A 94,187-nucleotide genomic window follows, 5' to 3' on the forward strand; every position below is an offset into this window, starting at 1 on the left:
CACATCCTCGGACGTGCCTTTGTCCAGCGCCATCTTTGCCGTTTCGATTTCGGCGATGCCCTTGGCCGAGGCCTCGTCGACGAAGTTATCTCCTTCGGCAGCCAGCGCGATATTCGCGGCGAAGCCGAACAGCAGGGCAAGGGCGCCCGAGAAGAAGGTCTTGGTTGTTGTTCTGCTCATTGCGTTCTCCTTTCTACCTGATTCGTGTCGGCGCAGTGGGGTGCGAGGCACGATGCGGCGAGATTGCCGTCCCTTTTTGTGACTAGGCGCCACAGGGACGGTTCCTCGTGTTCGGCGAACGGTGAGCGAGTGGGCCGGGTTAATGAAGCATCGTCATCGCTGCGTCCATCGCAGCTGACAGGTCTTCGTCTTCCTGGAGGAGCGTATTCGGGTCCAGCCCCAGCTTGCTGAAGGCAGGGATGTTGTTCCAGTCAAGCTGGGTATAGGGGTGCTGGCTGCCGAGGTGGCTCTGCAGGGTGGCGACCTGGACGATGTCGACGTAATCGACGCTATCGGAGTTGCGTTGGAAATCGGTGTACTGGCCGGCCACCGACGCGATCGAGTCGGGGAAGTCCCAGGTGCGTAGGATCTTTTCGCCAACCAGGGGGTGAATCCGGTCGATGACGTGGTTGAGGCTGAACGAATCGGCAAGCAGTGCGCCGTGCTCTTCGGCATAGGTCAGTATCGGCAGGATACCAATCTGATGAACCAGTCCCGCAAGAGTCGCCTGGTCTGGCATCAGGCGCGTGTAATGACGGCACAGCACATGGCTGATGGCGGCCACTTCGGTGCTCTTGTTCCAGACCTCACGCATTTTGCGGTCGACGATGTCGGTGGTGGCCTGGAACATCTGCTCCATGGCCAGGCCAGTCGCCAGGTTGCAGGTGTAGTTGATGCCGAGGCGGCTGACCGCCATCTGCAGGTCGTCGATTTCCCGGCTGGTGCGCAACAGCGGGCTGTTGACGACCTTGATGATGCGCGCGGTGAGCGCTGCATCGTTGCCGATGACCTTGCTCAGTGCCGGTATGCTGATGTCCGGGTCTTCCGCGGCTTCGCGTACGCGCAACGCGACCTCCGGGAGCGTGGGCAGAACCAGCTCATCATTCTCGATCGCATCTGTCAGTTCACGCTGGACTTTCTTTGCAAGGGTGCTCATGTCATTCCTTTAGGTGTCGGTCGGTGTCGCTCGGGCGCTTGTCCAGATACTGCTGCATACAGTCCCTATGGTGCGCCTCTTGGCTCGTGCGTGCCGGCTCCGGTTCGCACTAACGCTGAATTTCCCGATCAGGATCGAGGTTGTAAGGAAGCTCTAGCAGTTCCAAAGGCAATCCGTCCGGCGAGCCGAGGTACAGCCGCCCATCCGCGACAGCATCCTCCTGCACTACGGCAAGCAATTCGATTCTGTCTGTGCTGGTGGCGGCCAGCACCACTTCGCCAACGCTCGAGCCGTGAACGGGGGAGAACAGCTCGATGCCTGGTGCTGGCAGTTCGTCTGGCTCGATGCTGGTCGCAAGGCGATAAAGGCGGCGCTTCAGCTTGCCGAGGTACTGCATGCGCGCCACGATTTCCTGGCCGGTATAGCAACCTTTCTTGAAGCTCACGCCGCCAAGCGCCTGCAGGTTGATCATCTGCGGGATGAACAGGTCGCGGGTGCTGGCAAAGACCTGGCCGATGCCGGCGCGAATCTGGTCGAGCAGCCAGCGATCAAGTGCTGCCTCTTTCAGTTGCGCACTCAGGCGGGACCGGACCTGTTCTGCCTCATCAGAAGCCCAGAGTTCTGCACGGCCGTCATGCAGTCGGATAGCGATCAGGCCGGTGCCTCGTACAACGCTGTCGGGACTTTGTGGCAAGTCCAGGCCCAGGCTGACCAGCGCACCATCGCCTCCAAACAGCCCGTAACGGCACCATCGGGATGACTCATCGCTAAGTCGCGACTTGGAGAAGACGGCGTATTTGCTCAGGTCCGCCTGTTGCGACTGCAGCAGCTCGCTGGCCATGGCAAGAAGAAAGCCATCGTCGTCCGATACGATGCGGAAGCTCGATTGCATCCGGCCTTTGGGAGTGCAGCGTGCGCCCAGGCTGGATGTTTCGGCATTCAGATAGTTGAGATTGCAGGTCAGTTGACCCTGGAGAAATTTGCTGGCATCCGGGCCGCGCACGGCAAGGACGCCTTCATGCGACAGAACGCAGAAATAAGCAGTGTCGGTCATGATCGGTCGCCGTCTGAATCCGGGCGGACATCATAGCAGGCCGCTGAAAACGGTTGCGCAGTGGCCGTTGCTGGCGGGTGAAAAAAGCGGCTGATGAGTGCGAGACAGCCGTTATAATGCCGGCCTTCTCAAAAGGAGCCGTTGTATGGCCGAGCAATCCGAACTCAATCGTCTGTTCTGGCAAAGTCGCCGCGGCATGCTGGAGCTGGATGTGCTGCTGGTGCCTTTCGTCAAGGAAGTCTATCCGGGACTCGATGAAGAGGATCAGCGTCGCTACCGCAAGCTGTTGAGTTGTGAGGACCAGGACATGTTCGGCTGGTTCATGCAGCGAGGCGAACCAGAAGACGAGGACCTGCGTCGCATGGTCCGCATGATTCTCGATCGTGTCCAGCCCAAGTAGCCAGCACTTCGAATGTCACTGGCGGCCGTCGCGGCTGCTGTTCGCCTTCTACCTGCTTGTTCAGTCGTTCGCACTGATGGCCATCGCCCTGTCCGGCCTGCCTGGCTGGGCGTCGCTGGGTTGCTGGCTGTTGTGCGGCGTACATGCCTGGTACGTGCTGCCAAAGGCCATTTTGCTGTCGGCGGAAGGGGCCTGGCGTGGCCTGCGCCACGACGAGCACGGTTGGCAATTATGGAGTGCTGGGCAGGGTTGGCAGCCAATACAACTGCTGCCGGACAGCCTGGCGCTGCCGCTGGTCATAGTGCTGCGTTTTCGTGTGCCGGGACGCCGTTTTGCCGGCAGTGTCTGCGTGCCGTGCGACGCGCTGCGGCAGGATCAGCATCGTCGCCTGAGGGTGCGTCTTAAATTCAGTCGGCGTAGGTGGGCGGTACCAGGATAGTGTCCGCGGCATGGGCGAGCAGATCGGGATAATCGAGGGTGTAGTGCAGCCCACGACTTTCCTTGCGCTCCATTGCCGAGCGGATCATCAAATCCGCTACCAGCGCCAGGTTCCGCAGTTCTAACAGGTCGCGGCTGACCTTGTAGTTGCTGTAGAACTCGTCGATCTCGCTGAGCAGCAGGCGCACCCGATGCTGGGCGCGCATCAGGCGCTTGGTGGTGCGAACGATGCCGACGTAGTCCCACATGAAGCGTCTCAACTCGTCCCAGTTGTGGGCGATGATCACGTCCTCGTCGGAGTCGGTGACCTGGCTGGCGTCCCAGGCAGGCAATGTCGTCGGGTTTGCGCAATTGGGCAGCTCGCGCAGGATGTCCTTCGCTGCAGCGCGACCATAGACGAAGCATTCCAGCAATGAGTTGCTGGCCATGCGATTGGCGCCGTGCAGCCCCGTGAAGCTGGTTTCGCCTATTGCGTAGAGCCCTGGAATGTCGGTGCGACCGGCCTGATCAACGACCACGCCGCCGCAAGTGTAGTGGGCCGCCGGCACGACGGGGATGGGCTGGCTGGTGATGTCGATGCCGTACTCCAGACATCGTTCGTAAACGGTGGGGAAGTGGCTCTTAATAAACTCCGCAGGCTTGTGGCTGATGTCCAGATAGACACAATCGATACCAAGGCGCTTCATCTCGTGGTCGATCGCGCGTGCGACGATGTCGCGTGGAGCCAGCTCTTCCCGGGCATCGAAGCGTGGCATGAAGCGCTCGCCGTTCGGTAGTTTCAGTAGCGCACCTTCACCGCGCAGAGCCTCGGTGACCAAAAAGCTCTTGGCTTGCGGGTGATACAGGCAGGTCGGGTGGAATTGGTTGAACTCCAGGTTGCCGACGCGGCAGCCCGCGCGCCACGCCATGGCGATGCCGTCACCGCAGGCGCTGTCCGGATTGCTTGTGTACAGGTAAACCTTCGCAGCGCCCCCGGTCGCCAGTACGACGAAGCGCGCCTGAAAGGTTTCCACTTCACCGGTGTTGCGATTGAGCACGTAAGCGCCGAGGCAGCGCCTGCCTGGACGACCGAGCTTGTGCTCGGTGATCAGGTCGACAGCGACGCGCTGTTGCAGTAGCTCGATGTTGCGTTTCTGCCTGGCTTGTCCAAGGAGCGTATTGAAGATTGCTGCTCCGGTTGCATCGGCTGCGTGAATGATGCGCCGATGGCTATGCCCGCCTTCGCGTGTGAGGTGAAATTCGAAGCCGCCGTCCTCTCGATTCGGCGTGTCGTCGCGGGTAAAGGGCACGCCTTGCTGGATCAGCCACTGGATTGCCTCGTTACTATGCTCCACGGTGAAGCGAACGGCGTCCTCGTGGCAAAGGCCTCCACCTGCGATCAGCGTGTCGGCGACATGTGATTCCACGGTGTCGGTTGTATCCAGAACTGCCGCGACGCCGCCTTGGGCCCAGAAGGTCGAGCCATTGGCCAGATCACCTTTGCTGAGCACCGCAACGCGAAGGCTCTCGGGGAGATTCAGTGCCAGAGTCAGGCCGGCAGCGCCACTGCCAATGACTAACACGTCGTATAGTTGAGCCTGGTTCATGTCCAGTTCCGCTGAGAAAACGTGGCCTAGTATATAGACGTGAGGTCGCGCCAAAATAGACTGCAGTGTCGTTCGCTTCTAACGGCGGGAACTTTTAGTACACCAAGCTACTCAATAGGCAGTTGTGGATGTAAGCCGGCTGGCCATGTGACGTGGGCGGCTCAGGCTTGCTATGGACACCAGGACGGCGTCGTCAGCTGATCTGACGCTTCGCTGTGGTGCAATCGCCGTCAGGTATTGCAGGATAGCTTGCTAGGAGGGGGGAGAACTTTTGCGTAAAGCCCGGGTCTATTCTGGCAGGTCGGTTCGCTGGAGTGAGCGATGCTACTCCGATGGGGAGGAGCGTTCATGCTGACTCAGGAGCAGGACCAGCAACTGGTTGAACGAGTGCAGCGTGGAGACAAGCGGGCGTTTGATCTGCTGGTGATGAAGTACCAGCACAAGATCCTTGGGTTGATCGTGCGGTTCGTTCATGACTCCCACGAAGCTCAAGACGTCGCGCAAGAGGCGTTTATCAAGGCCTATCGCGCGCTCGCCAATTTCCGCGGGGACAGTGCCTTTTATACGTGGCTGTACCGCATCGCCATCAATACGGCGAAGAATCATCTGGTGGCGCGTGGAAGGCGTCCGCCAGACAGTGATGTGAGCTCTGAGGATGCCGAGTTCTATGAAGGCGATCACGCCCTCAAGGACATCGAGTCACCGGAACGCTCGCTGCTCAGGGATGAGATTGAAGATACCGTTCATCGAACCATTCAACTTTTGCCCGAAGATTTGCGTACGGCTCTAACACTACGCGAATTTGATGGTCTTAGTTATGAAGACATTGCGAGCGTCATGCAGTGTCCGGTGGGCACAGTGCGTTCTCGGATTTTCCGGGCACGTGAAGCCATAGATAAAGCGTTGCAACCCTTGTTGCATGAATCCTGAGACAGCGGCGACAGCCAAGAGAGGAACCGCCATGAGTCGTGAAGCCCTGCATGAATCGCTGTCCGCGGTGATGGATAACGAAGCGGACGAGTTGGAATTACGTCGCGTACTAGCAGGCGACAACCCAGAGCTGCGGGCCACATGGTCACGCTATCAGCTCGCCCGTGCCGCAATGCACAAGGAACTGATCGAGCCGCGTTTGGATATCGCAGCAGCTGTGTCGGCTGCGCTGGCTGACGAGGCTGCGCCGGTTCAGACGCAGCAGCGCAGTGGTTGGAAGAGTTTCGGGCGCATTGCAGTAGCAGCGTCTGTTACGGTAGCTGTTCTGGCCGGGGTGCGGTTGTACAATCAGAGCGAAGTGGCCGGTCCGCAGCTTGCGCAACAGGCTCCGCAGCCAAGTATTTCGGTGCCGCAAGCCAATCAGGGGCCGACGGTACTGGCGGGTTACAGTGAGCAAGCGCAGATGCCTGTCCAGACTGCTGCGGAGAGCGCCCCGATCGAGCGCTGGCATGAGGAGCGTCTGCCTTCTTACGTTCGTCAGCATGCGCAACAGGCTGCCTTTGGTAATGGATCGGAGAGCGCGCTGCCGTACGCTCGTGCGGCCAGCATGGAAGAACGTTAGGGAGAAACATGCGCGTATTACCGCTGTATGTGGTGATGGGGGGCTGGCTTTCTATGCCGGCCCTTGCCGCTGATGCTGAGGCCTGGATGGGTCGTTTGGCTTCAGCAGAGCAGAATCAGAGCTATACAGGTACTTTCGTCTACGAACGGAATGGCAGTTTTTCCAGTCATTCCGTCTGGCAACAAGTGGACGGAGATCAGGTGCGCGAGCGTTTGTTACAGCTCGACGGTGAGCCTGCCGAGGTTGTCCTGAGGGATGGCCAGGTACAGTGCGCATCGGATGACCTGGCTGCGCAGGTGCGCGAAGGGCAAGCATGGACCGGCCAGCGCCTGGATCCAAAAGCGCTTTCCGAATGGTACGAGTTCCGCAAGCTGGGCGATTCCCGGGTTGCTGGTCGTACTTCCGTAGCACTGGCAGTGGTTCCCAGAGATCAGCATCGCTATGGCTTCGAGCTGCATCTTGATCGGGACACTGCGCTACCGCTCAAGTCTCTGATGCTGAACGAAAAAGGCCAGTTGCTGGAACGTTTTCAGTTCACACAGTTCGCCGCCGGTCCGGTCAGTGCGGAGCAGCTTGCGCCGAGTCAGGCCTGTAAACCTGTAACGATAGAAAAGCGCACAGCAAGCGCTACATCAAAGTGGCGCACCGACTGGTTGCCCCCAGGTTTCAAGCTGCTCGATGCGCATGAACGGCCTAGCCCCGCTTCATCGGAAACGGTTTCCTGGCTCTCTTATGGCGATGGCCTTGCCAAGTTCTCGGTATTTCTCGAGCCGCTGCGGGGGGCGCTGGTTGAGGATGCTCGCAGCCAGATGGGGCCAACGGTTGCGGTATCCAAACGCATCAGTACCGCCGATGGTGATGTCATGGTGACGGTCGTGGGTGAAGTGCCGCTAGGGACTGCCGAGCGAGTAGCGCTTTCGATGCGGGCCGATGCGGAACAGACGCAGAAATGATTGAAGAACCGGGGCGGGTAGTCGCGCTCGATAAGGGCGCGGTTTGGGTCGAGACGCGGCGCAAGAGTACCTGTTCCGGTTGTTCCGCAAGAAATGGCTGTGGTCAGGGGTTGATGGATACCCTCGGCCTCCGCGAGAAGCGCGGGTTGGTTCGCGCTTTGACGGACATTCAGCTGCAGGTTGGCGATTCCGTTATCGTTGGCATTCGCGAGGATGTATTGCTGCGCGGTGCCGTCCTTGTCTATCTTTTTCCTCTGATCATGTTGATGATCGCCGCCGTGGTGGCCGCCCAGTTTTCATCCTACGAGCCGGTCATCATCTTCTCAGGGTGCGGCGGATTCTTCGCTTCCTGGCTGTTGGTGCGTATGCGGACTCGGCGTACGGCGAGCAATCCTGATTGGCAGCCAGTGATCTTGCGCGCCATGCTCGCGGGGCCAGCGAGTCCCTGAGCTTCCTTGTTTTGTCAGTGGGGAGACTTGTAGTCATGTTCAATCGAAACAGCTGCTTTGCCTTCATGGCAGGCCTGGCCTTGCTTGGGCAGGCCGTGGTGGCGCAAGCGCAAACGGCTTTGCCTGATTTCAAGCCGCTGGTTGAAAGTGCATCACCGGCGGTGGTCAACATCAGTACCAAGCAGAAGGTGCCCGTGCGCAGCGCAACGGCTCAGATGCCGGAGCTGGAGGGATTGCCACCGATCTTTCGTGAGTTCTTCGAACATAGCATTCCGCAGATGCCAGGCGCGCCGGGGCGTGGCCAGCAACGCGAAGCGCAATCTCTTGGTTCTGGCTTCATCATCTCTGAAGATGGTTACGTGCTGACCAACAACCATGTAGTCGCCGATGCCGATGAAATCATCGTCAGGCTGCCGGATCGGAGTGAGCTGGAAGCCAAGTTGGTCGGTGCCGATCCGCGGTCCGACGTGGCTGTGCTGAAGGTCGAAGGTAAAGGTCTGCCAACCGTGAAGATCGGCCGCTCCGATGAACTCAAGGCCGGCGAGTGGGTGTTGGCTATCGGCTCGCCGTTTGGTTTTGACCATACCGTGACCGCAGGTATCGTCAGTGCAACCGGCCGCAGCCTGCCCAATGAAAGCTATGTCCCGTTCATTCAGACCGACGTAGCGATCAATCCAGGCAATTCCGGAGGGCCGTTGTTCAATCTTGACGGCGAAGTGATCGGCATCAACTCTCAGATTTTCACTCGCTCCGGTGGCTTCATGGGGCTGTCGTTCGCGATTCCGATCGACGTGGCGATGGACGTAGCCAATCAGCTGCGCACCGACGGCAAGGTTAGCCGCGGCTGGCTCGGTGTCGTGATTCAGGAAGTAAACAAGGATCTCGCGGAGTCGTTCGGCCTCGAGCGCCCGGCCGGTGCATTGGTGGCTCAGGTGATGGACGGTGGTCCTGCTGCACGAAGTGGGTTGCGCGTAGGAGATGTCATCCTCAGTCTCGATGGTAAGCCGATCGTCATGTCGGCAGATCTGCCGCACTTGGTGGGAGCGCTGAAACCTGGCAGCAAGGCTCGGATGGAAGTGGTACGCGATGGCGATCGCAAGATGCTCGATGTGAAGATCGGTGCGATGCCGGACGAGGGTGAGCCGGTGGCGGCTTCCGGTAGCGGCCAGGAGCGTAGTGATAACCGCCTGGGTGTAAAAGTGACTGAGCTGACCGCCGAGCAGAAAAAGAGTCTCGACCTGCCGGGTGGTGTGGTCATCACGGAGATTCTCAACGGCCCGGCGGCGATGATCGGTCTGCGCCCAGGTGATGTCATCACCCACCTGAACAATCAGGCTATCAATTCGGCGGAGACCTTCGCCCAGGTTGCCGAGCAATTGCCGAAAAATCGTTCGGTATCGATGCGGGTCCTGCGTCAAGGGCGTGCCAGCTTCATCACGTTCAAGCTGGCGGACTAGACGCGGAGTAGCGGTGAATGAAGGGCGGCTTTGGCCGCCCTTTCTTTTTGCTCCGGCCGCCTGAATGCCTCGCCGACACGGCGGATCATCATGCGGATGGCTTGTACGTGGCACTGCCGGGACTGATCAGGTACACTTCGCGGCTATTTTCGGCGGGCAATCGGCCCGCGTCTTTTCCGAGTGTTGAGCTGTGAGTGACCTGAGTCATATCCGCAATTTCTCCATCATCGCCCACATTGATCACGGCAAGTCCACCCTGGCGGACCGGTTCATCCAGATGTGCGGTGGCCTGTCCGAGCGAGAAATGGCCGCTCAGGTGTTGGATTCGATGGATCTCGAGCGTGAGCGTGGTATTACCATCAAGGCCCACAGCGTCACGCTGCATTACAAGGCGAATGATGGAAAGACTTACCAGCTGAATTTCATCGACACGCCTGGCCACGTCGACTTCACCTATGAAGTCAGCCGTTCGCTCGCTGCGTGTGAGGGCGCTTTGTTGGTGGTCGATGCCGGGCAGGGTGTCGAGGCGCAATCGGTCGCCAACTGCTACACCGCCATCGAGCAGGGGCTTGAGGTCATGCCGGTCCTGAACAAGATGGACCTGCCCCAGGCCGAGCCTGAGCGCGTCAAGGAAGAGATCGAACACATCATCGGCATCGATGCCACCGATGCCGTCCCGTGCAGCGCCAAGAGCGGTATGGGTGTCGAAGACGTGCTCGAGCGTCTGGTTCAGGTCATCCCGCCGCCAACTGGTGAGATCGAAGCGCCGTTGCAGGCGCTGATCATCGATTCCTGGTTCGATAATTATCTGGGTGTGGTATCGCTGGTTCGGGTACGCCACGGGCGCATCAAGAAAGGCGACAAGGTACTGGTCAAATCCACCGGCAAAGTCCACCAGGTCGACAGTGTGGGCGTCTTCACGCCTAAGCACACCGCCACAGCAGATCTCAAAGCCGGTGAAGTGGGCTTCATCATCGCCGGCATCAAGGACATCCATGGTGCGCCGGTGGGCGATACCCTGACGCTTTCAAGCACGCCGGACGTTGAGATGCTGCCTGGTTTTCAGCGCATCAAGCCGCAGGTGTATGCCGGCCTGTTCCCGGTCAGCTCCGATGATTTCGAGGACTTCCGCGAGGCGCTACAGAAGCTCACGCTCAACGACGCCGCGCTGCAGTACGAGCCGGAGAGCTCCGAGGCACTGGGATTCGGCTTTCGCATCGGCTTCCTCGGCATGCTGCACATGGAGATCATCCAGGAGCGCCTGGAGCGCGAGTATAACCTGGATCTGATCACCACCGCGCCGACCGTAGTCTACGAGCTGCTACTCAAGAATGGCGACACCATCTATGTCGACAATCCTTCGCGTCTGCCGGATCTGTCCTCCATTGAAGACATGCGCGAGCCGATCGTGCAGGCCAACATCCTGGTCCCGCAGGATCATCTGGGCAACGTAATCACGCTGTGTATCGAGAAGCGCGGCGTACAGCGCGACATGCAGTTCCTCGGCTCGCAGGTGCAGGTGCGTTACGACCTGCCGATGAGCGAAGTGGTGCTGGACTTCTTCGATCGCCTGAAGTCGGTCAGTCGAGGTTACGCCTCGCTGGATTACAGCTTCGTGCGCTTTCAGTCAGCCAATCTGGTCAAGCTCGACGTACTGATCAATGGCGAGAAGGTCGACGCGCTGGCGCTGATCGTGCATCGCGACAATGCCCACTACAAGGGCCGACAACTGACCGAGAAGATGAAGGAACTGATTCCTCGACAGATGTTCGATGTGGCGATCCAGGCGGCCATTGGCGGGCAGATCGTCGCGCGGACCACGGTCAAGGCGCTGCGCAAGAATGTTCTGGCGAAGTGCTACGGCGGTGACGTAAGCCGTAAGCGCAAGCTGCTGGAGAAGCAGAAGGCCGGCAAGAAGCGCATGAAACAGGTAGGCAGCGTGGAGATTCCGCAAGAGGCGTTCCTCGCGGTGTTGAAGGTAGATAGCTGATATGTCGATCAATTTCCCGCTGTTGCTGGTTATCGCCGTGGCCGTCTGCGGCCTGTTGGCGCTGAGCGATCTGTTGTTTTTCGCCCCGCGGCGCCGGGCTGCGATCGCTAACTACGAAGGGCGCACCGGGGAAATCGATCCATCGACGCTCGAGGCGCTGAACAAGGAGCCGCTGCTGATCGAATACGGCAAATCCTTCTTCCCGGTATTGGCCATCGTGCTGGTGCTGCGCTCGTTCCTTGTCGAGCCTTTCCAGATCCCCTCCGGCTCGATGATCCCTACGCTTGAAGTCGGCGATTTCATTCTGGTGAACAAGTTCGCGTATGGCATCCGCCTGCCGGTGGTGGACACCAAAGTAATCGAGGTCAGCGATCCGAAGCGCGGCGACGTCATGGTTTTCCGCTATCCGAGTCAACCGAACATCAACTACATCAAGCGGGTCGTCGGTTTGCCGGGCGACACCGTGCGTTACAGCAGCGATCGTCGGCTGTTCATCAACGATCAGCCGGTGGCGGAGACGCTGATCGGCGAGGAGCCGGGCAGCCTCGGCAGCGCCGTGCTATATCGGGAGAAGCTTGGTGAGGTCGAGCACCTGATTCGCAAGGAGATGGGGCGCTATCGGATCGAACCGAGCCGGCAGTGGACCGTTCCTGCTGGCCACTACTTCATGATGGGCGACAACCGCGACAACTCCAATGACAGCCGCTACTGGCAGGACGAGTCGATTCCGGCCGAGTTGGCCGGCATGGTTCCTGACCGCAACATCGTGGGTAAGGCCTTCGCCGTCTGGATGAGCTGGCCGGATCCCAAGCTCAGCAACCTGCCGAATTTCTCCCGCGTGGGCCTGATTCACTGAAGCTGTGAATTACGGCCCCCGCTGAACGAACCGGGCTCGCTATATTTGTCCGGCCCCGATCGGTGGGTATCGTTTACGACGTAGAGGTCGACATGAGTTTTGCGCGTTCGCAGAAAGGGCTGTCCATGCTGAGTTGGATCATGGTCCTGGCGGTTGTGGCATTCGTAGCCAGCACCGGGTTCAAGATGTTCCCGCACTATTTCGACTACATGTCCATGGACAAGATCATCCAGTCTGTGGAAACCGACGAAGCGCTTGAGATTCACAGCGTCGGGGAGTTCTATAGTCATGTCAGCAAGGGGATGCAGGTCAACGGCATCCAGAATATCGATCTGAAGGAAGCGCTGAAGGTCGAGATCCAGAACAATGAATTCAGGGCACACCTGAAGTACGAAAAACGCGAGCCGCTGATCCGCAATCTCGATCTGGTGGCGAACTTCGACAAAGAATATCGCCTAAGGATGCCGTGAGCACTTCGTTAGCCCGCCTCGAGCGCAAGCTCGGCTATCAATTCAAGGACCAGGAGCTGATGCTCCTGGCCCTTACCCATCGCAGCTATGCCGGACGCAACAACGAGCGTCTGGAGTTTCTCGGCGACGCCATCCTCAACTTCGTTGCTGGCGAGGCGCTGTTCAACCATTTTCCGCAGGCCCGTGAAGGCCAGCTGTCGCGCCTGCGGGCCCGGCTGGTCAAGGGCGAGACGCTTGCCGTGCTGGCGCGCGGCTTCGAGCTTGGTGACCATCTGCGCCTCGGCTCCGGCGAACTCAAGAGTGGTGGCTACCGCCGTGAATCGATTCTCGCCGATACCCTCGAGGCGCTGATCGGCGCCATCTATCTCGATGCTGGCATGGACGTCGCTCGTGAGCGGGTCATCGCCTGGCTGGCCAACGAGCTTCAGGGCCTGACCCTGGTGGATACCAATAAGGATCCCAAAACCCGCCTGCAGGAGTTTCTGCAATCGCGTGCCTGTGAGCTGCCGCGCTACGAAGTTGTGGATATTCAGGGCGAGCCGCATTGCCGCACCTTCTTCGTCGAATGCCAGGTGGCCCTGCTCAACGACAAAACTCATGGGCAGGGCGCCAGTCGCCGCATTGCCGAACAGGTTGCCGCGGCAGCCGCATTGATCGCCCTGGGCGTGGAGAACGGACATGACTGACGAGCAGCAACAATCCGAAGACGTCAGCCGTTGCGGTTATGTCGCGATCGTCGGCCGGCCGAACGTCGGCAAATCCACCTTGCTCAACCACATCCTCGGCCAGAAGCTGGCGATTACCTCGCGCAAGCCGCAGACGACGCGGCACAACATGCTTGGCATCAAGACCGAAGGCAACGTTCAGGCTGTCTATGTGGACACGCCCGGTCTGCACAAGAATGGCGAGACGGCGCTCAATCGCTATATGAACCGCACCGCGGCCTCGGCACTGAAGGACGTCGATGTGGTGATCTTCGTGGTCGACCGCACTCGCTGGACCGATGAAGACCAGGCCGTGCTCGAGCGCGTGCAATACGTCACTGGGCCGCTGATCGTCGCCGTCAACAAGACCGACCGCATCGAGGACAAGGCCGAGCTGCTACCGCACCTGCGCTGGCTGGCCGAGCAGCTGCCGAATGCCGAGATCGTGCCGATCTCCGCGCAGCACGGGCAGAATCTTGAAACCCTGGAACAGCTGGTGGCCGAGCGCCTGCCCGAGGGCGAGCACTTCTTCCCGGAAGATCAGATCACCGACCGCAGCAGCCGCTTTCTCGCCGCCGAGCTGGTGCGCGAGAAGATCATGCGTCAGCTTGGCGCCGAGGTGCCGTACCAGATCACCGTCGAGATCGAGGACTTCAAGCAGGAAGGCCACGTGCTGCACATCCACGCGCTGATTCTGGTCGAGCGCGACGGGCAGAAGAAGATCATCATCGGCGACAAGGGCGAGCGCATCAAACGCATCGGCCAGGAAGCGCGCAAGGACATGGAGGTCCTCTTCGACTCCAAGGTCATGCTCAACCTGTGGGTCAAGGTGAAGGGCGGCTGGTCCGACGACGAGCGCGCACTGCATTCGCTGGGCTATCAGTAACACCCTCTTCGCACTCACCCGTGCGCATTGCGCACGCCTTGGGCCGCCATGCACCAGCCTGCATTTGTTCTGCACAGCCGTCCGTACAAGGAAAGCAGCGCGCTGGTCGACCTGTTCACTCCGCAGGGGCGGCTGCGCGCCGTCATGCGTGCCGCGCGGGGCAAGGCCGGCAGCCTGATCCGCCCGTTCGTATCGCTGGAAGTCGAACTGCGCGGCAAGTCCGAACTGAAGACCGTTGCCCGCCTGGAAAGCGCCGGCCCTGCGCACTGGCTCGATGGCCAGGCGCTGTTCAGCGGTATGTACCTCAACGAGCTGCTGATTCGCCTGCTGCCTGCCGAAGACGCGCACCCCGCGTTGTTCGATCATTACGTCGCGACACTGCCGGCGCTGGCCGAGCATCGGCCGCTGGAACCGTTGCTGCGGGCCTTCGAATGGCGACTGCTCGACGAACTGGGCTATGGTTTCGCCCTCGACATCGATATCGCCGGTCAGCCTATCGATGCGCAGAGGCTGTATCGGCTGGTGCCGGACGCCGGCCTGGAGCCGGTTGTGGGGTTCCAGCCTGGGCTGTTCAACGGCGCGGAACTCTTGGCCATGGCCGAGGCCGATTGGCAGGTGCCGGGCGCGCTCGCTGCCGCCAAACGGCTGATGCGCCAGGCTCTGGCACCGCATCTGGGCGGCCGACCGCTAGTCAGCCGCGAATTGTTCATGAACCTGAAGGAGGCCCCGCGTGACTGAAGCCAATCGAATTCTGCTCGGCGTCAACGTCGACCACGTCGCCACCCTGCGCCAGGCCCGCGGCACCCGCTATCCGGACCCGGTCAAGGCCGCGCTGGACGCCGAAGAGGCAGGCGCGGACGGCATTACCGTGCACCTGCGCGAGGATCGTCGGCATATCCAGGAACGCGATGTGCTGATGATGAAGGACGCGTTGCAGACGAGGATGAACTTCGAGATGGGGGTCACCGAGGCGATGCTCGCATTCGCCGAGCAGCTGCGTCCGGAGCACGTGTGCCTAGTCCCGGAAACGCGTCAGGAGCTGACTACCGAGGGCGGGCTGGACGTGCTCGGGCAGGAAGCGCGCATTCGCGAGGCCGTTGAACGCCTACGTGGCTGTGGCGCGGAGGTCTCGCTGTTCATCGATGCCGAGCCGCGGCAGATCGAGGCGGCCGCTCGTGTCGGCGCACCGGCTATCGAATTGCATACCGGCCGTTATGCCGATGCTCACAGCGTTGCCGAGCGGGCCTGCGAGCTCGCGCGCATTCGCGACGGTGTCGAGGCCGGCCTGAGTCATGGACTCATCGTCAACGCCGGCCATGGCCTGCATTACCACAACGCCGAAGCCATCGCCGCCATTCGTGGCGTCAACGAGCTGAATATCGGCCACGCCATCGTCGCCCATGCGCTGTTCGTCGGCTTCAAGCAGGCGGTCAAGGAAATGAAGCATCTGATCCTCAGCGCCGCAGCGCGAGGGTGAGACAAGCCGTCCTGCGGAGGGCGCATTTGCGGTCTTCCGCAGGACGGCGCTGCTCAGCGGCGGAACAGGTTGATCAGTACGGTCAGGACCACGCTGAGGATCACCATCGAGGTGACCGGGATGAACACCCGGCTGCGTTCGGACTCGATGCGGATGTCGCCGGGCAATCGACCGAACCAGCTCAGCAGCCAGGGGAAATAGTGCCAGGCGATGCCGAGCAGTAGCAGGGCAGCGCCCGCCACGATCATCCAGCGTGCCATTTCATCTCCTCGTTTCGCTCCAATCGCGTGGCCGGTCGTGTGCGGTATTCGACAAAGGCGGCGATCACCTGTGCGGCCAACACCTCAACGGCTTCGCTTCGATTGCTGCCGCGTAGCAGCTTGATCTGATACTCGCCCAGTTGTGGCAACCCATACTGCCCATCCAGACGCTGCAGGGGCGGGCGAATCAGGCTTGATGGATAGGGCGCGATGGCGAGATCGGCAATCATCGCGGCCTCCTGTCCCGAAGTCTGTTCGCTGGAGTAGGCCACTCGATAGCTGCGGCCGACGCGGTCGAGGGCATCCAGCGCCTGTCGTCGCCAGGCGCAATCGGGGCTGGCCAGCGCCAGCGGCAGCGGCGCGCGCAGCGCGGCGACCCCACCACTGCGACCCGCCCAGACCAGCGGTTCGCTATGGATCGGCTCGCCCCGCGAGTCGTCCTGGCCGAGGTTGCCAACGGTGACTAGGGCGAGGTCCAGTTCGCCTGCGTCGATGCGCTCGATCATATCGATGCTGCGCGCGACCGACACATCTACTTCGACTCCGGGATGACTGCGGGCGAACAACGCCAGCAGACCGGGCAGGATGCGCGTTCCGACATCCGCCGGCGTTCCGAAGCGCACGCGCCCCTGCAGCGCTGGCCGGAGGAAGTGCGCGATGGCCTCCTCGTTGAGCTTGAGCAGGCGCCGGGCATAGCCGAGCAGTGTCTCGCCGGCCGGTGTCAGGCGCACCTGCCGTGCTTCGCGGACGAACAGGGAGCGCCCGAGGGTCTCTTCCAGCCGCTTGATCTGCATGCTGACAGCCGAGGTGCTGCGATAGATCTGCCCAGCGGCACGGGTGAAGCTGCCGCTTTCGGCAATGGCGACAAAGGTGCGCAGGACATCGCTTTCCAGCAGGGGCGTCGAAGGGGTAGTGGATTGCTCAAGTGGCTCGGGCATAGGAAGGCTTCAGTTTTTCTGAACACAGGCTTTCATATTAGTCGTTTGTTTGAACGACCGAGGCCCGCTCATCCTGTAGGCAACCGGTGGCGCCACAAGCCCGTGGCCACCGAGAGCGAAGCGGAGGTGAGCATGTCTGGTGAACGACGCGATACCCATGTACGGCAACAATCCGAGCCGCAGCTACCGGACTTCTACCTGCCGGCCATGTGGCCGCTGGATCTGCAGCGCAGCCTGTATGACTGGTTTCGCGCCTGGCGGCAGCGACGCCTGTATCGGCAATTGTTGAAGCTGGATGATCGGCAGCTGGCGTCGCGCGATCTGGATCGGCGCCGGCTCAGGGAAATGGCTAATACGCCGTTGCGTCAGTTGGTAGCGCAGCGGCGCAAGCACCGCCGCGCTGCGCGCGCCGCTCGTTGAGCGGCAGACAGGCCTTCAGGGCTTGCGGGCGAGGAGTACGGCGCGCATGGGGGCCGGCAGGCCTTCGACCGTTTTGCCGTGGTCTTGCGGGTCGAGGAAGTCGGGCAACGACTGGTAGCGCATCCACTCGGTGCTGCGCTGTTCCGCGATGCTGGTCACGCTGACATCCACGCAGCGCACGTCGACAAAGCCGGCGCGGCGCAACCAGCATTCCAGCGCCTTCACCGAGGGCAGGAACCAGACGTTGCGCATCTGTGCATAGCGATCCTCCGGTACCAGGGCGGTGTTCTCGTCGCCCTCGACCACCAGTGTTTCCAGCACCAGCTCGCCGCCGCGTACCAGGCAGTCCTTGAGGTCGAGTAGATGGTCGATCGGCGAGCGGCGATGGTAGAGCACGCCCATGGAAAACACCGTTTCGAAGCCTTCGAGCCTGGCCGGCAGTTCTTCCAGGGCGAACGGCAGATGCCAGACCGGCAGCTCCTGCAGGTAGCGCTTCATCGCATGGAATTGGCAGAAGAACAGCCAGTTCGGGTCGACCCCGACCACGCTGTCGGCGCCGGCACCGAGCATGCGCCACATGTAGTAGCCGTTGCCGCAACCGACGTCGAGGATGCGTTTGCCAGCCAGATTCAGGTGCGGCGCAACCCGGTCCCACTTCCAGTCCGAGCGCCACTCGGTATCGACATGCACACCGAACACGTCGAACGGCCCCTTGCGCCATGGCGAGAGTCCCATCAGCGCATCGTGGGTGGCCTGGCGCGTGGCGTCGTCACAGGTCGCGTCGAGGCGGAAGCTGTCACGCAGTTCGACCTGCACGGGCGCCAGAGCAGGCAGTGCATCGACGGCACGCCGCCAGCGCGGCAGATCGCCGTGACTGATCGCGAGTTTGGCATCCAGCTGCTGCTGAACGCCGTTGGCCCAGGCGGCCAGCGGGGTGCCGGCCAGGCGCCAGGCGAGGGGAGTCAGGTCGAGATTCATGGCAGGGCGATCAGCGAGGCGAAATTCAGGCACTGGAACCAGGGCACGACCTTGGAAAAGCCGGCATCTAGTAGCCGTTGGCGATGGGTTTCCAGGCTGTCGGGCTTCATCACGTTTTCGATGGCGCTGCGTTTCTGGGCGATTTCCAGTTCGCTGTAGCCATTGGCGCGCTTGAAGGCGATGTGCAGGTCGGTCAGCAACTGTTGCTCGTCTTCATCTTCGAAGCGCAACTTTTCCGACAGGATCAGCGCGCCACCGGGCACCAGTGCCTGGCGAATGCGGCTGAGCAGCGCCGGGCGCTGTTCCGGTGCGATGAACTGCAGGGTAAAGTTCAGCGCCACCAGCGAGCTGGGCTGGAACTGCAGAGCCAGGATGTCGGCTTCGATGACCTCGACCGGCAACAGCTCCTGGAACATCGAGTCCTGTGCGTGGAGGTATTCGCGGCAGCGCTCGACCATTGCCGCGGAGTTGTCCACGGCGACGACCTGGCAGTTGTCGGCGGTCACGTGGCGTCGCAACGCCTGGGTCACCGCCCCCAGCGAGCAGCCGAGGTCGTACAGGCGGGTATTGGGCTGGGCGAACTGCGCGGCGATCACGCCGATGTTCTCGACGATGGTCGGGTAACCGGGCACAGAGCGCTTGATCATGTCGGGAAACACCCGCACCACGTCCTCGTTGAAGACGAAGTCCTGAATGCGGGGCAGGGGCTGGGCGAACAGACGGTCGGGATCGTGACTCACGGTGTCGGGTGGCGTGTGTGAAAACGGGGCGGCATTGTAGCCGAAACCATGCTCGCCGCGGGCTCCGCCCGACTCAGCGTACCTCGATCCGGCAATCGAACATGCCCGCTGGCTCGGCGTCGGCCTCCCACGGACGTTGATAAGTGAGGTACAGCCGGCCGCTGCCGGACTCCTGTGCCTCGAAGCGCCAGGTCGACAGGCCATCCCCGCCGATCATGTCGGCCTTCGGATTGCTGAATACCTCGGGGCCGAGGCTGCGCAATTGCTCCGCGGCGGCTTCGTGCAGAATCCAGCGATAGCCGGTGGTCGGGTTGCTCGGCAGACTGATGATGAGTTGCTGGCCGCTCTGCAGTGTTTGCGGACAGCGGCTGTCGTCGCTGAGCACGACGCTGGAGGGCGTCTTGTCGTTGCTTGCGCAGGCAGCGAGCAGGGCGAAGCTGGCGGGCAGCAACAGACGAGGGATGTCGAAAGACATGATCGGCACCGGTCGGAAATGAGTTGGGAAGGATAGCCCAAAAGAGCTCGGTTGCAGGCGCGCACTCGGTCTGCATCGGCCCCGAAGGGTAGAAGCGCAGCGCGACCTCCTCCCCTCGGCTACAGCTGTTCTGCATCCTGTCCCGCGTCAGAACAGCACCTTGGCCACATCGGCGAAGCGCTTGGCGAAATGCACCGTCAGGCCATCCTTGAGATAGTCGGGCAACTCTTCGAAGTCGCCGCGGTTGGCTTCCGGCAGGATCAGCTCGAAGATCTTCTGCCGCCGCGCTGCGATCACCTTCTCGCGCACGCCGCCGATCGGCAATACGTGGCCGGTCAGCGTCAGCTCGCCGGTCATGGCCACGCCTTTCTTCGGCGGCTGGTTGCGCGCCAGGGAGAGCAGCGCGCTGGCCATGGTGATGCCGGCGCTGGGGCCGTCCTTGGGCGTGGCGCCTTCCGGCACGTGCAGGTGCACGAAGGCCTGGTCGAAGAACTCCGGATCGCCCTTGAAGGTTTTCAGGTTCGAGCTGACATAGCTGTAGGCGATCTCCGCCGATTCCTTCATCACGTCACCGAGCTTGCCGGTGAGCTTGAAGCCGCGGTTGAGCGTATGGATGCGCGTGGCCTCGATCGGCAGTGTGGCGCCGCCCATGCTGGTCCAGGCCAGGCCCGTGATCACACCGACGCCGGAGAGCACCTGTTCGCTGCGGAATACCGGTTTGCCGAGGTAGCTTTCCAGGTCCTTCGGCGTGATCTTCAGCTCCGCTTGCGGGTCTTCCAGCAGCTTGACCACCGCCTTGCGCACCAGCTTGCCTAGCTGCTTCTCCAGCTGACGCACACCCGCCTCGCGGGCATAGCCTTCGATCACCGCTTTCATGGCGCTGTCGCTGATGGCGAGGCGCTGCTTGGGCACGCCGGTCTTGTCCAGCAGCTTCGGCCACAGGTGGCGCTTGGCGATGGCCAGCTTCTCTTCGGCGATGTAGCCGGACAGGCGGATCACCTCCATGCGATCGAGCAGCGGGCCAGGAATCGAGTCCAGGGTGTTTGCCGTGCAGACGAACAGCACCTTGGACAGGTCCAGGCGCAGGTCCAGGTAATGGTCGAGGAATTCGACGTTCTGCTCCGGGTCCAGCGTCTCCAGCAGCGCCGAGGCTGGGTCGCCCTGGTAGCTGCTGCTGAGCTTGTCGATCTCGTCGAGCATGATCACCGGGTTCATCACCTCGACATCCTTGAGCGCCTGCACCAGCTTGCCGGGCAGCGCGCCGATGTAGGTACGGCGGTGACCCTTGATCTCCGCCTCATCGCGCATACCGCCGACGCTGAAACGATAGAACGGTCGGCCGAGGGATTCGGCGATGGACTTGCCGATACTGGTCTTGCCCACGCCCGGTGGGCCGACCAGCAGCACGATGGAGCCGGCGATCTCGCCCTTGAAGGCGCCGACGGCGAGAAATTCGAGGATGCGGTTCTTGATGTCATCGAGGCCGGCATGGTGCTTGTCCAGTACCTTGCGCGCGCGCCTGAGGTCGAGCTTGTCCTGGCCGTACACACCCCAGGGCAGGGCAGTGGCCCAGTCCAGGTAGTTGCGGGTGACGGCATATTCCGGCGAGCCGGTCTCGAGGATCGACAGCTTGTTCAGTTCCTCGTCGATGCGCTTCTGCGCGGCGGGTGGCACTACCTTGCCTTCCAGGCGCGCACGGAACTCGTCGGCATCGGCGCTCTTGTCGTCCTTGGTGATGCCCAGCTCGCGCTGGATGATCTTCAGCTGTTCCTTGAGGAAGAACTCGCGCTGGCGTTCGCCGATCTTGCGATTCACCTCGCCGGTCAGCTCCTTCTGCAACCTGGCGACTTCCACTTCCTTGCGCAGCAGCGGCAGCACCTTCTCCATGCGCTTCAACACCGGCACGGTATCCAGCACTTCCTGCAGCTCCGCGCCAGGCGCGGTGGTCAGCGCGGCGGCGAAGTCCGACAGTGGCGACGGGTCGTTGGGGCTGAAGCGATTGAGGTAGTTCTTCAGCTCCTCGCTGTACAGCGGGTTGAGCGGCAAGAGCTCCTTGATCGCGTTGATCAGGGCCATGCCGTAGGCCTTCACCTCGTCACGCGGGTCGTCATCGCTCTTCGGATAATCGACTTCCACCAGATACGGCGGCTTGCGCCGCAGCCAGCCGCGGATGCGCACCCGCGCCAGCCCCTGGGCGACGAACTGCAGCTTGCCGCCTTCCTGCGAGGCGTGGTGCACGCGGACCATGGTGCCGTGCTCCGGCAGGCTGTCCGGGTCGAAGGTGGCCATGTCCAGCACCGGCGAGTCGACGAAGAACAGTGCCACGCGCTGGTGCGGCGTCTTGGCCACGCGTTCCAGGGTCTCGGCCCAGGGATCTTCGTTGACGATCACCGGCAACACCTGCGCCGGGAAGAACGGCCGGTTGTGCACGGGGATGATGTAGAGCTTGTCCGGCTGCTGTTGATCGGGCAGTACGAGACCGTTGGAGGAGATGATTTCCTGCTCGATATGATCCTGATTGATGTCGTCGTTCATGCGGCACCCGTTGCGAATACGTGCACCTTAGATGGGTGGTGGCGCGGATGATTTCAATCCCGTCGCGTGGGGTGGGCACTTCATGCCGGCTTAGGTACAGTGCTTGCACGCACAGGTGCCCATCATGCTCAACGCCCGTCTGCTTCGCCTGGATGACCAGACTCACCAGCACGCCCACGACTATCACCAGCTGGTGATGTCGCTCTCTGGGCGCGCGGAATTCGAGGTCAATGGCTCGGGTGGCGAAGTCTGCCGGATGCGTGCCTGCCTGGTGCCGGGCGATGCCGACCACGGCTTCGCCGGCATGGGCGACAACCGCATGCTGATCATCGATCTCGACGAGCAGGATGTCGTCACCGACGACCCTGCGCTGTTGGCCCGCCTGTTCGAGGCGCCGCGCTATCCGGCGCTGGATGCCGATTTCCAGAACCTGCTGGCCTATGCCGGTGCCGAGCTGGCGCGCTACGGCAGCGATCCGCTGCTGGCCCGGGCGCTGGGCGGCGTGCTGTTGCGGGCACTGCACCTGCGACTGTTCGGCGAGTCCCAGCAGCGACCGGCCGGTCCGCTCGATCTGCAGCGGCTGGACAGCCATATCCAGGACAACCTGGCGCGACGCATCACCGTCGCCGAGTTGGCCCAGGTGGTCTGCCTCAGCCCCAGCCACTTCCACGCCCAGTTCAAGGATTGCGTCGGTCTTACGCCGCACCAGTACCTGCTCAAGACCCGCCTCGACCGTGCCGCCCGCCTGCTGCGCGAAACGCCGCTGCCGCTGGTGCGGATTGCCGAGGAGTGCGGCTTCTCCAGCCAGAGCGCATTGACCACGGCGACCCGCCGCTACCTCGGTCTGACCCCTCGCGGATTGCGCAAGTCGGACTCCTGAGCGTTCTCCTGATTGCCCTGTTTCCGGGCTCTTCAGCTGTCACGCGCAGATTCCTGCGCCATGCTGGTGCGTTTTTATTACCGTCGCATTTCCGCACCCGGCTTCCGGAGTTTTTCGTAAAACTTCCGTAGTTTTGCGCAAGAACGACGCGTCACGCTGCCCCTACATTCCGTGTCCCGACCTGGCTCATTGTCTTGTGCTGCACCAACAGCCTGGCCGTGGACTAGACCTATAAGCAGACACCATCACAAGAGGAGCGGCGCATGTTCAAGGCCGGTCACGTGCTGGAAGGCGCCTTCGCCAACCAGAAAGCCGCGGAATTCTTTCCCGCCATCAGCGCCAACTACGCCGTTGACGAGGCGCAATATCTCACCGAACTGCTGCAGCTTGCCGACCCCGGCGAGGCGGGCATTGCCGCCATTCGCGAGCGCGCGCGCAGCCTGATCGTGGCGGTGCGCGGGCGTGACAATGCCGTCGACACCCTCGACGCACTGCTGCGCCAGTACAGCCTGGACACCCAGGAAGGGCTGATGCTGATGTGCCTGGCCGAAGCGCTGCTGCGGGTGCCGGATGCCGCCACGGCTGACGCGCTGATTCGCGACAAGCTCAACGCCGCCGAATGGGAGCGCCACCTCGGCCAGAGCGACAACGTGCTGGTCAACTTCGCCGCCTGGGGGCTGGTGATGACCGGCAAGGTGGTCGATCCGGAAACCGCCGACGGCCGGCCGAAGAACGTCATCGGCCGCCTGCTCAAACGCTCCGGCGAGCCGGTGATCCGCAGCGCGATGAATCAGGCGATGAAGCTGATGGGCAAGCAGTTCGTGCTTGGCCGTACCATCGCCGAAGCGCTGAAAAACGGCCGTCCCGAGCGCGAGAAGGGCTACACCTATTCCTTCGACATGCTCGGCGAGGCCGCGCTGACCGCCGAAGACGCCGCCAAGTACATGGCCGACTACCGTCAGGCCGTGGAAACCGTCGGCGCCGAGCCGCAGGTCGGCAAGGGCCCGCGTCCGTCGGTGTCGATCAAGTTGTCGGCGCTGCATCCACGTTACGAAGTCGCCCAGCGCGAACGCGTGCTCACCGAGCTGTTTGCCAGCGTGCGCGAACTGGCCGTGCTGGCGCGGCAGCGCAATGTCGGGATCACCATCGATGCCGAGGAGGCCGACCGCCTCGAGCTGTCGCTGGAACTGTACGAAAAGCTCCTGCGCGACCCGGCCATCGCCGGCTGGGGCGAGTTCGGCCTGGTCATCCAGGCCTATTCCAAGCGCTGCCTGCCGGTGCTGGTCTGGCTGACGCTGCTCGGTCGCGAGCTTGGCGAACGCATTCCGCTACGGCTGGTAAAAGGCGCCTACTGGGACAGTGAGATCAAGCAGTGCCAGGTCCAGGGCCTGGACGGCTACCCCGTCTATACCCGCAAAGAAGGTACCGACACCTCCTACCTCGCCTGCGCGCGCTACCTGTTGTCCGAACACACCCGTGGGGTGATCTACCCGCAGTTCGCCAGCCACAACGCGCACACCGTCAGCTGCATCCTGGCCATGGCCGAGGAAACCTCGCAGCCGCGCGAGTTCGAGTTCCAGCGCCTGCACGGCATGGGCGATGCCTTGTACGACACGGTGATCGAGAAGTACGCCCGCAACGTACGGATCTACGCCCCGGTCGGCGCGCACAAGGACCTGCTGCCCTATCTGGTGCGGCGCCTGCTGGAGAACGGTGCCAACTCGTCGTTCGTCCACCAGCTGGTCGACCCGCGCGTGCCGGTCGAATCGCTGATCGATCACCCGGTGAGCCAGCTGCGCAAGTTCGCTGCACTGGGCAACCCCCGCATTCCGCTGCCGCCGGCGCTGTTTGGCAATCGCAAGAACTCCCAAGGGATCAACATGAATATCCAGAACCAATGGAACGACCTGGCCAGCGCCTACCAACCTTTCCTTGAGCGCCAGTGGCAGGCTGCGCCGGTCATCAGCGGGCAGAGGCTCGCCGGAACGCCGTCCGAGGTGCGTTGCCCCTATGACCTGAACAAGGTTGTCGGCCAGGCCCAGTTCGCCAGCGCCGAGCAGGCGCGCCAGGCCGTCGATCGCCTGGCGGCTTACTGGCCGAGCTGGAATGCCACGCCGGTGGAAGCCCGTGCCGCCGTGCTGGAGCGTCTGGGTGATCTGCTGGAGCAGCACCGCGCCGAGCTGATGGCGCTGTGTACCGTGGAAGCCGGCAAGTCGCTGCAGGACGGTATCGACGAAGTACGCGAGGCGGTGGATTTCTGCCGTTACTACGCACAGCAGGCGCGGCAGAAGCTCGGCCGCGAAGAGCTGAAGGGCCCGACCGGCGAGCGCAACGAGCTGTTCCATGAAGGCCGCGGCGTGTTCGTCTGCGTCAGCCCGTGGAATTTCCCGCTGGCCATCTACCTCGGCCAGATCACCGCGGCGCTGGTGGCCGGCAACACCGTGCTGGCCAAGCCGGCCGAGCAGACCAGCCTGATCGCTGCGCGTGCGCTTGAACTGATGTTCGAAGCCGGTCTGCCGAAAGAGGCGATCGCCTTCCTGCCGGGCGACGGTGCCACCCTGGGTGGCGTGTTCTGCCGCGATCCGCGGGTGGTCGGCGTGTGCTTCACCGGTTCCACCGACACGGCGCGCATCATCAATCGCCAGCTGGCCGAGAAGGAAGGGCCGATCGCCACACTGATCGCCGAGACCGGCGGGCAGAACGCGATGATCGTCGACTCCACTGCGCTGCCCGAGCAGGTGATCAAGGATGCCGTCGGTTCCGCCTTCACCAGTGCCGGCCAGCGTTGCTCGGCGTTGCGCGTGCTCTATGTGCAGCGTGACATCGCTGATCGGGTGATCGAGTTGCTCAAGGGCGCTATGGCCGAGCTCAGAGTCGGCCCGACCCATCTGCGCGAGAACGACATCGGCCCGGTAATCGACCAGGAAGCTCGCGAAGGTCTGCTGGCGCATATCCAGCAGCTCAAGAGCGAAGGGCGCCTGATCGCCGAGGCGACCTTGCCGGCTGGTCTGAATGGCCATTTCGTGGCGCCGGTGGCCTTCGAAATCGACGGCATTCATCAGCTCAAGAAGGAGCAGTTCGGCCCGGTATTGCACGTGGTGCGCTACGACGCGGCGGACCTGGAAAAGGTCGTTGCGGCGATCAACGGCACCGGCTACGGCCTGACCCTCGGCGTACACAGCCGCAACGAGGAAACCGCCGAACGCATCGAGCAACTGGCGCGGGTCGGCAACCTCTATGTCAATCGCAACCAGATTGGTGCCGTGGTTGCTGTGCAGCCGTTCGGCGGCTGTGGTCTGTCGGGTACCGGTCCGAAGGCGGGCGGCCCCAGCTATGTGCTGCGCTTCGCCAACGAGCGCACCACCTCGACCAACACTACTGCGGTGGGCGGCAACGCCTCGCTGCTGTCGCTCGGAGACGACTGAACGCATTCACGCTGTACCACCGGGTGAATGGTCTTGATCGTTCACCCGGCGCATCACGCTAAACCTCCCGGCCGCTCAGGCAGCCGGAACACAACAACAATTGGACAGTTGGTGGACGCTCTTCCGCCACTGACGGGCCCGGGTTGGGCCTGTCACAGGTGATGGCCTTTTCGCTATCGCCCTCTGCCAAGGTGCAGCGTGGGTCTTCTCGCGTTGCGCCGAACAACAACTAACGAGGGACACACATGAGCATCAGTACACCCACGCTGATCACCTTTCTGATCTACATCGCGGCGATGATCCTGATCGGTTTCGTCGCTTACCGCGCCACCAAGAACTTCTCCGACTACATCCTCGGCGGTCGCAGCCTCGGCAGCTTCGTCACGGCGCTGTCGGCCGGTGCCTCCGACATGAGCGGCTGGCTGCTGATGGGCTTGCCCGGTGCGATTTTCGTCGCCGGTCTCTCGGAAAGCTGGATCGCCATTGGCCTGATCGTCGGCGCCTGGCTGAACTGGCTGTTCGTCGCCGGCCGGCTGCGGGTACACACCGAGCACAACCACAACGCCCTGACCTTGCCGGATTATTTCTCGCATCGCTTCGAAGACGAGAGCCGCATGCTGCGGATCTTCTCCGCGCTGGTGATTCTGGTGTTCTTCACCATCTACTGCGCCTCGGGCGTAGTGGCTGGCGCGCGGTTGTTCGAGTCCACCTTTGGCATGCCCTACGAGTACGCACTGTGGGTCGGCGCGGCGGCGACCATCCTCTATGTGTTCATCGGCGGCTTCCTGGCGGTGAGCTGGACCGACACCGTACAGGCCACGCTGATGATCTTCGCGCTGCTGATCACCCCGGTGTTCGTCATTCTCGCCCTCGGCGACATGGGCACCGCGATGGCCACTATCGAAGCGCAGAACCCGGCCAACTTCGACATGTTCCGCGGGCTGTCCTTCGTCGCCATCATTTCGCTGCTGGCGTGGGGCCTGGGCTATTTCGGCCAACCACACATTCTGGTGCGCTTCATGGCCGCCGACTCGATCAAGACCATCCCCAATGCCCGCCGCATCGGCATGACCTGGATGATCCTGACCCTGGCCGGCGCGGTCGCGGTGGGCTTCCTCGGCATCGCCTACTTCGCTGACCATCCGGAGCAGGCCGGTGCGGTCAGCCAGAACGGCGAGCGGGTATTCATGGAGCTGGTGAAGATCCTGTTCAACCCCTGGGTTGCGGGCATCATCCTCTCCGGCGTGCTGGCGGCGGTGATGAGCACCCTCAGTGCCCAGCTGCTGGTCAGCTCCAGCGCGCTGACCCAGGACTTCTACAAGGCGATGCTGCGCAAGAATGCCTCGCAGACCGAACTGGTCTGGGTCGGCCGCGGCATGGTGTTGTTGATCGCGCTGATCGCCATCGGCATCGCCTCCAACCCCGACAGCAAGGTGCTGGGCCTGGTGTCCTACGCCTGGGCGGGCTTCGGCGCGGCGTTCGGGCCGGTGGTGCTGATCTCGCTGCTGTGGAAGCGCATGACCCGTAACGGTGCCTTGGTTGGCATGCTGGTCGGTGCGGTCACCGTGGTGGTGTGGAAGGAGTTCATCGGCCTGGGCCTGTACGAAATCATCCCGGGCTTCATCCTCGCCAGTATTGCCATCGTGGTGGTGAGCAAGCTGGGCGCCGAGCCGGCGCCGAGCATCGTCAAGCGCTTCGAAGAGGCGGATGCGGATTACCACGCCGGTTGATGACCGGAGTGGGTGCGCGCTCGCTGCGCGAATAGAGGATGGCAAGGCAGGCCCCATTTGAGCCCGCCCGGATGGATCGCCACCGACTCGCACACCAAATGGCGAAAACCCCGGCTAGCCGGGGTTTTTGTTTTCTGGCCTGAGCCTAGTCGTCCGCCACCAGATTGGAGCGATCGTCCACCGCGCCGGCGGCGATCAGATGTTCGGCTTCGTCCTCCGGCACATGGATGCTGGTGCCGTCGATGTTCATCACCGACATGCGTGCCTCTGGATCGGTGGTAATGCGCACGTCCATCAGGGCGCTGCGGTGCGTGTTGCCGTTGATGACCACGGCGCAGGTGCCGGTGGTGGTGTCGATGTCTACGGTCATGATCTCTCTCCCGAAGCGGTGCAAAAGCCGCGCGCGGTTCGCCCGGCGTTTCCATGTCGACCACGAACAGGGTGCATCCGTTGTGCCTGTTACTGGAAAAACAAACTTAAACGTTATGATATAACATGTTAGATTCTCGCCCCGCGAAGCTGGCACCGCTACCGGATGCCGGCGTACAGCCGTCTTCGGTTGCCTCGGAAGGCAACCGCCACTGTCTGGAGAGTCACATGAAACTTAAGCGTCATCCCCTGGCCTGGGCGATCAGCCTGGCCCTGGTTCCGGCTGCCTGGGCCGCCGAGCCGGTCGAACTGCAATCCGTCGTGGTCAGCGCCAGCGGCCTGGCCAAGCAGAGCCATGAGATGACCACGCCGGTCGCCGTGATGGAAAACGATGAGCTGGTGCTGCGCCGTGAAGCGACACTGGGCGAAACCCTGGAAAGCTTGCCGGGCGTGCGCTCCAGCAGCTTCGGCGCCGGTGCGGCGCGCCCGGTGATTCGCGGGTTGGACGGCGCTCGGGTCAAGGTGCTGAGCGATGGCGTGGAGCTGCTCGACGCCTCGACCATCAGCCCCGACCACGCGGTGACCAGCGAGCCGTTACTGGCCGAGCGCATCGAGGTGCTCAAAGGGCCGGCGACCCTGCTCTACGGTGGCGGCGCCATCGGCGGGGTAGTCAACGTGATCGACAAGAAGGTACCCACCCGCGTTCCGGAGAAGGGCTACGAAGGCGAGCTGGAGCTGCGCACCAACAGCGTCGCCAACGAAGGGGCAGGGGTGTTCGGTATCACTGCTGGCAGCGGCAACTTCGCTGTCCGCGCCGAGGGCACCAAACGCCAGGCCGACCCCTATGAAATCCCCGGCTCGCCGGACAAGCAGGAAGGCTCCTACAACGACACCGACAGCTTCAACCTGGGCGCCAGCTTCATCGGCGAGCGTGGCTACATCGGCGCCGCCTACGGTAAGCAGAACAACCGCTACGGGCTGCTGGCCCACGAGCACGCCGATTGCCAAACGCACGGCAGCGACTGGCATTGCGGCGGCCACGATGACGATGACGACGACCATGATCACGACCATGAACACGGCAGAGTGCCCTACGTCGACATGCGGCAGAAACGCTGGGATCTGCGCGGCGAGCTGAGCGATCCGCTGCCGGGCTTCGAACTGGCACGGCTGCGTGTCGGCCACAGCGACTATCAGCACAAGGAGATCGAAGGTGGCGAAGTGGGCACCCGCTTCAACAACGACGCCACCGATGCCCGCCTGGAGCTGACCCATCAGCCGCTGTTCGGCTGGCGCGGTGTGGTCGGCGCGCAGACCCTGCGGCGCGACTTCGAAGCCCTCGGCGAAGAGGCCTACGTGCCGCAGACCCTGACCCGCAACCACGGCTTGTTCCTGCTCGAGGAATACACCGCCGGCGCCTGGCGCTACGAACTCGGCCTGCGCCACGAATGGCAGGATATCGACGCCGATGGCCGCCCGGATACCGATCACAGCGGCACCTCGATGTCCGCCGGTGCGGTCTGGACCTTCGCGCCGCAGTACTCGCTGGGCTTCTCGCTGACCCGTTCGCAGCGCCTGCCCAGTGCCGAGGAGCTCTACGCCAATGGCCCGCATGCCGCGACCCGCACCGTCGAACTGGGCAATGTCGACCTGGAAGAGGAGACCTCGCACAACGCCGAGATCACCCTGCGCAAGTTCGCCGGCCGCACGACCTTCAGCCTGAGCGTTTTCCGCAACGAGGTGGATGACTTCATCTATGCCGCCGACACCGGCATTGACATCGGCGGCGGCTACCGCGAGATCGAATACCGTCAGCAGGACGCCGTGCTCACCGGCGCGGAAGGGGAGGTGCGCTTCCAGGCCACCGACGCCACCGCCTTCACGTTGTTCGGCGACCACGTGCGCGGCAAGCTGCGCGACGGCGGCGGTGACCTGCCGCGCATTCCGGCTGATCGCCTGGGTGTGCGGCTGGACCAGAGCTTCACCCCGGCACTCAATGGCCAGCTGGAGTTCTATCGGGTGCAGCGCCAGGATGAACTGGCCGACTACGAAAGCGAAACCGGTGGCTACAACATGCTCGGTGCCAGCCTTGGCTACAGTGGTTCGCTGAGTCAGACCGACTACCTGCTCTATCTCAAGGCCAACAACCTGCTGGACGAAAAGGCCCGTCAGCACACCTCCTTCATCAAGGATGAGGTGTTGTTGCCCGGTCGCAACCTGACCGTAGGCGTGCGCCTGGCGTTCTGATCGCGCAGCGTTCGCGTAGAAAGGGCTGGCACCGGTTGCCGGCCCTTTTTTGTTTGACGCGGCGTCTAGGTGCCTGCAAAACCCGGTAGTCACGCGCAGCCACGCGGACGACGCGCTATCCTTGCGCTCCTCGATGACTTCGCTGCCGGATTCGGCGGGCGTAGAGTCAAGGACACACAAGGAAAACAAGTCCCATGAACGTCAGCACACCCACTCTGATCACTTTCGTGGTCTACATCGCCGCGATGATCCTGATCGGTTTCATCGCCTACCGCGCCACCAAGAACTTCTCCGACTACATCCTCGGCGGGCGCAGCCTCGGCAGCTTCGTCACCGCGCTGTCGGCCGGTGCCTCCGACATGAGCGGCTGGCTGCTGATGGGCCTGCCCGGTGCGATCTTCGTTGCCGGTCTGTCGGAAAGCTGGATCGCCATCGGCCTGATCGTCGGCGCCTGGCTCAACTGGATCTTCGTCGCCGGGCGTTTGCGTGTGCACACCGAGCACAACCACAACGCGCTGACGCTGCCGGATTACTTCTCGCACCGCTTTGAGGACGAGAGCCGCATGCTGCGGATCTTCTCCGCGCTGGTGATTCTGGTGTTCTTCACCATCTACTGCGCCTCGGGCGTGGTGGCCGGCGCGCGGCTGTTCGAGTCCACCTTTGGCATGCCCTACGAGTACGCGCTGTGGGTCGGCGCGGCGGCGACCATCCTCTATGTGTTCATCGGGGGCTTCCTCGCGGTGAGCTGGACTGACACCGTACAGGCCACGTTGATGATCTTCGCGCTACTGATCACCCCGGTGTTCGTCATTCTCGCCCTCGGCGACATGGGCACCGCGATGGCCACTATCGAAGCGCAGAACTCGGCCAACTTCGACATGTTCCGCGGGCTGTCCTTCGTCGCGATCATTTCGCTGCTGGCCTGGGGCCTGGGCTACTTCGGCCAGCCGCATATCCTGGTGCGCTTCATGGCCGCCGACTCGATCAAGACCATCCCCAACGCCCGCCGCATCGGCATGACCTGGATGATCCTGACGCTGGCCGGTGCCGTGGCGGTGGGTTTCCTCGGCATCGCCTACTTCGCCGATCACCCGGACCAGGCCGGTGCGGTGAGCCAGAACGGCGAGCGGGTGTTCATGGAACTGGTGAAGATCCTGTTCAACCCCTGGGTGGCCGGTATCATCCTCTCCGGCGTGCTGGCGGCGGTGATGAGCACCCTCAGTGCGCAGCTGCTGGTCAGCTCCAGCGCGCTGACTCAGGACTTCTACAAGGCCATGCTGCGCAAGAATGCCTCGCAGACCGAACTGGTCTGGGTCGGTCGCGGCATGGTGCTGTTGATCGCGCTGATCGCCATCGGCATCGCCTCCAACCCGGAGAGCAAGGTGCTCGGTCTGGTGTCATACGCCTGGGCTGGCTTCGGCGCGGCGTTCGGTCCGGTGGTGCTGATCTCGCTGCTGTGGAAGCGCATGACCCGCAACGGCGCGCTGGCCGGCATGCTGGTGGGGGCGGTCACCGTGGTGGTGTGGAAGGAGTTCATCGGTCTGGGGCTGTACGAAATCATCCCGGGCTTCATCCTCGCCAGTATTGCCATCGTCGTGGTGAGCAAGCTGGGCGCCGAGCCGGCAGCCAGCATCGTCAAGCGCTTCGAGGAAGCGGACGCGGATTACCACGCCGGTTGATGCCCGGAGTGGGTGCGCGCTCGTGGTGGGCTGAAGCCCACCCTACAAAAAGCGGACGTGCACAACCGTCGTGCCAGTCCTGCGTAGGGTGGGCTTCAGCCCACCGCTACGGTCTCAAGGCGTCAGGATCCAGCCCGGCCCACCGCCAATCCACTCAATCCATCACCTCGGACAAATCGATCCGCCGCCAGCGCGCTTCGGCGAAGCTGTACAGGGCGAAGGCCAGCAGGCCGACGCCGATTGCCAGCAACAGCACGCCACCAGCTGGCATGCCCTGCAGGGCTTCCAGTGCTTCCTTGAGGCCCGGCGGGTCGGTCGGTTCGTAACGGCTGCCGCCCATGAACAGCAGGCCGGCGATGATCAGGAAGGCGCAGCCGCGTGCCGCCAGGCCGATGCGTGAGACCGGGCGAACCAGGCGCATGGTGCCCTCGTCGCACTGGAAGTAGCGCTCGAAATGCGCGTGCCAGGCCTTGATCAGGTGGGCGATGCCGACGCCGAGCGGGATCAGCGCGATCGCCCAGATCAGCCAGTGCGAATGTTTCAGGCCCAGCAGCCGCATGAGGCTGTCGGTGCTGTCGCTACCGGAACCGCCGCCGCTCTCGGCGAAACGGTCCAGGCCGCTCACCAGCAGACTCAGGGTGAACAGCGCAAGCAACAGGTTCACCACGCCGCTGCCGACCAGGCCGGCGCGTACCAGCAGGCCCTTGGCATCGTGACCGTGTCGATCGGTATCGCCAATGCCTTGGGTCAGACGCCAAGCCACATGCGCCAGCAGGCCGATCACCACCAGCCAGAGCAGCACCGCGCCGAAGGGTTGCCCGAGCAGTTGTTGTACTGCGCCGCGGGTATCCACGGTGTCGCCCGCGCCCAGCGCCGCCATGAGCGCGAAAAAACCGACGATCACGTAGACCACGCCACGCGCGGCGTAACCGCTGCGTGCCAGCCAGACCACTCCGCGGGTCACATCCATCCAGTGTCCTCCGTTGCGTCATGAGTGTGTTGCCGTATGAGGCCGCCTGGTCAGTAGACGCCGGGGCGCCGGCTCGGTTCGACCGTTGCTACACTCACACAGCTGGCGATAATCGGCCTGCATGTCGATAATCGCCCATCCATTACATGCCCAGGTTCACGCCAATGACCGACGATCAGCGTGCTCATTCTCCGTCGATGGCACCGCCCATCGTCGCTTCGCCAGCCAAACGCATCGAAGCGCTGACCGGCGATCCGAACTTCATGACGTCGCTGGCCCGCGGTCTGGCAGTGATCCACGCCTTTCAAGAACGCAAGCGCCACCTGACCATCGCGCAGATCAGCCATCGCACCGAAATCCCCCGCGCCGCCGTGCGCCGCTGCCTGCATACGCTGATGAAACTCGGCTACGTCACCACTGACGGGCGCACCTATTCGCTGCTGCCCAAGGTACTGACACTGGGCCACGCCTATCTGTCGTCCACGCCGCTGGCCGTGAGTGCCCAGCCGATCCTCGACCGTCTCAGCGAACAGCTCCATGAAGCCTGTTCGATGGCGACCCTGGAAGGTGACGAGGTGCTCTATGTGGCGCGCTCGGCGACGCCGCAGCGGCTGATCTCCGTGGACCTTTCGGTAGGTAGCCGGCTGCCCGCGTACTGCACCTCCATGGGCCGCATCCTGCTGGCGGCACTGGATGATGCGGCGTTGGACGAGTATCTCGACCGTGCCGATCTGCAGATCAAGACGAGCCGCACCTTGCACACCCCCGAAGCGCTGCTCGAGAGCATCAAGGGGATTCGCCGGCAGGGCTGGGTCATCATCGACCAAGAGCTGGAAGTAGGGCTGCGCTCGCTGGCGGTGCCGCTCAAGGATTCCGCCGGGCAGGTGCTCGCAGCGCTCAATGTCGGCACCCACGCCGGTCGCGTATCCCGTCAGGAGCTGGAGACCCGTTTCTTGCCAGTGCTGCTGGAGGCCAGCCGGGAACTCAGTACCCGCCTATTCCACTGAGCCGGTCGTGGCAGGCTTCGGTGCCCCAGCATGCGCGCGCACTGGGTGCAAACCGCTCTTCGTAAGTTGTTCGGTAATCGAACGCTATGTCGATTATCGGATTGTGACGCCTTGCCGTGGTCGTTAGTGTTTTCGTCAACGCGCAGGTTGCGCACCGAAGACTAGAGACCGACTCATGGCTGAACTTCTCACACTTCGCGAAGCCGTCGAGCGCTTCGTTCACGACGGCGACACGGTCGCCCTGGAAGGCTTTACCCACCTCATTCCGACCGCCGCGGTTCACGAAGTCGTGCGTCAGGGGCGCAAGGACCTGACCCTGGTGCGGATGACACCGGACCTGGTCTACGACATGCTGATCGGCGCCGGCTGCGCGAAGAAGCTGATCTTCTCCTGGGGCGGCAACCCCGGCGTCGGTTCGCTGCATCGCCTGCGCGATGCGGTGGAGAACGGCTGGCCACACGCTCTGGAAATCGAGGAACACAGCCATGCGGATCTCGCCAACGCCTACGTGGCCGGAGCGTCCAGTCTGCCGTTTGCGGTGCTGCGTGCCTACGCCGGTTCCGATCTGCCGCAGGTCAACCCGCTGATCAAGTCGGTTACCTGTCCCTTCACCGGTGAGGTGCTGGCGGCCGTGCCGAGCGTGCGTCCGGATGTCACCGTGATCCATGCGCAGAAGGCCGACCGCAAGGGCAACGTGCTGATCCAGGGCATCCTCGGGGTGCAGAAGGAAGCCGCGCTGGCAGCCAAACGTTGCATCGTTACCGTCGAAGAGATCGTCGACGAGCTGAACGCGCCGATGAACGCCTGCGTGCTGCCAACCTGGGCGCTGACTGCGGTCTGCCTGGTGCCGGGCGGCGCGCATCCTTCCTACGCGCACGGCTACTACGAGCGCGACAACCGCTTCTACCAGGCCTGGGACCCGATCGCCCGCGACCGCGAGGCGTTCACCACCTGGATCGACACCTACATTCGAGGCACCGCCGACTTCGCCGCTTATCGCGCGAAGATCGCCCAGCAGGAGGCCAACTGATGAGCGCTTACAGCACAAATGAAATGATGACCGTCGCCGCGGCCCGCCGGCTGGGCAATGGCAGTGTCTGCTTCGTCGGCATCGGTCTGCCGTCCAAGGCTGCCAACCTGGCCCGCCTGACGCACGCACCGGAGGTGGTGCTGATCTACGAATCCGGCCCGATCGGCGCCAAGCCTTCGGTGCTGCCGCTGTCCATCGGCGATGGCGAGCTGGCCGAAACTGCCGACACGGTGGTGCCGACCGGCGAGATCTTTCGCTACTGGTTGCAGGGTGGGCGTATCGACGTTGGCTTCCTCGGCGCGGCGCAGGTGGACAAGTACGGCAATATCAACACGACGGTGATCGGCGACTACCACCAGCCGAAAGTGCGCCTGCCAGGTGCCGGCGGCGCGCCGGAGATTGCTGGCAGCGCCAAGGAAGTGCTGATCATCCTCAAACAGTCGCATCGCACCTTCGTCGACAGGCTTGCCTTCATTACTTCCGTTGGTTTCGGCGAGGGCGGTGAGCACCGCAAGCAGCTGGGCCTGCCCGGCAAGGGCCCTGTCGCGATCATCACCGACCTGTGCATCATGGAGCCGGAAGCCGGCACCAATGAGTTCATCGTCACCGCGCTACACCCGGGCGTGACCCGCGAGCACGTGGTGGAGAACACCGGCTGGGCGATCCGCTTCGCCGAAACGCTCGGTACTACCGAAGCGCCTCGCGCCGAGGAACTGGAAGCGTTGCGCGCCCTGGAAGCCCGCACAGCCGCTGCCCACGGCCAGCAAGGAGGAGAGGAATGAGTCGCGACGTATTCATCTGTGATGCCGTACGCACCCCCATCGGCCGCTTCGGCGGCGCGCTGGCTGGCGTGCGGGCTGACGACCTGGCGGCAATTCCGCTCAAGGCGCTACTCGAACGCAACCCTGGGCTCGATCCAGCGGCGGTCGAAGAGGTGTTCATGGGCAGCGCCAACCAGGCCGGCGAAGACAACCGTAATGTCGCGCGCATGGCCGCGCTGCTCGCCGGGCTGCCGGAGACGGTGCCGGGCGTGACCCTCAACCGTCTCTGCGCATCGGGCATGGACGCGGTGGGCACGGCCTTCCGCGCCATCGCCAGCGGTGAGCTGGAGTTGGCCATCGCCGGCGGCGTCGAGTCGATGTCCCGCGCGCCCTATGTGATGGGCAAGGCCGACTCGGCGTTCGGCCGCACCCAGAAGATCGAGGACACCACCATCGGTTGGCGTTTCATCAATCCGAAAATGAAGGAGCTGTACGGCGTCGACGCGATGCCGCAGACCGCCGACAACGTCGCCGACGAGTGGCAGATCAACCGCGAGGATCAGGACGCCTTCGCCCTGCGCAGCCAGCAGCGCACCGCCGCCGCCCAGCAGGCCGGCTTCTTTGCCGAGGAAATCGTCCCGGTGGTGATCAAGGGCAAGAAGGGCGAAACGATCGTCGATACTGACGAGCACCCGCGTGCCGACACCACCGCTGAAGCGCTGGCCAAGCTCAAGCCGGTCAACGGCCCGGACAAGACCGTCACTGCCGGCAACGCCTCGGGCGTCAACGACGGCGCGGCGGCGATGATACTCGCCAGCGCGGAGGCGGTGCAGAAGTACGGCCTCAAGCCGCGCGCCCGGGTGCTCGGCATGGCCAGTGCCGGCGTCGCCCCGCGCATCATGGGTTACGGCCCGGTACCGGCGGTGAAGAAGCTGTGCGAGCGGCTGAAGCTGGCGGTCAGTGACTTTGCCGTCATCGAACTGAACGAAGCCTTCGCCGCCCAAGGGCTGGCGGTGACCCGCGACCTCGGCCTGGCCGACGACGATGCACGCGTAAACCCCAACGGCGGCGCCATCGCCCTCGGCCATCCGCTGGGTATGAGCGGCGCGCGCCTGGTGCTGACTACGGTCCATCAGCTGGAAAAATCCGGCGGTAAGCTCGGCCTGACAACCATGTGCGTTGGCGTTGGACAGGGGGTGGCGCTGGCGGTCGAACGAGTATGACCACTGTGATGAAACTGCTGACGTGGTCGTTCACCCTAGGAGGACGCAGGCGCCGTAGCGTGCAAAACGGTGGAGCCGAACCCACGTTGCGGTGACGAAGGACAGCGCCGACGTGGTTCCGCCCGGTGATGTGCAGGCGCTGAGCTTTGCATGTCGGGGCTTAAGGAGCCACCGGCAACGAACAACGATTCCGGAAAGCCTTCTGCAGGTAGGGCTTGGCCGGGCACTGAACGAGTGAGAACTAGCATGCCGATCGTAAAGCTGGCCGACGCCAGCCTGAATTACCGTTTCGATGGTCCGGAAGGCGCGCCGGTACTGGTGCTGTCCAACTCCCTGGGCACGAATCTTCATATGTGGGACGACCAGGTCCCGGCATTTGCCGAGCACTTTCACGTGCTGCGCTACGATACGCGCGGCCACGGCGATTCGAGTGTCACCGAGGGGCCCTACAGTATCGAACAGCTGGGAGCGGACGTGCTGGCCCTGCTCGATGCGTTAGGCATCGAGCGCTTTTCCTTCTGCGGCCTATCCATGGGCGGACTGATCGGTCAGTGGCTCGGAATCCATGCCGGCGACCGCCTGCAGCGGCTGGTTCTGTGCAATACCGGAGCAAAGATCGGTACCGACGAAGTATGGAACACCCGCATCAATAGCGTTCTGGCTGGCCGTGAGCAGGCCATGCGGGACATGCGGGATGCATCCATTGCCCGCTGGTTCACGGCTGGCTTCGCCGAGGCGAACCCGGCGGCTGTGGCACGCATCACCGAGATGATCGCCAGCACCTCACCAGACGGCTACGCCGCCAACTGTGCGGCTGTTCGCGATGCCGACTATCGCACGCAGCTGGGCGCGATCAAGGCCCCAACCCTGGTTGTTTGTGGCGCCAAGGACCCGGTGACAACTGTCGAGCATGGCCAATTCATCCAGGCCAATATCCCCGCCGCCGAACTGGTTGCCTTCGAGGCTGCTCATCTGTCTAACGTAGAGGCGGGCGACGTGTTCACCCAGCGAGTGCTGACGTATCTGCGCGGCTGAGAGCAATGGTGGTTTGGTCGACAACGGCATGAAACATCTGGCAGAAGGCGAACCATCTGCAGGTTGCTCGGCCCCAAATGAAAAGGCCCCGCGCGTAAGCAGGGCCTTAAAGACTGGAGCGGGCGAAGGGAATCGAACCCTCGTCATGAGCTTGGGAAGCTCAGGTAATGCCATTATACGACGCCCGCTCAGGGGTGCCTTTTTACCAGAAGGCTCGGGTGAAATGAAGCGCGGCAGCAGGTTTTTCTGGTGGGCGGCTATGGGCGGTCAGACTTGTGCGATCTCTTCGCCCGTCAATGCTCGGTAGCAGCCGGGTGTCAGGCTGGCGTCCAGCCGCAGCGGACCCATGCTTTCGCGGTGCAGGGCGGTGACCCGGTTGTTGAAGCGCCCGAACATTCGCTTGACCTGATGGTAACGGCCTTCATGCAGGGTCAGGCGGGCGCGGCGTGGGCCGAGCAGCACCAGTTCGGCCGGTAGGGTGGTGAGATCTTCAAAGCGAAAGTACAGACCCTGGGCGAAGGCCTCGATGCAGCCAGGATCGATCTCGTCTTCGGTTTCGACCAAGTAGACCTTGCCCTGCAGGCTAGTCGGCTGGGTCAGACGGCGTGACCATTGGCCGTCGTTGGTCAGCAGCATCAGGCCGGTGGTGTTGAAGTCGAGGCGGCCTGCGATGTGCAGATCATCCTTGTTTGGCTCATCGATCAGGTCGAGCACGGTACGGTGCGCGGCATCACGAGTGGCGCTGACGCAGCCGGCCGGTTTGTGCAGCATCAGGTAGCGGGCGGCCTTGCCTGGCTGCAGGACCTGCCCATCAAGCTCCACGCAGTCGAATATGCGCACCTCCCGATCCATGACTTGGGTGATTTCGCCGTTTATCCGTGCGCGGCCGTCGCTCACCAGACGGCGGACGTCCTGTCGGCTGAGCTGCGCGCGGCTGCCGAGGTAACGATCGAGGCGCATCAGGGTCTTTCTGCGGATTCACTGCGGGCGCAGCGGGGACAGATGCAGGCCTGGTTTCTGGCGGCGGTGGGAATGCCGTCGAGCGCGTCTTGGGGAATGGTGGCGGTCATGCACCAGCATGGCTGGTCCGCGCGAGTGTCGCACTCGGCGCACTGGTTGGGCTGGCCGCAGAGCGGGCAGCGGGAAGGGTCTACAGGCTCGCTCATGGCGTTTCCGTTTAAACGACGAGCTTCGCGTGCCGGTCAAGGGCCGGCACGCGAAGCGCGGATCACATGACGCGCTGGCCGGGCTTGGCGCCGCTGTCCGGGCTGAGCAGGTAAATTTCGCTGCCGCCAGGGCCTGCCGCCAACACCATGCCCTCGGACATGCCGAACTTCATCTTGCGCGGCGCCAGGTTGGCGACATACAGGGTCAGCCGGCCTTCCAGCTTGCTCGGGTCGGGGTATGCGCTCTTGATGCCGGAGAACACGTTGCGCTTGGCATCGCCGATGTCCAGGGTCAGGCGCAGCAGCTTGTCGGCACCTTCGACGAACTCGCACTTTTCGATCAGGGCGATGCGCAGGTCTACCGCAGCGAAGGCGTCGAAGTTGATCTCGGCGGCCAGCGGTGCCTTGACCAGCTCGCCATTGCCCGCGGGCGCGGCAGTTTCGCTAGCGGCCAGGTCCTCCTTGGAGGCTTCGATCATGGCTTCGATCTTCGCCGGCTCGATACGCGTCATCAGCGGGGTGAAGGCGTTGAGCTGGTGGTTGGTTAGCAGTGTGGTGTGGTCATCCCAGCTCAGCGGCGCTACGTTGAGGAACTGCTCGGCAGCGGCGGCCAGGTTCGGCAGCACCGGCTTGAGGAAGATCACCAGCTGGCGGAACAGGTTGACGCCCAATGCGCAGATTTCCTGCACCTCGGCCTGCTTGCCCTCGACCTTGTTCAGTGCCCAGGGCGCCTTGTCGGCGATCCAGGCATTGGCGCGGTCGGCCAGATGCATGATCTCGCGCATGGCTCGGGCGAAGTCGCGCGCTTCGTAGGCATCAGCGATGCTCGGCGCGGCGGCCTGAAAGGCTGCCCAGAGTTCCGGCTCGGGGTTGGCGTCGACCATCACGCCGCCGTTGCCCTTGTGGATGAAGCCGGCGCAACGACTGGCGATGTTGACCACCTTGCCGACCAGGTCGGAGTTGACCTTCTGCACGAAGTCCTCGAGGTTCAGATCGAGGTCGTCGACGCCACGGCCGAGCTTGGACGCATAGTAGTAGCGCAGATACTCAGGGCTCAGGTGTTCGAGATAGGTGCGCGCCTTGATGAAAGTGCCGCGCGACTTGGACATCTTCTGCCCGTTCACCGTCAGGTAGCCGTGCACGTTGACCGCGGTCGGCTTGCGGAAGCCCGCGCCGTCCAGCATGGCTGGCCAGAACAGGGTGTGGAAGTTGATGATGTCCTTGCCGATGAAGTGGTACAGCTCGGCGCTCGAGTCCTTGCTCCAGAAGGCGTCAAAAGAAAGCTCCGGACGACGCTTGCAGAGATTCCGGAAGCTCGCCATGTAGCCGATCGGCGCGTCCAGCCAGACATAGAAGTACTTGCCCGGCTCGCCGGGGATCTCGAAGCCGAAATAGGGGGCGTCGCGGGAGATGTCCCATTCCTGCAGGCCACCATCGAGCCACTCGGCGATCTTGTTGGCCACCGACTCTTGCAGCGCGCCGCCGCGGGTCCATTCCTTGAGCATCGCCTCGAAGTCGGGCAGCTTGAAAAAGAAGTGCTTGGAGTCCTTGAGCACCGGGGTGGCGCCGGAGATCGCCGAGCGCGGGTCTTTCAGCTCGGTGGGCTCGTAGGTGGCGCCGCATTTCTCGCAGTTGTCGCCGTACTGGTCCTCGGCACCGCATTTCGGGCAGCTGCCCTTGATGAAGCGGTCGGCGAGGAACATGCCCTTCTCGGGATCGAAGTACTGGGTCACGGAGCGGGTGGCGATGTGCCCGGCGTCGCGCAGACGGGTGTAGATCAGCTCGGCCAGCTCGCGGTTCTCTTCCGAGTGGGTGCTATAGAAGTTGTCGAAGTCGACGAGGAAGTCGGCAAAGTCACCACTGTGTTCGGCCTGCACGTTGGCGATCAGCTGTTCGGGGGTGATGCCTTCCTTTTCCGCCCGCAGCATGATCGCCGAGCCATGGGCGTCGTCGGCGCAGACATAGATGCATTGGTTGCCGCGCAGCTTCTGGAAACGCACCCACATGTCGGTCTGGATGTACTCGAGCATGTGGCCGAGGTGGATCGAACCGTTGGCGTAGGGCAGGGCGCTGGTAACGAGGATCTGGCGGGCTTCGGACATGGGGACTCGGCAGTCGGAATTACGAAAGAAAGTTTGCAACTATAAAGGTCCGGCGCGCTTTTTTCATCCGCACCGCCGGAACGGGGTCGCCATCGCTCCCGGTCGTCGGTGGGCTCGGAACTACAGGGCAGGGTAAGATGCCTGTCTGATTTGCTCGGTCTTTCCAGGAGTAACCATGTCCGTCACCCGCGAAGCTGTGGAAACCGTACTGCGCCAGTACACCGACCCCCATCTGAATCAGGACCCGGTGAGTGCCGGCTGTGTGCGTTCGATCGACATCCAGGGCGACCGGGTCAGCGTGCAGCTGGAGCTGGGCTACGCCGCCGGGCTGTTTCGCAGCGGCTGGGCGCAGATGCTGGCGATGGCCATCGAAGGGCTGGACGGCGTCAGCCGGGCCGATGTGCAGGTGGACTGCGTGATCCATGCGCACAAGGCGCAGGATCAGGTGCCGGCACTGGCCAATGTGAAGAACATCATCGCGGTGGCATCCGGCAAGGGTGGCGTCGGCAAGTCCACCACGGCGGCCAATCTGGCGCTGGCGCTGGCCCGTGAGGGTGCGAGGGTCGGCGTGCTGGACGCCGACATCTACGGGCCGAGCCAGGGCATCATGTTCGGCATTGCCGAGGGCAGTCGGCCGCAGATACGCGATGGCAAGGCATTCATTCCGCTGCAGGCCCATGGCGTGCAGATCATGTCGATGGCTTTCCTCGCCGACGACAAGACGCCGATGGTCTGGCGCGGGCCGATGGTCTCGGGCGCGCTGCTGCAGCTGATCACCCAGACCGAGTGGAACGACCTCGACTATCTGGTGGTGGATATGCCGCCAGGCACCGGCGATATCCAGCTGACGCTGGCGCAGAAGGTCCCGGTGACCGGTGCGGTGATCGTGACCACGCCGCAGGATCTGGCGCTGCTGGATGCGAAGAAAGGCGTGGAGATGTTCCGCAAGGTCAATATCCCGGTGCTGGGCGTGGTGGAAAACATGGCCATCCACATCTGCTCCAACTGCGGTCATGCCGAACACCTGTTTGGCGAGGGTGGCGGCGAGAAGCTGGCTTCGCAGTACAACGTCGATCTGCTGGCCTCGCTGCCGCTGTCGATGGCGATCCGCAGCCAGGCGGATGCGGGCAAACCGACCGTGATTGCCGATCCGGAAAGCCAGATCGCGATGATTTATCAGGAGGTTGCCCGCACCGTCGGTGCCCGTATCGCCCAGAGTGGCCAGATCATCGCGCAGTCGATGCCGAAGATTGTGGTATCGGAGGACTGATCCGGTAGTTTGCAGGCGGTGCCAGCTGTCGCCCGCCTGCAGCCTGGGCGAAATCGCAGGCATAAAAAAGCCCCGCCGAAGCGGGGCTTTTTCAGAGAAGCCTCAGGTTAGATAACCTGAACTTCCTCAGCTTGCATGCCTTTCTGGCCGCGGGTAGCGACGAAGGAGACTTGCTGGCCTTCTTTCAGGCTCTTGAAGCCGTCACCCTGAATGGCACGGAAGTGTACGAAGAGGTCGTCACCGGATTGCGGAGTGATGAAGCCGAAGCCTTTCTCATCGTTGAACCACTTAACGGTACCGGTTTGGCGATTGGACATTTGATGTCTCCTTGAACCAAGTTTTGAAGAATAAAGTGCGGGCTAAAAGGCCCGAACATCACTGTGTGCAAGGAGATAGGAGTCGTATCGATATTTGGATCGAAATCTAAACATGTAGCGATTCACGGTGACACATGCAGCAGCAGCCCAGTAACAATACCGTTTTTCTGGAGCAAAGCGAGCTTTATTTTGGATTTCTTCGCCGAGTGGCTGCTGCTGGCTGTGACAGCCGTTGCGGCGCGCCAGTAGCCAGGCTTTGAACACCCGCGCCAGGCTCGGTAAGATGCGCCTCTTCGCAGGCCCATTAACCTATTCAGGACGCCAGCCATGAGCATCAAATCGGACAAGTGGATTCGCCGCATGGCCCAGGAGCACGGCATGATCGAGCCCTACGTCGAGCGCCAGGTGCGCACTGAGGGCAATGACCGGCTGATTTCCTACGGCGTCTCCAGCTACGGTTACGACGTGCGCTGCGCCGACGAATTCAAGGTCTTCACCAACATCAATTCGGCGACGGTGGACCCGAAGAACTTCGACGAAAAGAGCTTTGTCGACATCAAGAGCGATGTCTGCATCATCCCGCCGAACTCCTTCGCCCTGGCCCGCACCGTCGAGTACTTCCGCATTCCGCGCAACGTGCTGACCATCTGCTTGGGCAAGAGCACCTATGCGCGCTGCGGCATCATCGTCAACGTCACGCCGCTCGAGCCGGAGTGGGAAGGGCATGTGACCCTGGAGTTTTCCAACACCACCACGCTGCCCGCCAAGATCTACGCCAATGAAGGCGTGGCGCAGATGCTGTTCCTCGAATCGGACGAAGAGTGTGAAGTCTCGTACCGGGACCGTGGCGGCAAGTACCAGGGCCAGCGCGGAGTGACCCTACCCAAGGCGTGACACCGCAGCGATAGCTGATCGACAAAAGCCCTGACATCCGTTCAGGGCTTTTTCGTTATGGCGCGAGTTCGGGTTACCAGCCTGGTACGCCCTGCATGTCTGGTAACTTGTGTGCGATCCCTTTGTGGCAATCGATGCACGTCGCTTCGCCACTGGCCAGTGCGGTGGAGTGGAATTCGGCAGCACGCTTGCCCTGCCGGGTGAAATCCATGAAGTCGAAATCGTGGCAGTTTCGGCACTCCAGAGAATCGTTGGCCTTCAAGCGTGCCCACTCATGCTCGGCCAGCTCGCGACGCTTTTCGAGGAATTTCTCGCGGGTATTGATGGTGCCGAAGATCTTGCCCCAGACCTCCTTTGACGCCTGCATCTTGCGCGCGATCTTGTCGGTCCACTCGTGCGGTACGTGGCAGTCCGGACAGGTGGCGCGTACGCCGGAACGGTTGCTGTAGTGAATGGTGTCCTTGATCTCGACGTAGACGTTGCTCTCCATCTCGTGACAGGAAATGCAGAACGCTTCGGTGTTGGTGGCCTCCAGCGCCGTATTGAAACCACCCCAGAAGATGATCCCGGCGATAAAGCCGCCTAGCGTTAGCGCGCCGAGGCTGTAGTGAACACTGGGACGGCGTAGGACGGCCCAGTAGCGTTTGAAGAACGACTTGATCGACTTCATCCAGGCCCCCTCAGTTTCCGTTGGTCGATGGTGAGGTTTCCCGGTAGAGCAACTCATCGATGTTCTTGAAGCGGTTCTCCACCAGCGGTTTCACATCCTGCTGCGGCACGTGGCACTGCGTGCAGAAGTAACGCCGTGGCGCCACTGCGGCGAGGGTCTGCTGATCGCGGTCGGTGTAGTGGGTGATGCTGATCATCGGCGCCTGGGCGCGGGCGCTGTTCGCTCGGCTGTGGCAGGTCAGGCATTTGTTGGCGTTCTTGTCCACGTGATAGCCGCGGATGCTGTGTGGAATGGTCGGTGGCTGCTCCGGATAGTTGCGCTCGCGGCGTATGTCCTTGTTTTCCTCGTCATGTAGAGGGGGAGGCGTGAACTCCCGAGTGATGGTGCCACCCGGGCGGCGGCCATCGGGCGCGGGGGCATCCAGGGGGTAGTTGGTTTCGGCAGCGATGGCAAGGCCGAACACCGCGAGCAGAGTCAGCGGCAGTAGGCGGAATTTCATGGCGGCTCTCCTCAGGCGATGCTGACCACTTCGATCTTCACGGCGCATTTCTTGTAGTCGGTCTGTTTGGAGATGGGGTCGGTGGCATCCAACGTGACCTTGTTGATCAGCTTGTTGGCATCGAAGAACGGCACGAATACCAGCCCCATCGGCGGCTTGTTGCGGCCGCGCGTCTCGACCCGGCCCTGCATTTCGCCGCGCCGGCTGACCACCTTGACCACACTGCCGCGGCGCACGTTGAGCTTGCGCGCGTCCTCGGGGTGCATGTAGACGAGCGCGTCCGGCACCGCCTTGTGCAGCTCGTCGACCCGCTGCGTCATGCTGCCGGTGTGCCAATGCTCGAGCACCCGCCCGGTGCTGAGCCAGAACGGATAGTCCTCATCCGGTACCTCCGCGGGCACCTCGTAGGGGAGCGCGAAGATGATCGCTTTCTTATCGGCGTTGCCATAGAACTGCACGCCGCTGCCGGTTTCGACATAGGGGTCGTAGCCCTCGCGGTAGCGCCACTGGGTTTCCTTGCCGTCCACCACGGGCCAGCGCAGGCCGCGTTCGCGGTGATAGACGTCGAATGCCGCCAGATCGTGCCCATGGTCACGGCCGAACTCAGCGTATTCCTCGAACAAGCCCTTCTGCAGATAGAAACCGAAGGCTTCTGCTTCCTGGTTCCGGTATCCCTCGGCAATCTCGCTGGCTGGGAAGCCGTCCACCTGGCCGTTGCGAAACAGCACATCGAACAGCGTCTTGTCCTTGAGCGCTGGCGCCTTGGCGACCAGCTCTGCTGGCCACACCTCGTCGACGCGGAAGCGCTTGGAAAACTCCACCAGCTGCCAGAGGTCCGAGCGCGCCTCGCCGGGTGCGCTGACCAGCTGGTGCCAGAACTGCGTACGGCGCTCGGCATTGCCGTAGGCGCCTTCCTTTTCCACCCACATGGCGCTGGGCAGGATGAGGTCGGCGGCCTGGGCAGAGACGGTGGGGTAGACGTCCGAAACGATCACGAAGGTTTCCGGGTTGCGCCATCCCGGCAGGATCTCCTGCATCACATTGGGGCCGGCCTGCATGTTGTTGGTCACCTGTGTCCAGTACACCTTCAGCACGCCGTCCTTGAGCTTGCGGCTCTGGTCGACGGCGTGGAAGCCGGGTTTCTCCTGAATGGTCCCCGGAGGCAGCTTCCAAATCTTTTCGGCTGTGGCGCGGTGTTTGGGGTTGGTCACGGCCATGTCCGCCGGCAGGCGGTGGGAGAAGGTGCCAACCTCGCGTGCGGTGCCGCAGGCCGACGGCTGGCCGGTGAGCGAGAAGGGGCTATTGCCCGGCTCGCTGATCTTTCCTGTGAGCAGATGGATGTTGTAGATCATGTTGTTCGCCCAGACACCGCGGGTGTGCTGGTTGAAACCCATGGTCCAGAAGGACATCACCTTGACCTTGGGATCGGCGTACAGCTCGGCCAGGGCCTTCAGACGTTCGGCCGGTACACCCGATTCCTTGGTGGCGTGCTCCAGGGTGTAGGGTTTGAGGAACTCGACGTAGTCCTCGTAACCGATGTCGGTCCAGGTGTTCGCGACCGCGGCATTCTCGGCCTTGAGTTCCAGCGGATCGGTCGGACGCAGGCCGTAGCCGATGTTGGTCGCGCCCTTGGCGAACTTGGTGTGCTTCTCGACGAAGTCCTTGTTCACCGCACCGCTCTGGATGATGTGGTTGGCGATGTAGTTGAGGATCACCAGGTCGGTCTGCGGATTGAAGATCATCGGGATGTCGGCCAGCTCGAAGCTGCGATGCTCGAACGTCGACATGACCGCCACCTTGACGTGCGGCGCGCTGAGGCGACGATCCGTCACGCGGGTCCAGAGCACCGGGTGCATCTCCGCCATGTTCGAGCCCCAGAGCACAAACGCGTCGGCCGCTTCGATGTCCTCGTAGCAGCCCATGGGTTCGTCCATGCCAAAGGTGCGCATGAAACCAAACGCTGCCGAGGCCATGCAGTGACGTGCATTGGGGTCGATGTTGTTCGAGCGGAAACCGGCCTTCATCAACTTGTTCGCCGCGTAGCCTTCCCAGATCGTCCACTGCCCCGAGCCGAACATGCCGATGGCTTCCGGGCCACCCTGCTTGAGCGCCGCCTTGTACTTTTCCTCCATGATGTCGAAGGCCTGTTCCCAGCTGACGGGCTGGAACTCGCCCTGCTTGTCGAACTTGCCGTCCTTCATGCGTAGCAGCGGTTGGGTCAGGCGATCCGAGCCGTACATGATCTTCGACAGGAAGTAGCCCTTGACGCAGTTGATGCCGCGGTTCACTTCCGCCTTGACGTCGCCATGGGTGGCGACGACGCGGCCCTCTCGAGTCGCCACCATGACGCCGCAGCCGGTGCCGCAGAAGCGGCAAGGGGCCTTGTCCCATTTCAGATTGGTGGCGTCCGCTTCGGTAATCAGGTTGCTTGCGCTGGAAGCGATCGGCATGCCGGCCACGGTTGCGGCGATGGCCGCAGCGTTGGCTTTAGCGAATTGGCGTCGGGTAAGGCTCATCAGGCGTCTCCTTCGAGGAGTTCTTCGTGATAGATCAATGCGGCATTGAGCACGCCGGGCAATTGCTGGATATGGTCGATCGAGGCAAGGATGCGTGATTCGTGCTCGGCTTCCAGCACCACCACCAGCTTGCCGCTGGCATTCTCCTGGTGCATTTCCAGGCCGGGTAACAGTTGCAGGTTGGCTTTTACCGCGGCCAGCCATTCGGGGCGGCAGTGCACCAGCAGGCTGGCGATATGCAGAGGGTGTCCCATCAGTGATTCCGTTTCCGTTGGCAGCAGGGCGCAGGCCCGGTTAGATCGGCAGGGGCGGCTTAAGCCGGACCTGGCGGCCCGAAGATCATCTGCACGATCCAGACGATGAAACCGTAACCACTGACCAGCGCGACGCTGAGGATGGGAAACAGGAAGACGATCAGGAATATGAAGAGGCGGGTTTCGTCCCGCTTGATCGAGGTATCCGCGGGGCGGGTGTCATTCGGCGTTACTGTCATTGTTCTACTCCGACAGGCATATAGGGAGTCTAGTCACAGACCAGCATAGGGCAATATTCGTTTCGGTTCTTTGCGGTGGCTTGGGGTTAGGCCGATCAGCGGACCGCTTTTCTGTCCGGCAAGCGGCAGAGCGAACAGCCGTGCTAGCCTGCGCGGCTTTTTCTCAGGTCAGCACATGAGACGAGGGCGCCGATGATCGCCGAACACGCACACCTATCAAGAGGCACGCCAGCCTACCGGCGCGCCACGTTTGCACTCTTCTGCGCTGGCTTCGCCACGTTCGCATTGCTGTATTGCATTCAGCCGTTGCTGCCCATGCTCGCCGCGCATTTCTCCGTATCGGCTGCCAGCAGCAGTCTGGCGTTGTCGCTGACGACGCTGTCGCTCGCCGTCTGTCTGCTGATCTCGGGTGCGCTTGCCGAAAGCTGGGGACGCAAGCCGGTGATGGCCGCGGCGCTCGGTCTGGCCAGCCTGCTCGGGCTGGCCAGCGTACTGGTCGATTCCTGGCAACTATTGCTGGCGCTGCGCGCGCTACTCGGGCTGGCACTCAGTGGATTGCCGGCACTGGCGATGGCTTACGTCGGCGAGGAGTTCGAGCCCGAGTCGCTGCCTGCCGCAATGGGCCTGTATATCGGCGGCACGGCGCTGGGCGGGATGCTTGGGCGATTGCTCTCCGGCCTGCTGAGCGATCTGGGTGGCTGGCAGCTGGCACTCGGCGGGATTGCCTCGCTGGGGCTGCTCGCCCTGGTCCTGTTTGTGTGGCTGCTGCCGGCGTCTCGCCATTTCAAGGCACAGGCGCTCTCGCCGCGCGGTCTGCTGGCGAACTTCCGCATGCATCTGGGGAATCCGATCCTGCGGGTTCTGTTCCTGCAGGGCTTCCTGCTCATGGGAGGCTTCGTCGCGCTATTCAACTACATCGGGTTTCGGCTGGCCGGCGCGCCGTTCGGCCTTTCCTCGACCTTCATCGGCCTGCTGTTCGTGGTCTACCTGGCCGGAATTTTCAGTGCCGGATGGGCGGGGCGCCTGGTCCCGCGTTTCGGTGCGCGCCGGGTGCTGCGTGGCGGCGTCGCGCTCATGCTGCTTGGCGTGGGGCTATGCGCAACGCCCTGGCTGGTCAGCATCGTCGTCGGTCTCGGGGTTTTCACGCTCGGTTTCTTCGCAGCGCATGCTGTTGCCAGCGGACAGGTGGGCGGCCATGCGCGAGGTGCCCGTGCGCAGGCCTCGGCGCTCTATCTGTGTGCCTATTACCTGGGCTCGAGTGTCGTGGGCTATGGTGCAGGCTACGTCTGGGATCATGCCGGCTGGCTGCCATTGATGGCATTGCTGGCGGCGTTGTTCGTCATTGCCGGTTGGCGAGCTCGAGCGCTCTGATCGGGTGCGAAGTCTTCATTCGCGGCGCTGTTCACCGGTGAACGACAGCGTCGTCTTGCAGCGCCGGCAATAATAGCGCCGGCCTTTGCCAACCAGCGCGTGGCGCTGAGCGGTGAAGGTGAAATCCTGGTCCGGGCAGCTGCAGCGGTAAACATAACGGGTGGCGGGCCGTCGATGCACAGCGTAGTTATGGCAGCGATCCGCTGGCAGCTCGTATACGCCACGCATGATCAGCTGCCATTCCTCGCCATGTGGCTGAATACGCGCGCCGAACATCTGGTGAGCGACGAGATGGGCCACTTCATGCGCCACCGTCTGACGCAGAAAGTGGTCGGCATTCTCCCGGTACAGCTGTTCGTTGAAACGCAGCAGATTCTGCTGAAGGTGGGCCACGCCGGCCTTCTGCCCACGCAGCTTCAGGCTTACTTCAGGGCGAGGGAAGCGGCGCTTGAAAAACTGCTCGGCCAGCGTGTAGCAGGCTTCGACACGGGCATTTAGACGCTCGGGCATTGGGCAACTCCCTGGGAGCGCCGCATTATGCCAAAGCGTCTACCCGCCGAGCAGCTCGTTCGTCAGTCGTTCGGTCGTTCGTTGAATCGGCGTTCGTTGTCCACGCCACCCGGTTCGTCCTGCGGACGATTCTCCTCGAAGCCGTAGCTCTGGTTCTGCGGGGTATCGCGTTCATAGGTCGGGTCGAGCGCGAGCATCCAGAACAGGATCATCGGCACCTTCAGATTGACCAGTACCAGCAGGCCGACGCCCCAGGTACTGGCACCGTAGAGGAAGGTGTTGCGGTTGTTGATGCGCATGAAGGTCGGCAGGCCGACGAACAGCAGATAGGTTGAATACGCGCCCGCCGCCACCAGCACCAGGATGGCGATCCAGCGTGTCGGGTAGAGCGCACCGAGGCCGGCCAGGAAGAATGGCGTGATGACATAGGCGATGAAGCCCACGCACTGGTTGAAGGTCGGTCGTGCATCGAAGGAGCGAGACATCCAGCGCAGGAAGAACCCCATGATGAAGGTGCCGACCACGATGGTGATGTAGATCAGCGCACTCAGCTGAAACGCGCTGCGCGTATCGAGCCAGATCCGCTCGTTCTCCACCAGGCTCCAGCCCACGTAACGGGTGCCGATGAACATGCAGACCGCTGGCAGCAAGGCCCAGAGCAACAGATGGACAAGGTAGTTGGAGCTGTTCTTTTCCTCGTCGCGGCGGATATCTGCCCACGCCTGATCGGGGCGGGTGAGCAATGTCATGAAGTGCGGGATCATACGGGTCTCCGTCTGCCTTGAGAGCCGCCCGACCTATAGCTCCGGCGGCGATATGGCTTTAGAACGGTCGAGGCGCCGAGGGTTTCCCTTGATGAGTGCAGACCTTTTGCCGCACGTGAGCCGTGAGGGTTTCAGGACGCAAAAAAGGCCGCCCGCAGGCGGCCTCGTGACGACGGGATGGCTCAGCGAACGTAAACCGGGCCGATGCCCATCCCCCAGGTGATCACCGAAATGGCGATGATTGCCACCAGCACGACCAGCCCCACGGCCAGTACCGAACTGGAGAACATGAAGCCCTCGTCTTCGGGGATGTTCATGAATTTAGGCAGCCCCACATACAGCAGGTAGGCCGTGTAACAGACCGCCGCCGTACCCACGAGCATGCCCAGCCACAGATGCGGATAAAGCCCGGCCAGACCGCCGATGAACAACGGTGTCGCGGTATACGCAGCGAAGACGATGCACTGGGTGAGGGTTGGGCTGGCATCATAGGTCCGCGCCATCCAATGAATGAAGCCGCCCATGACGGCGACGCCGGCGAGCATCGCGAAGTAGGAAAGTATCGCAAGCTGCATGCAACTGGCCTGCGTCAGCTTGACCGGCTCTCCACCGCCGATGCTCCAACCCACCTGGGTCGCGCCGATATAGGCCGAGACAGCGGGTATCGCTGCCAGCACCAGTACATGGGTGAGATACATGTGGCTGACGGTTTCTTCCTCGCCACGTATCTCGTTCCACTCCTGCCCGGGATGGGCGAACAAACCCCAAACGTGATTGATCATGCCAGCGTCTCCTCTGTTTTGGAGGGTCGCTTCGCCTGGCGGTCGTCATCGGAGGACGGCGCGTGCGACCTTATGTCGCAGTATAGGAATGCGGCTCGCGGATGCATCCGCAGCATTAGAGCGTTTCGAAGCTATGCGGTCAGTGGTAATAGCGCGCGAGTATTTCCATGGCCAGGTTGATCGACTGCAAGCGCTGAGTGCTCCCGCCGCGATCCGGGTGATGCAGGCTGACCAGTTGGCGGTAGCGATGCTTGATCAGTTCCAGCGTCAGTGGCTGGGACGAGCGGTCCAGCTCGAACAGCTCGAGCGCCGCGCGCTTCTCGTCGCTGCCCTGCATGCGCGTCCAGAAACTCGCCAGCAGGCGCTCTACGTCGTCCTCGTCGGTATCCCGCAGGTTGCTCAGGTCAAGGTAGTACTCGCGCAGCGCGTCCTGTTCGGTGAGCCCGGCACTGGCCGCCGAATAGGGCAGCAATTGCACATGCAATGGATTGATCTGCAGATGGCCGCTGGCCTCGGCCCAGAGTCGGTCGCGCAGCAGGTACAGTGCGTTGAACACTAGGAAATGCGTGCGAAATAGCACCAGTTTGTCGGTCAGCGGCAAATTGGGCACGTGCGTGCTGTGGCGCCGCTTGAGCTGTTGGATCAGCTCGTACTCGCTGCGGCCCTCGGGCTTTTCCTGCAACAGAATGAGCAGGTGGTCTGGCAGATCCAGTGCGGGGGAGAGGTCGTCCATCGGCCGAGACTAGCACAGGGCCAGCGGAGGAGGGCCGGGGCTGGTTCACATCGGCCACACGGCGAACGGGCTGCGGTTGGAGCTGCTTTGCGCGTAAAATGCGCAGTTTTCGCATCTCACCCGGACACCTGACATGGGCAACCTCTCGGTCAACCAGAACAAACTGCAGAAGCGCCTGCGCCGCCTAGCCGGCGAGGCCGTCACCGACTTCAACATGATCGAGGATGGCGACAAGGTCATGGTCTGCCTGTCCGGCGGCAAGGACAGCTACACCATGCTCGACGTGCTGCTCTATCTGCAGAAGGTCGCGCCGATCAGGTTCGAGGTGGTCGCCGTGAATATGGACCAGAAGCAGCCAGGCTTCCCCGAACACGTGTTGCCCGAATACCTGAAGTCCATCGGCGTCGAATACCACATCATCGAGAAGGACACCTACTCGGTGGTGAAGGAGAAGATTCCGGAAGGCAAGACCACCTGCTCGCTGTGCTCACGGCTGCGCCGCGGCACGCTTTACACCTTCGCCGATGAGATCGGCGCGACGAAGATGGCGCTCGGTCACCACCGCGACGACATCCTGGAGACCTTCTTCCTCAACATGTTCTACGGCGGCACGCTGAAGGCCATGCCGCCCAAGCTGCTCTCCGACGATGGCCGCAACGTGGTGATCCGTCCGCTCGCCTACTGCAACGAGGCGGACATCGAGGCCTATTCGAAGATGAAGGAGTTCCCGATCATCCCTTGCAACCTCTGCGGCTCGCAGGAGAACTTGCAGCGTCAGGTGGTCAAGGAAATGTTGCAGGAGTGGGAGCGCAAGTCGCCGGGGCGCACCGAGATCATGTTCCGCGCGCTGCAGAACGTGGTGCCTTCGCAGCTGGCCGACCGCAACTTGTTCGACTTCAAGAGCCTGCGCATCGACGACAGCGCCACGCCGCGCTTTGTCGATGTGATGAGCCTGTAATCGGGCGCACCCGGCCGAGCCCGCCACTTTCTTTTGCCGTGCCGGTTGAAAGCCGCAGTCCCGGCAGAGTATGGTTCGGTCATCTTCTGGAGATCAGCATGTCCCTGAACCCTGTAGCCCTGAACGTTGTCGATGCCGGTGCCATTCGCGCCGTGTTCGCTCGTGGGCAGCAGGTTGCAGCCGCTGGTTATTACTTTGGGTATTGGTTTAGCCACAGGCGCGCCTGATACCCCACAGGCGCCCTAGCAAGCAGGGTCGCCACCAGAGCAGTTTTCGAACCCCCGGTCGGCCACCCGACCGGGGGTTTTGTTTTTTTCGGCCACGCGATGGCCCAACGCAACGAGGAACACGCCATGACCACTTACCGTACCGACCGTTATTACCGCTACGACTGGCGATTTAGCCGCTTCGACGCCCAGCAGACCTCACGCGAACGAACACCCGACTAGCGCTGACGCGGACCACCCGCGTCGGCAGAAGGAACCGCCAGATCATGAATGCATCCGCCACCGTACTTGCCAGCCACACCCCGACCATCGCCGAAACCCTTTCGGTCCGCCGCAGCGCGCAGCCGCTGCCCAGTCCCGCAGTATTGCGCCAGCGTCTGCCCTTGAGCGACGCCCTTGCCGCACGCATCCAGAACGACCGCAACGCCATCCGCGCCGTGCTCGACGGTCGCGATCCGCGCCTGCTGGTCGTCGTCGGGCCCTGTTCCCTGCACGATCCTGTCGCCGCGCTCGAGTACGCCGAGCGTATCGCCGCCCTTGCTTCCGAAGTCAACGATCAGCTGCTGCTGGTGATGCGCGCCTATGTGGAGAAGCCGCGCACCACCGTCGGCTGGAAAGGCTTGGTCTACGATCCGCATCTGGACGGCAGCGGCAACATGGCCGAGGGGCTGCACCTGTCGCGCCGCCTGATGCTGGATATTCTCGAAACCGGTCTGCCGATCGCCACCGAGCTGCTGCAGCCGCTGGCTGCCGGATACTTCGACGATCTGCTCGGCTGGGCCGCGATTGGTGCGCGCACCAGCGAGTCGCAGATCCATCGCGAGCTGGTCAGCGGGCTGGACCTGCCGGTGGGCTTCAAGAACGGCACCGATGGCGGCCTCGGCATCGCTTGCGACGCCATGCGTTCGGCCGAGCATCCACACCAGCATTTCGGCATCGACGATCTCGGCCATCCGGCAATGCTGCACACCCGCGGCAATCCGGATACCCATCTGATCCTGCGTGGCGGCCACGGAGCACCCAACTACGATGCGGCCAGTGTCGCTGCTGCCCGTCGCGCGCTGGAAAAACAGGGGATCGCCCCGCGCATCATGGTCGATTGCAGTCACGCCAACAGTGGCAAGGACCCACTGCGTCAGCCCGCAGTGCTGGAGTCGGTGATCGAACAGCGCCTGGCTGGCGACAGGAGCCTGCGTGGCGTCATGCTCGAAAGCCACCTGTTCGATGGATGCCAGCCGCTGTCCGATGAATTGCGCTACGGCGTGTCGATCACCGACGGCTGCCTGGGTTGGACGGCGACCGAACAGATGCTACGTCTGGCGGCGCAGCGGCTGCAGGTCTGAGCCGGCTCGCACGCGAGCGACGTTCTGCTCGCAGGGTGGACAACGCGAAGCGTGTCCACCGTCTGCGCGCCTGGTGGCAGGGTAAATAAGACGCGCACCAAGCGGTGCAGCCCGACCGCTGCCGCCCAACTGCGTCGGCGGCGGACTTGCGAGGCGGGCTCGTCATCGGCACCCTGTGCCGCTGCCGTCACATCGGATCCGAACCATGCACGACTACAAATGGCTGCACGAATATTGCCTCAACCGCTTCGGCTCGGCCGCGGCATTGGAAGCGCGCTTGCCGCAACCGCGCAGCGCCGATGAGCTGCGCGGCGTTTCCGATGACCGCTACCTCTCGCTGATCAGCCTGCGCATCTTCCGCGCCGGGCTCAAGCACAGTCTGGTCGACGCCAAGTGGCCGGCGTTCGAGCAGGCGTTCTTCGGCTTCGATCCGGAAAAGGTGGTGCTGATGGGCGGCGAGCACATCGAGCGGCTGATGCAGGACACTCGACTGATCCGCCATCTGGGCAAGCTCAAGAGCGTGCCGCGCAATGCTCAGTTCGTCCTCGACGTGGCAAAGGAGCGAGGCGGCTTCGGCAACCTGCTGGCGGACTGGTCGAGCAGCGACATCGTCGGCCTGTGGCGCTACCTGGCCAAGCATGGCAGCCAGCTCGGCGGCCTGTCGGCGCCACGCCTGTTGCGCATGGCCGGCAAGGACACCTTCATTCCAAGCAATGACGTAGTGGCAGCGCTCAAGGCACAAGAAATCGTCGACAAGCTGCCCAGCAGTCAGCGCGACCAGGCTGCGGTGCAGGCTGCCTTCAACCAGTGGCAGGCCGAGAGTGGCCGCCCGCTCTGTCAGCTTTCGGCGATGCTGGCCTTCACTGTGAACCACTGAGAACGCTGCGACGGTTTGGCACAGCGCTGCGCGAATAGGCGCGGTGTAGAGTTCAAACATGACCATCGTCAAAGACAAACGTGCGCAGATCGTATGGGTGCTTCTGGCCTGCATCCTGCTCAATGTCTTTGTCTGCAGCCTGAATCATGCGACGCACGTGGGGTTCGAGCTGGCCATGGGGCAGGATGCATTCTGCTTCAGTGACGAAACTCCAGCGGGGGCGAAGGCACCTGCTACAGACGTGCATGAACTGGCCGAGCATGCCTTCGACTGCCCGCTATGCGGTCTGAGCCTGCTGGCCATCGTGGTGCTCTTCGCCCTCGGCTGGCTCGGCCGCCGAACGGCCAAGCTGCAGCCACGGCCAGCGCCGCATCTTGGCGGCCCTCGGTACCACTGGCCGGCGCTGAACCCCCGCGCGCCCTGAATTCCCCTGACTGATGCCTTTCACCGCTCCCGCCGCAGCGTGCTGCCTGCGGGGCGGATACGCGTCGGAGCCTTCCGACGGCACGGTCAACACAGGGGATTTCACCATGACCATGATGGAAAGATTCGCCCGCGCCGACAGCCGCGTCAGCTATCGGCTGCCATTTCCGGATTACCCGAGCAATGCCCGCAGCTTCGTTCATCTGGATGCCAAGCTGCTGCCTTACTGGCACGCCTTGTTCGATGTCTGCCCGCGCCTGCTCAAACTGGACCCACCCGATGGGCTGGGGATCTTCCGCCAGTTCATGACCTGGGCCTATGGCTGCCAGCTCGCCCTCGACTGGACATTCCACCTTAGCGTCTGCCGCTGGTTGCTGGCCTCCGACTATCGCGAGCTGATCGAGCCGGAACAGATCGAAACCATGATGATCGCTGCCGCGGCCCGCTGGGTCGCCAGCGATGACAGCCCGGCAATCGGCGTCGTGCTGGGCTGGCAGGGTGGTGGTGAACACGTCTTCGACTGGAAAGCGCGTGTGCGGCTGGGCGGCAGGGCCTTGCCAGCAGAAGAGGAGGAGCTGCCGCCCGCGCCATGGGACTTCGCCTGGAGCCCGCTATCCACCACGGCCGGAAACGGTTTTCGCCGCTGGTTGCGCGTGCCGTGAGCGCGACAGGACGCCGCATGGCGGTGGTTCGGCATCATGCCGCCTCATATAGCCACCCGGTGCATCTATGCTTTTCAAGCGAGGCGGCCGGAGAGGCGCAGCGGCCTCGCGCAGGTGAGGCAGGCTGTCGCAGTTGTGGCGGCAGGGGAGCGGCTGGACACTTTGCCTGCCCCGAGCCCGAGCACTGCTTCCACGGGTGGGTCCGGGGCACGGCGATTGAGCCTGGACTGCTGCGTTCAGGTTTCGGCCCCCGACCCCAACGGGGGCCTTCAATCGCAGCATGCTGCCTTGGCGCGATGCGCCTCGGCAGGCGAGCAAGGAGGTAGGCATGTTCAAGTCATCGCTCAGGCGGGACATCGTGCTGGTGCTGCTGGTCAAGGTCGCGATCCTCATAACCATAAAAAACATCTGGTTCGATGCTCCCAGCATTCCCGAAAACGGTTCGGTGCGTGTCGCCGAACATTTGCTTGATAAACGGGATGCCAATCCCGAGGGAGGGCCGAGATGATCTCGGAAAGCGTTGTAGATCTGTCACGCCTGCAATTCGCCATGACGGCGATGTATCACTTCATTTTCGTGCCGCTGACCCTGGGTCTGGCGTTCCTGCTTGCCATCATGGAGTCGGTCTATGTGATGACCGGCAAGCAGGTCTACAAGGACATGACCAAGTTCTGGGGCAAGCTGTTCGGCATCAACTTCGCCCTCGGCGTCACCACCGGACTGACCATGGAGTTCCAGTTCGGCACCAACTGGGCCTACTACAGCCACTACGTCGGGGACATCTTCGGTGCGCCTTTGGCGATCGAAGGGTTGATGGCCTTCTTCCTCGAGTCGACTTTCATCGGGCTGTTCTTCTTCGGCTGGGATCGCCTGTCCAAGGTGCAGCACCTGGCGGTTACCTGGCTGGTAGCGCTGGGCTCGAATCTTTCGGCGCTGTGGATCCTGATCGCCAACGGCTGGATGCAGAATCCGGTGGGTTCGGAGTTCAGCTTCGAGACCATGCGCATGGAGCTGGTGGATTTTGGCGCGCTGCTGTTCAACCCGGTGGCACAGGTCAAGTTCGTCCACACCGTGTCGGCCGGCTACGTCACCGGGGCGATCTTCGTGCTGGCGATCTCCAGCTACTACCTGCTGAAGAAGCGTGACCTGGGCTTCGCCCGCCGCTCGTTCGCCATTGCCGCAGTGTTCGGCCTGGCGTCGACCATCTCGGTGATCATCCTTGGCGACGAATCCGGCTACGAGATCGGTGACGTGCAGAAGGTCAAGCTGGCGGCCATCGAGGCCGAGTGGGATACCCATCCGGCGCCGGCAGGCTTCACCCTGTTCGGCCTGCCCAATCAGGACGAGATGCGCACCGACTATGAGGTGAAGATCCCTTACGTGCTGGGGCTGATCGCCACGCGTTCGGTGGATGAGGAGGTCAAGGGGATCAAACAACTGGTTGCCGAACACGAGTTGCGCATCCGCAACGGCATGCTCGCCTATGAGCGCCTGCAGATGCTGCGTACCGGCGACAAGTCGCCCGAAGCCATCGCCGCCTTCAACGAGGTCAAGCAGGACCTCGGCTACGGCCTGCTGCTGAAGAAGTACACCGCCAACGTGGTGGATGCCACCGATGCGCAGATCAAGCAGGCGGCGCTCGACACCATTCCCAACGTGTTCAGCCTGTTCTGGACCTTCCGCGCGATGGTTTTCTCGGGCTTCCTGATGCTGGTGCTGTTCGCCCTGGCCAGCTGGGCATCGATCAAGCGCAATGCCGAGAACAAGCCCTGGTTGTTGAAGTTCGCGCTGTTCAGCCTGCCGCTGCCCTGGATCGCCGCGCAGACCGGCTGGTATGTCGCCGAGCATGGTCGTCAGCCCTGGTCCATTGCCGAAGTGCTGCCGACCCATCTCTCCACTTCGACACTCGCGGCCGGCGATATCTGGGGCTCGCTGATCGCCCTGGTCGCCTTCTACAGCCTGCTGCTGGTGATCGAGATGTTCCTGATGATCCGCTTCGCGCGGCTCGGCCCGAGCAGCCTGCATACCGGCCGCTATCACTTCGAGCTGGAGGCTGCGGCCGCCAATCAGGTGCAACGGTTGCGCGAAGCGGTTACCACCCCGGCGCCCGCCAAGGACCCTCTCACCGAACCGACCGCCATGTGAGGTAAACGAGATGTTCGACTACGAGGTTCTCAAGCTGGTCTGGTGGGTGCTGATCGGTGTGCTGCTGATCGGCTTCGCCCTGACCGATGGCTTCGACATGGGCGCCATGGCGCTGATGCCCTTCGTCGGCAAGACCGACAACGAGCGGCGTGTGGCGATCAACACCATCGCCCCGCATTGGGACGGCAATCAGGTGTGGTTCATCACCGCCGGTGGCGCCTTGTTCGCCGCCTGGCCGATGGTCTACGCGGTGGCTTTCTCCGGCCTGTACTGGGCCATGCTGCTGGTGCTGTTCGCGCTGTTCTGCCGGCCGGTGGGCTTCGACTACCGCAGCAAGGTGGAGGACCCGCGCTGGCGCAGTGCCTGGGACTGGGCGCTGTTCGTCGGCGGTGCGGTGCCGGCGCTGGTGTTCGGCGTGGCCTTCGGCAACCTGTTTCTCGGACTGCCATTCCAGCTCGACGAGCTGATGCGTTCGACCTACCACGGCTCGTTCTTCGCATTGCTCAACCCGTTCGCGCTGCTCTGTGGTGTGGTCAGCCTGAGCATGCTCAGTGCTCACGGCGGTGCCTGGCTGATGCTGCGTACCGATGGTGACCTGGCCGAGCGCTCGCGGCAGGCAACGCGCCTCTGCGTGCTGGTGTTCCTGTTCGGCTTCGTTGCCGCCGGGGCATGGCTGGCGCTGGGAATCCAGGGCTTCAGCCAGCTTTCGGTGACCGATCCGGGGGCAGCGCTCAATCCGCTGCTGGACAAGCAGGTGGCCCAGGACAACGTCGGCTGGCTGGCCAACTACTCGCGCTATCCGATCACCCTGATCGCACCGGCGGCAGGCATCGTCGGCGCATTGCTCGCGCTGCTGGGTTCCACTCGCAACAGCGGTGGCGTGAGTTTCCTCGGCACCAGCCTGATGATCGTTGGCAGCATCTGCACTGCGGGCTTTGCGCTGTTCCCCTTCGTCTTTCCGTCGAGCCTCGACCCGGCCTCCAGCCTCACCCTCTGGGATGCGGTGTCGAGTCACAAGACGCTGGGCATCATGTTTGTCGTGGCTTGCATCTTCGTACCGCTGATCCTCTGCTACACGCTGTGGAGCTACATCCGCATGTGGGGGCGCCTCAACCAGAAGACCATCGAAGCCAACCCTCACGGCCTTTATTGAACGAGCAGGTGGGCGGATGTCGCCCACCGTGCCAAGGAGATCAGACTATGTGGTACTTCACCTGGATTCTCGGCGTATTGCTGGCCTGCAGCTTCGGCATCATCAATGCCCTGTGGCTCGAGGCCACGCAGGACCTGGACGCAGAGCCTTGATCGGGCTGACCGGCGGGCGGCTGTATGGCGCAGCCGCTCGCACGCTCTCCCTGTTGCTGGCCGGGCCGCTGGCGCTGGTTCTGCTGATTCACCCGGCGGCCATGCTGGACGGGCAGGGCGGCTACAGCCATCCGCAATTGATGTTCGTGATGTGGGGCATCTCTGCAGGCTTCATCCATGGTGTCGGCTTCGTGCCCAGGCACGGAGCCTGGCGCCTGTTGTTCCATCCCTTGCTCGGCTGGTCTCTGATGGGGTTGGGCTATCTGATTCTCTGGCAGGCGCAGCGCTAGCGCGCCACTTCAATCGACCCGCTTGTCGCGATTTCCGAACGCGCCGGCGGCCTGCCTGTGGCCGCTACGGTTTTCTTCAAGGAGCAATGTCTTGAACGCTTCCATCGAACCAACCCCTTATCAGGAACTGGGCGGTGACGAACCGCTACGGCGCCTGGTCGACCGCTTCTATGATCTGATGCTGTGCGAACCCGATGTAGCCGAAGTGCGTGACATGCATGGCAGCGATACCACGCAGATCCGGGAGCGACTGTTCGATTTCCTTTCCGGGTGGCTTGGCGGCCCCTCTCGTTTCATCGAGAAGCATGGCCACCCGCGGTTGCGTTTTCGCCACCGCTTTTTCCGCATCGGCGTGCTCGAGCGCGACCAATGGATGTTCTGCATGCACAAGGCGCTGGCCGAAACCCCCATGGGCGGTGACTTGCGCGTCCGGCTCGAGCAGGCGATGGCGGACATGGCCGATGCCCTGCGCAACGATTCGCATGATGCGCACGGCTGCGGTGCCGGCGGTTGCGCAAGCGCGCCGGAGCACGCCGGGCAGTGCGGATGCTAATCAGCCCGGATAGTGCTCTCGCGGCCGACGCAACCGAGATCAAGCGGCTTCGTCGGCCGCAGGCGGGTCGCGCAGACGTTTTGTCGCAGGGGATTCGTCACAATTCGTCCGATTGAAATTGATCATCGAAGCGATAGAAGGCATAGTCGCCGGCACTTTGGAATCAATGACACGGCCGTGCCCATGCGCCAACGCTTCGCACCCCTCGTGCCTCTCGCACTCATCGCCCTGCTGACCGCCTGCGCCGGCCAGCCCGTACAGACCGAGCAGCAGATCGAATCGCCTCGGCTGTCGCACAATCATCCTCTTGCAGACTTCGACTTCGCTGCCCTCGAAAAGAGTGAAGAGCAGTCGTTGGCCGAACTGACCGACGAACACGACTACCAGCTGCCGCAGCTGGCCGACAGCATCCTCGAGCGCGGCTTCACCCTGGTCGGTACCCCGTATCGCTACGGTGGCAGTTCGGTGAAGAGCGGATTCGACTGCAGCGGCTTCGTCGGTTTTCTGTTCCGCAAGGAAGCCGGGCTCGAGCTGCCGCGTTCCACCCGCGAGCTGATCAACCTCGACGCACCGGCGGTCAAGCGCAGTGAGCTCGAGCCGGGCGATGTGGTGTTCTTCAACAACCGCGGCCGTGGCCGAGTCAGCCACGCCGGTATCTACATCGGCGACGACCAGTTCATCCACGCCTCCAGCAGCCGCAGCGGCGGTGTGCGCGTCGACAGCCTGGACGACAAGTACTGGCGCGCCAGTTACATGGAAGCCAAGCGCGTGCTCGCCCTGGCTTCGGATCTGGTTCCGCACACGGCCCATCACTGATCCCGCGACCTGCGGGGGTTGCGTCTTCCCGTACATGCCGGCAGAGTGATGGCTCATTTGCCTGGACCGCTCTGCCATGCACTATCCGGCTCGTCTCACGCTCGTTGTTCTGACTGCGCTGCTGACCGCCTGTGCCGGGCAGGCGCCCACGCCGCCACTCGTGCAGACGCCCAAGGCCCATCAGGCCGTACCCGGCGCCGCTGAAGACGTGCTGTTCAGCGCGATTGGCCTGGTCGGTACGCCCTATCGCTGGGGCGGTAACACGCCGGACAGCGGTTTCGACTGCAGTGGCCTGATCGGCTACGTCTACCGCGGCGCAGCCGGCATCCAGCTCCCTCGCACCACTCAAGCCATGAGCAATCTACGCGGCCCGTCGGTACGGCGCGACGCACTGCAGCCCGGCGATCTGGTGTTCTTCGCGACCAGCGGTGGGCGCCGGGTCAGCCACGCAGGCATCTACGTTGGCGAAGACCGCTTCGTTCACGCGCCATCTTCTGGCGGCACGGTGCGGCTGGACAGCCTTACTGCCGGCTACTGGCAGAAGAGTTATCTGGGCGCCAAGCGAGTGCTCGACCAGGAGCAACTGGCCCGCAACCCCTGAGCCTCATCCGCATAGACCCCCCGCGTCGTAGACGCCCTGTCTTTAGTCGCATTCATATGCTGAAACATTCTCCGTTTGACATGCGGTGATTCCGCTCGTCTGGCGCTTTGGCTAACATGCGCCTCCCCAATTCCTCCCCGTGCGTCGTTCCGTCGCGCACAGACCCTTTTCCCCATTTCCCATTAGGTGAGATATGCCTGAATTGCTGACGTACGTGCTGATTGCACTGGCGGTGGCGGCGCTGCTTGGCGTCGTGCTCGAAGAAGTAACCCATGTGAACAAGGCCAAGGTGACGCTGTTCTTCGGCACCCTGGCCTGGCTGCTCTTGTTCATCTTTGCTCCGGCTGGCGAGGTGCGGGAAACCGTGCTGGAAAGCCTCAACGAGAACATCGCCGAGATCGCCGGATTGTGGATCTTCCTGGTGGCGGCGATGACCTTTGTCGCCTACCTGAACAAGAAGGGCATGATCGAGAACCTGATCTATCTCGTCTTGCCGCAAAGAATCAGTGAGCGCGCGCTGCTGTTCCTCACCGCGACCTTCTGCTTCGTGTTCTCCTCGCTGGCCGACAACATCACCGCGACGCTGGTCTCCATCACCCTGATCCTCTCGCTGCAGCTGGATCGGGCGAAGACCATCAAGTTCGCCACGTTGGTGGTGTTCGCGGTCAACTCCGGTGGTGTCGCGCTGATCACCGGTGACGTCACCACGCTGATGATCTTTCTCGCCGGCAAGGTGGCGATTCTTCAACTACTGGTGCTGGCCGTTCCGGCGTTCATCGCGGTGATGGTGCTGGCGGCGATGCTGTCGATCGGTATGCACGGCGAGGTGGTGGTGCAGGCGCACCGTAAGGACGTGCGCGGCGTGGATGTCGCCATCGCGCTGATCTTCCTCTGCACCATTCTCGGCACCATCATCGGCAACTTCCTGTTCCAGATTCCGCCAGTGCTGACCTTTCTCGCCGGGCTTTCGGTGATGTTCCTGGTTGCGCGCTTCTTCAGCGACGACAACGATTCCGACCCTATCCTCGAGTACGTGCGTCAAGTGGAGTTCGAAACGCTGTTCTTCTTCCTCGGCATCCTTCTGCTGGTGGGCATGCTCAAGGAGGTTCGCGTGCTCGACGGGCTGGTGCACATCTATGACCAGGTGCCGGCGGTGATGGCCAATTACCTGATGGGTGTGATGTCGGCGGCGATCGACAACGTGCCGCTGACCGCCGCGTTGCTCAAGTCCGGGCTGCAGATGGGCGTTGCCGAATGGATGGTGCTGACCTACGCGGTCGGCGTCGGCGGTTCGCTGCTGGTGATCGGTTCGGCCGCCGGTATCGTCGCCATGAGCAAGGTGCCGGGCCTCACCTTCGGCAGCTACCTGCGGCACATGCTCTATCTGTTCATCGCCTTCAACATTGGCTTCGCCGGTGTCTACCTGATCGGCCTGTCGATAGGCTGATCACGGCGCGCGAGCGCGGGTCACCAGCTCAGGTTGAAGTGCGAACCCAGCACGAAGCGGCCATCGAGCAGGTCCCAGCGCTCGACGCAGACCTTCTTCTCCTCGCCCGGGTGCAGCTTCAGCCGGTTGAAGGAGTTCGGCGAGGTGCCACGCAGGCGGGTCGAGAGTGTGGTGCCCGCCTGCACCATCCAGATCTCCCGCGCGAGGCCGCTGTACTGCCTGGACAGCGGCAGCACGTAGGGCAGATGGATGTGCCCGCCCATCACCAAGTCCAGCCCGTGCTCGGCCCAGCGTTGCAGCGCGGGTTCAGCGCCGTGCTGCAGATTGCTCAGATCGCTCGGTACCATCGCGCCGAACGGCTGGTGGGCCACCACGATGCGAATCTTGCGCGGGTCGCCCTCGGCCAGCCGCTGCGCCACCCGTTCCACTTGCCGCCCCGTCACCACGCCGTCCTTGTGTCGGCGCGGGTGGGTGGTATTGAGCCCGATCACCAGCATGTCGTCGTTCTCGAAAACCGGTTCCAGCTCATCACCGAAGTGTCGCCGGTAGTTGCCGTACGGCGTGAATAGACGGGCGAAGAGGTTGTACAGCGGGATGTCGTGATTGCCCGGAATCACCAGCGTATCGCCGACGCCGTCGGCCTCCAGCCGACGGACGAAGGCCGCGGCACTGGCGAACTGGCCGCGGCGGGCGCGCTGGGTGATGTCGCCGGAGAACACCAGCAGATCTGCTCGATGCTCACTTACATGATCCTCCAGCGCCTGGACCACGGCGGGTTGCTCGGTGCCGAAATGGGTGTCGGAGATCTGCACGATGCTGGTCATGGGCTTGGCTGAGGGTCCTGGCTGTTTGCTGGCATTGTTGCATTCGAAGCCTTTCGGCGTCCGCCGTTCCAAGCGGCGAGATGCAAGCGAAGATTGCAGAGGCCGTGCGACAACCTCGTGGTTGCGTGATCCCCGGCCTTGGACTAACCTCCGCGTCGCCTCAGGTGCCCCCTGGCCTTGTGCCAGACGGGTGAAACAGGGAAGCCGGTCCATTCTCACGAAGATTCCGGCGCTGCCCCCGCAACGGTAGGTGAGTCGAGAAGCCGCAACAGCCACTGTGCTCAACGCATGGGAAGGCGCGGTTTCGGGATGCCGCAAGGCATACGCTCGCAAGCCCGGAGACCGGCCTGTCGCATTTCACTGACAGTGCGGCGGGCGCTGGGCGGGTGCATATCCCTCGCGGTATTCCCTTCCTTTTGCGATTCCTCCGTCTGTCTTCGTCGACTTTCAGTCGTGCGGGTGGGCACGACGGAGACCTGAACCTTGACTTGCAAGCCCCGTTTCAAGCCAGCGGCCTATGTGCTGCTCGGCAGTTTTCCATTTTCCATCGGCCGACTGGCCGCAGCCCCGCTGGATCTCCAGCAGCAGGTGGTGACCGCCACCCGTACCGCACAGACCGCCCAGCAGAGCCTGGCCGCGGTAACCGTGATCGACCGCGAGCGGATCGAGCGCAGCCAGGCCAGTTCGCTGCCGGAGCTGCTCAAGCAGGTGCCAGGCGTTTCGCTGGCCAACAACGGCGGGCCTGGCAAGTCCACCTCGCTGTTCATGCGCGGTACCGAATCCGATCACGTGCTGGTGATGATCGACGGCATCAAGATCGGCTCGGTCACTGGCGGCGGCGCGGCCCTGCAGGATCTGCCGCTGGAGCTGATCGAGCGCATCGAGGTGGTCCGCGGTCCGCGCTCCAGCCTGTACGGCTCGGAGGCCATCGGCGGGGTGATCCAGATATTCACCCGCAAGGGCCAGGGGCAGGGCGTCAAGCCGTTCTTCTCGGCCGGCTACGGCACCCATGACACCTATACCGGCAGCGCCGGCGTTTCCGGCGGCGACGGCCGTGGCTGGTACAGCCTGGGCGTCAGCGGCTCGGACACCGACGGCATCAACGTCAAGTTGGCGGACACCAGCGGCTACGAACGTGACGCCGACGGCTATCGCAACCTGTCCGCGACGCTGAGCGCCGGCTACCGCTTCGACAACGGTCTGGAGCTGGACGCCAACCTGCTGCAGGCCAAATCCCATAACGACTACGACAGCGTGAACCGGGCCCGCACGTCCGGTTTCGGCGCCAATGCCGATGGTGAGTCGAGGGTCTTCGGCACCCGTGCGCGCTTCAGTCCGCTGGAACCCTGGCGGGTGACGCTGCAGGCCGGGCGCAGCGAAGACAAATCCGATGCCTATCAGGACGGACAGTTCTATTCACGCTTCGACAGCCGTCGCGACACGCTCAGCTGGCAGAACGATGTCGAGCTGGCCGCGGGGCATACGCTGATCCTGGGTGCCGACCACCAGCGCGACGAGGTCAACGGCACTACGGCGTATGCCGAGGACTCTCGGGACAACGACGGCTATTTCGCTCAGTACCTGGGTGAGGTCGGCCGCCATGACTGGCAGCTGTCGCTGCGTCGTGACGACAACGAGCAGTTTGGCCAGCACGACACCGGCAACATCGGCTACGGCTATGCGCTGACTGACTGGTTTCGCGCCACCATCAGCTACGGCACGGCATTCAAGGCACCGACCTTCAACGAGCTGTATTTCCCCGATTACGGCAATCCCGAGCTGGATGCGGAAACCTCCGAAAGCCTCGAAGTCGGCCTTGCCGGGCAGCATGGCTGGGGCCACTGGGCAGTGAATGCCTATCGCACCGTGGTCGATGAACTCATCGCCTATGACGCCAGCATTTCCGCGCCGGCCAACGTGCAGGAAGCGCGCATCCGCGGGGTCGAGCTGGTTCTCGGCAGCCAGTTGCTCGGCTGGGACTGGAATGCCAACTACAGCCTGCTGGAACCAGAGAACCGCTCCGCCGGCGCCAACCGCGGCAACGAGCTGGCGCGCCGGGCCAAGCAGCTATTCAACCTTGACCTCGACCGCCGGCTCGGTGCCTTCAGCATTGGCGCCAGCCTGCACGCCGAAGGGCAGCGTTACGACGACCTGGCCAACACCCGCGAGCTGTCCGGCTACGCCACCCTCGATCTGCGCGGCGAATACCGCATCACCCCCGAGTGGCGCCTGCAGGCGCGCGTCGCCAACCTGCTGGATGCCGACTACGAGACCGCGGAGGGCTACAACCAGCCCGGCCAGGCCGCTTACCTGACCGTGCGCTACCAGGCGCTGTAAGACCGCGGCGCGGGCATGTCGCCCGCGCCCACAGAAGGAGACTGCAATGATCAAGCTTGCCCCGAGATACCAGCTGCTGGTCGGCCTCGCGCTTGCCGCGCTACTGGCCATGACCCGCGGACAGCACTTCGCCAGCGTCAACCTGCCGAGTGCGTCCTGGGCGGTGTTCTTCCTCGCCGGCGTGCTGGTGCGGCCGAAGTGGGTGTTTCCGGCACTGTTTCTCGAGGCTTCGCTGCTGGATTTCGCCGCCATCCAGTGGGCCGGTGTCAGCGACTGGTGCATGTCGCCGGCGTACTGGATGCTGGTGCCGGCATACGGTTCGCTGTGGCTGGGCGGTCGACTCTACGCCCGTCTGCATCGTGACCATTTCAGCAGCCTGGCGACCCTGGCGCTGTGCGTGATGGCGAGCGCCTTCGTTTGCTACCTGTTCTCTGGCGGCGGCTTCCTCTATTTCTCCGGGCGCTATCCCGAGCCGACGCTGGCGCTGCTGGTCGACCGAATCGCCACCTATTACCCGCGCTACCTGTCGACCCTTGCGCTGTATGTCGGCGTCGCCGCGCTGCTGTTCGTCGGTTTGCGCGCCTGGTCTGGGCAGCGTGGCGAGGCCCGCGCATGAGCGAGTCCAGCGAACGCGATGATCGCCACAAGGCGCGCATGCAGCGCAAGAAGGCGCTGATCGACGAGAAGATCGCCGAGGCGCAGGACGAGTACGGCCTGCTGCTGGTGCACACCGGCAACGGCAAGGGCAAGAGCAGTTCCGCCTTCGGCATGGTCGCGCGTGCCCTTGGCCATGGCATCAAGGTCGGCGTGGTGCAGTTCATCAAGGGCGCGGCCAGCACCGGCGAGGAGGCGTTCTTCCGGCGCTTTCCGGACGAGGTGCGCTACCACGTCATGGGCGAGGGCTTCACCTGGGAAACCCAGGATCGCCAGCGTGACATCGCCAAGGCCCGCGAAGCCTGGGCGGTGGCGGCCGAGCTGCTGGCCGATCCCGAGATCGGCCTGGTGGTGCTCGACGAACTGAACATCGCTCTGAAGTACGGCTATCTGGAACTGGCGCCGGTGCTCGCCAACATCGAGTCGCGGCCGCTGTTGCAGCACGTGGTAGTCACCGGTCGCGGCGCACCGGCGGGCCTGGTCGAGGCGGCGGACACCGTCACCGAGATGGGCCTGATCAAGCACGCATTCAAGGCCGGCGTGAAGGCGCAGAAAGGCGTCGAATTTTGATGCCTGCGCTCAAGACATTCACGGACCGTTGCGTAGGCTGGATGACGTCTGTTTCATCCACCCTCGGCGTGGTCGGTGGATGGATGAAGCGTCATCCACCCTACGCTGCTGATGAGAGACCGCAATGACCAGTAGAAGCTGCCCGGCGCTGTTGATCGCCGCGCCGGCCTCCGGCCAGGGCAAGACCACCGTCACTGCGGCTCTGGCGCGGTTGCATGCGCGGCAGGGCAAGCGCGTGCGGGTGTTCAAGTGCGGGCCGGACTTTCTCGACCCGATGATCCTCGCGCGTGCCAGTGGCAAGCCGGTCTATCAGCTCGACCTGTGGATGGTCGGCGAAGAGGAGTCGCGACGCCTGCTCTGGGAAGCGGCGGGCGAGGCCGACCTGATCCTGATCGAAGGCGTGATGGGCCTGTTCGATGGCGCGCCCTCGGCGGCCGATCTGGCGCGGCGCTTCGGCGTGCCGGTGCTGGCGGTCATCGATGGCTCGGCCATGGCGCAGACCTTCGGCGCCATGGCGCACGGGCTGAGCAGCTTCCAGCCGGATCTGCCGTTCGATGGCGTGCTGGCCAATCGGGTCGGCAGCGCCCGGCATGGCGAGATTCTGCGCGACAGCCTGCCGGAGTCGATCCGCTGGTACGGCGCCTTGCCGCGCAGTGTCGAGGTGGAACTGCCAAGCCGGCACCTGGGGCTGGTGCAGGCCGAGGAGCTGGCTGATCTGGACGCCCGTCTGGATGCCGCGGCAGATGCCCTGGCACGCAGTGCCGACACCGAGTTGCCTGCACCGGTCACTTTCGCCGCGCCGGCCAGTGCGCCGCTCGAACCGCTGCTGGCGGGTGTGCGCATCGGCGTTGCACGCGATGCGGCCTTTGCCTTTCTCTACCAAGCCAATCTCGACTTGCTGCAGGCGTTGGGCGCCGAGTTGCTGTTTTTCTCGCCGCTGCGCTTCGCCCGCTTGCCGGCCGTGGACAGCCTGTACCTGCCCGGAGGCTATCCCGAGCTGCACCTGCGCGGCCTGTCGCGCAACCGTGCCATGGCCGACGCTATCCGCGCACATCATGAGGCGGGCAAGCCGATCCTCGCCGAGTGCGGCGGCATGCTCTACTTGCTCGACGGGCTGACCGACCGTGGCGACGAGCGCGCGCAGATGCTCGGCCTGCTGCCCGGCGAGGCGCGCATGCACAAGCGCCTGACTGCGCTGGCGCTGCAGGAAGTGGAGCTGCCGGAAGGGCGGCTGCGCGGGCACACCTTCCACCATTCCGCGCTGGAGTCGCCACTCGAGCCGCTGGCTCGCGGCGAATGCCCGAACTACAAGCGCACTGCCGAAGCGGTCTACCGCCGGGGCCGGCTGACGGCGTCCTACATCCATCTGTACCTGCCGTCCGATCCGGCAGCCGCCGCGGCGCTGTTCCGGCCATGAGCGCGCATGCCTTCAGCCAGCAGGAGCGCGCGGCGGTCTATCGTGCCATCGGCGAGCGTCGCGACATGCGCCATTTCGCCGGCGGCGAGGTGGCACCCGAGCTGCTGTCGAGGCTGCTCAACGCTGCGCATCAGGCACCCAGCGTCGGCCTGATGCAGCCGTGGCGCTTTGTCCGCATCACCCGCCCCGAGTTGCGCACGGCCATCGCCGATCTGGTCGGTGAGGAGCGCCAGCGCACGGCTCAGGCGCTCGGCGAGCGTTCCGCCGAGTTCATGCGGCTCAAGGTCGAGGGCATCGAGGATTGCGCCGAACTGCTGGTCGCCGCGTTGATGGATGGCCGCGAGCAACATATCTTCGGCCGCCGCACGCTGCCGGAGATGGACCTCGCCTCGCTGGCCTGCGCGATCCAGAATCTCTGGCTCGCGGCGCGGGCGGAAGGCCTGGGGATGGGCTGGGTGTCACTGTTCGATCCCGACGCGCTGGCCGCCTTGCTCGGCATGCCGGACGGTGCCAAGCCGGTGGCGATCCTCTGCCTCGGGCCGGTGCAGGAGTTCTACTCGGCACCGATGCTGGCACTGGAAGGCTGGACCACGCCGCGACCGCTGCACGAACTGGTTTTCGAGAATGCCTGGGAGGCGAAATGAGCAAGGGGCCGCAGCGCATCGTCTGCCTGTCCACCGAGACCTGCGAAACGCTCTACCTGCTGGGCGAGCAGGCGCGCATCGTCGGCATCTCCGGCTTCACCGTGCGCCCGCCGCAGGCGCGCAAGGAGAAGCCCAAGGTCAGCGGCTTCACCAGCGTCAAGCATGAGCAGATTCTCGCCTTGGAGCCGGACCTTGTGCTCGGCTACAGCGACCTGCAGGGCGACATGCTCGCCGAGCTGGCGCGCGAAGGGCTGGAAGTGCATCTGTTCAACCAGCGCGATGTCGCCGGCATTCTGCGCATGATCGAGACCCTCGGGGCGCTGGTGCATGCCGGCGAGCGTGCGCGGGCGCTGATCGCCGAGCTGCAGGCCGGGCTGGATGCCATCCGCGCCAGCGCCGCCAGCTTGCCGCGCCGGCCGCGGGTGTATTTCGAGGAATGGAACGAGCCGCTGATCTCGGGCATCGCCTGGGTCAGCGAGCTGATCGAACTGGCCGGTGGCGAGGACTGCTTCGCCGAGCTGGCAGCGTTCAAGCGTGCCAAGCAACGCATCATCGAGGACCCGCAGGAAGTGGTGCGCCGCGCGCCGGAGCTGATCGTCGGCTCCTGGTGCGGCCGCCGTTTTCGCCCGGAACAGGTGGCTGCACGGCCTGGCTGGCAGGCGATTCCGGCGGTGCGCACGGGCCAGCTGCACGAGATCAAGTCGCCGGACATCCTCAACCCCGGCCCGGCGGTGCTGACCGACGGCGTACGCCAGCTGCATGCGCTGATCAGTGCCTGCGCGCAGAGGGCCGAGTGAGTCTGTTCCTCACCGTTAGCGCGGCGCTGCTGCTGGATGCGTTGCTCGGCGAGCCGAAGCGGGCACATCCACTGGTAGCCTTCGGTCGCCTGGCCGATCGCCTGGAGCAGCATTTCAACGGGTCTGCGGCGCGCGGCTGGCGCAGCCACGGGGTGACCGCCTGGTGCCTGGCGGTGCTACCGCTGACCTTGCTGGCCTGGCTGCTCAGCCTGTTACCGACCGTCGGCTGGCTGGTGGAGATCGTTCTGCTCTATCTGGCCCTGGGCCTGCGCAGTCTGGGCGAGCATGCACTGCCGGTGGCGCAGGCGCTGTGGCGGCATGATCTGCCCGAGGCACGCCGCCGCGTCGGCTGGATCGTCAGCCGCGACACCACGCAGCTGGACGAGGAGGGCGTGGCCCGTGCGGCCACCGAGTCGGTGCTGGAGAACGGCAGCGATGCGGTGTTCGCCGCGCTGTTCTGGTTCATCGTCGCGGGCGCTCCAGGTGTGGTCCTGTACCGCCTGAGCAACACGCTGGACGCCATGTGGGGCTATCGCAATGCGCGCTTCGAGCGCTTCGGCTGGGCCGCGGCGCGCATCGACGACGTGCTCAACTACGTGCCGGCACGGCTGGTCGCGCTGACCTATGCATTGCTCGGGCGCACCCGCCGCGCGCTGCGTTGCTGGCGCACCCAGGCGCCCTTGTGGGACAGCCCCAACGCCGGTCCGGTCATGGCCTCAGGCGCCGGAGCGTTGGGCGTGGTGTTGGGTGGCGCCGCCATCTATCACGGTGAGGTGCATGCGCGACCCGAGTTGGGGCGAGGCAAGGCGCCACAGGCGCGGCATATCGAGCATGCGCTGGATCTGGTCTGGGGTGGCGTCGGTGTCTGGCTGCTGGCGCTGCTGTTCGGTGGCTGGCTCTATGCTTGAGCACGGTGGACGACTGCGCGCAGCCGCACAGCGCTACGGCATTCCGCTCTCGGATTGGCTCGACCTTTCCACCGGTATCGCCCCCTATCATCCGCCGTTGCCGAGCATTTCCAGGTGCGCCTGGACACGTCTGCCGGAGCCCGACGATGGCCTGGAAGCGGCGGCGCGGCAGTACTACGGCGCGCGTGCGGTGTTGCCGGTGGCCGGTTCGCAGAGTGCCATTCAGGCCTTGCCGCGTCTGCGCGGGCTGGCGCGGGTCGGCATCGTTTCGCCCTGTTACGCCGAGCACGCCGAGGCCTGGCGCCGCCTCGGCCATCGGGTCGTCGAACTCTGCGAGGCCAGCGTGCCGCGTGCACTGGATCAGCTCGACGTGCTGGTGGTGGTCAACCCGAACAATCCCACCGGCCAGCTGATCGCGCCGCAGCGCCTGCTGGAATGGCGCAGTGAGCTGGCGGCCTACGGCGGCTGGTTGGTGGTGGACGAGGCGTTCATGGACTGCATGCCGCAGCACAGTCTGGCCGAGCACAGCCACCTGCCCGGACTGATCGTGCTGCGCTCGTTCGGCAAATTCTTTGGCCTGGCCGGCGCGAGACTGGGTTTCGTACTTGCCCACACTGGCCTGCTGCGTTCGCTCGCCAGGCTGCTCGGACCCTGGACGGTGAATGGCCCGACGCGGCAGCTGGGCGCAGTGCTGCTGGCTGATCAGGCTGCTCAGCAGCGCCAGCGCGAATGCCTGCACTGCGACGGCCAGCGTCTGACCGACCTGCTACGCCGCCATGGCCTTGCGCCGCTGGGCGGCTGCGCGCTGTTCCAGTGGTGGGTCAGCGCCGACGCCGCGCTCTTGCATGACTTTCTCGCCCGTCGCGGCATTCTCACCCGGCTTTTCGCTCAGCCTTCCAGCCTGCGCTTCGGCCTGCCGACCGATATTGGTTGGGCGCGGCTGGATCAGGCTCTGCAATTTTTCAGGGAGCAACATCCGTGACGACGCTGATGGTGCAGGGCACCACCTCCGACGCCGGCAAGAGCACGCTGGTGACGGCGCTGTGCCGCTGGTTGGCACGCCAGGGGGTCGCCGTCGTGCCGTTCAAACCGCAGAACATGGCGCTCAACAGCGCGGTGACTGCAGATGGCGGCGAAATCGGCAGGGCTCAGGCCGTACAGGCGCAGGCGGCGAACCTTGCGCCGCACACCGACATGAACCCGGTGCTCTTGAAGCCCAACAGCGACATCGGCGCCCAGGTGATCATCCATGGCCGCGCGGTGACCAGCATGGATGCCGTTGCCTACCATGACTACAAGCGCGTGGCGCTGCAGGCGGTGCTCGACTCGCATCGCCGGTTGTCCGCGGCTTATCGCGTGGTGATGGTCGAGGGCGCCGGTTCGCCCGCGGAGATCAACCTGCGCGCCGGCGATATCGCCAACATGGGCTTCGCCGAGGCGGTGGATTGCCCGGTGATCCTGATCGCCGATATCGACAAGGGTGGGGTGTTCGCCCATCTGGTCGGCACCCTGGCGTTGCTCTCGGCAAGCGAGCAGGCGCGGGTGCAGGGCTTCGTCATCAACCGCTTCCGCGGCGATATCGCGCTGTTGCAGCCCGGCCTCGACTGGCTGGAACAGCGCACCGGCAAGCCGGTGCTGGGCGTGCTTCCATACCTGATGGATTTCCATCTGGAAGCGGAGGATGCCATCGACGTGCGCCAGTCCGGCAAGGCCGACGACGCGCTGAAGGTGGTGGTGCCGGTGCTGCCGCGCATCAGCAACCACACCGACTTCGACCCGCTGCGCCTGCACCCGCAGGTCGACCTGCAGTTCGTCGGTCCCGGGCAGCCGGTGCCGCCTGCCGATCTGATCATCCTGCCCGGCTCGAAAAGCGTGCGCGCCGACCTTGCCTGGCTGCGCGCCATTGGCTGGGATCGCGTCATCCAGCGCCACCTGCGCTACGGCGGCAAGCTGCTGGGCATCTGCGGCGGCCTGCAGATGCTCGGCATGCGCATTGCCGATCCGCTCGGGCTGGAAGGTCCGGCGGGGGAGAGCGAGGCGCTTGGGCTGCTGGACTTCGCCACTGTACTCGAAGCCGACAAGCAGCTGCGTAACGTGCAGGGCCGGTTGCTGCCGGAAGGCGTGCCAGTCAGTGGCTACGAGATCCATGCCGGCGTCAGCCGCGGTCCGGCCCTTGAGCGGCCAGCGGTGCAGCTGGACGACGGGCGCAGCGACGGCGCCATCAGCGACGACGGCCAGATTCTCGGCACCTATCTGCATGGCCTGTTCGAAGGCCCCGAAGCCTGTGCCGCGCTGCTGCAGTGGGCGGGCCTCGAGGCGGTGCAAACCGTCGATTACCACGGTTTGCGCGAGCGCGACATCGAGCGCCTCGCCGACCTGGTCGAGACGCATCTGGATACAGCGCGGTTACGCGCGCTCTGCGGGCTGGGAGGCTGAAGGTGCTGGAACTTATTCTTGGCGGTGCCCGCTCGGGCAAGAGCCGCTTTGCCGAGCGTCTGGCTGCCGGTAGCGGCCTGGCGGTTACCTATATAGCCACCAGCCAGCCGCTGGACGACGAGATGACCGCGCGTATCGCCCATCACCGTGAGCGGCGCCCGGCGCACTGGGCACTGGTCGAAGAACCCCTGCAACTGGCACGGGTGCTGCGCGAGCAGGCTGCCGCAGGGCGCTGCCTGCTGATCGACTGCCTGACCCTCTGGCTCACCAACCTGCTGATGCTGGACGATGCGGTGCGCCTCGCCGAGGAACGCGATGCCCTGCTCGAGTGCCTGGACGGGTTGCCGGGGCGAGTCCTACTGGTCAGCAACGAGACGGGCCTCGGCGTGGTGCCGCTGGGCGAGCTGACCCGTCGTTATGTCGACGAGGCCGGCTGGCTGCACCAGGCCGTCGCGGAACGGGCGCAGCGGGTGTCCTTCATGGTCGCCGGGCTGCCCATGACATTGAAGGACGCACATTGAAGGAAGCGCATTGATGCACGATTGGTGGAACGAGCCATGCCACATGCTGGATGAGTCCGTACGCGCCCAGGCATTGGCGCGCCAGGATCAGTTGACCAAGCCACGTGGTGCGCTCGGCCAGCTCGAAGCCCTGGCGGTGTCGCTGGCAGCTATGCAGGGCAGCGAGCGGCCGCAGGTCGAGCGCCTGCATGTCAGCGTGTTCGCCGGCGATCACGGCGTGGTGGGAGAGGGTGTTTCGGCTTATCCGCAATCGGTGACCGGGCAGATGCTGCGCAATTTCGTCGGCGGCGGGGCTGCACTGAGCGTGTTGTCAAAGCGCCTGGGCGCGCCGCTGGAGGTGACCGACCTGGGCACGGTGGAACCGCTACAACTGGATGGCGTGAGCCATTTGCGACTCGGCCCCGGCACGGCCAACCTGGCTCGCGAAGCGGCGATGAGTGACGAGCAAATGCGTCTGGCCCTGGCAGCCGGACGCGACAGCGCGCAGCGTGCCGCGCAAGGCTCTGCCCAGCTGTTCATCGGTGGCGAAATGGGCATCGGCAACACCACCAGCGCCAGTGCCTTGGCTGCCGTGCTGCTGCCGCGCTCGCCGTTGACCCTGGTCGGGCCGGGCACCGGGCTCGATCTGGCCGGTGTTCGCCACAAGGTTCAGGTGATCCAGGACGCGGTTCGGCTGCACGCCGAGCATTGTGTCGCGCCGCTTGAGGCCCTGCGCCGACTGGGTGGTTTCGAGATCGCGGCGCTGGCGGGTGCCTATCTGCGCTGCGCGCAGCTGGGCATTGCGGTACTGGTCGACGGCTTTATCTGCAGCGCTGCCGCGCTCTGTGCGGTGCGGCTGAACCCGGCATGTCGGCCCTGGCTGATCTTCGCCCATCGTTCTGCCGAGCCTGGTCACCTAGCGGTCCTGGAAGCGCTCGGTGCCGTTCCGTTGCTCGATCTCGGCTTGCGCCTGGGTGAGGGCAGCGGGGCGGCGCTGGCGGTGCCCTTGTTGCAGCAGGCCTGCGCGCTGCACAACGAAATGGCGACGTTCGCCGAAGCCGCAGTTTCGGACCGAACTGCATGATTACGAGCATCGATCTGCTGCGCCATGGCGAGACCGAGCAGGGCGGTGGCTTTCGCGGCAGCCTCGACGATGCGCTGACTGAGCGTGGCTGGCAGCAGATGCGCGATGCGGTTGCTGGCGCCGGTCCCTGGGACGCGCTGGTCAGCTCGCCGCTGCAGCGCTGCGCCACCTTTGCCCGGGAGCTGGCCGCGCAGCACGGCTTGCCGCTGCAGCTGGAGCCGGACCTGCGCGAGCTGCATTTCGGCGACTGGGAAGGCCGTAGCGCCGCCGATCTGATGCAGCACAGTGCCGAGGTGCTCGGCCTGTTCTGGGCCGATCCCTACGGATTTACGCCGCCTGGCGGTGAGCCGCTGGTGCAGTTCGAGGCGCGCGTGCTGAATGCTATCGACAGCCTTCGGCAGCGCTTTGCCGGCCAGCAACTGTTGGTCATCTGTCATGCCGGCGTCATGCGCCTGCTGCTGGCGCGCGCGCGGGGCTTGCCAAGGGAGCGGCTGCTGGAGGTTGTCGTGGCCCACGGCGAACTGCTGTCGCTCTCCGTCGAGGAGTAGGACCTGCCGATGCTGCCACTATTGATCGCCCTGCAATTTCTCACCAGCCTGCCGATCCGCTTGCCGGCAATGCCGGAGCCAGAGCAGCAGGGGCGCTCATTGCTGTATTACCCGATGGTCGGTCTGTTGCTCGGCGCGTTGCTCGGTTTGGCCGCGTTTGTGCTGGATGGGGCTGCACCGCTGTTACAGGCGGTCTTGCTGCTCACCCTCTGGGTCGCGCTGACCGGCGCCTTGCACCTCGATGGTCTGGCCGACAGCGCCGACGCCTGGCTGGGTGGCTTCGGCGACCGCGACCGCACGCTGCAGATCATGAAGGACCCGCGCAGCGGCCCGGTCGCCGTGGTGGTTCTGGTGCTTTTGCTGTTGCTTAAATTCACCGCGCTGTTGGCGTTGCTCCAGGCGCAACAGTACTCCGCACTGTTGCTGGCGCCGGTGCTAGGGCGGGCCGCGCTGCCAGCGCTGTTTCTCTGCACGCCATACGTGCGGCCCGGCGGCCTTGGTCATGCGCTGGCGGCGAATCTTCCACATGGCGGGGCGCGCGGCGTACTGGCACTGGTCGCGGTGGGTTGTTTGCTGTTCGGCAGCAGCGGGCTGATCGCCCTGTCTTTGGCTGCCGTGACATTCCTGCTGGCGCGTCGCGCCATGCTGCGCCGGCTCGGCGGCACCACCGGCGATACCGCCGGCGCGCTGCTGGAACTGGTGGAGTGCACGGTATTGATAGGGCTGGCGCTGCAGCTCTAGCGGTCGGCCACCGGTCGGCGGTCGAGCACGGGCGCATGCTGCGCCATAAGTTCGATGACCCAATCGATGAACACGCGCAGCTTGGCGCTGACATGCCGATTCGGTGGGAATGCCAGGTACAGCGGCATTTCATCGAGCCGCCAGTCTTCCAGCAGTGGCAACAGCTCGCCGTTGGCCAGGTGCGTTCTGACCATGTACTCCGGTAGCCAGATGATGCCCAGCCCGGCCAGGCCCGCGGCCAGGCAGGCGTTGCCATCGTCCACGGCAAGCGCATAGCGGCCGTGTACCTGAACCTGCTCATTCTGCCGCTGCATGACGTACGGTGTGGGTTTGCCGGTGCGCGCCCAGAGAAAGCCGACGACACGGTGGTGGCTGTTTTCCAGCTCGCTCGGGTGTGTCGGCACGCCGGCGCGTTCGAGGTAGCCAGGGGCCGCGTAGACGCCAAGGCGTAGGTCGCCAACGTGGCGGGCGATCAGTGACTGGTCGGTGATTTCGCCACCGCGCACCACGCAGTCCACATTCTCCCCGATCAGATCCACCCGCCGATCATTGACGCCCATGTCCAGCTGGATGTCCGGGTACTTCGCATAAAAGGCCGGCAATGCCGGAATCAGGATCATCCGTGCCAGTGGGCTGGGGACGTCCACGCGCAAGCGTCCTCGGGGCACTGCGGCGGCGGCGGACAGGCTGGTTTCGGCGTCGTCCAGATCGGCCAGCAGCCGCAGGGCGCGCTCGTAATAGGCCGCACCGTCGGCGGTAACGTTGACCTTGCGCGTGGTGCGGTTGAGCAGCCTGACGCGAAGCCGCGCCTCGAGTTGCTGGACCTGCTGGGTGACGCTGGTCTTGCTGATGCGAAGGGTTTCGGCGGCCTTGGTGAAGCTGCCGGTTTCCACCACGCGAACGAAGGCCTGGATCGCACCGAAACGGTCCATCTGAACTCCCGCGGATTGTTTGGATTACGCAAATAGTGTTGAGCGACCTGGCGCGTTTATCCAGTGCTTTGCGACTTCTACAGTGAGGCCTTCATTCAACGGGTCGCTCCGACCCTTATTGGAGGTTGCACATGACACCGCGTGACGTTGTTTTTCCGCCTGGCCGCCAGGCGCTCTACGAGCGCAATCGTTATTCCCCGGCCATCCGTGCCAATGGCTTGCTGTTCGTCTCCGGCCAGGTCGGCAGCCGCGAGGACGGCTCACCCGAACCGGAGCTGGAGGCGCAGGTTCGGCGCGCGTTCGATAACCTGAACGCGATCCTGCAGGCAGCGGGTTGTACGTTCGCCGATGTCATCGACGTCACCGTGTTCATGGTCGATCCGCAAGCGATCTTCGAGCGGGTCTGGAGCGTCGTGCCCGAGTACTGGGGCGCTGCGCCGCATCCGACGCTGACGGCCGTTGGGGTCACCTGGCTTTACGGCTTCCAGTTCGAGATCAAGGTGATCGCCAAGCTGCCGGAGCCGACCGAGGCTTGACTCGCCTCAGCCCAGCAGCGCCACCGTCTTGATCTGCGCCCAAAGCGCCTGACCGGGCGTAATGGCCAGCTGATCGGCCGAGCGCCGGGTGATGCGTGCCAGCAGCGGCGTGCCGCCGGCATCGAGGCGGATCAGTATGTGGGCCGGCGTATCGGCCGCGACCATCGTCTCGACCCGAGCGGGGAGTAGGTTGGTGATGCTGCTGCCTTCGGCGCGTTGCAGCGCCAGGCTCACGTCGCGGGCATGCACACGAAAGCGCAGACGCTGGCCCAGGGCTTCCGGGCGCTGCGAGACCAGCACTTCGCCGCCGGGAAAGGTCAGCCGGGTGAGGTGGTAGTGCGCGTCGTGGCCGGCGATTTCGCCTTCCACCACCACGCCGGCGTCCTCGCTGAAGGCGGTCGGCAGGTCAAGCCGAGCCAGGGTTTCGCGCAGTTCGCCCTGGGCGATGGCGCGACCCTGTTCCAGCAGCACCACGTGATCGGCCAACCGCGCCACTTCGTCCGGCGAGTGGCTGACGTAGAGCACAGGGATATCCAGCTCGTCGTGCAGGCGTTCCAGATAAGGCAGGATCTCGCTCTTGCGCTTGAGGTCGAGCGCGGCCAGCGGTTCGTCCATCAGCAGCAGGCGCGGGCTGGTCAGCAGTGCACGGGCGATGCCGACGCGCTGGCGTTCACCGCCGGAAAGGCGATCCGGCATGCGCTCCAGCAGATGGTCGATGCCCAGCAGTTCCACCGCTTGCTCCAGCACTACACGGCGCTGCGCTGCCGCCACTCGGCGCATGCCGAATTCCAGATTACGTCGCACCGACAGGTGGGCGAACAGGTTGGCGTCTTGGAACACATAGCCGATGGCGCGACGGTGCGGTGGCACGAACAGGTTTTGCGCGCTGTTCTGCCAGCGTTCGCCGTTGACGGTCAGTTGCCCGTCGCTGACGCGCTCGAGTCCGGCCACACAGCGCAATAAGGTGGTTTTGCCCGAACCTGAGTGGCCGAACAACGCGGTCACCCCCCGGCCGGGCAATTGCAGATCGACATCCAGGCTGAAGTCGGCATAGTCGAGGCGAAAGCGTGCCTGGATTCCGCTGTTGGTTGCAGCGTCGCTCATCCGCGCCACCCTTGCTTCAACCGGCTGCCATAAAGCACCAGCAGCACCAGGAAGGAGAACAGCAGCATGCCGCCAGCCAGCCAGTGCGCCTGGGCGTACTCCATGGCCTCGACATGATCGTAGATCTGCACCGACACCACGCGTGTCTGGCCCGGAATGTTGCCGCCGATCATCAGCACCACGCCGAACTCGCCGACGGTATGGGCGAAACCGAGGATGCTGGCGGTGATGAAACCGGGGCGGGCGAGTGGCAACACCACGCTAAAGAAGGTGTCCCAGGGGCCGGCGCGCAGCGTGGCGGCGGCTTCCAGCGGGCGCTCGCCAATAGCCTCGAAGGCGTTCTGCAAGGGCTGCACCACGAACGGCAGCGAGTAGAACACCGAACCGACCACCAATCCGGCAAAAGTGAAGGGCAGGGTGCCCAGGCCAAGACTCTGGGTGAACTGGCCGATGAAGCCATTGGGCCCCATGGCCACCAGCAGGTAGAAGCCAAGCACCGTCGGCGGCAGCACCAGCGGCAGTGCGACCACGGCCCCGATCGGGCCCTTCATGCGCGAGGTGGTGCGTGCCAGCCACCAAGCAATGGGCGTGCCGACCAGCAGCAGGATCAGCGTGGTCACGCTGGCCAGTTTGAAGGTCAGCCAGATTGCTGCCAAGTCGACGCTGTCCAGCGGCATGTTGCTACTCCAGCCCGTAGCCGTAGGACTGGATCAGCGCGCGGATCTGCGGCTGGGCCAGGTAATCCAACAGCGCCTTGGCAGCCGGGTTGTCTTGCCCTTTGGTCAGCAGCACGGCTTCCTGGCGAATGGCCGGATGGATGTCGGTGGGCACGACCCAGCCCGAGCCGGCAGCGATCCGGCCGTCCTTTGCCACCTGGGACAGCGCGATGAAGCCCAGCTGCGCATTGCCGCTGGCGACGAACTGGTGGGTCTGCGCGATATTTTCGCCCTGCACCAGGCGGCCGTGCAGGGTTTCGTCGAGCCCGAGATGCTCCAGTGTGGCCAGGGCGGCAGCGCCATAGGGGGCGGTCTTCGGGTTGGCCACGGCGAGGTGGCGGAAATCGCCATTGCGCAGCAGTTCGGGGCCGTCCTGCACCGCGCCCGCAGTCGGCGACCACAACACCAGGCGGCCAACGGCATAGGTGAAGCGGCTACCGGGTATGGCCGAGCCTTCCTGTTCGAGCCGCCCTGACGTGGTGTCATCCGCTGACAGCAGGACCTCGAACGGTGCGCCGTTGCGAATCTGCGCATAGAACTTGCCGGTAGCGCCGAAGGCAAGTCTGGCCTGGTGGCCGGTGTCACGCTCGAAGCGGCCGGCGATTTCCCGCATCGGTGCCGTGAAGTTGGAAGCGACCGCCACCTGCACCTGTGCCGCGAGGGCATTGCCGAGCGGCAGCAGGAGGAGGGTCAGTGCGTAGCGGAGTGCTAGAGATGGATGCATGCGGCCTCGTTCGGTGCAGAGCGGCTGGGGCGCATCATATTGCAGTTTGACCAAGCTGTGATTGACCGGACCCGCTTCGGTCTGTGCGGCCATTGTCGCGGGCTCGGCGGCAGAGTAGCGTTGTGAGCCCGCGACCGGAGAACTGGCCATGAATATCACTCGTCCCCTGGCGGCACTGACCCTGGTCTTTGCCAGCGCTTCGGTGGTCGCCGCCGAATGCCCGGCACTGCTGCAGCACGAGTTGCCCAAGCTGCGCTCCAAAGAAACCATCGATCTGTGCAGCCAGTTCCAGGGCAAGGCCCTGGTGGTGGTCAACACCGCCAGCCATTGCGGCTTCACCGGGCAGTTCAAGGGGCTCGAAGCGCTCTATCAGCGTTACAAGGACGACGGCCTGGAGGTGCTCGGCGTGCCCTCGGATGACTTCTTCCAGGAGGCCGATGACGAGGCCGAGACGGCCGAGGTCTGCTACGTGAATTACGGTGTGACCTTCACCATGACTCAGACGCAGCCGGTACGGGGCGGCGATGCGACGCCGTTGTTTCGCCAGCTGGCCGAGCAGGCCGGAACAGCGCCGCGCTGGAACTTTTACAAGTACGTGGTCGATCGGGAAGGGCGCGTCGTCGCGCATTTTTCCAGCAAGGTCGCGCCGGATGACCCGCGCCTGATCGCAGCGGTGCAGAAGGCATTGGAAAGGTAGAAACAAAAAGCCCCGGCGGACCGGGGCTTTTTCGTTCTTTCGCTACATCAGAAACGGTAGCTCAGAGCAGCGCCAAAGCCGTGGGCGCTGTTTTCATACGTGGCGTTGTAGATGCCCTTGGACGGGTGCTCGCGGCGAACCTTTGTATCTTCTTCCCATAGGTAGGAATAAGCGAGGTCGACAGTAATATCGTCGGTTGGGTGCCAGCCCAGGCCGAAGCTCACCGCAGTACGGTCTCCGGAGGGGATGCGTGGCGAACGATCAACGTTGTTGGTCGGGCTCTGGTCAAATGCCAAGCCAGTGCGCAGAGTCCACTCGCGATTCAGCTTGTACGCGGCGCCGAGCGCATAGGACCAAGTGTCATGCCATTCCTGATCTTCGACGATCGGGTTGAGCGGACCGGAAGGAAGTCCTTCGTTTTCGATAATGATCGCTTCGAAGCGGCTCCAGCGAGTCAGCATGGCGCCGGCGTATAGCGTCCACTGGTCGTTGAGCTCGTGTGTGACGGAGAGGTCAATTGACTCGGGGGTGGTCAGGTCCAGCGAGGCATCATACTTTCCGGCGATGCCGAGTTGGTTGAAGCCTTCTTTGAGTTCGGTATCGCCCTCAAGTGTGTATTCAACCTTGGAGTGGTAAGTCAGGCCCATACGGGTGTGGGGAGTGAACTCGTACAGGATGCCGGCATTGAAGCCCACGGCAGTGTCGTCACCCTTAACCTTGACCCGGCCGTCATTAAAGGTTGGGCTCAATGGGTTAATTGTTGCGCTTTGCAGCTCTCCATCGATGCGGTTAATCGTGGGGCCGAAGCCGACAGACAGCTTTTCATTAAAGCGGTAGCTGACGGTGGGCTGCACCGTGATCACGCGCACTTCGCTGTAATCACCGTGATAGCGACCCTGAAAGCCGCTTTCGTAGTCGGTTATCAGGCCGAACGGTACGTATAAGCCCACGCCAACTGCCCATTTGTCATCAATCGGCTTGACGTAATAACCCATCGGTACGGCAGTAAAGGGAACCATGTCTCCGTCGTTGCTGCCACCTACCGGGGCACGAAGACCACCTGCGCCTTGTGGTGTGAATGCGGAGTTGTCGCTGATATCGGTCTTCGCATGGATCGCCGCCATACCGAAGCTGACTTCCTCACGCTTCAGGCGGGACATGCCGGCAGGGTTGCCGAACAGGGTGGTGGCGTCGTCGGCGGAAGATGAGCGACCTGCAAAGGAGGTGCCCATGCCGCTGATGCTTTGTTCGTTGAGGGCAAAACCGGCGGCCATTGCCTGGCTGGACAAGGCGCCTACGGCTACCGCGAGCGCGGTCTTCAACCATGTTGTTTTCATTGTTGTACTACTCCGGGATAAAAGCGGGTCGGAACCTAGCAACTTTCTCCGACAGGTAGCAAGACAATGAATTGCAATTTTTCGTAAAGATGGCGACTAACGGTCGTGAAAACAAATGTAACTTCGGTAAAACCGCCGAGGCGCATTGTGACCCGTCAGCCACGCTGCGCCCTCGGCACCGCGTGGCTGCAGCGATTAGGCGCGAGGCCGCCGTGCATCGGTGATCCACTCGCTCCAGGAACCGGGGTAGAGCCTCCCCAGCGGGTAGCCGGCCAGACAGAGGGCAAACAGGTTGTGGCAGGCGGTCACACCGGAGCCGCAATAGGCGACGGCGCTTTGCGGCGGCTTGTTGTCCAGCAGCGAGTCGAAGCGCGTACGCAACTGGTCGATTGGGAGGAACCGGCCATCGCTGCGAAGGTTTTCGGTAAACGGCACGCAGATGGCATTGGGGATGTGCCCGGCGATCGGGTCGATGGGTTCGACTTCGCCGAGAAAACGGGGCAGGGCGCGGGCGTCGAGCAGCGCCAGCTGCGGATCGTCCAGGTGCTTCTGAAGGCCAGCGGCGTCGATGATCAGGCTGCCGTCGGCGCGTCCGCTAAAGGTGCCGGTCTCACCATCCGGGATTGCTTCACTCATCGGTAGACCGGCTTCGCGCCACGCCTTGAGGCCGCCGTCGAGCAGATAGACGCCGTCGCGTTTGCCGAGCCAGAGCAGCAGCCACCATGCCCGCGCGGCGAAGGCGCCGGGGCCGTCGTCGTACAGCACCACTTCGCTGTCGTCATCGAGGCCCCATTGGCGAAAGCGTGCCGCCAGCCCTTCCGGTTCCGGCAGTGGATGGCGACCGGTGACGCCAGGGGTGACCGGGCCAGATAGGTCCTTTTCCAGGTCGGCGAACCTGGCGCCGGGAACATGGCCTTGGCGGTAGCTGCGCTCGCCGTAGGTGGAATCTTCCAGGGCGAAGCGGCAATCGAGAATGCGCAGCGCGGGATCGTCCAGGCGCCGGGCCAGTTGCTCGGCTGTGATGAGTTGTGCAAGTGGCATCGTACGCCTCCGGGGAAACATCGCTAAACACTACCAGCGTGCGCGCCGGCCATGAATGCCCGGCCGGTCGGATGCTCGATATATACTGCGCGCCTCGTTCGGCCGCGCGCCGGTCGTCAGCCGAAAAGGAGGCCGTGTGGCCATCGAAACTCAATGGGTCGTGGATGATGCACATCTGGCCCACCTCTGCGCCGAATGGCGCCAACTGCCATTTGTGGCGGTGGACACCGAATTCATGAGGGTGGACACCTTTTATCCCATCGCCGGGCTGGTGCAGGTCGGTGACGGGCGGCGCGCCTATCTGATCGACCCGCTGGCGGTGCGCGATTGGCGTCCGTTTGCCACACTGCTGGACGATGCAGCTGTGGTAAAGGTGCTGCATGCCTGCAGCGAGGACCTCGAAGTATTGCTGCGCCTGACCGGCAGTCTGCCGCAGCCGCTGTTCGATACCCAGTTGGCCGCCGGCTACCTGAACATCGGCTTTTCCATGGGCTATTCGCGGTTGGTCCAGGCCGTGCTTGGCATCGAACTGCCCAAGGGCGAAACGCGCTCGGACTGGCTGCAGCGGCCGCTGAGCGAGATGCAGGTGCGCTACGCCGCCGAGGATGCGCAGCACCTGGCCGAACTCTACGAAGCGCTGCTGCCGAAGCTGTCGGACGACAAGCGAGCCTGGGTGCTGGAGGACGGTGCCGAGCTGGTCGCCAACCTGCAGCGCGAATCCGACCCGGAGCAGGCCTATCGAGAGGTCAAGCAGGCCTGGCGCCTCAAGCCTCAACAGCTGGCCGTGCTCAAGGTGCTGACCGCCTGGCGTGAGCGCCAGGCCCGAGCGCGCAACCAGCCGCGCAATCGCGTGTTGCGCGAGGCCAGTCTGTGGCCGCTGGCGCGTACCCAGCCGCGCGATCTGGTTACGCTGGCGCGCATCGATGAGATGCATCCGCGCACCGTACGCCAGGATGGTGAAGCCTTGCTGGCGATGATCCGCGAGGCTGCCGCGACGCCCGAACAGGATTGGCCGGCGGCGCTGCCGGAGCCGTTGCCGCTGGAAGTTTCCGGCGTGTTGAAGAAGTTGCGGGCGGTCGGCCAGCGCGAGGCGAAGGCGCTGGATATCGCGCCGGAGCTGATGCTGCGCAAGAAGACCCTGGAGGCACTGCTGAAAAGCGGTTACCCCGACGGCCCTTATCAACTGCCCGATTCGCTGCGCGGCTGGCGCCGCGAGCGGATGGGGCAGGCCCTGCTGGATGTTCTGGAAAAACGCTCATGAAACTCATCTGTTCCATTTACAAGAGCCCCCGCAAGGACGGCATGTACCTCTACGTCGACAAGCGCGATGCACTCAAACGCGTGCCCGAGGGCTTGCTCGCCGCGTTTGGCGCACCGCAGCTGGCGTTCGAGCTGGTGCTGACCCCGGAGCGCCAGCTGGCACGCGAGGACATCAACAAGGTGCTCGCCAACATCGAGGCGCAGGGCTATCACCTGCAGATGCCGCCGGCAGAGGACGAATACATCGAGCACCTCCCCGAGGAACTGCTGCGCATGAACGATCCCATGTGACGGTGGCCGGCCAAGCATGACCGAGGGCAAGGTCATGCTGGTGGATCGGACTATTCTGAAGCTGTCCACATATGCATAGGGAGACAGCTCATGAAAATGCGTTCCTGGATTCTCGGTTCGATCCTTGCCGGTCTGGCGATGTCTGCCAGTGCTCAGCCCGCGCCGGCCTACGACAACGAAGCCTGGCAGCAGCACTGGCAGAAGATGCAGGAATATCGTCAGGCCTGGCAGGCGGCTAAGACGCCGGAGGAGCGGCAGAAGCTGCGCGACGAGCACTGGCAGAGCATGCAGTCGACCATGGGCACCATGGGTGGCTGCCCGATGGGCGGCCCGGGCGCCGGGATGGGCAAGCAGGGCGGTAAGCCGATGGCCGGCGCTATGGGTGGCGGCCGCATGATGGGCGCGTCGTCCAAGGAGATGCTCGATATGCGCATCCAGCACCTGGAACAGATGCTCGAGCAGATGCGCAGCCACCGCGACATGCTCGACAAACAGTGATCGGTCTGTGGGCGCCCGCTCCGGCCGGCGGCCACGGAGCGGGCGGCGCATCCGCCTGCCGGCTATTGGCCGGATATCCGGCAATGGCTAGACTTGCCGCTTTTTCCCGGTAGTGACAGTGATGGCCGCCAAAGTCGAACCCTTCTGGAAGCGCAAGACCCTGGCCGAGCTCGATTCGGCCGAGTGGGAGTCGCTATGCGACGGTTGCGGCCTATGCTGTCTGCAGAAGCTTGAGGACGAGGAAGATGGCGCCGTGTACTACACGCGCATCGCCTGCCGATTGCTCGATCTGAAGACCTGCCAGTGCAGCGACTACCCCAATCGGCGCGCCAGCGTACCGGACTGCATTCAGCTCAATGCCCAGGACGCCGCACAGTTCAAGTGGCTTCCGCCCACCTGCGCCTACCGCCTGGTGGCCGAGCGCAAGGATCTGCCGCTCTGGCACCACCTGGTCTGCGGCGACCGCGAGGCGGTGCATGTAGAGCGCATTTCCCAGGCCGGCAGGATGCTCGCCGAAGGCAGCGTTGCCGAGGAGCACTGGGAAGACCATCTGATTTTTCGTGCTGGTTGAATCTAAGCGCCGATTGCATCGTCTCAAGATCAGCACACCCCTCGCGTTATCCGATCCGTGGAGTTCTCTTCGATGCTTGCTCGACTGCTGTCGCTGTTCGCTCTCGTTCTTTTCCTCGCTGGTCCGGTACAGGCGGCCAAGCGGGTCGATCTGGACTACCACGTGCGCTTCCTCCCGGAGGAGGACCAGGCAGTGGTGCAACTGATTCTGGAGAAGGGGGAGGCGGTCCGCAGCCTGCGCTTCAACCTGGGCGACGAGGGTTACTACAGCGACTTCGAGGCGGACGGTGAATGGCAGCAGGAGACGCCGGCACAGGGCACCTGGCGACCCGCTGCGGGCAAGGCGAAACTAAGCTATCGCGTACGCATCAGCCATCCCCGTGACAACGGTCGCTTCGATGCGCGTATGACTCCGGACTGGGCGCTGTTCCGTGGTGATGATCTGGTGCCGCCGGCGCGGCTGGATCAGGTCGATGGCGTGAGCCTGGTTTCGCGCATCACCTTCGAGCTGCCGGAAGGCTGGAAGAGCATCGAAACCGGTTGGCCGCGCGTCGGCAAGAATCGCTTTCGCGTGGACAACCGCGAGCGCCTGTTCGATCGCCCGACCGGCTGGATGCTGGCCGGCAAGCTCGGCACCCGCCGCGCCAAGCTGGGTGAAACCGAAGTCACCGTGGCTGCGCCGGTCGGCGAGGGCGTGCGGCGAATGGACATCCTGACCATGCTCACCTTCGTCTGGCCGCAGGTGCAGAACGTCTTTCCCCGCGACCCGGCGAAATTGCTGATCGTTGGCGCTGGCGATCCGATGTGGCGTGGCGGGCTGTCCGGGCCGAACTCCCTGTACATGCACGCCGATCGCCCGATGGTCAGCGAGAACGGCACCAGCTCGCTGGTGCATGAGCTGGTGCATGTGTTCAGTCGCATCACGGATGCCAATCGTAGCGACTGGATCAGCGAGGGGCTGGCGGAGTACTACGCCATCGAGCTGGTCCGCCGCTCTGGCGGCATGAGCGAGGATCGATACCAGGCGGTTCGCGAGCATCTGATCAAATGGAGCCGCAAGGTCGATAGCCTGCGCACCGAACATTCCACCGGCCCGATTACCGCTCGCGCCGTGCTGCTGTTGCAGGATCTGGACAAGGAAATTCGTCAGCGCAGTAAGGGCCGCCATTCGCTCGACGATGTCGCCCGCGGCCTGATGCGCATGGACACCGTCAGCACTGATGATTTTATCGAGATGACCGAGACTCTGCTCGGCGGGGGCTCAACGGTGCTCGATACTCGTCTGCTGCGCTGAACACCATCATCCCAGCGCCGTACGCATGCGGCGGCCTGTCGAGGAGAGCGTATGACCATCATCGACCTTCGCAGCGACACCGTGACCCAGCCTTCGAGCAGGATGCTTGAGGTGATGCGATGCGCCGAAACCGGGGATGACGTTTACGGCGAGGATCCAACGGTGAGCCGCCTTGAGAGCCGCCTCGCCGCGGAGCTGGGTTTCGCCGCGGGGCTCTTCGTCCCGTCCGGCACCATGAGCAATCTGCTGGCATTGATGGCTCATTGCGAACGGGGTGATGAATACATCGTCGGGCAGCAGGCCCATACCTACAAATACGAGGGCGGCGGAGCGGCGGTGCTTGGCTCGATCCAGCCGCAGCCGATCGAGATGGACGCCGACGGCACGCTCGATCTTGCCCGCGTCGAAGCGGCGATCAAGCCGGACAATTTCCACTTCGCCCGCAGCCGCCTACTGGCGCTGGAAAACACCATGCAGGGCAAGGTGTTGCCGCTGGACTACCTCGCCGCGGCCCGTGACTTCACGCACCAGTGCGGTCTGGCGCTGCATCTGGACGGTGCCCGGCTGTACAACGCGGCGGTGAAGCTCGGCTGCGATGCGCACGAGATCACCCGGCATTTCGATACGGTGTCGGTTTGCCTGTCCAAGGGCCTCGGTGCGCCGGTGGGGTCGGTGCTTTGCGGTGGCGAGGCGTTCATCGGCAAGGCTCGGCGCCTGCGCAAGATGGTTGGTGGCGGCATGCGCCAGTCCGGCATCCTGGCGGCTGCCGGGCTCTACGCGCTGGAGCACAACGTCGCGCGGCTGACCGAGGATCATCGTCGCGCGGCGTGGCTTGGGGGTGAGTTGGCCGCGCTCGGGTTCGAGATCGAGCCGGTGCAAACCAACATGGTTTATGTCGACGTGGGAGAGAAAGCAACCGCGCTGGCTGCCTTCTGCGCGCAGCGCGGCATTCGCCTGACCCCTGCGGCGCGGCTGCGGCTGGTCACCCATATGGACCTGCAGGACGAGCATCTTCCGGTAGTGGTCAATGCATTCGCCGAATTTGCCGAAAACATGGGTCGTTGCTGACGTCGAATTGCTTGATTCAATCGCCTTTATCCCCTATACCCGGCGCGCAGGCCCGATATAATGCGGCCCTTTGCCGGCTATCCGTTGGGTAGTTGCGAACCGGCTTTCGGTGGTCCCGCCTCGCCGTGTCGTTTTGCAGCCGTTCGGCCGCAGTCCTCTGGAAGAAATCTATGAAAAGCGCAGAAATCCGTGAAGCCTTCCTCCGCTTCTTCGAAGAGAAGGGCCACACTCGCGTGGCCTCCAGTTCGCTGATTCCGGCGAACGACCCGACCCTGCTGTTCACCAACGCCGGCATGAACCAGTTCAAGGACTGCTTCCTCGGCCTGGAGAAGCGCGCCTACACCCGCGCCACCACCAGCCAGAAGTGCGTACGCGCTGGCGGCAAGCACAACGACCTGGAAAACGTCGGCTACACCGCGCGTCACCACACCTTCTTCGAGATGCTCGGCAATTTCAGCTTCGGCGATTATTTCAAGCGCGACGCGATTCACTACGCCTGGGAGTTTCTCACCAGCGACAAGTGGCTGAACCTGCCCAAGGAGAAACTCTGGGTCACGGTCTACGCCAGCGATGACGAGGCCTACGACATCTGGACCAAGGAAGTCGGCGTGCCGGCCGAGCGCATGGTGCGCATCGGTGACAACAAGGGCGCGCCCTACGCTTCGGACAACTTCTGGGCGATGGGCGATACCGGCCCCTGCGGTCCCTGCACCGAGATCTTCTTCGACCACGGCGAACACATCTGGGGCGGCCCGCCCGGTTCGCCGGAGGAAGACGGCGACCGCTACATCGAGATCTGGAACAACGTGTTCATGCAGTTCAACCGCACCGCGGATGGTGTACTGCACCCGTTGCCGGCACCGAGCGTCGACACCGGCATGGGTCTGGAGCGCATCAGCGCCGTGCTCCAGCACGTCAACTCGAACTATGAAATCGACCTGTTCCAGAGCCTGCTGAACGCGGCGGCGGACGCCATCGGCTGCACCAATGAAGGTCAGGCTTCGCTGAAGGTCGTTGCCGACCACATCCGCTCCTGTGGCTTCCTCATCGCCGATGGCGTGACGCCGTCCAATGAAGGCCGTGGCTACGTGCTGCGCCGCATCATTCGTCGCGCCTGCCGCCATGGCAACAAGCTCGGCGCCAAGGGCAGTTTCTTCCATCGCATCGTCGCCGCGCTGGTAGCGGAGATGGGCGACGCCTTCCCCGAACTCAAGCAACAGCAGGCGCATATCGAGCGCGTGCTGAAGAACGAGGAAGAGCAATTCGCCAAGACCCTGGAGCAGGGGCTGAAGATCCTCGAGCAGGATCTGGCCGGGCTTGCCGGTAGCGTCATTCCCGGCGAGGTGGTGTTCAAGCTGTACGACACTTACGGCTTCCCGGTCGATCTGACCGGTGACATCGCCCGCGAGCGCAACCTGAGCCTCGACGAAGAAGGCTTCGAGCGCGAGATGCAAGCCCAGCGTGAGCGTGCCCGCTCGGCCAGCGCCTTCGGCATGGACTACAACAGCTTGGTCAAGGTGGAAGGCGAGACGCGCTTTATCGGTTACCAGGGCACGTCAGGCAGCGGCAAGGTGCTGGCGCTGTTCAAGGAGGGCATGGTGGTCGACAGTCTGAGCGCCGGCGAGGAGGGTGTCGTGGTGCTCGATCAGACGCCATTCTACGCCGAGTCCGGTGGGCAGATCGGTGACTGCGGCTATCTCGAGGCGCAGGCCCTGCGCTTCGATGTGCGCGACACCAGCAAGGCCGGCGGTGCGTTCCTGCATCACGGTATCGTCGACAGTGGCACGCTGACGGTTGGTGCCCAGGTCGAGGCGACGGTCGACGCCTCGGTGCGCCAGGCCACGGCGCTCAACCACTCGGCGACTCACCTGCTGCACGCCGCGTTGCGCGAGATTCTCGGTGAGCACGTGAGCCAGAAGGGCTCCTTGGTGGACAGTCAGCGCCTGCGCTTCGACTTCAGCCACTTCGAAGCGATCAAACCGGAGCAGCTCCGCGCACTGGAGGATCGCGTCAATGCCGAGATCCGCCGCAATTCGGCGGTGGAGATCGAGGAAACCGATATCGATACCGCCAAGGCCAAGGGTGCAATGGCCCTGTTCGGCGAGAAGTACGGCGACAGCGTTCGCGTGCTGACCATGGGTGGTGGTTTCTCAGTCGAGCTCTGCGGTGGCACCCACGTGAACCGCACTGGCGACATCGGCCTGTTCAAGATCACCAGCGAAGGCGGTGTGGCCGCCGGCGTACGGCGGATCGAAGCGGTGACCGGCGCGCAGGCGCTGGCCTACCTCAATGATGCCGAGGATCAGCTGAAAGAAGCGGCGAGTCTGGTCAAGGGCAGCCGCGAGAATCTGCTGGACAAGCTCGGCGGCATACTGGAGCGCAACCGTCAGCTGGAAAAAGAGCTGGAGCAGCTCAAGGCCAAGGCAGCCAGCGCAGCGGGCAACGACCTGGCTGCGAGCGCCGTTGAAGTGAATGGTGTACGCGTGCTGGCCGCGCGTCAGGACGGGCTCGACGGCAAGGCGCTGCTGGCGCTGGTCGACCAGCTGAAGAACAAGCTGGGCAGCGCGGTGATCCTGCTCGGTGGCGTGCAGGACGACAAGGTTGTGCTGGTCGCCGGTGTGACGCAGGACCTGACCTCGCGCTTGAAGGCCGGCGATCTGATGAAGCAGGCCGCTGCGGCGGTCGGCGGCAAGGGTGGCGGTCGTCCAGACATGGCGCAAGGTGGTGGCAGCGATGCGTCCAAGCTGGACGAGGCGCTGGCGTTGACCCTGCCGTTTGCTCAGCAGGCCCTTTGATCCAGATGCCGGAAGCGGCTTCGGCATCTGCAGGTTGTTTGTTTAATGAACGCCCTTTGCGGGCTCTAGGCGGCTAACAATGGCTTTGATCGTACAGAAGTTTGGGGGCACCTCGGTCGGCACCGTCGAGCGAATCGAGCAGGTAGCCGAGAAGGTCAAGAAATTCCGCGATGGTGGCGACGATATCGTCGTGGTCGTCTCGGCAATGAGTGGCGAAACCAACCGTCTGATCGACCTGGCCAAGCAGATCAGCGACCAGCCGGTTCCGCGCGAATTGGATGTGATGGTCTCCACCGGCGAGCAGGTGACCATAGCCCTGCTGGCCATGGCGCTGATCAAGCGCGGGGTTCCGGCGGTGTCCTACACTGGCAATCAGGTCCGCATCCTCACCGACAGCGCCCATACCAAGGCGCGCATCCTGCAGATTGATGCCCAGCGTATCCAGCGCGACATCAAGGCGGGGAGGGTGGTCGTGGTCGCCGGCTTCCAGGGGGTGGACGAGAAGGGCAATATCACCACTCTGGGTCGCGGCGGTTCCGATACCACTGGCGTGGCGTTGGCTGCTGCGCTGAAGGCCGACGAATGCCAGATCTACACCGATGTGGATGGCGTTTACACCACCGACCCGCGGGTCGTCGCCAAGGCTCAGCGTCTGGACAAGATCACCTTCGAGGAGATGCTGGAAATGGCCAGCCTCGGCTCCAAGGTGCTGCAGATTCGTGCGGTGGAGTTCGCCGGCAAGTACAGTGTCCCGCTACGTGTGCTGCACAGTTTTCAGGAGGGTCCGGGTACCCTCATTACCCTTGATGAAGAGGAATCCATGGAACAGCCCATCATTTCCGGCATCGCCTTCAATCGCGACGAGGCCAAGCTGACGATCCGTGGGGTGCCGGACACGCCCGGTGTAGCGTTCAAGATTCTTGGGCCGATCAGCGCCGCGAATGTGGAAGTGGACATGATCGTGCAGAACGTCGCGCACGATAACACCACCGATTTCACCTTTACCGTGCATCGTAACGATTACAACAATGCCCTGCAGGTCCTGCAGAGCATTGCAAACGAAATGGGCGCCCGGGAGGTGATCGGCGATACCGACATCGCCAAGGTTTCCATCGTAGGCGTCGGTATGCGTTCACATGCTGGCGTCGCCAGCCGGATGTTCGAGGCGCTGGCTAAGGAGAACATCAACATCCAGATGATCTCTACATCGGAGATCAAAGTTTCGGTGGTGATCGAAGAAAAATATCTTGAACTTGCTGTAAGAGCGTTGCATACCGCCTTCGAACTGGATGCGCCGGCGGCGGGCAATACTGCGGAATGAATCGCAGAAGGCGCGCTGGCCCGCGCCTTCTGTCGTATTGGGCCGTGCAAAAAGGAACTTTAGCCTCCCGGGCGCGGGTCAATAGCTGGTGAAAGGCTCTAGCTTCAATGTTTTGCGGACATTGTCCGTTTTTATCTTTGCAGACTGTTTACTGATTTGAATCCGTTTAAGGAGAAAGGAATGCTGATTCTGACTCGCCGGGTTGGAGAAACCCTGATGGTGGGTGACGATGTGACTGTCACTGTGTTGGGTGTGAAAGGAAACCAGGTACGTATCGGCGTGAATGCCCCCAAGGAGGTGGCGGTGCATCGAGAGGAGATCTACCAGCGGATCCAAAAAGAGAAGGATCAGGAACCAAGCCACTAATTTTTCTGTAATTTTTGGCTTTGCAAACGGGGTAAAGATGGGTATTATGCGCCCCGTGTTGCGGAGAGGTGGCCGAGTGGCCGAAGGCGCTCCCCTGCTAAGGGAGTACACCTCAAAAGGGTGTCGGGGGTTCGAATCCCCCCTTCTCCGCCATTTTGCGTTCTAGGGTTTGATGATCGCGGCAGGTCACTTTCGAAGCTGAAAGTAGAGCACCAAATTGCTTGACCATCAGTCTTCACTCCCTATAATGCGCACGCTCAGCGCACTCATAGCTCAGCTGGATAGAGTACTCGGCTACGAACCGAGCGGTCGG

Annotated in this window: 98 protein-coding genes, 2 tRNA genes and 1 riboswitch; of the genes, 67 read left to right on the forward strand and 33 right to left on the reverse strand. The window is 63.4% G+C overall.

From position 1 onward, the window contains the following. The 3 genes from NAO55_RS18580 to ygfZ all read right to left on the reverse strand — a co-directional run. The coding region (locus tag NAO55_RS18580; RefSeq protein WP_256070263.1) for a DUF4142 domain-containing protein at positions 1–180 on the reverse strand (180 nt) is incomplete at its 3' end. A 139-nt stretch (positions 181–319) separates the two neighbouring features. Further along, positions 320–1,156, reverse strand: a complete 837-nt coding sequence (locus tag NAO55_RS18585) for an HDOD domain-containing protein (protein ID WP_102840688.1) — start codon at positions 1,154–1,156, stop codon at positions 320–322. Between the two features lie 109 nt (positions 1,157–1,265). Next, positions 1,266–2,210 (reverse strand): CAF17-like 4Fe-4S cluster assembly/insertion protein YgfZ, encoded by a 945-nt coding sequence (gene ygfZ / locus NAO55_RS18590; RefSeq protein WP_063541155.1) that lies wholly within the window; start codon positions 2,208–2,210, stop codon positions 1,266–1,268. Between the two features lie 145 nt (positions 2,211–2,355). Between ygfZ and NAO55_RS18595 the strand changes: the two genes are divergently transcribed. Both NAO55_RS18595 and NAO55_RS18600 read left to right on the forward strand, forming a co-directional pair. Further along, a complete protein-coding gene (locus tag NAO55_RS18595; RefSeq protein ID WP_003293594.1) occupies positions 2,356–2,610 on the forward strand; it encodes an FAD assembly factor SdhE in 255 nt (84 codons plus the stop codon). After that, positions 2,594–3,049, forward strand: coding sequence for a protein YgfX (locus NAO55_RS18600; RefSeq protein ID WP_102840689.1), 456 nt, complete (start codon positions 2,594–2,596; stop codon positions 3,047–3,049). Before NAO55_RS18595 ends, NAO55_RS18600 begins: the two co-directional genes overlap by 17 nt. Here NAO55_RS18600 and nadB read toward each other — a convergent pair. Continuing rightward, positions 3,018–4,634: an L-aspartate oxidase gene (nadB, locus tag NAO55_RS18605; RefSeq protein ID WP_102840690.1), complete on the reverse strand. Its 1,617-nt coding sequence runs from the start codon at positions 4,632–4,634 to the stop codon at positions 3,018–3,020. The genes NAO55_RS18600 and nadB overlap by 32 nt on opposite strands. A gap of 348 nt (positions 4,635–4,982) precedes the next feature. Here nadB and rpoE point away from each other — a divergent pair, with 348 nt between their 5' ends. From rpoE to pdxJ, 12 genes are all read left to right on the forward strand, one after another. Next, positions 4,983–5,564, forward strand: coding sequence for an RNA polymerase sigma factor RpoE/AlgU (rpoE, locus tag NAO55_RS18610; RefSeq protein ID WP_003282114.1), 582 nt, complete (start codon positions 4,983–4,985; stop codon positions 5,562–5,564). A 31-nt stretch (positions 5,565–5,595) separates the two neighbouring features. Next, a complete protein-coding gene (locus tag NAO55_RS18615) occupies positions 5,596–6,186 on the forward strand; it encodes a sigma-E factor negative regulatory protein (protein ID WP_102840691.1) in 591 nt (196 codons plus the stop codon). Positions 6,187–6,194: 8 nt separating this feature from the next. Further along, positions 6,195–7,139: a MucB/RseB C-terminal domain-containing protein gene (locus NAO55_RS18620; RefSeq protein WP_102840692.1), complete on the forward strand. Its 945-nt coding sequence runs from the start codon at positions 6,195–6,197 to the stop codon at positions 7,137–7,139. Continuing rightward, on the forward strand, positions 7,136–7,588 hold the full coding sequence (locus tag NAO55_RS18625; RefSeq protein WP_102840693.1) for a SoxR reducing system RseC family protein: 453 nt from the start codon (positions 7,136–7,138) through the stop codon (positions 7,586–7,588). Before NAO55_RS18620 ends, NAO55_RS18625 begins: the two co-directional genes overlap by 4 nt. 35 nt (positions 7,589–7,623) lie before the next feature. After that, positions 7,624–9,045 (forward strand): DegQ family serine endoprotease, encoded by a 1,422-nt coding sequence (locus NAO55_RS18630; protein ID WP_102840694.1) that lies wholly within the window; start codon positions 7,624–7,626, stop codon positions 9,043–9,045. A 190-nt stretch (positions 9,046–9,235) separates the two neighbouring features. After that, a complete protein-coding gene (lepA, locus tag NAO55_RS18635) occupies positions 9,236–11,035 on the forward strand; it encodes a translation elongation factor 4 (RefSeq protein ID WP_063541162.1) in 1,800 nt (599 codons plus the stop codon). Between the two features lies 1 nt (position 11,036). Then, complete coding sequence (gene lepB / locus NAO55_RS18640) at positions 11,037–11,891, forward strand: signal peptidase I (protein WP_063541163.1); 855 nt, start codon at positions 11,037–11,039, stop codon at positions 11,889–11,891. Positions 11,892–11,983: 92 nt separating this feature from the next. Next, positions 11,984–12,361 (forward strand): DUF4845 domain-containing protein, encoded by a 378-nt coding sequence (locus NAO55_RS18645; protein ID WP_063541164.1) that lies wholly within the window; start codon positions 11,984–11,986, stop codon positions 12,359–12,361. After that, the gene (rnc, locus tag NAO55_RS18650) at positions 12,358–13,047 is read left to right on the forward strand and encodes a ribonuclease III (RefSeq protein WP_013982082.1); all 690 of its coding nucleotides are present in this window, start codon (positions 12,358–12,360) and stop codon (positions 13,045–13,047) included. Before NAO55_RS18645 ends, rnc begins: the two co-directional genes overlap by 4 nt. Then, positions 13,040–13,951, forward strand: a complete 912-nt coding sequence (gene era / locus NAO55_RS18655) for a GTPase Era (RefSeq protein ID WP_102840695.1) — start codon at positions 13,040–13,042, stop codon at positions 13,949–13,951. Before rnc ends, era begins: the two co-directional genes overlap by 8 nt. Positions 13,952–13,999: 48 nt before the next feature. Next, positions 14,000–14,689 (forward strand): DNA repair protein RecO, encoded by a 690-nt coding sequence (gene recO / locus NAO55_RS18660; RefSeq protein ID WP_102840696.1) that lies wholly within the window; start codon positions 14,000–14,002, stop codon positions 14,687–14,689. Beyond that, complete coding sequence (pdxJ, locus tag NAO55_RS18665; RefSeq protein ID WP_102840697.1) at positions 14,682–15,428, forward strand: pyridoxine 5'-phosphate synthase; 747 nt, start codon at positions 14,682–14,684, stop codon at positions 15,426–15,428. Before recO ends, pdxJ begins: the two co-directional genes overlap by 8 nt. A gap of 53 nt (positions 15,429–15,481) precedes the next feature. On the opposite strand, the gene NAO55_RS18670 is transcribed toward pdxJ, so the two are convergent. Then, positions 15,482–15,688 carry a DUF2905 domain-containing protein gene (locus NAO55_RS18670; protein ID WP_102840698.1) on the reverse strand — a complete coding sequence of 69 codons (207 nt, stop codon included), beginning with the start codon at positions 15,686–15,688 and terminating at the stop codon, positions 15,482–15,484. Then, on the reverse strand, positions 15,673–16,626 hold the full coding sequence (locus NAO55_RS18675; RefSeq protein ID WP_102840699.1) for a LysR substrate-binding domain-containing protein: 954 nt from the start codon (positions 16,624–16,626) through the stop codon (positions 15,673–15,675). Before NAO55_RS18675 ends, NAO55_RS18670 begins: the two co-directional genes overlap by 16 nt. Positions 16,627–16,758: 132 nt before the next feature. On the opposite strand from NAO55_RS18675, the gene NAO55_RS18680 reads away from it, so the two are divergent. Beyond that, a complete protein-coding gene (locus NAO55_RS18680; RefSeq protein WP_180981648.1) occupies positions 16,759–17,046 on the forward strand; it encodes a hypothetical protein in 288 nt (95 codons plus the stop codon). A 15-nt stretch (positions 17,047–17,061) separates the two neighbouring features. Here the strand turns inward: NAO55_RS18680 and cmoB are convergent, their stop codons facing one another. The 4 genes from cmoB to lon all read right to left on the reverse strand — a co-directional run bounded on the left by cmoB (position 17,062) and on the right by lon (position 21,774). Further along, on the reverse strand, positions 17,062–18,024 hold the full coding sequence (cmoB, locus tag NAO55_RS18685) for a tRNA 5-methoxyuridine(34)/uridine 5-oxyacetic acid(34) synthase CmoB (protein WP_102840700.1): 963 nt from the start codon (positions 18,022–18,024) through the stop codon (positions 17,062–17,064). Next, positions 18,021–18,764 (reverse strand): carboxy-S-adenosyl-L-methionine synthase CmoA, encoded by a 744-nt coding sequence (gene cmoA, locus NAO55_RS18690; protein WP_102840701.1) that lies wholly within the window; start codon positions 18,762–18,764, stop codon positions 18,021–18,023. The genes cmoB and cmoA overlap by 4 nt, the downstream gene beginning before the upstream one ends. 73 nt (positions 18,765–18,837) lie before the next feature. Next, on the reverse strand, positions 18,838–19,239 hold the full coding sequence (locus NAO55_RS18695) for a protease inhibitor I42 family protein (RefSeq protein WP_063541171.1): 402 nt from the start codon (positions 19,237–19,239) through the stop codon (positions 18,838–18,840). Positions 19,240–19,386: 147 nt separating this feature from the next. After that, positions 19,387–21,774, reverse strand: coding sequence for an endopeptidase La (gene lon, locus NAO55_RS18700; protein WP_102840702.1), 2,388 nt, complete (start codon positions 21,772–21,774; stop codon positions 19,387–19,389). Between the two features lie 124 nt (positions 21,775–21,898). On the opposite strand from lon, the gene NAO55_RS18705 reads away from it, so the two are divergent. The 3 genes from NAO55_RS18705 (at position 21,899) to putP (NAO55_RS18715) (ending at position 27,809) form a co-directional block, all read left to right on the forward strand. Next, positions 21,899–22,654: a helix-turn-helix domain-containing protein gene (locus NAO55_RS18705; RefSeq protein ID WP_102840703.1), complete on the forward strand. Its 756-nt coding sequence runs from the start codon at positions 21,899–21,901 to the stop codon at positions 22,652–22,654. A 263-nt stretch (positions 22,655–22,917) separates the two neighbouring features. Beyond that, complete coding sequence (putA, locus tag NAO55_RS18710) at positions 22,918–26,079, forward strand: bifunctional proline dehydrogenase/L-glutamate gamma-semialdehyde dehydrogenase PutA (RefSeq protein WP_102840704.1); 3,162 nt, start codon at positions 22,918–22,920, stop codon at positions 26,077–26,079. Between the two features lie 245 nt (positions 26,080–26,324). Continuing rightward, entirely contained in the window at positions 26,325–27,809 is a 1,485-nt protein-coding gene (gene putP / locus NAO55_RS18715; protein WP_102840705.1) for a sodium/proline symporter PutP, read from the forward strand. Positions 27,810–27,954: 145 nt separating this feature from the next. Here putP (NAO55_RS18715) and NAO55_RS18720 read toward each other — a convergent pair whose 3' ends face one another. After that, on the reverse strand, positions 27,955–28,179 hold the full coding sequence (locus NAO55_RS18720; RefSeq protein ID WP_102840706.1) for a DUF3203 family protein: 225 nt from the start codon (positions 28,177–28,179) through the stop codon (positions 27,955–27,957). Positions 28,180–28,406: 227 nt separating this feature from the next. Here NAO55_RS18720 and NAO55_RS18725 point away from each other — a divergent pair, with 227 nt between their 5' ends. Together NAO55_RS18725 and putP (NAO55_RS18730) are read left to right on the forward strand one after the other, a co-directional pair. Beyond that, complete coding sequence (locus NAO55_RS18725; RefSeq protein WP_102840707.1) at positions 28,407–30,425, forward strand: TonB-dependent receptor; 2,019 nt, start codon at positions 28,407–28,409, stop codon at positions 30,423–30,425. A 194-nt stretch (positions 30,426–30,619) separates the two neighbouring features. Next, complete coding sequence (gene putP / locus NAO55_RS18730) at positions 30,620–32,104, forward strand: sodium/proline symporter PutP (protein WP_102840708.1); 1,485 nt, start codon at positions 30,620–30,622, stop codon at positions 32,102–32,104. A gap of 154 nt (positions 32,105–32,258) precedes the next feature. Here putP (NAO55_RS18730) and NAO55_RS18735 read toward each other — a convergent pair whose 3' ends face one another. Beyond that, entirely contained in the window at positions 32,259–33,074 is an 816-nt protein-coding gene (locus NAO55_RS18735; protein ID WP_102840709.1) for a DUF1206 domain-containing protein, read from the reverse strand. 164 nt (positions 33,075–33,238) lie between these two features. On the opposite strand from NAO55_RS18735, the gene NAO55_RS18740 reads away from it, so the two are divergent. From NAO55_RS18740 to pcaD, 5 genes are all read left to right on the forward strand, one after another. Beyond that, a complete protein-coding gene (locus NAO55_RS18740; RefSeq protein ID WP_102840710.1) occupies positions 33,239–34,081 on the forward strand; it encodes an IclR family transcriptional regulator domain-containing protein in 843 nt (280 codons plus the stop codon). 175 nt (positions 34,082–34,256) lie between these two features. After that, positions 34,257–35,111 (forward strand): CoA transferase subunit A, encoded by an 855-nt coding sequence (locus NAO55_RS18745; RefSeq protein ID WP_102840711.1) that lies wholly within the window; start codon positions 34,257–34,259, stop codon positions 35,109–35,111. Continuing rightward, positions 35,111–35,893 carry a CoA-transferase subunit beta gene (locus NAO55_RS18750; protein WP_102840712.1) on the forward strand — a complete coding sequence of 261 codons (783 nt, stop codon included), beginning with the start codon at positions 35,111–35,113 and terminating at the stop codon, positions 35,891–35,893. The genes NAO55_RS18745 and NAO55_RS18750 overlap by 1 nt, the downstream gene beginning before the upstream one ends. Beyond that, positions 35,890–37,095, forward strand: a complete 1,206-nt coding sequence (gene pcaF / locus NAO55_RS18755) for a 3-oxoadipyl-CoA thiolase (RefSeq protein ID WP_102840713.1) — start codon at positions 35,890–35,892, stop codon at positions 37,093–37,095. Before NAO55_RS18750 ends, pcaF begins: the two co-directional genes overlap by 4 nt. A gap of 246 nt (positions 37,096–37,341) precedes the next feature. Continuing rightward, a complete protein-coding gene (pcaD, locus tag NAO55_RS18760) occupies positions 37,342–38,130 on the forward strand; it encodes a 3-oxoadipate enol-lactonase (RefSeq protein WP_102840714.1) in 789 nt (262 codons plus the stop codon). Positions 38,131–38,244: 114 nt separating this feature from the next. On the opposite strand, the gene NAO55_RS18765 is transcribed toward pcaD, so the two are convergent. From NAO55_RS18765 to metG, 4 genes are all read right to left on the reverse strand, one after another. Further along, a tRNA-Gly gene (locus NAO55_RS18765) sits at positions 38,245–38,318 on the reverse strand. Between the two features lie 79 nt (positions 38,319–38,397). Continuing rightward, a complete protein-coding gene (locus tag NAO55_RS18770; protein ID WP_102840715.1) occupies positions 38,398–39,090 on the reverse strand; it encodes a pseudouridine synthase in 693 nt (230 codons plus the stop codon). Then, positions 39,090–39,296: a cysteine-rich CWC family protein gene (locus NAO55_RS18775; protein ID WP_102840716.1), complete on the reverse strand. Its 207-nt coding sequence runs from the start codon at positions 39,294–39,296 to the stop codon at positions 39,090–39,092. Before NAO55_RS18775 ends, NAO55_RS18770 begins: the two co-directional genes overlap by 1 nt. Before the next feature lie 62 nt (positions 39,297–39,358). Then, positions 39,359–41,398 carry a methionine--tRNA ligase gene (gene metG, locus NAO55_RS18780; RefSeq protein WP_102840717.1) on the reverse strand — a complete coding sequence of 680 codons (2,040 nt, stop codon included), beginning with the start codon at positions 41,396–41,398 and terminating at the stop codon, positions 39,359–39,361. Positions 41,399–41,573: 175 nt separating this feature from the next. Between metG and apbC the strand changes: the two genes are divergently transcribed. Next, the gene (gene apbC, locus NAO55_RS18785; RefSeq protein WP_102840718.1) at positions 41,574–42,668 is read left to right on the forward strand and encodes an iron-sulfur cluster carrier protein ApbC; all 1,095 of its coding nucleotides are present in this window, start codon (positions 41,574–41,576) and stop codon (positions 42,666–42,668) included. A 107-nt stretch (positions 42,669–42,775) separates the two neighbouring features. Here apbC and NAO55_RS18790 read toward each other — a convergent pair whose 3' ends face one another. Further along, positions 42,776–42,985, reverse strand: coding sequence for a cold-shock protein (locus NAO55_RS18790; RefSeq protein ID WP_003282211.1), 210 nt, complete (start codon positions 42,983–42,985; stop codon positions 42,776–42,778). A gap of 327 nt (positions 42,986–43,312) precedes the next feature. Here NAO55_RS18790 and dcd point away from each other — a divergent pair, with 327 nt between their 5' ends. Further along, complete coding sequence (dcd, locus tag NAO55_RS18795; RefSeq protein WP_063541187.1) at positions 43,313–43,879, forward strand: dCTP deaminase; 567 nt, start codon at positions 43,313–43,315, stop codon at positions 43,877–43,879. A 73-nt stretch (positions 43,880–43,952) separates the two neighbouring features. On the opposite strand, the gene NAO55_RS18800 is transcribed toward dcd, so the two are convergent. From NAO55_RS18800 to napE, 5 genes are read right to left on the reverse strand one after another with little or no spacing between them, the layout of a single operon-like run. After that, positions 43,953–44,549, reverse strand: coding sequence for a cytochrome c3 family protein (locus NAO55_RS18800; RefSeq protein WP_063541188.1), 597 nt, complete (start codon positions 44,547–44,549; stop codon positions 43,953–43,955). A 10-nt stretch (positions 44,550–44,559) separates the two neighbouring features. Beyond that, positions 44,560–45,048, reverse strand: a complete 489-nt coding sequence (locus NAO55_RS18805; protein ID WP_102840719.1) for a nitrate reductase cytochrome c-type subunit — start codon at positions 45,046–45,048, stop codon at positions 44,560–44,562. Between the two features lie 11 nt (positions 45,049–45,059). After that, positions 45,060–47,564 (reverse strand): nitrate reductase catalytic subunit NapA, encoded by a 2,505-nt coding sequence (gene napA, locus NAO55_RS18810; protein WP_102840720.1) that lies wholly within the window; start codon positions 47,562–47,564, stop codon positions 45,060–45,062. After that, a complete protein-coding gene (locus tag NAO55_RS18815) occupies positions 47,564–47,818 on the reverse strand; it encodes a chaperone NapD (protein WP_014819701.1) in 255 nt (84 codons plus the stop codon). Before NAO55_RS18815 ends, napA begins: the two co-directional genes overlap by 1 nt. A gap of 59 nt (positions 47,819–47,877) precedes the next feature. After that, complete coding sequence (napE, locus tag NAO55_RS18820; protein WP_014819702.1) at positions 47,878–48,057, reverse strand: periplasmic nitrate reductase, NapE protein; 180 nt, start codon at positions 48,055–48,057, stop codon at positions 47,878–47,880. 192 nt (positions 48,058–48,249) lie between these two features. On the opposite strand from napE, the gene NAO55_RS18825 reads away from it, so the two are divergent. Further along, positions 48,250–49,428 (forward strand): MFS transporter, encoded by a 1,179-nt coding sequence (locus NAO55_RS18825; protein ID WP_102840721.1) that lies wholly within the window; start codon positions 48,250–48,252, stop codon positions 49,426–49,428. Positions 49,429–49,443: 15 nt separating this feature from the next. On the opposite strand, the gene NAO55_RS18830 is transcribed toward NAO55_RS18825, so the two are convergent. From NAO55_RS18830 to NAO55_RS18845, 4 genes are all read right to left on the reverse strand, one after another. Beyond that, a complete protein-coding gene (locus NAO55_RS18830; protein WP_063541194.1) occupies positions 49,444–49,938 on the reverse strand; it encodes a SprT family zinc-dependent metalloprotease in 495 nt (164 codons plus the stop codon). Between the two features lie 62 nt (positions 49,939–50,000). After that, positions 50,001–50,702: a Yip1 family protein gene (locus tag NAO55_RS18835; RefSeq protein ID WP_102840722.1), complete on the reverse strand. Its 702-nt coding sequence runs from the start codon at positions 50,700–50,702 to the stop codon at positions 50,001–50,003. Positions 50,703–50,884: 182 nt separating this feature from the next. After that, a complete protein-coding gene (locus NAO55_RS18840; RefSeq protein ID WP_063541196.1) occupies positions 50,885–51,484 on the reverse strand; it encodes a Yip1 family protein in 600 nt (199 codons plus the stop codon). 139 nt (positions 51,485–51,623) lie between these two features. Further along, entirely contained in the window at positions 51,624–52,217 is a 594-nt protein-coding gene (locus NAO55_RS18845; RefSeq protein WP_102840723.1) for a DNA-J related domain-containing protein, read from the reverse strand. A gap of 133 nt (positions 52,218–52,350) precedes the next feature. Here NAO55_RS18845 and ttcA point away from each other — a divergent pair, with 133 nt between their 5' ends. The 14 genes from ttcA to nhaD all read left to right on the forward strand — a co-directional run bounded on the left by ttcA (position 52,351) and on the right by nhaD (position 63,864). Further along, positions 52,351–53,175: a tRNA 2-thiocytidine(32) synthetase TtcA gene (gene ttcA / locus NAO55_RS18850; protein WP_102840724.1), complete on the forward strand. Its 825-nt coding sequence runs from the start codon at positions 52,351–52,353 to the stop codon at positions 53,173–53,175. Positions 53,176–53,668: 493 nt separating this feature from the next. Beyond that, complete coding sequence (locus NAO55_RS18855) at positions 53,669–54,745, forward strand: 3-deoxy-7-phosphoheptulonate synthase (protein WP_102840725.1); 1,077 nt, start codon at positions 53,669–53,671, stop codon at positions 54,743–54,745. Between the two features lie 205 nt (positions 54,746–54,950). Further along, positions 54,951–55,622, forward strand: a complete 672-nt coding sequence (locus NAO55_RS18860) for a DNA-3-methyladenine glycosylase I (RefSeq protein WP_102840726.1) — start codon at positions 54,951–54,953, stop codon at positions 55,620–55,622. Positions 55,623–55,680: 58 nt separating this feature from the next. After that, positions 55,681–56,046, forward strand: coding sequence for a DUF2946 domain-containing protein (locus tag NAO55_RS18865; protein WP_102840727.1), 366 nt, complete (start codon positions 55,681–55,683; stop codon positions 56,044–56,046). 106 nt (positions 56,047–56,152) lie between these two features. Beyond that, complete coding sequence (locus NAO55_RS18870) at positions 56,153–56,707, forward strand: putative natural product biosynthesis protein (protein ID WP_102840728.1); 555 nt, start codon at positions 56,153–56,155, stop codon at positions 56,705–56,707. Positions 56,708–57,035: 328 nt separating this feature from the next. Beyond that, positions 57,036–57,215, forward strand: a complete 180-nt coding sequence (gene cydP, locus NAO55_RS18875) for a cytochrome oxidase putative small subunit CydP (RefSeq protein WP_063541311.1) — start codon at positions 57,036–57,038, stop codon at positions 57,213–57,215. Further along, positions 57,212–58,852: a cytochrome ubiquinol oxidase subunit I gene (locus tag NAO55_RS18880; protein ID WP_102840729.1), complete on the forward strand. Its 1,641-nt coding sequence runs from the start codon at positions 57,212–57,214 to the stop codon at positions 58,850–58,852. The genes cydP and NAO55_RS18880 overlap by 4 nt, the downstream gene beginning before the upstream one ends. 10 nt (positions 58,853–58,862) lie before the next feature. After that, a complete protein-coding gene (gene cydB / locus NAO55_RS18885; protein WP_102840730.1) occupies positions 58,863–60,005 on the forward strand; it encodes a cytochrome d ubiquinol oxidase subunit II in 1,143 nt (380 codons plus the stop codon). Between the two features lie 47 nt (positions 60,006–60,052). After that, positions 60,053–60,157, forward strand: coding sequence for a cytochrome bd-I oxidase subunit CydX (gene cydX, locus NAO55_RS18890; protein WP_003292563.1), 105 nt, complete (start codon positions 60,053–60,055; stop codon positions 60,155–60,157). Next, positions 60,154–60,447, forward strand: a complete 294-nt coding sequence (locus NAO55_RS18895) for a cyd operon YbgE family protein (RefSeq protein ID WP_102840731.1) — start codon at positions 60,154–60,156, stop codon at positions 60,445–60,447. The genes cydX and NAO55_RS18895 overlap by 4 nt, the downstream gene beginning before the upstream one ends. Positions 60,448–60,538: 91 nt before the next feature. Then, on the forward strand, positions 60,539–61,000 hold the full coding sequence (locus NAO55_RS18900; protein ID WP_102840732.1) for a group II truncated hemoglobin: 462 nt from the start codon (positions 60,539–60,541) through the stop codon (positions 60,998–61,000). Between the two features lie 183 nt (positions 61,001–61,183). After that, complete coding sequence (locus tag NAO55_RS18905) at positions 61,184–61,816, forward strand: C40 family peptidase (RefSeq protein ID WP_102840733.1); 633 nt, start codon at positions 61,184–61,186, stop codon at positions 61,814–61,816. 76 nt (positions 61,817–61,892) lie between these two features. Continuing rightward, positions 61,893–62,417 carry a C40 family peptidase gene (locus tag NAO55_RS18910; protein WP_063541317.1) on the forward strand — a complete coding sequence of 175 codons (525 nt, stop codon included), beginning with the start codon at positions 61,893–61,895 and terminating at the stop codon, positions 62,415–62,417. Positions 62,418–62,610: 193 nt separating this feature from the next. Then, entirely contained in the window at positions 62,611–63,864 is a 1,254-nt protein-coding gene (gene nhaD, locus NAO55_RS18915; RefSeq protein WP_102840734.1) for a sodium:proton antiporter NhaD, read from the forward strand. A gap of 20 nt (positions 63,865–63,884) precedes the next feature. Here the strand turns inward: nhaD and NAO55_RS18920 are convergent, their stop codons facing one another. Continuing rightward, a complete protein-coding gene (locus tag NAO55_RS18920; RefSeq protein ID WP_102840735.1) occupies positions 63,885–64,688 on the reverse strand; it encodes a metallophosphoesterase family protein in 804 nt (267 codons plus the stop codon). A 145-nt stretch (positions 64,689–64,833) separates the two neighbouring features. Beyond that, positions 64,834–65,053, forward strand: a riboswitch (cobalamin riboswitch). Between the two features lie 118 nt (positions 65,054–65,171). Here NAO55_RS18920 and btuB point away from each other — a divergent pair. The 13 genes from btuB to NAO55_RS18985 all read left to right on the forward strand — a co-directional run bounded on the left by btuB (position 65,172) and on the right by NAO55_RS18985 (position 77,324). Next, positions 65,172–67,025: a TonB-dependent vitamin B12 receptor gene (gene btuB / locus NAO55_RS18925; protein ID WP_102840736.1), complete on the forward strand. Its 1,854-nt coding sequence runs from the start codon at positions 65,172–65,174 to the stop codon at positions 67,023–67,025. A gap of 46 nt (positions 67,026–67,071) precedes the next feature. Beyond that, positions 67,072–67,641 (forward strand): hypothetical protein, encoded by a 570-nt coding sequence (locus NAO55_RS18930; protein ID WP_102840737.1) that lies wholly within the window; start codon positions 67,072–67,074, stop codon positions 67,639–67,641. Further along, positions 67,638–68,249 (forward strand): cob(I)yrinic acid a,c-diamide adenosyltransferase, encoded by a 612-nt coding sequence (cobO, locus tag NAO55_RS18935; protein WP_102840738.1) that lies wholly within the window; start codon positions 67,638–67,640, stop codon positions 68,247–68,249. Before NAO55_RS18930 ends, cobO begins: the two co-directional genes overlap by 4 nt. 124 nt (positions 68,250–68,373) lie before the next feature. Continuing rightward, on the forward strand, positions 68,374–69,666 hold the full coding sequence (locus tag NAO55_RS18940; protein ID WP_102840739.1) for a cobyrinic acid a,c-diamide synthase CobB: 1,293 nt from the start codon (positions 68,374–68,376) through the stop codon (positions 69,664–69,666). Beyond that, a complete protein-coding gene (gene bluB / locus NAO55_RS18945) occupies positions 69,663–70,310 on the forward strand; it encodes a 5,6-dimethylbenzimidazole synthase (RefSeq protein ID WP_102840740.1) in 648 nt (215 codons plus the stop codon). Before NAO55_RS18940 ends, bluB begins: the two co-directional genes overlap by 4 nt. After that, positions 70,307–71,107 (forward strand): cobalamin-binding protein, encoded by an 801-nt coding sequence (locus NAO55_RS18950; RefSeq protein ID WP_102840741.1) that lies wholly within the window; start codon positions 70,307–70,309, stop codon positions 71,105–71,107. The genes bluB and NAO55_RS18950 overlap by 4 nt, the downstream gene beginning before the upstream one ends. Next, a complete protein-coding gene (cbiB, locus tag NAO55_RS18955) occupies positions 71,104–72,015 on the forward strand; it encodes an adenosylcobinamide-phosphate synthase CbiB (protein ID WP_102840742.1) in 912 nt (303 codons plus the stop codon). Before NAO55_RS18950 ends, cbiB begins: the two co-directional genes overlap by 4 nt. Next, complete coding sequence (gene cobD, locus NAO55_RS18960) at positions 72,008–72,997, forward strand: threonine-phosphate decarboxylase CobD (protein ID WP_102840743.1); 990 nt, start codon at positions 72,008–72,010, stop codon at positions 72,995–72,997. The genes cbiB and cobD overlap by 8 nt, the downstream gene beginning before the upstream one ends. Then, the gene (locus NAO55_RS18965) at positions 72,994–74,451 is read left to right on the forward strand and encodes a cobyric acid synthase (RefSeq protein ID WP_102840744.1); all 1,458 of its coding nucleotides are present in this window, start codon (positions 72,994–72,996) and stop codon (positions 74,449–74,451) included. The genes cobD and NAO55_RS18965 overlap by 4 nt, the downstream gene beginning before the upstream one ends. 2 nt (positions 74,452–74,453) lie before the next feature. Continuing rightward, the gene (cobU, locus tag NAO55_RS18970; RefSeq protein WP_102840745.1) at positions 74,454–74,972 is read left to right on the forward strand and encodes a bifunctional adenosylcobinamide kinase/adenosylcobinamide-phosphate guanylyltransferase; all 519 of its coding nucleotides are present in this window, start codon (positions 74,454–74,456) and stop codon (positions 74,970–74,972) included. A gap of 13 nt (positions 74,973–74,985) precedes the next feature. Then, positions 74,986–76,035, forward strand: coding sequence for a nicotinate-nucleotide--dimethylbenzimidazole phosphoribosyltransferase (cobT, locus tag NAO55_RS18975; protein ID WP_102840746.1), 1,050 nt, complete (start codon positions 74,986–74,988; stop codon positions 76,033–76,035). Further along, positions 76,032–76,583: an alpha-ribazole phosphatase family protein gene (gene cobC / locus NAO55_RS18980; RefSeq protein ID WP_102840747.1), complete on the forward strand. Its 552-nt coding sequence runs from the start codon at positions 76,032–76,034 to the stop codon at positions 76,581–76,583. The genes cobT and cobC overlap by 4 nt, the downstream gene beginning before the upstream one ends. Before the next feature lie 9 nt (positions 76,584–76,592). Continuing rightward, positions 76,593–77,324 carry an adenosylcobinamide-GDP ribazoletransferase gene (locus NAO55_RS18985; protein WP_102840748.1) on the forward strand — a complete coding sequence of 244 codons (732 nt, stop codon included), beginning with the start codon at positions 76,593–76,595 and terminating at the stop codon, positions 77,322–77,324. On the opposite strand, the gene NAO55_RS18990 is transcribed toward NAO55_RS18985, so the two are convergent. Beyond that, positions 77,321–78,256, reverse strand: coding sequence for a LysR family transcriptional regulator (locus tag NAO55_RS18990; protein ID WP_102840749.1), 936 nt, complete (start codon positions 78,254–78,256; stop codon positions 77,321–77,323). The two genes, NAO55_RS18985 and NAO55_RS18990, sit on opposite strands and share 4 nt — an antisense overlap. Positions 78,257–78,387: 131 nt before the next feature. On the opposite strand from NAO55_RS18990, the gene NAO55_RS18995 reads away from it, so the two are divergent. Next, positions 78,388–78,792, forward strand: coding sequence for a RidA family protein (locus NAO55_RS18995; protein WP_102840750.1), 405 nt, complete (start codon positions 78,388–78,390; stop codon positions 78,790–78,792). A gap of 6 nt (positions 78,793–78,798) precedes the next feature. On the opposite strand, the gene modC is transcribed toward NAO55_RS18995, so the two are convergent. Genes modC through modA form a run of 3 tightly spaced genes read right to left on the reverse strand, consistent with a single transcriptional unit; the run spans position 78,799 to position 81,336 of the window. Further along, a complete protein-coding gene (gene modC, locus NAO55_RS19000) occupies positions 78,799–79,896 on the reverse strand; it encodes a molybdenum ABC transporter ATP-binding protein (RefSeq protein WP_102840751.1) in 1,098 nt (365 codons plus the stop codon). Beyond that, on the reverse strand, positions 79,893–80,573 hold the full coding sequence (gene modB, locus NAO55_RS19005; RefSeq protein ID WP_102840752.1) for a molybdate ABC transporter permease subunit: 681 nt from the start codon (positions 80,571–80,573) through the stop codon (positions 79,893–79,895). The genes modC and modB overlap by 4 nt, the downstream gene beginning before the upstream one ends. A 4-nt stretch (positions 80,574–80,577) precedes the next feature. Beyond that, on the reverse strand, positions 80,578–81,336 hold the full coding sequence (modA, locus tag NAO55_RS19010) for a molybdate ABC transporter substrate-binding protein (RefSeq protein ID WP_102840951.1): 759 nt from the start codon (positions 81,334–81,336) through the stop codon (positions 80,578–80,580). Between the two features lie 148 nt (positions 81,337–81,484). On the opposite strand from modA, the gene NAO55_RS19015 reads away from it, so the two are divergent. After that, a complete protein-coding gene (locus NAO55_RS19015) occupies positions 81,485–82,033 on the forward strand; it encodes a glutathione peroxidase (RefSeq protein ID WP_102840753.1) in 549 nt (182 codons plus the stop codon). A 47-nt stretch (positions 82,034–82,080) separates the two neighbouring features. On the opposite strand, the gene NAO55_RS19020 is transcribed toward NAO55_RS19015, so the two are convergent. Further along, complete coding sequence (locus NAO55_RS19020; RefSeq protein ID WP_102840754.1) at positions 82,081–83,370, reverse strand: OmpP1/FadL family transporter; 1,290 nt, start codon at positions 83,368–83,370, stop codon at positions 82,081–82,083. A 195-nt stretch (positions 83,371–83,565) separates the two neighbouring features. After that, positions 83,566–84,411, reverse strand: a complete 846-nt coding sequence (locus NAO55_RS19025) for a sulfurtransferase (protein WP_102840755.1) — start codon at positions 84,409–84,411, stop codon at positions 83,566–83,568. Between the two features lie 136 nt (positions 84,412–84,547). Here NAO55_RS19025 and rnd point away from each other — a divergent pair, with 136 nt between their 5' ends. From rnd to NAO55_RS19075, 10 genes are all read left to right on the forward strand, one after another. Further along, the gene (rnd, locus tag NAO55_RS19030) at positions 84,548–85,672 is read left to right on the forward strand and encodes a ribonuclease D (RefSeq protein ID WP_102840756.1); all 1,125 of its coding nucleotides are present in this window, start codon (positions 84,548–84,550) and stop codon (positions 85,670–85,672) included. After that, positions 85,669–85,962, forward strand: coding sequence for a YcgL domain-containing protein (locus NAO55_RS19035; RefSeq protein ID WP_011912541.1), 294 nt, complete (start codon positions 85,669–85,671; stop codon positions 85,960–85,962). The genes rnd and NAO55_RS19035 overlap by 4 nt, the downstream gene beginning before the upstream one ends. 90 nt (positions 85,963–86,052) lie before the next feature. Continuing rightward, the gene (locus NAO55_RS19040) at positions 86,053–86,460 is read left to right on the forward strand and encodes a hypothetical protein (RefSeq protein ID WP_102840757.1); all 408 of its coding nucleotides are present in this window, start codon (positions 86,053–86,055) and stop codon (positions 86,458–86,460) included. Positions 86,461–86,581: 121 nt separating this feature from the next. After that, entirely contained in the window at positions 86,582–87,031 is a 450-nt protein-coding gene (locus NAO55_RS19045) for a YcgN family cysteine cluster protein (RefSeq protein WP_013982207.1), read from the forward strand. Positions 87,032–87,103: 72 nt separating this feature from the next. Beyond that, positions 87,104–88,324, forward strand: a complete 1,221-nt coding sequence (locus NAO55_RS19050; RefSeq protein WP_102840758.1) for a M61 metallopeptidase family protein — start codon at positions 87,104–87,106, stop codon at positions 88,322–88,324. A gap of 51 nt (positions 88,325–88,375) precedes the next feature. Next, positions 88,376–89,392, forward strand: a complete 1,017-nt coding sequence (gene ltaE, locus NAO55_RS19055) for a low-specificity L-threonine aldolase (protein WP_102840759.1) — start codon at positions 88,376–88,378, stop codon at positions 89,390–89,392. 170 nt (positions 89,393–89,562) lie between these two features. Continuing rightward, on the forward strand, positions 89,563–92,187 hold the full coding sequence (gene alaS, locus NAO55_RS19060) for an alanine--tRNA ligase (RefSeq protein ID WP_102840760.1): 2,625 nt from the start codon (positions 89,563–89,565) through the stop codon (positions 92,185–92,187). A gap of 79 nt (positions 92,188–92,266) precedes the next feature. Then, on the forward strand, positions 92,267–93,508 hold the full coding sequence (locus tag NAO55_RS19065; protein WP_102840761.1) for an aspartate kinase: 1,242 nt from the start codon (positions 92,267–92,269) through the stop codon (positions 93,506–93,508). A 180-nt stretch (positions 93,509–93,688) separates the two neighbouring features. Beyond that, the gene (gene csrA, locus NAO55_RS19070) at positions 93,689–93,874 is read left to right on the forward strand and encodes a carbon storage regulator CsrA (RefSeq protein WP_003283978.1); all 186 of its coding nucleotides are present in this window, start codon (positions 93,689–93,691) and stop codon (positions 93,872–93,874) included. Between the two features lie 62 nt (positions 93,875–93,936). Further along, a tRNA-Ser gene (locus NAO55_RS19075) sits at positions 93,937–94,027 on the forward strand. The last annotated feature ends 160 nt before the right edge of the window (positions 94,028–94,187 follow it).

It is taken from the genome of Stutzerimonas frequens (assembly GCF_024448335.1).
Classification (GTDB): domain Bacteria; phylum Pseudomonadota; class Gammaproteobacteria; order Pseudomonadales; family Pseudomonadaceae; genus Stutzerimonas; species Stutzerimonas frequens.

Excerpts from the sequence above, each read along its gene's own strand:
- NAO55_RS18585 (WP_102840688.1), bottom strand. The coding sequence starts at position 1,156 with ATGAGCACCCTTGCAAAGAAAGTCCAGCGTGAACTGACAGATGCGATC.
- ygfZ (WP_063541155.1), bottom strand. The coding sequence starts at position 2,210 with ATGACCGACACTGCTTATTTCTGCGTTCTGTCGCATGAAGGCGTCCTT.
- NAO55_RS18595 (WP_003293594.1), top strand. The coding sequence starts at position 2,356 with ATGGCCGAGCAATCCGAACTCAATCGTCTGTTCTGGCAAAGTCGCCGC.
- nadB (WP_102840690.1), bottom strand. The coding sequence starts at position 4,634 with ATGAACCAGGCTCAACTATACGACGTGTTAGTCATTGGCAGTGGCGCT.
- rpoE (WP_003282114.1), top strand. The coding sequence starts at position 4,983 with ATGCTGACTCAGGAGCAGGACCAGCAACTGGTTGAACGAGTGCAGCGT.
- NAO55_RS18615 (WP_102840691.1), top strand. The coding sequence starts at position 5,596 with ATGAGTCGTGAAGCCCTGCATGAATCGCTGTCCGCGGTGATGGATAAC.
- NAO55_RS18620 (WP_102840692.1), top strand. The coding sequence starts at position 6,195 with ATGCGCGTATTACCGCTGTATGTGGTGATGGGGGGCTGGCTTTCTATG.
- NAO55_RS18625 (WP_102840693.1), top strand. The coding sequence starts at position 7,136 with ATGATTGAAGAACCGGGGCGGGTAGTCGCGCTCGATAAGGGCGCGGTT.
- NAO55_RS18630 (WP_102840694.1), top strand. The coding sequence starts at position 7,624 with ATGTTCAATCGAAACAGCTGCTTTGCCTTCATGGCAGGCCTGGCCTTG.
- lepB (WP_063541163.1), top strand. The coding sequence starts at position 11,037 with ATGTCGATCAATTTCCCGCTGTTGCTGGTTATCGCCGTGGCCGTCTGC.
- NAO55_RS18645 (WP_063541164.1), top strand. The coding sequence starts at position 11,984 with ATGAGTTTTGCGCGTTCGCAGAAAGGGCTGTCCATGCTGAGTTGGATC.
- era (WP_102840695.1), top strand. The coding sequence starts at position 13,040 with ATGACTGACGAGCAGCAACAATCCGAAGACGTCAGCCGTTGCGGTTAT.
- recO (WP_102840696.1), top strand. The coding sequence starts at position 14,000 with ATGCACCAGCCTGCATTTGTTCTGCACAGCCGTCCGTACAAGGAAAGC.
- NAO55_RS18670 (WP_102840698.1), bottom strand. The coding sequence starts at position 15,688 with ATGGCACGCTGGATGATCGTGGCGGGCGCTGCCCTGCTACTGCTCGGC.
- NAO55_RS18675 (WP_102840699.1), bottom strand. The coding sequence starts at position 16,626 with ATGCCCGAGCCACTTGAGCAATCCACTACCCCTTCGACGCCCCTGCTG.
- NAO55_RS18680 (WP_180981648.1), top strand. The coding sequence starts at position 16,759 with ATGTCTGGTGAACGACGCGATACCCATGTACGGCAACAATCCGAGCCG.
- cmoB (WP_102840700.1), bottom strand. The coding sequence starts at position 18,024 with ATGAATCTCGACCTGACTCCCCTCGCCTGGCGCCTGGCCGGCACCCCG.
- NAO55_RS18695 (WP_063541171.1), bottom strand. The coding sequence starts at position 19,239 with ATGTCTTTCGACATCCCTCGTCTGTTGCTGCCCGCCAGCTTCGCCCTG.
- lon (WP_102840702.1), bottom strand. The coding sequence starts at position 21,774 with ATGAACGACGACATCAATCAGGATCATATCGAGCAGGAAATCATCTCC.
- NAO55_RS18705 (WP_102840703.1), top strand. The coding sequence starts at position 21,899 with ATGCTCAACGCCCGTCTGCTTCGCCTGGATGACCAGACTCACCAGCAC.
- putA (WP_102840704.1), top strand. The coding sequence starts at position 22,918 with ATGTTCAAGGCCGGTCACGTGCTGGAAGGCGCCTTCGCCAACCAGAAA.
- putP (WP_102840705.1), top strand. The coding sequence starts at position 26,325 with ATGAGCATCAGTACACCCACGCTGATCACCTTTCTGATCTACATCGCG.
- NAO55_RS18720 (WP_102840706.1), bottom strand. The coding sequence starts at position 28,179 with ATGACCGTAGACATCGACACCACCACCGGCACCTGCGCCGTGGTCATC.
- NAO55_RS18725 (WP_102840707.1), top strand. The coding sequence starts at position 28,407 with ATGAAACTTAAGCGTCATCCCCTGGCCTGGGCGATCAGCCTGGCCCTG.
- putP (WP_102840708.1), top strand. The coding sequence starts at position 30,620 with ATGAACGTCAGCACACCCACTCTGATCACTTTCGTGGTCTACATCGCC.
- NAO55_RS18735 (WP_102840709.1), bottom strand. The coding sequence starts at position 33,074 with ATGGATGTGACCCGCGGAGTGGTCTGGCTGGCACGCAGCGGTTACGCC.
- NAO55_RS18740 (WP_102840710.1), top strand. The coding sequence starts at position 33,239 with ATGACCGACGATCAGCGTGCTCATTCTCCGTCGATGGCACCGCCCATC.
- NAO55_RS18745 (WP_102840711.1), top strand. The coding sequence starts at position 34,257 with ATGGCTGAACTTCTCACACTTCGCGAAGCCGTCGAGCGCTTCGTTCAC.
- NAO55_RS18750 (WP_102840712.1), top strand. The coding sequence starts at position 35,111 with ATGAGCGCTTACAGCACAAATGAAATGATGACCGTCGCCGCGGCCCGC.
- pcaF (WP_102840713.1), top strand. The coding sequence starts at position 35,890 with ATGAGTCGCGACGTATTCATCTGTGATGCCGTACGCACCCCCATCGGC.
- pcaD (WP_102840714.1), top strand. The coding sequence starts at position 37,342 with ATGCCGATCGTAAAGCTGGCCGACGCCAGCCTGAATTACCGTTTCGAT.
- NAO55_RS18770 (WP_102840715.1), bottom strand. The coding sequence starts at position 39,090 with ATGCGCCTCGATCGTTACCTCGGCAGCCGCGCGCAGCTCAGCCGACAG.
- NAO55_RS18775 (WP_102840716.1), bottom strand. The coding sequence starts at position 39,296 with ATGAGCGAGCCTGTAGACCCTTCCCGCTGCCCGCTCTGCGGCCAGCCC.
- metG (WP_102840717.1), bottom strand. The coding sequence starts at position 41,398 with ATGTCCGAAGCCCGCCAGATCCTCGTTACCAGCGCCCTGCCCTACGCC.
- apbC (WP_102840718.1), top strand. The coding sequence starts at position 41,574 with ATGTCCGTCACCCGCGAAGCTGTGGAAACCGTACTGCGCCAGTACACC.
- NAO55_RS18790 (WP_003282211.1), bottom strand. The coding sequence starts at position 42,985 with ATGTCCAATCGCCAAACCGGTACCGTTAAGTGGTTCAACGATGAGAAA.
- dcd (WP_063541187.1), top strand. The coding sequence starts at position 43,313 with ATGAGCATCAAATCGGACAAGTGGATTCGCCGCATGGCCCAGGAGCAC.
- NAO55_RS18800 (WP_063541188.1), bottom strand. The coding sequence starts at position 44,549 with ATGAAGTCGATCAAGTCGTTCTTCAAACGCTACTGGGCCGTCCTACGC.
- NAO55_RS18805 (WP_102840719.1), bottom strand. The coding sequence starts at position 45,048 with ATGAAATTCCGCCTACTGCCGCTGACTCTGCTCGCGGTGTTCGGCCTT.
- napA (WP_102840720.1), bottom strand. The coding sequence starts at position 47,564 with ATGAGCCTTACCCGACGCCAATTCGCTAAAGCCAACGCTGCGGCCATC.
- NAO55_RS18815 (WP_014819701.1), bottom strand. The coding sequence starts at position 47,818 with ATGGGACACCCTCTGCATATCGCCAGCCTGCTGGTGCACTGCCGCCCC.
- napE (WP_014819702.1), bottom strand. The coding sequence starts at position 48,057 with ATGACAGTAACGCCGAATGACACCCGCCCCGCGGATACCTCGATCAAG.
- NAO55_RS18825 (WP_102840721.1), top strand. The coding sequence starts at position 48,250 with ATGATCGCCGAACACGCACACCTATCAAGAGGCACGCCAGCCTACCGG.
- NAO55_RS18830 (WP_063541194.1), bottom strand. The coding sequence starts at position 49,938 with ATGCCCGAGCGTCTAAATGCCCGTGTCGAAGCCTGCTACACGCTGGCC.
- NAO55_RS18835 (WP_102840722.1), bottom strand. The coding sequence starts at position 50,702 with ATGATCCCGCACTTCATGACATTGCTCACCCGCCCCGATCAGGCGTGG.
- NAO55_RS18840 (WP_063541196.1), bottom strand. The coding sequence starts at position 51,484 with ATGATCAATCACGTTTGGGGTTTGTTCGCCCATCCCGGGCAGGAGTGG.
- NAO55_RS18845 (WP_102840723.1), bottom strand. The coding sequence starts at position 52,217 with ATGGACGACCTCTCCCCCGCACTGGATCTGCCAGACCACCTGCTCATT.
- ttcA (WP_102840724.1), top strand. The coding sequence starts at position 52,351 with ATGGGCAACCTCTCGGTCAACCAGAACAAACTGCAGAAGCGCCTGCGC.
- NAO55_RS18855 (WP_102840725.1), top strand. The coding sequence starts at position 53,669 with ATGAATGCATCCGCCACCGTACTTGCCAGCCACACCCCGACCATCGCC.
- NAO55_RS18860 (WP_102840726.1), top strand. The coding sequence starts at position 54,951 with ATGCACGACTACAAATGGCTGCACGAATATTGCCTCAACCGCTTCGGC.
- NAO55_RS18865 (WP_102840727.1), top strand. The coding sequence starts at position 55,681 with ATGACCATCGTCAAAGACAAACGTGCGCAGATCGTATGGGTGCTTCTG.
- NAO55_RS18870 (WP_102840728.1), top strand. The coding sequence starts at position 56,153 with ATGACCATGATGGAAAGATTCGCCCGCGCCGACAGCCGCGTCAGCTAT.
- cydP (WP_063541311.1), top strand. The coding sequence starts at position 57,036 with ATGTTCAAGTCATCGCTCAGGCGGGACATCGTGCTGGTGCTGCTGGTC.
- NAO55_RS18880 (WP_102840729.1), top strand. The coding sequence starts at position 57,212 with ATGATCTCGGAAAGCGTTGTAGATCTGTCACGCCTGCAATTCGCCATG.
- cydB (WP_102840730.1), top strand. The coding sequence starts at position 58,863 with ATGTTCGACTACGAGGTTCTCAAGCTGGTCTGGTGGGTGCTGATCGGT.
- cydX (WP_003292563.1), top strand. The coding sequence starts at position 60,053 with ATGTGGTACTTCACCTGGATTCTCGGCGTATTGCTGGCCTGCAGCTTC.
- NAO55_RS18905 (WP_102840733.1), top strand. The coding sequence starts at position 61,184 with ATGCGCCAACGCTTCGCACCCCTCGTGCCTCTCGCACTCATCGCCCTG.
- NAO55_RS18910 (WP_063541317.1), top strand. The coding sequence starts at position 61,893 with ATGCACTATCCGGCTCGTCTCACGCTCGTTGTTCTGACTGCGCTGCTG.
- nhaD (WP_102840734.1), top strand. The coding sequence starts at position 62,611 with ATGCCTGAATTGCTGACGTACGTGCTGATTGCACTGGCGGTGGCGGCG.
- NAO55_RS18920 (WP_102840735.1), bottom strand. The coding sequence starts at position 64,688 with ATGACCAGCATCGTGCAGATCTCCGACACCCATTTCGGCACCGAGCAA.
- NAO55_RS18930 (WP_102840737.1), top strand. The coding sequence starts at position 67,072 with ATGATCAAGCTTGCCCCGAGATACCAGCTGCTGGTCGGCCTCGCGCTT.
- cobO (WP_102840738.1), top strand. The coding sequence starts at position 67,638 with ATGAGCGAGTCCAGCGAACGCGATGATCGCCACAAGGCGCGCATGCAG.
- NAO55_RS18940 (WP_102840739.1), top strand. The coding sequence starts at position 68,374 with ATGACCAGTAGAAGCTGCCCGGCGCTGTTGATCGCCGCGCCGGCCTCC.
- bluB (WP_102840740.1), top strand. The coding sequence starts at position 69,663 with ATGAGCGCGCATGCCTTCAGCCAGCAGGAGCGCGCGGCGGTCTATCGT.
- NAO55_RS18950 (WP_102840741.1), top strand. The coding sequence starts at position 70,307 with ATGAGCAAGGGGCCGCAGCGCATCGTCTGCCTGTCCACCGAGACCTGC.
- cobD (WP_102840743.1), top strand. The coding sequence starts at position 72,008 with ATGCTTGAGCACGGTGGACGACTGCGCGCAGCCGCACAGCGCTACGGC.
- cobT (WP_102840746.1), top strand. The coding sequence starts at position 74,986 with ATGCACGATTGGTGGAACGAGCCATGCCACATGCTGGATGAGTCCGTA.
- cobC (WP_102840747.1), top strand. The coding sequence starts at position 76,032 with ATGATTACGAGCATCGATCTGCTGCGCCATGGCGAGACCGAGCAGGGC.
- NAO55_RS18985 (WP_102840748.1), top strand. The coding sequence starts at position 76,593 with ATGCTGCCACTATTGATCGCCCTGCAATTTCTCACCAGCCTGCCGATC.
- NAO55_RS18990 (WP_102840749.1), bottom strand. The coding sequence starts at position 78,256 with ATGGACCGTTTCGGTGCGATCCAGGCCTTCGTTCGCGTGGTGGAAACC.
- NAO55_RS18995 (WP_102840750.1), top strand. The coding sequence starts at position 78,388 with ATGACACCGCGTGACGTTGTTTTTCCGCCTGGCCGCCAGGCGCTCTAC.
- modC (WP_102840751.1), bottom strand. The coding sequence starts at position 79,896 with ATGAGCGACGCTGCAACCAACAGCGGAATCCAGGCACGCTTTCGCCTC.
- modB (WP_102840752.1), bottom strand. The coding sequence starts at position 80,573 with ATGCCGCTGGACAGCGTCGACTTGGCAGCAATCTGGCTGACCTTCAAA.
- modA (WP_102840951.1), bottom strand. The coding sequence starts at position 81,336 with ATGCATCCATCTCTAGCACTCCGCTACGCACTGACCCTCCTCCTGCTG.
- NAO55_RS19015 (WP_102840753.1), top strand. The coding sequence starts at position 81,485 with ATGAATATCACTCGTCCCCTGGCGGCACTGACCCTGGTCTTTGCCAGC.
- NAO55_RS19020 (WP_102840754.1), bottom strand. The coding sequence starts at position 83,370 with ATGAAAACAACATGGTTGAAGACCGCGCTCGCGGTAGCCGTAGGCGCC.
- NAO55_RS19025 (WP_102840755.1), bottom strand. The coding sequence starts at position 84,411 with ATGCCACTTGCACAACTCATCACAGCCGAGCAACTGGCCCGGCGCCTG.
- NAO55_RS19035 (WP_011912541.1), top strand. The coding sequence starts at position 85,669 with ATGAAACTCATCTGTTCCATTTACAAGAGCCCCCGCAAGGACGGCATG.
- NAO55_RS19040 (WP_102840757.1), top strand. The coding sequence starts at position 86,053 with ATGAAAATGCGTTCCTGGATTCTCGGTTCGATCCTTGCCGGTCTGGCG.
- NAO55_RS19045 (WP_013982207.1), top strand. The coding sequence starts at position 86,582 with ATGGCCGCCAAAGTCGAACCCTTCTGGAAGCGCAAGACCCTGGCCGAG.
- NAO55_RS19050 (WP_102840758.1), top strand. The coding sequence starts at position 87,104 with ATGCTTGCTCGACTGCTGTCGCTGTTCGCTCTCGTTCTTTTCCTCGCT.
- ltaE (WP_102840759.1), top strand. The coding sequence starts at position 88,376 with ATGACCATCATCGACCTTCGCAGCGACACCGTGACCCAGCCTTCGAGC.
- alaS (WP_102840760.1), top strand. The coding sequence starts at position 89,563 with ATGAAAAGCGCAGAAATCCGTGAAGCCTTCCTCCGCTTCTTCGAAGAG.
- NAO55_RS19065 (WP_102840761.1), top strand. The coding sequence starts at position 92,267 with ATGGCTTTGATCGTACAGAAGTTTGGGGGCACCTCGGTCGGCACCGTC.
- csrA (WP_003283978.1), top strand. The coding sequence starts at position 93,689 with ATGCTGATTCTGACTCGCCGGGTTGGAGAAACCCTGATGGTGGGTGAC.